At 70.2% G+C, this 112,581-nt stretch carries 108 protein-coding genes and 1 pseudogene (1 of these 109 cut by a window edge); 23 read left to right on the forward strand and 86 right to left on the reverse strand.

Going from position 1 to position 112,581, the window contains the following annotated elements:
* Positions 1–1,161, reverse strand: the 5' portion of a protein-coding gene (locus tag EDD90_RS22285) for an ATP-binding protein (RefSeq protein WP_185149185.1). Its footprint begins 168 nt before the window's first position; only the first 1,161 of its 1,329 coding nucleotides appear in the window; its start codon is at positions 1,159–1,161; its stop codon lies off the left edge, out of view.
* A 343-nt stretch (positions 1,162–1,504) separates the two neighbouring features.
* Between EDD90_RS22285 and EDD90_RS22290 the strand changes: the two genes are divergently transcribed.
* Together EDD90_RS22290 and EDD90_RS22295 are read left to right on the forward strand one after the other, a co-directional pair.
* Complete coding sequence (locus EDD90_RS22290) at positions 1,505–2,926, forward strand: PspC domain-containing protein (protein WP_123974725.1); 1,422 nt, start codon at positions 1,505–1,507, stop codon at positions 2,924–2,926.
* Positions 2,913–3,122 (forward strand): hypothetical protein, encoded by a 210-nt coding sequence (locus EDD90_RS22295; RefSeq protein ID WP_123974726.1) that lies wholly within the window; start codon positions 2,913–2,915, stop codon positions 3,120–3,122. The genes EDD90_RS22290 and EDD90_RS22295 overlap by 14 nt, the downstream gene beginning before the upstream one ends.
* Here EDD90_RS22295 and EDD90_RS22300 read toward each other — a convergent pair.
* Positions 3,119–3,658: a DoxX family protein gene (locus EDD90_RS22300; RefSeq protein WP_123974727.1), complete on the reverse strand. Its 540-nt coding sequence runs from the start codon at positions 3,656–3,658 to the stop codon at positions 3,119–3,121. The two genes, EDD90_RS22295 and EDD90_RS22300, sit on opposite strands and share 4 nt — an antisense overlap.
* Positions 3,659–3,910: 252 nt before the next feature.
* Entirely contained in the window at positions 3,911–5,188 is a 1,278-nt protein-coding gene (locus EDD90_RS22305) for a hypothetical protein (protein ID WP_123974728.1), read from the reverse strand.
* A gap of 191 nt (positions 5,189–5,379) precedes the next feature.
* Between EDD90_RS22305 and EDD90_RS22310 the strand changes: the two genes are divergently transcribed.
* Positions 5,380–6,267: a DUF4429 domain-containing protein gene (locus EDD90_RS22310; RefSeq protein ID WP_123974729.1), complete on the forward strand. Its 888-nt coding sequence runs from the start codon at positions 5,380–5,382 to the stop codon at positions 6,265–6,267.
* Here the strand turns inward: EDD90_RS22310 and EDD90_RS22315 are convergent.
* Positions 6,264–7,058, reverse strand: a complete 795-nt coding sequence (locus tag EDD90_RS22315) for a class II aldolase/adducin family protein (RefSeq protein ID WP_123974730.1) — start codon at positions 7,056–7,058, stop codon at positions 6,264–6,266. The two genes, EDD90_RS22310 and EDD90_RS22315, sit on opposite strands and share 4 nt — an antisense overlap.
* A gap of 139 nt (positions 7,059–7,197) precedes the next feature.
* Between EDD90_RS22315 and EDD90_RS22320 the strand changes: the two genes are divergently transcribed.
* The gene (locus EDD90_RS22320; protein ID WP_123974731.1) at positions 7,198–7,704 is read left to right on the forward strand and encodes a pyridoxamine 5'-phosphate oxidase family protein; all 507 of its coding nucleotides are present in this window, start codon (positions 7,198–7,200) and stop codon (positions 7,702–7,704) included.
* A gap of 27 nt (positions 7,705–7,731) precedes the next feature.
* On the opposite strand, the gene guaA is transcribed toward EDD90_RS22320, so the two are convergent.
* Positions 7,732–9,312, reverse strand: a complete 1,581-nt coding sequence (gene guaA / locus EDD90_RS22325) for a glutamine-hydrolyzing GMP synthase (protein ID WP_123974732.1) — start codon at positions 9,310–9,312, stop codon at positions 7,732–7,734.
* A gap of 284 nt (positions 9,313–9,596) precedes the next feature.
* On the opposite strand from guaA, the gene EDD90_RS22330 reads away from it, so the two are divergent.
* Positions 9,597–9,878, forward strand: a complete 282-nt coding sequence (locus EDD90_RS22330; protein ID WP_123974733.1) for a chorismate mutase — start codon at positions 9,597–9,599, stop codon at positions 9,876–9,878.
* Between the two features lie 608 nt (positions 9,879–10,486).
* On the opposite strand, the gene EDD90_RS22335 is transcribed toward EDD90_RS22330, so the two are convergent.
* Positions 10,487–11,644 (reverse strand): hypothetical protein, encoded by a 1,158-nt coding sequence (locus tag EDD90_RS22335; RefSeq protein ID WP_123974734.1) that lies wholly within the window; start codon positions 11,642–11,644, stop codon positions 10,487–10,489.
* A 228-nt stretch (positions 11,645–11,872) separates the two neighbouring features.
* Between EDD90_RS22335 and EDD90_RS22340 the strand changes: the two genes are divergently transcribed.
* On the forward strand, positions 11,873–12,892 hold the full coding sequence (locus EDD90_RS22340) for an LAETG motif-containing sortase-dependent surface protein (RefSeq protein WP_123974735.1): 1,020 nt from the start codon (positions 11,873–11,875) through the stop codon (positions 12,890–12,892).
* Between the two features lie 147 nt (positions 12,893–13,039).
* Here EDD90_RS22340 and EDD90_RS22345 read toward each other — a convergent pair whose 3' ends face one another.
* The 6 genes and pseudogenes from EDD90_RS22345 to EDD90_RS57480 form a co-directional block, all read right to left on the reverse strand.
* Complete coding sequence (locus EDD90_RS22345) at positions 13,040–14,824, reverse strand: GMC family oxidoreductase N-terminal domain-containing protein (protein ID WP_123974736.1); 1,785 nt, start codon at positions 14,822–14,824, stop codon at positions 13,040–13,042.
* 73 nt (positions 14,825–14,897) lie between these two features.
* Entirely contained in the window at positions 14,898–16,526 is a 1,629-nt protein-coding gene (locus EDD90_RS22350) for a succinic semialdehyde dehydrogenase (protein WP_123974737.1), read from the reverse strand.
* A gap of 135 nt (positions 16,527–16,661) precedes the next feature.
* The gene (locus tag EDD90_RS22355; RefSeq protein WP_123974738.1) at positions 16,662–17,543 is read right to left on the reverse strand and encodes a serine/threonine-protein kinase; all 882 of its coding nucleotides are present in this window, start codon (positions 17,541–17,543) and stop codon (positions 16,662–16,664) included.
* Between the two features lie 138 nt (positions 17,544–17,681).
* Complete coding sequence (locus EDD90_RS22360) at positions 17,682–18,158, reverse strand: hypothetical protein (protein ID WP_123974739.1); 477 nt, start codon at positions 18,156–18,158, stop codon at positions 17,682–17,684.
* Positions 18,159–18,282: 124 nt separating this feature from the next.
* Positions 18,283–18,474 (reverse strand): hypothetical protein, encoded by a 192-nt coding sequence (locus EDD90_RS22365; protein WP_123974740.1) that lies wholly within the window; start codon positions 18,472–18,474, stop codon positions 18,283–18,285.
* A gap of 59 nt (positions 18,475–18,533) precedes the next feature.
* Positions 18,534–22,405, reverse strand: a pseudogene (locus EDD90_RS57480) (RHS repeat domain-containing protein); the annotation flags it as partial.
* Between the two features lie 423 nt (positions 22,406–22,828).
* Here EDD90_RS57480 and EDD90_RS22375 point away from each other — a divergent pair.
* Entirely contained in the window at positions 22,829–24,724 is a 1,896-nt protein-coding gene (locus tag EDD90_RS22375; protein WP_123974741.1) for a glycosyltransferase family A protein, read from the forward strand.
* 28 nt (positions 24,725–24,752) lie between these two features.
* Here EDD90_RS22375 and EDD90_RS22380 read toward each other — a convergent pair whose 3' ends face one another.
* From EDD90_RS22380 to EDD90_RS22395, 4 genes are all read right to left on the reverse strand, one after another.
* Positions 24,753–26,372: a serine/threonine-protein kinase gene (locus tag EDD90_RS22380; RefSeq protein ID WP_123974742.1), complete on the reverse strand. Its 1,620-nt coding sequence runs from the start codon at positions 26,370–26,372 to the stop codon at positions 24,753–24,755.
* A gap of 186 nt (positions 26,373–26,558) precedes the next feature.
* Positions 26,559–28,211: a serine/threonine-protein kinase gene (locus EDD90_RS22385; protein ID WP_123974743.1), complete on the reverse strand. Its 1,653-nt coding sequence runs from the start codon at positions 28,209–28,211 to the stop codon at positions 26,559–26,561.
* A 266-nt stretch (positions 28,212–28,477) separates the two neighbouring features.
* Positions 28,478–31,072: a protein kinase gene (locus EDD90_RS22390; RefSeq protein WP_123974744.1), complete on the reverse strand. Its 2,595-nt coding sequence runs from the start codon at positions 31,070–31,072 to the stop codon at positions 28,478–28,480.
* Between the two features lie 296 nt (positions 31,073–31,368).
* Positions 31,369–33,459 carry a serine/threonine-protein kinase gene (locus EDD90_RS22395; RefSeq protein ID WP_123974745.1) on the reverse strand — a complete coding sequence of 697 codons (2,091 nt, stop codon included), beginning with the start codon at positions 33,457–33,459 and terminating at the stop codon, positions 31,369–31,371.
* A 169-nt stretch (positions 33,460–33,628) separates the two neighbouring features.
* Between EDD90_RS22395 and EDD90_RS22400 the strand changes: the two genes are divergently transcribed.
* Positions 33,629–34,672 carry a serine hydrolase gene (locus EDD90_RS22400; protein WP_123974746.1) on the forward strand — a complete coding sequence of 348 codons (1,044 nt, stop codon included), beginning with the start codon at positions 33,629–33,631 and terminating at the stop codon, positions 34,670–34,672.
* 99 nt (positions 34,673–34,771) lie between these two features.
* Here EDD90_RS22400 and EDD90_RS22405 read toward each other — a convergent pair whose 3' ends face one another.
* Complete coding sequence (locus tag EDD90_RS22405; RefSeq protein WP_123974747.1) at positions 34,772–36,478, reverse strand: glycerol-3-phosphate dehydrogenase/oxidase; 1,707 nt, start codon at positions 36,476–36,478, stop codon at positions 34,772–34,774.
* 289 nt (positions 36,479–36,767) lie between these two features.
* On the opposite strand from EDD90_RS22405, the gene EDD90_RS22410 reads away from it, so the two are divergent.
* Complete coding sequence (locus EDD90_RS22410) at positions 36,768–37,976, forward strand: nucleotide sugar dehydrogenase (protein ID WP_123974748.1); 1,209 nt, start codon at positions 36,768–36,770, stop codon at positions 37,974–37,976.
* A gap of 109 nt (positions 37,977–38,085) precedes the next feature.
* Here the strand turns inward: EDD90_RS22410 and EDD90_RS22415 are convergent, their stop codons facing one another.
* The 4 genes from EDD90_RS22415 to EDD90_RS22430 form a co-directional block, all read right to left on the reverse strand.
* Positions 38,086–39,210 (reverse strand): GuaB3 family IMP dehydrogenase-related protein, encoded by a 1,125-nt coding sequence (locus EDD90_RS22415; RefSeq protein WP_123974749.1) that lies wholly within the window; start codon positions 39,208–39,210, stop codon positions 38,086–38,088.
* 105 nt (positions 39,211–39,315) lie between these two features.
* Positions 39,316–40,818 (reverse strand): IMP dehydrogenase, encoded by a 1,503-nt coding sequence (gene guaB / locus EDD90_RS22420; protein ID WP_123974750.1) that lies wholly within the window; start codon positions 40,816–40,818, stop codon positions 39,316–39,318.
* Positions 40,819–41,005: 187 nt separating this feature from the next.
* Positions 41,006–41,593, reverse strand: coding sequence for a sigma-70 family RNA polymerase sigma factor (locus EDD90_RS22425; protein WP_123974751.1), 588 nt, complete (start codon positions 41,591–41,593; stop codon positions 41,006–41,008).
* A 277-nt stretch (positions 41,594–41,870) separates the two neighbouring features.
* Positions 41,871–42,482: a response regulator transcription factor gene (locus tag EDD90_RS22430; protein ID WP_003948568.1), complete on the reverse strand. Its 612-nt coding sequence runs from the start codon at positions 42,480–42,482 to the stop codon at positions 41,871–41,873.
* Between the two features lie 381 nt (positions 42,483–42,863).
* Between EDD90_RS22430 and EDD90_RS22435 the strand changes: the two genes are divergently transcribed.
* Positions 42,864–43,193, forward strand: coding sequence for a WhiB family transcriptional regulator (locus EDD90_RS22435; protein WP_123974752.1), 330 nt, complete (start codon positions 42,864–42,866; stop codon positions 43,191–43,193).
* Positions 43,194–43,304: 111 nt separating this feature from the next.
* Here EDD90_RS22435 and EDD90_RS22440 read toward each other — a convergent pair whose 3' ends face one another.
* Positions 43,305–44,204, reverse strand: coding sequence for a LysR family transcriptional regulator (locus EDD90_RS22440; protein ID WP_123974753.1), 900 nt, complete (start codon positions 44,202–44,204; stop codon positions 43,305–43,307).
* A gap of 79 nt (positions 44,205–44,283) precedes the next feature.
* Between EDD90_RS22440 and EDD90_RS22445 the strand changes: the two genes are divergently transcribed.
* The 3 genes from EDD90_RS22445 to EDD90_RS22455 all read left to right on the forward strand — a co-directional run bounded on the left by EDD90_RS22445 (position 44,284) and on the right by EDD90_RS22455 (position 46,616).
* Entirely contained in the window at positions 44,284–44,952 is a 669-nt protein-coding gene (locus EDD90_RS22445; RefSeq protein ID WP_123974754.1) for an MOSC domain-containing protein, read from the forward strand.
* A gap of 97 nt (positions 44,953–45,049) precedes the next feature.
* Positions 45,050–45,823, forward strand: a complete 774-nt coding sequence (locus EDD90_RS22450; RefSeq protein WP_123974755.1) for an SDR family oxidoreductase — start codon at positions 45,050–45,052, stop codon at positions 45,821–45,823.
* 85 nt (positions 45,824–45,908) lie between these two features.
* On the forward strand, positions 45,909–46,616 hold the full coding sequence (locus tag EDD90_RS22455; protein ID WP_123974756.1) for an ester cyclase: 708 nt from the start codon (positions 45,909–45,911) through the stop codon (positions 46,614–46,616).
* Between the two features lie 148 nt (positions 46,617–46,764).
* Here the strand turns inward: EDD90_RS22455 and groL are convergent, their stop codons facing one another.
* The 5 genes from groL to EDD90_RS22480 form a co-directional block, all read right to left on the reverse strand.
* The gene (gene groL / locus EDD90_RS22460) at positions 46,765–48,390 is read right to left on the reverse strand and encodes a chaperonin GroEL (RefSeq protein ID WP_123974757.1); all 1,626 of its coding nucleotides are present in this window, start codon (positions 48,388–48,390) and stop codon (positions 46,765–46,767) included.
* Positions 48,391–48,508: 118 nt separating this feature from the next.
* Positions 48,509–48,817 (reverse strand): co-chaperone GroES, encoded by a 309-nt coding sequence (gene groES / locus EDD90_RS22465; RefSeq protein WP_066995800.1) that lies wholly within the window; start codon positions 48,815–48,817, stop codon positions 48,509–48,511.
* A gap of 213 nt (positions 48,818–49,030) precedes the next feature.
* Positions 49,031–49,801 (reverse strand): pirin-like bicupin family protein, encoded by a 771-nt coding sequence (locus EDD90_RS22470; RefSeq protein ID WP_123974758.1) that lies wholly within the window; start codon positions 49,799–49,801, stop codon positions 49,031–49,033.
* A 146-nt stretch (positions 49,802–49,947) separates the two neighbouring features.
* Entirely contained in the window at positions 49,948–50,742 is a 795-nt protein-coding gene (locus EDD90_RS22475) for a polysaccharide deacetylase family protein (protein ID WP_123981493.1), read from the reverse strand.
* Positions 50,743–50,747: 5 nt separating this feature from the next.
* Entirely contained in the window at positions 50,748–51,641 is an 894-nt protein-coding gene (locus EDD90_RS22480; RefSeq protein ID WP_123974759.1) for a polysaccharide deacetylase family protein, read from the reverse strand.
* Positions 51,642–51,731: 90 nt separating this feature from the next.
* On the opposite strand from EDD90_RS22480, the gene EDD90_RS22485 reads away from it, so the two are divergent.
* Positions 51,732–52,928, forward strand: a complete 1,197-nt coding sequence (locus EDD90_RS22485; RefSeq protein ID WP_260327996.1) for a class I SAM-dependent methyltransferase — start codon at positions 51,732–51,734, stop codon at positions 52,926–52,928.
* Between the two features lie 6 nt (positions 52,929–52,934).
* Here EDD90_RS22485 and EDD90_RS22490 read toward each other — a convergent pair whose 3' ends face one another.
* The 5 genes from EDD90_RS22490 to EDD90_RS22510 all read right to left on the reverse strand — a co-directional run bounded on the left by EDD90_RS22490 (position 52,935) and on the right by EDD90_RS22510 (position 58,388).
* Positions 52,935–54,197, reverse strand: a complete 1,263-nt coding sequence (locus EDD90_RS22490) for an RNA polymerase sigma factor (RefSeq protein WP_260327997.1) — start codon at positions 54,195–54,197, stop codon at positions 52,935–52,937.
* Between the two features lie 43 nt (positions 54,198–54,240).
* Positions 54,241–54,597 carry a YciI family protein gene (locus tag EDD90_RS22495; RefSeq protein ID WP_123974762.1) on the reverse strand — a complete coding sequence of 119 codons (357 nt, stop codon included), beginning with the start codon at positions 54,595–54,597 and terminating at the stop codon, positions 54,241–54,243.
* Positions 54,598–54,740: 143 nt separating this feature from the next.
* Entirely contained in the window at positions 54,741–55,796 is a 1,056-nt protein-coding gene (locus EDD90_RS22500; protein ID WP_123974763.1) for an LCP family protein, read from the reverse strand.
* 94 nt (positions 55,797–55,890) lie between these two features.
* A complete protein-coding gene (locus EDD90_RS22505; RefSeq protein WP_185149186.1) occupies positions 55,891–57,252 on the reverse strand; it encodes an endo-1,4-beta-xylanase in 1,362 nt (453 codons plus the stop codon).
* 104 nt (positions 57,253–57,356) lie between these two features.
* The gene (locus tag EDD90_RS22510) at positions 57,357–58,388 is read right to left on the reverse strand and encodes a LacI family DNA-binding transcriptional regulator (RefSeq protein WP_123974764.1); all 1,032 of its coding nucleotides are present in this window, start codon (positions 58,386–58,388) and stop codon (positions 57,357–57,359) included.
* A 186-nt stretch (positions 58,389–58,574) separates the two neighbouring features.
* Here EDD90_RS22510 and EDD90_RS22515 point away from each other — a divergent pair, with 186 nt between their 5' ends.
* Positions 58,575–60,872 (forward strand): glycoside hydrolase family 3 N-terminal domain-containing protein, encoded by a 2,298-nt coding sequence (locus EDD90_RS22515; RefSeq protein ID WP_123974765.1) that lies wholly within the window; start codon positions 58,575–58,577, stop codon positions 60,870–60,872.
* Positions 60,873–60,957: 85 nt separating this feature from the next.
* Here EDD90_RS22515 and EDD90_RS22520 read toward each other — a convergent pair whose 3' ends face one another.
* The 6 genes from EDD90_RS22520 to tsaB form a co-directional block, all read right to left on the reverse strand.
* The gene (locus EDD90_RS22520; protein ID WP_123974766.1) at positions 60,958–61,446 is read right to left on the reverse strand and encodes an alkyl sulfatase C-terminal domain-containing protein; all 489 of its coding nucleotides are present in this window, start codon (positions 61,444–61,446) and stop codon (positions 60,958–60,960) included.
* A 176-nt stretch (positions 61,447–61,622) separates the two neighbouring features.
* Entirely contained in the window at positions 61,623–62,993 is a 1,371-nt protein-coding gene (locus tag EDD90_RS22530; RefSeq protein WP_123974767.1) for a hypothetical protein, read from the reverse strand.
* Positions 62,994–63,455: 462 nt separating this feature from the next.
* On the reverse strand, positions 63,456–63,719 hold the full coding sequence (locus tag EDD90_RS22535; protein ID WP_123974768.1) for a hypothetical protein: 264 nt from the start codon (positions 63,717–63,719) through the stop codon (positions 63,456–63,458).
* The gene (gene tsaD / locus EDD90_RS22540; RefSeq protein ID WP_123974769.1) at positions 63,716–64,810 is read right to left on the reverse strand and encodes a tRNA (adenosine(37)-N6)-threonylcarbamoyltransferase complex transferase subunit TsaD; all 1,095 of its coding nucleotides are present in this window, start codon (positions 64,808–64,810) and stop codon (positions 63,716–63,718) included. The genes EDD90_RS22535 and tsaD overlap by 4 nt, the downstream gene beginning before the upstream one ends.
* Complete coding sequence (gene rimI, locus EDD90_RS22545) at positions 64,803–65,324, reverse strand: ribosomal protein S18-alanine N-acetyltransferase (RefSeq protein ID WP_123981497.1); 522 nt, start codon at positions 65,322–65,324, stop codon at positions 64,803–64,805. The genes tsaD and rimI overlap by 8 nt, the downstream gene beginning before the upstream one ends.
* 17 nt (positions 65,325–65,341) lie before the next feature.
* Positions 65,342–65,998 (reverse strand): tRNA (adenosine(37)-N6)-threonylcarbamoyltransferase complex dimerization subunit type 1 TsaB, encoded by a 657-nt coding sequence (gene tsaB, locus EDD90_RS22550; protein ID WP_123974770.1) that lies wholly within the window; start codon positions 65,996–65,998, stop codon positions 65,342–65,344.
* A gap of 160 nt (positions 65,999–66,158) precedes the next feature.
* On the opposite strand from tsaB, the gene EDD90_RS22555 reads away from it, so the two are divergent.
* Complete coding sequence (locus tag EDD90_RS22555) at positions 66,159–66,731, forward strand: hypothetical protein (protein WP_123974771.1); 573 nt, start codon at positions 66,159–66,161, stop codon at positions 66,729–66,731.
* 445 nt (positions 66,732–67,176) lie between these two features.
* Here the strand turns inward: EDD90_RS22555 and tsaE are convergent, their stop codons facing one another.
* The 7 genes from tsaE to glmS all read right to left on the reverse strand — a co-directional run bounded on the left by tsaE (position 67,177) and on the right by glmS (position 75,367).
* Positions 67,177–67,689, reverse strand: a complete 513-nt coding sequence (tsaE, locus tag EDD90_RS22560) for a tRNA (adenosine(37)-N6)-threonylcarbamoyltransferase complex ATPase subunit type 1 TsaE (RefSeq protein WP_123974772.1) — start codon at positions 67,687–67,689, stop codon at positions 67,177–67,179.
* Positions 67,655–68,911: an alpha/beta fold hydrolase gene (locus tag EDD90_RS22565; protein WP_123974773.1), complete on the reverse strand. Its 1,257-nt coding sequence runs from the start codon at positions 68,909–68,911 to the stop codon at positions 67,655–67,657. Before EDD90_RS22565 ends, tsaE begins: the two co-directional genes overlap by 35 nt.
* A gap of 160 nt (positions 68,912–69,071) precedes the next feature.
* Positions 69,072–70,268 (reverse strand): alanine racemase, encoded by a 1,197-nt coding sequence (alr, locus tag EDD90_RS22570; protein WP_123974774.1) that lies wholly within the window; start codon positions 70,266–70,268, stop codon positions 69,072–69,074.
* A gap of 81 nt (positions 70,269–70,349) precedes the next feature.
* Positions 70,350–71,270, reverse strand: coding sequence for a L,D-transpeptidase (locus EDD90_RS22575; protein WP_123974775.1), 921 nt, complete (start codon positions 71,268–71,270; stop codon positions 70,350–70,352).
* 345 nt (positions 71,271–71,615) lie between these two features.
* Positions 71,616–73,076 carry an NAD(P)H-hydrate dehydratase gene (locus EDD90_RS22580; protein ID WP_123974776.1) on the reverse strand — a complete coding sequence of 487 codons (1,461 nt, stop codon included), beginning with the start codon at positions 73,074–73,076 and terminating at the stop codon, positions 71,616–71,618.
* 55 nt (positions 73,077–73,131) lie between these two features.
* The gene (locus EDD90_RS22585) at positions 73,132–73,503 is read right to left on the reverse strand and encodes a holo-ACP synthase (protein WP_123974777.1); all 372 of its coding nucleotides are present in this window, start codon (positions 73,501–73,503) and stop codon (positions 73,132–73,134) included.
* A gap of 16 nt (positions 73,504–73,519) precedes the next feature.
* Positions 73,520–75,367, reverse strand: coding sequence for a glutamine--fructose-6-phosphate transaminase (isomerizing) (gene glmS, locus EDD90_RS22590; protein ID WP_123974778.1), 1,848 nt, complete (start codon positions 75,365–75,367; stop codon positions 73,520–73,522).
* Between the two features lie 320 nt (positions 75,368–75,687).
* On the opposite strand from glmS, the gene EDD90_RS22595 reads away from it, so the two are divergent.
* Complete coding sequence (locus EDD90_RS22595) at positions 75,688–76,089, forward strand: hypothetical protein (protein WP_123974779.1); 402 nt, start codon at positions 75,688–75,690, stop codon at positions 76,087–76,089.
* A 142-nt stretch (positions 76,090–76,231) separates the two neighbouring features.
* Positions 76,232–77,221, forward strand: coding sequence for a type I pantothenate kinase (coaA, locus tag EDD90_RS22600; RefSeq protein WP_123974780.1), 990 nt, complete (start codon positions 76,232–76,234; stop codon positions 77,219–77,221).
* A gap of 154 nt (positions 77,222–77,375) precedes the next feature.
* Here the strand turns inward: coaA and glmM are convergent, their stop codons facing one another.
* The 3 genes from glmM to rplM form a co-directional block, all read right to left on the reverse strand.
* Entirely contained in the window at positions 77,376–78,734 is a 1,359-nt protein-coding gene (gene glmM, locus EDD90_RS22605; protein WP_123974781.1) for a phosphoglucosamine mutase, read from the reverse strand.
* Between the two features lie 210 nt (positions 78,735–78,944).
* Positions 78,945–79,457, reverse strand: a complete 513-nt coding sequence (rpsI, locus tag EDD90_RS22610; protein WP_123974782.1) for a 30S ribosomal protein S9 — start codon at positions 79,455–79,457, stop codon at positions 78,945–78,947.
* Between the two features lie 42 nt (positions 79,458–79,499).
* Positions 79,500–79,943 (reverse strand): 50S ribosomal protein L13, encoded by a 444-nt coding sequence (gene rplM, locus EDD90_RS22615; protein WP_123974783.1) that lies wholly within the window; start codon positions 79,941–79,943, stop codon positions 79,500–79,502.
* A gap of 347 nt (positions 79,944–80,290) precedes the next feature.
* On the opposite strand from rplM, the gene EDD90_RS22620 reads away from it, so the two are divergent.
* Positions 80,291–81,169 (forward strand): hypothetical protein, encoded by an 879-nt coding sequence (locus EDD90_RS22620; RefSeq protein ID WP_123974784.1) that lies wholly within the window; start codon positions 80,291–80,293, stop codon positions 81,167–81,169.
* 25 nt (positions 81,170–81,194) lie between these two features.
* Here the strand turns inward: EDD90_RS22620 and truA are convergent, their stop codons facing one another.
* The 31 genes from truA to rpsJ all read right to left on the reverse strand — a co-directional run bounded on the left by truA (position 81,195) and on the right by rpsJ (position 98,919).
* Complete coding sequence (gene truA, locus EDD90_RS22625) at positions 81,195–82,052, reverse strand: tRNA pseudouridine(38-40) synthase TruA (RefSeq protein ID WP_123974785.1); 858 nt, start codon at positions 82,050–82,052, stop codon at positions 81,195–81,197.
* Positions 82,053–82,178: 126 nt separating this feature from the next.
* Positions 82,179–82,673 carry a 50S ribosomal protein L17 gene (rplQ, locus tag EDD90_RS22630; RefSeq protein WP_123974786.1) on the reverse strand — a complete coding sequence of 165 codons (495 nt, stop codon included), beginning with the start codon at positions 82,671–82,673 and terminating at the stop codon, positions 82,179–82,181.
* A 181-nt stretch (positions 82,674–82,854) separates the two neighbouring features.
* Entirely contained in the window at positions 82,855–83,877 is a 1,023-nt protein-coding gene (locus EDD90_RS22635; RefSeq protein ID WP_123974787.1) for a DNA-directed RNA polymerase subunit alpha, read from the reverse strand.
* Positions 83,878–84,020: 143 nt separating this feature from the next.
* Positions 84,021–84,425, reverse strand: a complete 405-nt coding sequence (gene rpsK, locus EDD90_RS22640; RefSeq protein ID WP_003956432.1) for a 30S ribosomal protein S11 — start codon at positions 84,423–84,425, stop codon at positions 84,021–84,023.
* Between the two features lie 70 nt (positions 84,426–84,495).
* On the reverse strand, positions 84,496–84,876 hold the full coding sequence (rpsM, locus tag EDD90_RS22645) for a 30S ribosomal protein S13 (protein ID WP_031167100.1): 381 nt from the start codon (positions 84,874–84,876) through the stop codon (positions 84,496–84,498).
* A gap of 194 nt (positions 84,877–85,070) precedes the next feature.
* Positions 85,071–85,184: a 50S ribosomal protein L36 gene (gene rpmJ, locus EDD90_RS22650; protein ID WP_003998809.1), complete on the reverse strand. Its 114-nt coding sequence runs from the start codon at positions 85,182–85,184 to the stop codon at positions 85,071–85,073.
* Between the two features lie 61 nt (positions 85,185–85,245).
* Entirely contained in the window at positions 85,246–85,467 is a 222-nt protein-coding gene (gene infA / locus EDD90_RS22655) for a translation initiation factor IF-1 (protein ID WP_003948620.1), read from the reverse strand.
* Between the two features lie 277 nt (positions 85,468–85,744).
* Positions 85,745–86,581 (reverse strand): type I methionyl aminopeptidase, encoded by an 837-nt coding sequence (gene map / locus EDD90_RS22660; protein ID WP_123974788.1) that lies wholly within the window; start codon positions 86,579–86,581, stop codon positions 85,745–85,747.
* A 97-nt stretch (positions 86,582–86,678) separates the two neighbouring features.
* Positions 86,679–87,344, reverse strand: coding sequence for an adenylate kinase (locus EDD90_RS22665; RefSeq protein ID WP_123974789.1), 666 nt, complete (start codon positions 87,342–87,344; stop codon positions 86,679–86,681).
* A complete protein-coding gene (gene secY, locus EDD90_RS22670) occupies positions 87,344–88,675 on the reverse strand; it encodes a preprotein translocase subunit SecY (RefSeq protein ID WP_123974790.1) in 1,332 nt (443 codons plus the stop codon). Before secY ends, EDD90_RS22665 begins: the two co-directional genes overlap by 1 nt.
* Before the next feature lie 476 nt (positions 88,676–89,151).
* A complete protein-coding gene (gene rplO / locus EDD90_RS22675) occupies positions 89,152–89,607 on the reverse strand; it encodes a 50S ribosomal protein L15 (RefSeq protein WP_123974791.1) in 456 nt (151 codons plus the stop codon).
* Between the two features lie 2 nt (positions 89,608–89,609).
* Positions 89,610–89,792, reverse strand: coding sequence for a 50S ribosomal protein L30 (gene rpmD, locus EDD90_RS22680; protein ID WP_006376032.1), 183 nt, complete (start codon positions 89,790–89,792; stop codon positions 89,610–89,612).
* A complete protein-coding gene (gene rpsE / locus EDD90_RS22685; protein ID WP_015658456.1) occupies positions 89,792–90,397 on the reverse strand; it encodes a 30S ribosomal protein S5 in 606 nt (201 codons plus the stop codon). The genes rpmD and rpsE overlap by 1 nt, the downstream gene beginning before the upstream one ends.
* Before the next feature lie 36 nt (positions 90,398–90,433).
* Positions 90,434–90,817 carry a 50S ribosomal protein L18 gene (rplR, locus tag EDD90_RS22690; RefSeq protein WP_123974792.1) on the reverse strand — a complete coding sequence of 128 codons (384 nt, stop codon included), beginning with the start codon at positions 90,815–90,817 and terminating at the stop codon, positions 90,434–90,436.
* Positions 90,818–90,820: 3 nt separating this feature from the next.
* Positions 90,821–91,360 (reverse strand): 50S ribosomal protein L6, encoded by a 540-nt coding sequence (gene rplF, locus EDD90_RS22695; RefSeq protein WP_123974793.1) that lies wholly within the window; start codon positions 91,358–91,360, stop codon positions 90,821–90,823.
* A gap of 24 nt (positions 91,361–91,384) precedes the next feature.
* On the reverse strand, positions 91,385–91,783 hold the full coding sequence (gene rpsH, locus EDD90_RS22700) for a 30S ribosomal protein S8 (RefSeq protein WP_089099428.1): 399 nt from the start codon (positions 91,781–91,783) through the stop codon (positions 91,385–91,387).
* Positions 91,784–91,997: 214 nt separating this feature from the next.
* Positions 91,998–92,183 (reverse strand): type Z 30S ribosomal protein S14, encoded by a 186-nt coding sequence (locus EDD90_RS22710; protein ID WP_003948630.1) that lies wholly within the window; start codon positions 92,181–92,183, stop codon positions 91,998–92,000.
* A 5-nt stretch (positions 92,184–92,188) separates the two neighbouring features.
* Entirely contained in the window at positions 92,189–92,746 is a 558-nt protein-coding gene (gene rplE, locus EDD90_RS22715; protein ID WP_123974794.1) for a 50S ribosomal protein L5, read from the reverse strand.
* Entirely contained in the window at positions 92,746–93,069 is a 324-nt protein-coding gene (rplX, locus tag EDD90_RS22720) for a 50S ribosomal protein L24 (RefSeq protein ID WP_030967306.1), read from the reverse strand. Before rplX ends, rplE begins: the two co-directional genes overlap by 1 nt.
* 2 nt (positions 93,070–93,071) lie before the next feature.
* Positions 93,072–93,440 carry a 50S ribosomal protein L14 gene (gene rplN, locus EDD90_RS22725; RefSeq protein ID WP_003992364.1) on the reverse strand — a complete coding sequence of 123 codons (369 nt, stop codon included), beginning with the start codon at positions 93,438–93,440 and terminating at the stop codon, positions 93,072–93,074.
* A 103-nt stretch (positions 93,441–93,543) separates the two neighbouring features.
* Complete coding sequence (gene rpsQ / locus EDD90_RS22730; RefSeq protein WP_123974795.1) at positions 93,544–93,831, reverse strand: 30S ribosomal protein S17; 288 nt, start codon at positions 93,829–93,831, stop codon at positions 93,544–93,546.
* The gene (rpmC, locus tag EDD90_RS22735; protein WP_030174543.1) at positions 93,831–94,055 is read right to left on the reverse strand and encodes a 50S ribosomal protein L29; all 225 of its coding nucleotides are present in this window, start codon (positions 94,053–94,055) and stop codon (positions 93,831–93,833) included. Before rpmC ends, rpsQ begins: the two co-directional genes overlap by 1 nt.
* Positions 94,055–94,474 (reverse strand): 50S ribosomal protein L16, encoded by a 420-nt coding sequence (gene rplP, locus EDD90_RS22740; RefSeq protein ID WP_123974796.1) that lies wholly within the window; start codon positions 94,472–94,474, stop codon positions 94,055–94,057. Before rplP ends, rpmC begins: the two co-directional genes overlap by 1 nt.
* A 5-nt stretch (positions 94,475–94,479) precedes the next feature.
* A complete protein-coding gene (gene rpsC, locus EDD90_RS22745; RefSeq protein ID WP_123974797.1) occupies positions 94,480–95,304 on the reverse strand; it encodes a 30S ribosomal protein S3 in 825 nt (274 codons plus the stop codon).
* Positions 95,304–95,651: a 50S ribosomal protein L22 gene (rplV, locus tag EDD90_RS22750; protein WP_003974262.1), complete on the reverse strand. Its 348-nt coding sequence runs from the start codon at positions 95,649–95,651 to the stop codon at positions 95,304–95,306. The genes rpsC and rplV overlap by 1 nt, the downstream gene beginning before the upstream one ends.
* Before the next feature lie 44 nt (positions 95,652–95,695).
* Positions 95,696–95,977 carry a 30S ribosomal protein S19 gene (rpsS, locus tag EDD90_RS22755; protein ID WP_003948639.1) on the reverse strand — a complete coding sequence of 94 codons (282 nt, stop codon included), beginning with the start codon at positions 95,975–95,977 and terminating at the stop codon, positions 95,696–95,698.
* 12 nt (positions 95,978–95,989) lie between these two features.
* Positions 95,990–96,826 (reverse strand): 50S ribosomal protein L2, encoded by an 837-nt coding sequence (rplB, locus tag EDD90_RS22760; protein WP_041665436.1) that lies wholly within the window; start codon positions 96,824–96,826, stop codon positions 95,990–95,992.
* A 38-nt stretch (positions 96,827–96,864) separates the two neighbouring features.
* Positions 96,865–97,284 (reverse strand): 50S ribosomal protein L23, encoded by a 420-nt coding sequence (rplW, locus tag EDD90_RS22765; RefSeq protein WP_123974798.1) that lies wholly within the window; start codon positions 97,282–97,284, stop codon positions 96,865–96,867.
* A complete protein-coding gene (gene rplD / locus EDD90_RS22770; protein WP_123974799.1) occupies positions 97,284–97,940 on the reverse strand; it encodes a 50S ribosomal protein L4 in 657 nt (218 codons plus the stop codon). Before rplD ends, rplW begins: the two co-directional genes overlap by 1 nt.
* Before the next feature lie 8 nt (positions 97,941–97,948).
* Complete coding sequence (rplC, locus tag EDD90_RS22775) at positions 97,949–98,593, reverse strand: 50S ribosomal protein L3 (protein WP_062706771.1); 645 nt, start codon at positions 98,591–98,593, stop codon at positions 97,949–97,951.
* A 17-nt stretch (positions 98,594–98,610) separates the two neighbouring features.
* On the reverse strand, positions 98,611–98,919 hold the full coding sequence (rpsJ, locus tag EDD90_RS22780) for a 30S ribosomal protein S10 (protein ID WP_003948644.1): 309 nt from the start codon (positions 98,917–98,919) through the stop codon (positions 98,611–98,613).
* Between the two features lie 561 nt (positions 98,920–99,480).
* On the opposite strand from rpsJ, the gene EDD90_RS22785 reads away from it, so the two are divergent.
* Together EDD90_RS22785 and EDD90_RS22790 are read left to right on the forward strand one after the other, a co-directional pair.
* Complete coding sequence (locus tag EDD90_RS22785) at positions 99,481–101,133, forward strand: RNA ligase family protein (RefSeq protein ID WP_123974800.1); 1,653 nt, start codon at positions 99,481–99,483, stop codon at positions 101,131–101,133.
* 3 nt (positions 101,134–101,136) lie between these two features.
* On the forward strand, positions 101,137–103,956 hold the full coding sequence (locus tag EDD90_RS22790; RefSeq protein ID WP_123974801.1) for a poly(A) polymerase: 2,820 nt from the start codon (positions 101,137–101,139) through the stop codon (positions 103,954–103,956).
* Positions 103,957–103,978: 22 nt separating this feature from the next.
* On the opposite strand, the gene EDD90_RS22795 is transcribed toward EDD90_RS22790, so the two are convergent.
* The 6 genes from EDD90_RS22795 to EDD90_RS22820 all read right to left on the reverse strand — a co-directional run bounded on the left by EDD90_RS22795 (position 103,979) and on the right by EDD90_RS22820 (position 111,194).
* A complete protein-coding gene (locus EDD90_RS22795) occupies positions 103,979–104,593 on the reverse strand; it encodes a hypothetical protein (protein WP_123974802.1) in 615 nt (204 codons plus the stop codon).
* A gap of 10 nt (positions 104,594–104,603) precedes the next feature.
* Positions 104,604–109,136 (reverse strand): DUF6531 domain-containing protein, encoded by a 4,533-nt coding sequence (locus EDD90_RS22800; protein WP_123974803.1) that lies wholly within the window; start codon positions 109,134–109,136, stop codon positions 104,604–104,606.
* 115 nt (positions 109,137–109,251) lie between these two features.
* Positions 109,252–109,584, reverse strand: coding sequence for a hypothetical protein (locus tag EDD90_RS22805; protein ID WP_260328000.1), 333 nt, complete (start codon positions 109,582–109,584; stop codon positions 109,252–109,254).
* Entirely contained in the window at positions 109,581–110,054 is a 474-nt protein-coding gene (locus EDD90_RS22810; protein ID WP_123974804.1) for a hypothetical protein, read from the reverse strand. The genes EDD90_RS22805 and EDD90_RS22810 overlap by 4 nt, the downstream gene beginning before the upstream one ends.
* A gap of 15 nt (positions 110,055–110,069) precedes the next feature.
* Positions 110,070–110,528: a hypothetical protein gene (locus EDD90_RS22815; RefSeq protein WP_123974805.1), complete on the reverse strand. Its 459-nt coding sequence runs from the start codon at positions 110,526–110,528 to the stop codon at positions 110,070–110,072.
* An 18-nt stretch (positions 110,529–110,546) separates the two neighbouring features.
* Complete coding sequence (locus EDD90_RS22820; RefSeq protein WP_123981501.1) at positions 110,547–111,194, reverse strand: hypothetical protein; 648 nt, start codon at positions 111,192–111,194, stop codon at positions 110,547–110,549.
* A gap of 79 nt (positions 111,195–111,273) precedes the next feature.
* Between EDD90_RS22820 and EDD90_RS22825 the strand changes: the two genes are divergently transcribed.
* Both EDD90_RS22825 and EDD90_RS22830 read left to right on the forward strand, forming a co-directional pair.
* Complete coding sequence (locus EDD90_RS22825; protein WP_123974806.1) at positions 111,274–111,636, forward strand: hypothetical protein; 363 nt, start codon at positions 111,274–111,276, stop codon at positions 111,634–111,636.
* Between the two features lie 38 nt (positions 111,637–111,674).
* Positions 111,675–112,088, forward strand: a complete 414-nt coding sequence (locus EDD90_RS22830) for an isochorismatase family protein (RefSeq protein ID WP_185149187.1) — start codon at positions 111,675–111,677, stop codon at positions 112,086–112,088.
* On the opposite strand, the gene EDD90_RS22835 is transcribed toward EDD90_RS22830, so the two are convergent.
* Entirely contained in the window at positions 112,044–112,550 is a 507-nt protein-coding gene (locus EDD90_RS22835; protein ID WP_123981503.1) for a hypothetical protein, read from the reverse strand. The two genes, EDD90_RS22830 and EDD90_RS22835, sit on opposite strands and share 45 nt — an antisense overlap.
* Between the last annotated feature and the right edge of the window lie 31 nt (positions 112,551–112,581).

Genomic DNA, 112,581 nt, shown 5'->3' on the forward strand with positions numbered 1-112,581 from the left:
GTCGCGCACGGACACGAAGACCGTCCTGCCCTCGACTTCGGCGTAGACCTGGACCGCGCCGCCCTCGCCACCGTACTTGGCGGCGTTGACCATCGCCTCGCGCGCGGCCTGCATCTGCGCGCCCGTCCCCTCGTCGAGCGGGCAGTCGCCGACCACCACGACCTCGATGGGGACACCGTGCTTGTCCTCCACCTCGGCGGCGTTGCGCCGGACCGCCTCGGCGAGGGTGGTGGGCTCGTCGGCCTCGTCCTTGCCGGTGCCCTCGGGTTTGTAGAGCCAGGTGCGCAGGTCGCGCTCCTGGGCGCGGGCCAGGCGCCGCACCTCGTTCGCGTTCTCCGCGTTGCGCTGGATCAGGGTCAGGGTGTGCAGCACGGAGTCGTGGACATGGGCGGCGACCTCGGCGCGCTCCTGGGCCCGGATGCGCATCAGCCGCTCCTCGGAGAGGTCCTGGGTCATACGGACCAGGTACGGCCCGGCGAGCAGCGTGATGCCGACGACCACGGCGAGCGCGGCCTGCAGCACCGCGCCGATATGCGCGGCGGAGCCCTGCATGACGAAGACGCCCGAGACGCCCGCGGTGACGAGCAGCACGCCGAAGCCGGCGCGCAGCAGGGTGAGCGTACGGCGTCGGCTGCCCACCTCGACCCAGCGGGCCCGGCGGGCGTTGTCCGCCTGGCGCCAGACGAGGGCGACACCGGCGGCGACCAGGACCGCGGGAAGAAGGTAGGCCTTGGCGCCGCTGGTCAGGTTGACGCTGCCCACGAACACCATGGACACGACGACCATGAGGAGCAGCGCGACGATCTGCCCCCGGTCCGGTTTCCGGGCGACGAGTCTGCGGCGGCCGTCCGCCGAGGTCTCGGTGGCGACCAGGGAGGGCGGCTTCTGGCCGCCGACCCCGCCGACGCCGAGGGGCACGAAGAACCAGAACGCGGCGTACAGCAGCGCTCCGAGCCCGTTGGCCATGAACAGGCCGACGAAGACGAGCCGCACCCAGACCACGGGCAGGCCGAGATGCCCGGCGAGGCCCCGCGCCACTCCGCCGAGCCAGCGGCCGTCGCTGCTGCGGTAGAGCTTGCGCGGCGGCCGCGGGTCGTCGAGGGGCACTGCTGCGGCTTCCGGCATGCCATCGATGTTCACACGCCCGAAGTCCCCGGGCATCAGGGTCGGCCCCCGAGACTCCCCTGATCTTCGGATTTCCCCGCGGCACCCGTCCCTTCGCCCCACGACACATCCGTCCCCCTTCACCCTCGGCACGCCCGACCCTTCACCCGCGGCGCGTCCGCCCCTTTCACCCCCGGCACGCCCGCCCCGCTTCACCCGCAGCGCATCCGCCCCCCTTCACCGCGGCACGCCCCGTCCCCTCCACCCGCCGTGGGGTCGTCGGTTCTCGTCGTCGAGGTCCGGTTCGAACGCTTCCCGCTCCGGGGTCGGGGCCGATTTCAGGGTTCGGCCAGGGTCATCCCGACTGCCGCTGTGGCGGCGCGGCCGTCACCATTGACTCATGACTGATCACGAGCACGCCGCGACGGGTCCGGGACCCGGCACCGGCCCGCGGCCCGCCCCGGGCACCGGGCCGTCGGATGCCGCGCCCGCCGCGGCGGAGGCGACAGCGGGGGCCGAAGCCACCGGCGCCGCCGCCGGCGCGGTCGACGAGGCGCCCCCGCGGTTCCGGCGCGATCGTCGGCACAAGATGATCGCGGGCGTGTGCGCGGGACTCGGCCGCCACACCGACCTGGACCCCGTGATCTTCCGAATCACCCTGTCCGTACTGGCCGCGACCGGCGGCATCGGTCTCCTCTTCTACGGCTTCGCCTGGCTCTTCGTGCCGTACGAGGACAGAGAGGAGAACGAGGTCCGCAAGCTGCTGACCGGCCGGGTCGACGGGCAGGCCCTGGCGGCCGTGCTGTTCGCGCTGGTCGGCTGCGGGGTGCTGCTGACGATGATCAGGAACGGCCAGGTGCTGGCGTTCGCCGTCGTCCTCTCCCTCCTGCTGGCCGGTGCGGGGTACTGGTCGCGGCATCGCGGCGCCCCCGACCCCGATCCGCTGGCAGCCCAGGCCGTCGCCGATGCCCCGCCCGAGGCCCAGGCACCACCGATCCCGGTCTCTTTCCCCTCGTGGTGGCGCGACCCGATCGTCAAGGACGGCACGCATGTCGGGGGCACCGGCTATCTGTGGGGCCCCTCCGGCACCCGCGGCCCGGATGCTCCCGGCCTCGACTTCCGGCTGAGCACCCCGTGGGTCCACGGCCAGGACATGCGCGCCCGGCGCAGCGCGCCCCCGAAGCCGCGCGGACCGCGCTGGATCGGCGGCTGGATCTTCCTGCTGGCTCTGCTGGCGGGCGGCCTGGGCACGGGTCTGACATGGGACACACACCCGCTGGGCACCAGCCTGCAGACGGGTCTGGCCTGCGCGCTGGTCGTGTTCGGCCTGGGTGTGGCGGTCAGCTCGTTCCTGGGACGCACCGGGGCCGGCTCGCTGTTCCTGGCGCTGGTCACGGCGGCGCTGCTCGCGGGGGCGTCGGCGATGCCGTCCGACATCACCACCCACTGGACGCGCACGTCCTGGACACCGGCCACGGCGGCGGAGGTGTCGCCGGCGTACGACCTCGGGACGGGCGTGGCCACGCTGGACCTGACGCACATACGTGTCGCCGCCGGGCAGACGGTGTCGACGGCGGCCGAGGTGGGCGCGGGCCGGCTGGAGATCGTGGTGCCGGCGGACGTGACCGTGCGGATGAGCATCGACGTGGGGGTGGGCGACATCCAGTTGCCCGGTGACGACAGGAAGGACGTGGACGTGGAGCCGGGCAGGCACAAGGACGTGACACTGTCGCCGACGAGCGGCACGAAGAACGCGGGCACGCTCGACCTGGATCTCCAGGTCGGCGCGGGACAGGTGGAGGTGACCCGTGCTGCGGCATGAGTTCCAGCCCGGACGGCTGGTCGTCGGCGTCTTCCTGACGGCGACGGGCATCGCCTATGCCGGTGACGCGGCCGCCTGGTGGCACATCGAGTCGTTCGCGGCCGCCCCCGTGATGGTGGCCGGCCTTTTCCTGGCAGGCGTGACCGCGGCCCTGGCCCGGGCGATACGCAGGCGCGGCCGCGCCCCCAAAAGCTAGAGACCCAGTGAAGCTCGCGCGGACCGGTGTCGGCGTCGGGCGCGGAGCATCGCGTCCAGGGAGAGGTAGGGGGCTCCGGCGAGGACCAGGGGCAGCCAGGCCATCAGGTAGGCGAGGTCGTTGCCGTAGTAGTACGGGGAATTGGCCCAGCTCACCGTCAGCCAGAGGCTGAGCGAGATCAGCGCGCCGCCGAGCGCGGCCAGGCGGGCCAGCAGGCCGAAGAGGGTACCCAGGCCGACGGCGAGCTCTCCGATGGCGATCGCGGTGCCGAAGCCGACAGGGTTCTTCAGGGCCAGGTCGACCAGAGCCGGGATGGCCGAGGAATCACGGACCGCGCGCATGGTGTCGCCGATGGATCCGGAGCCGCCCGATTTCAGGAAGGCGCTGTCGGTGAGTTTGTCCAGGCCGGCGTAGATGAAGGTGACGCCGAGGAAGATCCGCAAGGGAAGGAGGGCGTATCGGGTGGCGGTGTCCCGCAGACCGCGGTCGCCGTCGAGATAAGGGGATTGCGTGTCCGTACGAATGCTGTGAGTCATCGCCAGTAGCCGCCTCTCGCCGCTGTACCCAGGCCCCTCAACAGACCATACGTACGACAACCGGCCACTGCTCAATCCTCTCCCGGACGTTTTTCCGAATTTCGGCCGGTCCTCGCCACCCGGGACGGCTGAGAAAGGAGGGTGGGGAGGGTCGGATGTGAGCCCGGTCCGGTCGACGGTGGTCCGGAAGACCCTCCGAAGAGTTGCGGGCGGAAGCGGACGACCCGTCACTTCACTCGCCCAGCGGTCCGCTCACTCCGTCACCTCGATCGCGCACCGGTTGGTGGCCACTCCCGCGGCCGTCACCAGCTGGATCTCCACCCAGCCGGGCTCCACGTCGGCCGGTACGGGGACGGTGAGGACGCTGTCCGTGGGGTTGCTGAAACCGCCGGTGACGGGGACCAGGGGGACGTGGACGTTGACCGCGCCGACGCGGACGACCATGCGGGAGAGGCGGTCGGCGGTCTGGGCGCCGGGCGGGACGAAGCCGGTGCCGCGGATCTCGATGTCGTCGCCGGTGCGGATCGGGGCGTCCAGATCACCGGCCTCGCGAGCGCGGACGACGGAGAGGATCACCGGGCGGCCGCCGTCGGCGTACTTGCCGGCGAGGTAGGTCGCGGTGGAGATCAGCACCACCGTCGCGAGCCCCCAGGGCAGGTCGGGGAGCTGGTCGGGGCGGCGGGCGAGGCGGACGGCGGCGAAGACCAGGGCGACGGCGCTGATCACGACGTACTGGATGTCGGCGAAGGTGCCCCGGCCGGAGTCGTCGGTGAGCAGGTCGGACGCGCGGGGGCGGTGGGCGCGCACCTTCTGCAGGCGCTGGCCGAGGATGCGCAGCCCGACCACCCGGCGCACCAGGACGGCGATGCCGCAGACCACAGCGAGGACGGTCACCACACCGGCGCCGCGGGCGAGGTCGAGGCCGGAGATCAGGGAGTCACGTTCGGCGGGAGAGGAGGCGGCGGCCAGGCGGCCGGCGAGGACGAGAACGGCGTAGGCGACGAAGAGGACCCAGGAGGCGGCGACGGTGCGGGAGGTGGACATGCGGTTGTCCTCGCCGATGACCGGCGCGAGCACCCCGCCGCGCGAGCGGTGGAACCAGGAGGCGGCGGTGAGCGCGAGGGCCATGAGCAGCGCGGCGAGCAGTCCGGCGGTGCGGGCACTGGTCCAGCCCGCACCGATCGCGGTGAGGGACTGGGCGAGAAGCATGATCACGACGGTTGCCCAGACGGTGTACGCGGTGCGCAGCCAGAGGCGGGCGAGCCAGGCCTCGCCCTCGACGCGGCCGCGCTCGGCGACGACCTCGGCGGACTGGGTCAGTTCCTCGGAGATCCACTGGCGGGAGGCGGAGGGCGAGTGGGCCACCGCCGCGGGCAGCCCCTGCCCGGCCGCGAATTCGTCACGTTTGAGGAGGAATTCGGCGACCGCCCGCCGGTGCCCTTCGCGTGCCCCGTGCGGGCAGTCCCCGCATGCGCACCCGCCCCCGTGGGCACCCGAACCGGCGCCCTGCCTCGCCTCCTGCACCGCCACGCCCGACGCCCGCCTTCCCCACGCCCCGAGGCACGGCCGCGGGCCGGTTCTCTCCGGGCCCGACGACGCCGCGCAACTCCCCTGTGTCGAGAGCGAATTGTGCCCTACGCCACGTCGTTCGCGTTCGGCAGGTTGGTCAGGACGGGTGAAGGCTGCGGCCACCGTGTTGACCCGGCTGCGAGAATTTCTCCATGGCCGAGATCATCCAGCGGGACGGGACCTGGGCCTTCGACGGCAGCACGGTCCGGATCACGCCGGGACGCCATCGCTCCGTACCGCTGTTCCGGCAGACGTACGGGGAGATCACGGTGCCGCTGGAGGCGGTGTCGGGGGTGGTGTACGAGCCGGAGCGCAAGCGGGGGCGGCTCAGGATGCGGCTGCGCGAGGGCGCGGACCCCTTGCTGCAGGCGACGGGCGGGCGGCTGCCGGAGGGGGCGGATCCGTATCGGCTGACGGTGGACACGAACCGGTCCGGGGTGGCCGAGTACGTCGCGGCGGAGATCCGGCAGTCGCTGCTGCTGGAGCAGATCCCGAAGGAGCCGACGAAGGGGTACCTGCTGCCGGGACCGCCGGTGCCGGTGTCGGTGCGGTCCTCGGACGGCACGGTGTCCTTCGACGGTACGCAGGTGCGCATCGACTGGGCCGACACCTCGGACCGGGTCAAGCGGGCGACCGGGCCGCGGGTCATCGGCGTCGGCGATCTGGTGCAGGTGGAGTGGCTGCCCAACTCCGGCTACGAGGACGGTTTCCTGCGGTTCGTGACCCGGGAGGCGGTGTTCTCGAAGGTGCCGGCCGAGCGCGATCCGTACGCCCTCGACCTGTGGGGCAGCGTCCGCCGCGACCTGCTGACGGCGTTGGTCGCGACGGCGGTCACGGCGCGGCTGCCGCATCCGTCGGCCCGGCCGGGCGCGGAGTACGCCGGCCGGGACCGGGCCACGGCGACCGTGCCCCGTCAGCCGGCCGACCATCACGACGTGCTGCTGCGCAGGCTGCGGGAGCTGGGCGAGCTGCACCGGGGCGGGGTGCTCACGGACGAGGAGTTCGCGATGACGAAGGCGGCCGTGCTGCGGAGCTTCTAGCTCAGCAGATCCGGTTCGCTGCGGCTGATGTCCTGCCACAGGGGCTGGTAGTTGATCCAGGCCACCAGGTCGCCGCCGAGTTGTTCACGGGTGGCGACGGCCATCTTGTGGTCGATGAGCAGCGGCCGGCCGGCCGCCTTCGCGGTCAGCTGGACCTGTGCGGACCGTTCCATCGACAGGAACCACCAGGCCGCCGCGTCCACCGAGTCGCCGACGGTGAGCAGCCCGTGGTTGCGCAGCACCAGCGCCTTGCGGGAGCCGAGAGCGGTCGCGATACGGCGGCCCTCCTCGGCATCGACGGCGACGCCGCTGTAGGTGTCGTAGAGGGCGTGGTCCTCGTAGAAGGCGCAGCTCTCCTGGCTGATCGGGTCGAGGAGGTCGCCGAGGGCGGACAGGGCGCGGCCGTGCACGGAGTGGCAGTGGGCGACGGCGACGACGTCCGGGCGGGCCGCGTGGACCTGGGCGTGGACGGTGAAGGCTGCCTGGTTGACGTGGTAGCGGCCCTCGATCACCTGGCCGTCCTGGTTGGCCAGGACGAGGTCGCTGACGGTGACGTGCTTGAACGGCATGCCGAACGGGTTGACCCAGAAACAGTTCGAGTACTCGGGGTCGCGCGCGGTGATGTGTCCGGACACCCCGTCCTCGAGTCCGGCCCGGCCGAAGATCCGCAGCGCGCCCGCGAGCCGCTCCTTGCGATGCCGACGCTCGTCGTCGAGCGAGTCGTACATCGGCGGCATCGCGAACTGGAGCTGGTCGGTGGGCAGCGGCAGGGGCGGAGTCGGCCCGTGCATAGGTCCTCCTGCACTGGGTGTGTGTTACGGGCGGAAGTTACCGCCGGTCAGTGCAGGAAAACAGAGCTGTTCTATAAAGATGACGCCCGCGAGCAAATCACGACAGAAGATGTCGGGTATCAACACCAGACTGGCTCGTATGACTCGCACAACCCGTACGACCGGAACAGCCCGTGCCAACTGGGCGGCCTTCGCCGCCGCCGCGCCCGGCTTCGCGAGGACCGTCGAGGCACGCTTCGCCACCCAGCCCCACCACATCCTGGCCACGCTCCGCAGAGACGGCTCCCCCCGCACCTCGGGCCTGGAGGTCCAGTTCCTGAACGGCGAGCTCCGGTTCGGCATGATGCCGGACTCGATGAAGGCGCTGGACCTGCTGCGGGACCCCCGGTTCGCGCTCCAGGTCAATCCCGGGGACGGCACCGGCATGGGCGGCGGGGACGTGAGGATCTCGGGACGGGCGTACGAGGTCGTGGACGCGGCGGTGAAGGGGTCGTACGCGGAAGAGGTGAAACCGCCCGAGGGGCCGTTCCACCTCTTCCGTACCGAGCTGACGGAGGTCGTACGGACCTACGTCGAGGACGACACATACCTGGTCGTCGAGGCCTGGCGGCCAGGTGAGCCGGTGCGCACGGTCAGGCGCACCTGAGCCCCGGAGACCGCGGCGGCCAGGGGCCTACTCCCACTCGATGGTGCCCGGCGGCTTCGAGGTGACGTCGAGGACGACGCGGTTGACGTCACGGACCTCGTTGGTGATCCGGGTGGAGATCTTCGCGAGGACGTCGTACGGCAGCCGGGACCAGTCGGCCGTCATGGCGTCCTCGGAGGAGACCGGGCGCAGCACGATCGGGTGGCCGTAGGTACGGCCGTCGCCCTGGACGCCGACGCTGCGGACGTCCGCGAGCAGGACCACCGGGCACTGCCAGATGGAGCGGTCGAGGCCGGCCGCGGTGAGCTCCTCGCGGGCGATCGCGTCGGCGTCGCGGAGGAGGTCGAGACGCTCCTTCGTCACCTCGCCGACGATCCGGATACCGAGCCCCGGACCGGGGAACGGCTGGCGCTGGACGATCTCCTCCGGCAGGCCGAGCTCCTGGCCGACCATCCGGACCTCGTCCTTGAACAGCTTGCGGAGCGGCTCGATCAGCTTGAATTCGAGGTCTTCCGGCAGGCCGCCGACGTTGTGGTGCGACTTGATGTTCGCGGTGCCGGTGCCGCCGCCGGACTCGACGACGTCCGGGTAGAGGGTGCCCTGGACCAGGAACTCCACGGCCGGGCCCGCGTCGGCGATGATCTCGGCCTGGGCCTGCTCGAAGACCCGGATGAACTCGCGGCCGATGATCTTCCGCTTCTGCTCCGGGTCGGAGACGCCGGCCAGCGCGTCGAGGAAGCGGGCCTCGGCGTCGACCACGACCAGCCTGACGCCGGTCGCGGCCACGAAGTCCTTCTCGACCTGCTCGGTCTCGCCCTTGCGCATCAGACCGTGGTCGACGTACACGCAGGTCAGCTGGTCGCCGATGGCGCGTGCGACGAGGGCCGCGGCCACCGCGGAGTCGACGCCGCCGGACAGACCGCAGATCGCGCGCTTGTCGCCGACCTGCTCGCGGATCGCCGCGACCTGCTCCTCGATGACGTTGCCGGTCGTCCAGGACGGGGTGAGGCCCGCGCCCCGGTAGAGGAAGTGCTCCAGGACCTGCTGGCCGTGCGTGGAGTGCATGACCTCGGGGTGGTACTGGACTCCGTAGAGCTTCTTCTCGTCGTTCTCGAAGGCGGCGACCGGGACGACGTCCGTGGACGCGGTGACGGCGAAGCCCTCGGGGGCGGCGGAGCAGGCGTCGCCGTGCGACATCCACACGTGCTGCTCGGCGGGGGTGCCCTCGAAGAGGGTGGACGCCGACTTGGAGACGTGCAGGTCGGTACGGCCGTACTCGCGGGCGCCGGTGTTGTCGACGGTGCCGCCGAGGACCTGCGCCATCAGCTGGAAGCCGTAGCACATGCCGAAGACGGGGACGCCGGCCTCGAAGAGCTCGCGGTCCAGGCGGGGGGCACCCTCCTCGTACACGGACGAGGGGCCGCCGGAGAGGATGATCGCCGCCGGGTTCTTGGCGAGCATCTCGGCGACCGGCATGGTGCTGGGCACGATCTCGCTGTAGACCCGGGCCTCGCGGACGCGGCGGGCGATGAGCTGGGCGTACTGCGCGCCGAAGTCGACGACCAGGACGGTGTCGGGGGTGGCGGCAGCGGGAGTCGCTGATGACACGGGGTGCCTTCCGGCGGTTTGGGCGGGGGTCTCTGATTACCGATTCTAACGGGGTGGACGCGGGGCACCTCCGTGACGGGGTGTGGCATACTCGGCACCATGCTCACGCACGCCGCCTTCCTCTTTACCTATGGCAACCGGCCCACCGGCTGCCATGGTCGTGCTGCTTGAGCAACTGACAAGCGACTTCCCCAGGCGCCCCGGGCCGACAAGGTCCGGGGCGCCTGGTGTTTCTCCGGATCGTGCCGGTCCGGGGCCTGCCTCCCTTCCGACGAGGAGACCCCATGAACGCGATCGACGTGACCGGTGCCCGTACCCCCGAGGCCGCCGATGTGATCACCGGTGCGCGGGAGCGCATCGACGCGCTCGACGACCGGATCATCGGTCTGATCCAGGAGCGGGTCGCCGTCTCCGCCGTCGTCCAGGAGGCCCGGATCGCCTCCGGCGGCCGACGCGTGAACCTGTCCCGCGAGATGGAGATCCTCGGCCACTACAGCGAGGCCCTCGGCAAGCCCGGCACCGCCCTCGCGATGACCCTCCTGGAGCTGTCCCGGGGTCGTATCTGAGTCGGACGGATCTGAGTTCGGCTCGGCTCTCACCCGTACGGCGCGTGACCGGCACGCGAACCGCTTCGTTGGTGGGGTGTCCGTGTCAGCCAGGGGCGGGCCCGAAGAACCACGCGTGGCTCACTGGGGCGATGAGACGTACGGAACGTGCCGTACGTCGTGGGACCTCGCCCCAGTCAAGTGACCGGACGGCAGGGGACAGCAGCCCGGTCGCCCAAGAGACGGCCGGCTCCGGGGACGCCCGGGGCCGACCGGCGGAAAATTGCAAAAATGCACAAGGGCTGGGTCAAACGGTTGCGGAGGCCGCGTACATCCAGCACGATGCATAGAAGGCCCCCAGGGCCTTCACAGCTCCCAAGTCCCAGTTCAGGCAACGGTATTGCCGTATGCCGACCGTCCGCCAAAGGTCGAGACCTGCCGTACGCCCCGAGTGCGCCGGGGCGCCGACCCAGGGCACGGACGGTGGTACGCGGCACAGAAACCAGCGGCGCAACCCCCCGGCGCCGCTTCCAGGCACCGGCGCTGCCCTGACGTCGGTGCTGACGAAAGAAGGGCCCCGCGGCTCCGTCCCGCGGGGCCCTTCGCCTGTCCGCGCACACGACGCGGAGTTACGTGCGGCTCACCGTGCCGCATCCCTGCGGCCCCTTGCCGAGCTGGCGGCTGCGGTCGTACGGGTCGATCGAGGGACCGGTCGGGGCGGCGCTGCCCGTCGGCGCCTGGGACGGGAACTGCGGGTGCAGATAGCCGTCGTCGATGTCGCAGGCCGAATTGCCGGCGTCCTCGTCGTAGCGCAGCAGGGTCAGACGGCCGGGGGTGACCTGGTAGCGCGTGGGGTCGGGGAGTTCGACGTCGATGACGCGGCGCACGATGGTGCGGGTCACCTCGGTGGAGCCGTCGGCGCGCACGACCGGGTAGACGAAGGTGTAGTCGGCATGCACGGCGACCCCCTCGAACTTGCCCTTCGCGAAGGTGATCCGGCCCCGGGTCTTGATGACCTTCCCGGCGAGCTTCACGTCCTTCGGGTCGAAGCGGCTGAAGAGGAACAGCGGGTCGCGGGTCTTACTGGGGCTGCGCAGCGAGGAGTCGAGATCGTCGAGCACGTGGGGCTGCTTGGGGTCGAGCACCGAGAGGGCGGCCTCCGGGCGGCCGCCGGCCACGACGTCGGGGTTCAGGTTGGCGTCGACGAGCAGCTTCTTCGTCTGCTGGAGGGCCAGTTCGACGCGGTCCTTCGGGATCGCGCCGAGCGCGGTGGCCTTCGGCAGCGCGATGCCGGCCGCTCCGTCGGCCCAGCGCAGCGCCGGGGAGCCCGCGAACGGGTGGGCGAGGGTGGGGGTGTCGGCGGCGACCGCCGAGGGCGGGGCGGTCGGGGCGGCGGTCTCGTCGGGCAGCGGCGAGGTGGCGCTGCCCGTGCCGGCGGACGAACCGGAGGAAGAACCGAAGGGATCGCCGGGGATCAGCGACGGCCGCATCGCCACGACGGCGACGGCGATCGCCAGCGGGACGCCGATGACCGCCCATGCCTTGCGCCGGCGGGCCGCCCGCCCGTTCATCTCCTGCCAGGCGGGCCCGGTCCGCCACCCCTCGGGCTCTCCCTTCTGGTTCCTCAGCCGCTGGGTGACCTCACGGGCCCGCGCGGAGGGCTCCTTGGGGGCGGACTTGCGGATGTCCCGCTCGCTGTCGCTGAGGAACTGCTGCCACACCTCGTCGGATATGGAGGACGACGACGGTTCGTCCCCCGACGACTGCTCGGACCGTCTGTCAGACATGACACTCTCTCGTTCGGCCGTTCGACGGGGCGAGAATAGCCTTGGAATCAGCTGTGGCCGCACCCGAATTCCGCAATCGGCCCGCTTCCGAGACCCCCCGCCGATCGAGTGACCCAGCTCACATAAGAATTCTGTGAATACGGAGGCAACCATTCACAGGATTCGCCGGTCACATCAGCGGAACCAGCGGTTACATCCGCCTGCCGCGCCTGATCCACGGGGGTCCTCATGAAGCTTCGTCGCGCCATGGCCGCGGCGGCCGTCACGGCCGCCATCGCACCGGTCGCCCTGCTGTCCGCACCGGCCGCGTTCGCGGAGGACCCGGCGTCGCCGTCGGCCTCCGAGACCGCGCCGAGCGAGATACCCAGCGACACGGCGTCGCCCTCCCCGTCGGACTCCGCTTCCGACTCCGCCTCGCCCAGCGACAGCACGTCGGCGTCCGCGTCGTCCTCCGCGTCGCCCAGCGACAGCGCGAGCGCCAGCGCGTCCGCTTCGGCCGAGCCGTCCGAGTCGGCGGAGCCCAGTGAGGACCCGTCCGACCCGGACGTCCCCTACTGCGAGGACCTCGACGAGGACTTCGGCAACGCCAAGGTGTCCGCCGACATCAAGGGCCTGCCCGGCAAGATCGTCGCGGGCGACGGTTTCCACGGCTTCAAGCTGGTCGTGACGAACGAGTCGAAGGCCGACGTCGACGGCGTCGCCTTCTACGCCGAGATCGAGAACTACCAGCTCGACGAGTCGAAGTACCTCAGCCCGTATGTCGACCTGGAGTTCAAGAACCCCGACACCGGGTCCTGGGACCGGATCGGCAGCGACGACTGGGCCGGCGACTACTTCTTCTACGTGCCGAAGCTGAAGTCGGGCGCGAGCAAGTCGGTCGACCTGCGCGTCTCCATCGACGCCAAGGCGCCCGCCGGTGACGCCTACTCCTTCGGTTCCGGCGCCTACCTCGACAAGGTCGACGGCCAGGACTGCATCGCCGAGGGCTGGGCCCAGTACGACTTCGCGGTCCTCAAGGCCGGCTCGTCCAACCCGGACCCGGGCACCGCCACGCCGAGCGACGACGGCGGCAAGGACTCCGTGAAGAAGCCGCAGGGCAACGTCTCCGACCTGCCGACCGGCAACCTCGCGGAGACCGGCTCCAGCTCGGCGCTCCCGGTCATCGGCCTCGTCGGCGGGGTCGCCGTGGTGGCCGGTGCGGCCGCGGTGTTCGTCGTCCGCCGCCGGAAGACCGGCGCGGACTCATAGGCAAGGTCGCGTCGGCCGTCGCAGGACGGCGGTCGCGCACCGATGAAGAGGGACCTGGGCTCGGAGGGGGGCTCAGGTCCCTTTTCGCTGCACGGCTGCTTCTTCGGCTTTCGCCGTGCGGCTACTTCTTCGGTTTTCGCCGTGCGGCTACTTCTTCGGCGGTACGGCCGGGATGCCCAGGAACGGCAGCCGCAGCGCGCCGAAGGCGTCCGACGGGACCGCCGGGCTGTGCGGCTCGACCGGCGCGAGCCTCTGGTACGCCTCGCCCTGCTGCGGACGCGGGTCCGGCTCGCCCTTGTTGGGCCAGTACGACATCGCGCGCTCGGCCTGTGCCGTGATGGTGAGCGACGGGTTCACACCGAGGTTCGCCGAGACGGCGGCGCCGTCGACGACCGAGATCCCCGGGTGGCCGTACAGCCGGTGGTACGGGTCGATGACCCCGCTCTCCCGGGAGTCGCCGATCGGGCAGCCGCCGAGGAAGTGGGCGGTGAGCGGGGTGCCCATCAGCTCCCCGACGTTGCTGCCGGCGAAGCCGTTGATCTCGGCGGCGAGCACGGTGGCCGCCTCCGAGGCCGCCTTGATCTGCTTGGGGTTGGGGGCGCCGTGGCCCTGCCGGGCGGTGAGCAGCCCCTTGCCGACGCCGTCCGGTTTCAGGTACGTCGTCAGGGAGTTGTCCAGCGACTGCATCACCAGGCCGATGATGGTCCGCTCCGACCAGCGCCGGTTGGAGAGCGAGCGCAGGACGAGGAGCGGGTGCCGGGCCGCGTTCGCCACCCAGCCGAGGACACGGGAGGAGCCCTCCGCGTACGGCACCTGGAGGATCGACAGCCCGCCCATCGCGTTGGAGCCCTTGCCGTAGCGGACCGGCTCGATGTGCGTGTTCTCGTCCGGGTGGATCGAGGACGTGATCGCGACACCCTTGGTGAAGTCGGCCTTCGGGGTGCCGTGCGCCCTGCGGTAGCGGCGGTCGTCGGTCTGGGCGCCGACCAGGGCCTCCGAGTTGGTACGGGTGAGGTCGCCCAGCCGGTCCGAGAGGTACGGAAGCTGGCCGCCCGCCTTCATACGGTGCAGGAGGGTCTGGGTGCCGTACGTGCCGGCCGCGATGACGACCCGGCGCGCCTTGAAGGTCCGGCCCTTCGCCTTCTTCCTGTCGTCGGTGGGAAGGGTCGCGACCGCGTAGCCGCCCTGGGAGTCGTCGGTGACGGACACGACCGTCGTCATGGGGTGCACCTCCGCGCCCGCCTGCTCGGCGAGGTGGAGGTAGTTCTCGTTGAGGGTGTTCTTCGCGCCGTGCCGGCAGCCGGTCATGCACTCGCCGCACTCGGTGCAGGCGTTGCGGGCGGGGCCGGCACCGCCGAAGTAGGGGTCGGCGACCTGGTCGCCGGGCACCGCCTTCGACCCGCCGTCCGCTTCGGCGTCCTTGCCGTCGCCGAAGAAGACGCCGACCGGGGCGAGATGGAAGGTGTCGCCGACGCCGAGCTTCTCCGCCGCCGCCTTCAGATGGACGTCGGAGGGGGTCATCGTCGGGTTGAGCCGTACGCCGAGCATGCGCTGCGCCTGGTCGTAGTACGGCTTCAGCTCCTCCTGCCAGTCCGTGATGTCACGCCACTGGGGGTCGTCGAAGAACGGCTTCGGCGGGACGTAGAGGGTGTTCGCGTAGTTCAGCGAGCCACCGCCCACGCCCGCGCCGGCCAGGACCATGACATTGCCGAGGAGATGGATGCGCTGGATGCCGTAGCAGCCGAGCTGCGGGGCCCAGAGGTAGTTCTTGATGTCCCAGGAGTTCTTGGGGAGAGATGCGCGGGTGAAGCGGCGGCCGGCTTCCAGGACACCGACGCGGTAGCCCTTCTCCGTGAGACGAAGGGCCGTCACAGAGCCGCCGAATCCTGAGCCGACGACTATGACGTCGTAATCGTAGGTGTCCTGGGGCACGGGTGCTCCTCGTTGAGTTTCGCGTGCGGGCCGTCTCTGGTCGATCGCGCAGTCCCCCGCGCCCCTGAGCAAGTCAGCGCAGCCTCAGTGCCTTCATCACCTTCAGGCTCGTGCTCATGAACTGGGCGTACTTCTCGTCGTCCATGCCCAGTGAGGGGGCCATCGGCAGCAGCCGCTGCTGGGCGACCGTCTGCGCCTCCGTGTACTTGAGGATCCCCTCCGAGCCGTGCCGGCGGCCCAGGCCCGAGTCCTTCATGCCGCCCATCGGGGACTGGACGCTGCCGTAGGCGGGGGCGTAGCCCTCGTTGACGTTGACCGTGCCGGTGCGCAGGCGGGCGGCGACGGCGCGGCCGCGGCTGCCGTTCTTCGTCCAGACGGACGAGTTGAGGCCGTACGGCGTGCCGTTGGCGTGCTCGATGGCCTCCTCCTCCGTCTTGAAGCGGTAGATGGAGACGACCGGGCCGAAGGTCTCCTCCGTGCAGACGGCCATCGCGTCCTCGACGCCGTCGAGGATGGTGGGCTCGTAGAAGTAGGGGCCGATGTCGGGGCGGGCGGTGCCGCCGGCGACGACGGTCGCGCCCTTCTCGACGGCCTCCGTCACATGCCGGGTCACAGTCTCCAGCTGCCGTTCGCCGACCAGGGATCCCATGTCGGCGCCGTAGGCGAGGGACTTGCCGAGCCGCATGGCCTTGGTGCGGGCGGCGAAGCGCTCGACGAAGGCGTCGGCGACGGACTCGTGGACGTACAGCCGTTCGATGGAGATGCAGAGCTGTCCGGCCGAGGAGAAGCAGGCGCGGACCGCGCCGGCGGCCGCCTTCTCTATGTCGGCGTCGTCCAGGACCAGCATGGCGTTCTTGCCGCCGAGTTCGAGGGAGACGCCGACCAGGCGGGCGGCCGCGCCCTGCGCGACCTCGCGGCCGGTGCGGGTGGAGCCGGTGAAGGAGACGTAGTCGGCGTGCCGGACGACCTCGGGCCCGACGACCGGACCGTCCCCGATGACGACCTGGAAGACATCGGCGGGGAGCCCCGCCTCGATCAGCAGGTCACGCGCCCACAGGGCGGTCAGGCAGGTCTCCGTGTCCGGCTTCATGACGACCGCGTTGCCCGCGACGAAGGCGGGGAGCGCGTCGCCGACGGAGAGTTCGAGGGGGTAGTTCCAGGGGGCGATCTGGCCGACGACCCCGCGCGGATGGCGCAGTTCGGTGACCTTGGTGAGGGTCGGCATGGCGCCCGCGTGCCGCTTGGGGCGGAGGTAGGCGGGGGCCTTGCGGCCGTAGTGGCGGGAGGCCACGGCGACGGCCTGCACCTCTTCGTGGGCGTGCAGACGGGCCTTGCCGGTCTCCAGCTGGATGAGGTCGAGGACCTCGGCCTGGCGGGCCAGGATCAGGTCGTGGAAGCGGAGCAGTACGGCGGCGCGCTGCCGTACCGGCACCTTCGCCCACACGGCCTGGGCGGCGCGGGCCGCGTCATAGGCCTTGGCCACGTCCTCCGGGGTGGACTCGGGCAGGTCCGCCAGCTTCTCGCCGGTGAAGGGCGTGTGGTTGGCCGTACGGCCGGAGCCGACGACGCCCTTGGTGAGCTGGGCGACCAGCTCGGGCGTGACCACGTCGGCGGCCGTTCGTGCCCCGGCGGGGGCGGGGGCGAGGGGGTTGGTGCCGGTCGTGTCCGTACCGGTCTTCTCCGGGGCCTGCGAGTCCGTCATGAGCCGCAGGGTATTCGGGAGCGGGGCCTTTGGGTACCCGTGGGTAACCCGGTTTCACGGGTTGCGCACACACCGCCAGTGATCACTGGCAGAGAATGTCCTGATCAGGGCGTTGGACGGGACGATCAGCGCCGGTCAGCCGCGTTCCGGTTTTTTGGCGAGCAGGAGGCCGAGGGCGGTGAGAGGGGTGAGGCGGCGGGTTTCCGGAGCCGTCGGGGGCGGCGGCACCGGGGTGCGGACCGGGGCCGGCGCCGGGGGTTCGGTCACCCAGGCCGGAAGCCCCACTCCGGCGGCCTCGGCCAGCGCCCCGGCGGCGTCGGCGGCGGTCGGCCGTGTCTCGGGATCGGGGGCGAGGAGTTGTGCGAGCAGCGGCCCGAGGGCGCCCTCCGTACTGCCGGTGGCCACGCGGAGCAGGGCACCGAGGGACCACAGATCGGAGGCGGGCCCGGCACAGCGCCCCTCGGCGCACTCGGGAGCGACGAAGTCGCCGTCGCTCCGCCCCTGCAGACCCCCGCCGATACCGACGTCGGTGACGACGACGCGTTCGCCGTCCGCCTCGATGAGGACGTTAGACGGCTTGAGGTCACGGTGCACGATCCCGACGCGGTGGGCGGCGTGCAGGGCCCCGAGGACGGCGAGCCCGACCCGGGCGGCCTCGGGAGCCGGCAACGGCCCACGGGCGGCGAGGGCGGAGTGCAGCGACTCCCCCTCCACCCACTCCATCACGATCCAGGGCAGTTCGTCGTCCAGGAGTACGTCGTGGATGGCGACGGCGGCCGGGTGGTCGACGCGGGCCGCGGCTCGGGCCTCGTGCAGCAACCGGTGTGCGGCGCGCTGCCGTTCCTCGTCGTCCGCGGCACCGGACAGCCGGGGCTCCTTGACGGCGACGTCCCGTCCGTCCTGTTCGTCGCGGGCGCGCCACACGGTGCCGGCCGGCCCGGAGCCGATGCGCTGGGCGAGCCGGTAACGCCCGCCGATCAGACGTCCCTCGACCGGCTGTTCGCCGTCTTCGCTCATGCCACATGAGTACCGTGCGCACCATGCCCTTGTCGAAGCGGCGCGGTCAGAGGCACACGGGTCGGGGCCCCTCCCTGCGGAAGGGGCCCCGATCGTCGCACGAACACGCCTCCCAGGCGCGGTAGGACAGTCAGGGAGCTACGGCATATGTCCTTCCTGTGCGACCTCTTCGACCTCTTCAAGCGCCTCACGGCAGAGTGCCTGCCGCTCACCGTCGAGGTGGTCCGCCGAGCGCCTGAGGTAGTCGACGACCTCGGCGGAAGAGCCGGCCAGTTGCGGCACGAGGAAACAGAACTCCTTGAACCAGTTGAGACTTTCGTCCTCCGCGTGGCGGATCAGCGTCGGCACACCGTCCAGGATTCGCCGACGCACATACTGAGCGACATCCGTGTCCGCCCCGTCCAGCACCACGGAGAGCCCGGCTGCGCGACCGTTCAGGACTGCCTCCAGAAGACTCACCGCCTCAGCGGGGAGACGTTCACGCCTCTCCAGACGCTCGACCAGTACATCGACGCAGGCTGCCGCCGCGGAGTACAACTGTCCCTGGTTCGCGACCTCGCAGTACAGAACCCCGTAGGCGCGCTGTCGCTCACCGCTGTCCTCGTCCAGCAGCAACTCCAGGCATCCGGGAATCCGCTCTCCCGGGAGGGTCTGGCAGGTGAGCGCTCCCACGTCCGTGCCCGGGGCGAACTGCCCGCGCGAAGTGCGGCTCTCACAGCGAGGACACACCGGTGCGGGTTCACGCTTCAGCGGCCGCTGGGGACGGATTCGCACCCTGCTTCACCAGTTCGGCCCGACAGACATCCTCCGCGCAGAACTCACCGGCACCGGTCTTCTTGAGACCGACCGCCACCTTTCCGGTCCGTCTGTCCACCGCTGCCGATCCCATCGCGTATTGCCGGATCTTCGAACGGCTCATCGTGGCAGGCATGTCGTCCAGTTTGGATTGAGCGCATTGTCGGCTTTTGCGGCCGCCTCCTCATGGGACAGGGCCATCTTGGAGTTCTTCCGCCAGTCCTTGAAGGACTTCAGCAGGTCCTTGCCCAGGCCGTAGATGCGCTTTCCGAGGGCTGCTGCCTTGTCCCGGCGGAAGAGGTATTTCTTGGCCAGCGGGCCGCCGCCGAGGAACGAACCGACCACGTTCAGGGCCGTGTTGCCGCAGGCGCCCAGGTTGCCCGTGGTGAAGCAGTCCAGGGCGTCGGTGATGCCCAGCTCGTCCATCGCGATCTTGCCGAGTTCCTTGGCGATCGCGATCGCGCGCTGCTTGGCGGAGTCCTCCTTCGCTCTGGCGTCGTCCGCCTTCGCCTGGGCCGGCGTGTACGTGGTCGTGGCAGCGCTGTTCGAGCCGCTGCCGTCCCGGGTGTCGACCGCGCCGCGGTGGGTGGACGGGCCGGGGCCGCACTCGTTCCAGCCGCCGACGCAGTCGGCGAGGCGGAGACCCGAGGCGTCGTTGTGCGAGATCGGGCTGTTGTTGGCGTAGGCGTAGCCGTTGATCTGCTGCGGGTCCGTGTAGTCCACCACCGGGTCCGCCGAGATGAAGCGGCCGGCGTCGGAGTCGTACTCGCGGGCGCCGAGCGTCGTCAGCCCCGTGGACTCCTGGACGGTGCCGCCGACGAAGCCCTTGTCGTTCACCCAGCCCGTGGAGGAGGACGTGGAGTCGTCGCGGGTGTTGCCGAAGGCGTCCATGCGGCGGCGGGTCGTGGCACCCGTCTTCGCGTCGACCGACAGCTGCGCCGTGCCCTGGTTGTCCGAGGCGAGGAAGTGGACGCCGTCCGCCTCGCGCATGGCGACCGTGGTGCCGGCGAAGGTGTAGTAGCGGGTCGCCGTGACCTTGGCCGTGGACTTGTCGTAGTGGAGTTCGGTGCCGGGGAGGTAGAACGTCTTCTCCGTCGGCGTGTCCCGGAGGATGCGGGAGCCCGAGGCGTCGTACTTGTACGTCGTCACCGCGCTGTCGGCGTTCGTGACCGTCGTCAGCTCGCCCTGCTTGTCCCAGGTCAGCGACTGGGTGTCGCCGTCGACGACGCGGGTCTTGGTGTTGCCCGACGCGTCGTAGGTGTAGGAGTTCTGCGAGGTGACGGCGGGGGTGGTGCTGGTCGCCTCCGTCTTCTCGGTCACCGACGAGACGGTGCGGGCGCCGGAGGCGGAGCCGTTCGGGCCGGAGCCCGTCTCGCCGTACTTGTACGTCCGGGACGAGGTCGCGGCGCCGTTCAGGCCGTGACGCACCTCGCTCGTGCGGTTGCCGATCGTGTCGTAGCCGCAGTCCGTCCAGTAGGGGGAGACTCCCCCGACCGTCGACGCCGACGCTCCCGACGCGCAGGACGCGTCCGTCGAACCCGTGCCCTTCGCGTCGTTCGACGCGACCGACGACGTCCATGCGGACGAGACGCGGCCCAGGCCGTCGTACGAGAAGCACTGGATGTCGCTCGTGCCGCCGCCCGGGGTGTCGGCGATGGAGAGGATGTCACCGGCGTCATCGTCGTCGTAGTTCGCGTCGTAGGCGATGCTCGACGCGCCCTCGACCCGCACCGACGAGTTGGTCAGCCGGTCCGTGCCCGCCTCGTAGTTGTTGTCGATCCACGTCTTCTTCGCCGTCGACTCACCCGTGTACAGCTCCAGCTGCTTCAGGTTCGACGTCGGGGAGTACGACGCGTCCGTGACGTAACTCAGGCCGCCCAGGGAGGTTTTGAGACCGGTCGGGCGCTGCAGGCCGTCGTAGACGTCGATGCTGGAACCGCCCGGCAGCCCGGCGACCAGCGACCAGCGAGGCGTCCAGCGGACCCTGGTACATGCGCACCTCGTCCACGGCTCCGGAGAAGTACTCACCGGCCGTCGTCCCGGTCAGCGCACGGCCGATCTGGAGGCTGATCGTGCTGAAATCCCAGGTGTTGTCCCAGGAGGCGTCGACGACGGCGACTCCGTTGACGTACAGGAGCACGTCGCCGAAGACCGCGTTGTAGACGAGGGCGAGGTGGTCGCCGTCACCCGCGGAGCTCGGGGCGTCGCCCTTGTCCAGTTCGGTGACGGTGACCGGCGAGGACGAGTCCGCGTCGGTCACCACCAGCTGCCAGCGAGCGTCGGCCGCCGAGTACTTGACCTTGATCGCGGTGTTGTTCGCGCTGATGAGCGACAGCACCGTCTCGTCCGTCGTCGGGCTCGCCGACGCCAGTCGGGCGCGGGCGGTCAGGGTGAAGCTGTCCTGGGCGGTGAGGGGTCCGACGGCGGCCCGGGTGGCGTATCCGCTGACTCCGTCGAGCGCCAGGTGCCCGTCGCCCCACAGCGGCGCGGCTGGCGGGGTGCAGTCCGGGTCGGCCTCGGGGTCGCAGGACTCGTCCGGTACATAGATGGACGCGCCGCCGCCTAGGGTCAGGCCGGTGCCGCCACCGGTCTGCGGGGAGACGCCGTTGATGGCCTCGTCGAGCTGCCAGTAGGCCAGTTGGTGCGGCTGGATGCCGCCGAGTTCCTGGCCCTCGGTGGGCGGGATGACCCGGTCGTGCAGCTTGACGTCCGCGACGCTGCCCTTGAGGTTGGCGGTGTAGCCGTCCAGGTCGAGCTTGCGGCCGATCTGCACGGCACCGGTGGCGCTCCACACGGTGTGCCGGGCCTGCACGTCGTCGGCGACGAGGACGCCGTTGACGTACAGCATCATCTTGCCGAGCTCGGCGTCGTAGACACCGATCAGGGTGCGTCCAGCTGCCTGCGACGGCCGCCGCGCCGGAGACCTTCCAGGTGCCCAGCGACTCCATGTCGCTGACCGGGATGCGGAAGGTCCAGGAGGCGGTGTCGACGTCGTAGCCGAGTTCGAAGCCGGGCTGGGCGGTGCCGTCCTCGCTGACGACGGTCATGTCCTGGGTGGGCAGCGTCGGCAGCATCACCCTGGCGCTCACCGAGAAGGTCCTCCCGGTGTCGACGGAGGCCGTGCCCGAGTCGAGGTAGGCGTTCTCGGTGCCGTCGAAGGCGGCGGCGGTATCAATGGAGCCGAGCGGGCCCGCGGCGCCGAAGGTCACTCCGGAACCGGCGGTCGCGTCGGGCGTGCCATTGGCGCCGGCCGCCTTCGTCGCGCCCTTGGCCTCACCGGTCCAGGCATCGGCCGGGGCGCGGCCGTCGCTGACGAGGAAGATGTGCACGGTCGGCGCCTTCTGCGGGTTGCCGGCGCCGTCGACCGCGGTCACGTGCAGGGTGTACGTGCCTTCGCTCGGCGGCATCCAGCGGACGGTCGCCGGTCCGCCGGTGGACTCGGCGTTCACCGTCTTCTTGGCGCTGTCGGCCTGCGGGCCGGTGAAGTAGTACGTGTACTTGGTGACGTCGGTCGACGGCGAGTCCATGGTGAAGTCGCCGTAGTCGCCGACTCCCGTGTGCCAGGCCTCGTCGTCCGGGTACTGGGCCGAGGTGATCGCGGCCGACTTGGGCTTGCTGGTGTCGTAGATGAACTCGCAGCGGGTCTGGTCGCCGTCGGTGGACCAGGGGCCGTACGACTGCTGGTCGTAGCCGCGGACCGCCCAGGCGACGGTGGTGTTGGCGGGGATGCTGAAGCCGGCCTCGCCGTCGCCCGACACGTCGCTGCCGATGGTGTAGATGAAGGTGGCCACGCCGGTCTGGTCGCTCCAGCTGGAGTCCACCGTGGTCTTCTTCGCGGTCGTCGCGTAGTGCGTGACCGTGTTGCCGCCGGAGTCGGTCCACCAGACCTTGAACTGGGCTTGGAGCGTCTCGGAGTTGGAACCGGTGTCACCGTGGTCGTAGTCCCGGATCACGGCGGAGACGCGCAGGGCCTCGGTCACGTAGTGCCCGGTGGCGGCGCCGTACTCGCAGGTGCCGCCCGGCTTCATCTGCAGGTCGTCCTGGACGGGCTCCAGCGGGGGCCGGTAAGACCGGCCTATGAATGACGTAAGAACAGACTAAACACGAGCGAAATAAAGGTCGTCAAGACCAATTCAGAAACTGGATGCGCACAGCAACCACACAGAGCGTGACCTTCTTTGCCTTATGTATCGCAACGGACAAGAAGAGACTCCGGGGTGCCAAATCGACACAAAGCGTGCGCCACCCATACCTCGAACCAAGGCGGTCGACCGGCACTTCACTGGATATTCACATGACGGACCCAGGAGGGTCGTGATATGTTCACGAGGGGATGCAATCCCATATCCGCAAATGATCCCCGCCTCACTCGTCAGGGCACCGGAATATCCGAACCCCTTTGTTTCGGCTATCGAATTTCCGCACCACATCGACGCATTCACTCTGCAAACGGTTCGCCGAGACCTGGCAATGCGAGTAAAGTCCCGGGAATGCCGAGAATCAAGGTCAGCGTCATCGTTCCCGTCTACAACACCGGCAGATACGTCGACGAGTGCGCACCGTCATTGCTGGGGCAGAGCCTGCCGGCCGACGAGTACGAGGTGATCTACGTCGACGACGGATCCACGGACGACACGCTGTCCCGGCTAGAGAAGATCGCTGCCACGCACTCGAACGTCCAGGTGCACACCCGGCCCAACTCGGGCTGGCCCGGCGCTCCCCGCAACCTCGGCATGCGGCACGCGAACGGCGAGTACGTGCAGTTCGTCGACCACGACGACAAGCTCGGCAGTGAGGCCCTGGAACGGCTCTACGAGCACGCGAAGCAGAACGACTCCGATGTGGTGCTCGGCAAGATGTCCAGCACGATGGTGCGGCCACGGCGGGTGTTCCGGCATACGGTGGACGCCTGCACCATCGAGAACGACGAGCTGATGCAGAGCATGTCGCCACACAAGATGTTCCGGCGAGCTTTCGTCGAAGAACACGGTCTGCGGTTTCCGGAGGGTCCGTGGATCATGGAGGACCTACTCTTCGTCAGCGCCGCTTACCTCAAAGCGGAACGGATCTCGATCCTCGCCGACTACCCCTGCTACTACTGGCTGAAGCGGGACGACGGCGGTAACAACACCCAGCACCGCTTCAACCCGCGGCACGGATTCTGGCCCAACGTGCGCACCATCGTCCGCCAGATCAAGGAGGGCACCACGCCTTCCGACGACCTTGATGCCCTCCAGAACCGCCTGCTGCACCGCTATTACCACGTGGAGGTCCTCTCCCGCGCCCGCGAGCCTGAGATTCTGCGCGAGGACCCCGGCGAGCAGCGACCCCGCTTCGACGCTGCCCGGAAGGTGGCCCTGGAGGAGTTCCCGCCCGCCGTAAGGGAGGGGCTGCCCGCGGTGTCCGGTCTGCGGGCCGAACTCCTCGAACGCGGCGACTTCGACGGCGCGGTCGCGTTCGCGGAGCACATCCGCGAGGTACAGGCCTGTGGCGAACTCGGCGAACCGCGTTGGGAGAACGGCTGTCTGGTCGTCGACGTCAGGCTGAACCTGGTGCGAGGGGACGGCGAGCCCCTGGTGCTCGTCCAGCGGGACGGGAAGCACTGGCTCGACCCGGAGTTGCTGGGCGGAGTGCCGGGGACCGAGGACGGCTGGGAGGTCCGTGACCCGTTCCGGCTCGCCTACGCCGAACTGGTCGTCAAGGACCGGGACCGGGAGGACTGGTGGTACCCGGAAGGTGACCTGGAGGTACGGCTGGAACCACTCGGGGAGGGACGGTCCCGGCTCGGCGCGTCCGGGCGGCTGAGACTGGATCCGGAGCGGCTGGCGGGCGGCCGCCCGCTGGAGCGCGGGCCGCACGAGGTGTGGGCGTTTGTCCACCTGCTGGGCATCGACCGTATGGTCCGCATGACGGGCGCCGGCCCCGCGAACACCCCCGCCGCGGGCCCGGCGCTGACCGGCGGGCGGCTCGCCCTCCCGTACTGGACGGCGGGCAGGGCTCAGCTCACCCTCGATGTGGGCCCCCGTCTGCGCAGCCTCGGTCCCGACACCGCCGACGCCGCCGCCGCGAACTCCGCCCGTGGCAGGCGGACACTCCCGTTGCCGTATGTGGCGGCGACCGGGTCCACTGCCCCGGCGCCCGTCAAGGTCACCGTGTCCGCACTGACGGTGAACGCCGAGCTGGTCCCGGAGGGCGGAGTGGCGCACCTGCGCCTCCCGGCCCGCCTTGAGCTGCCGTCGGGACGGCACCCGGTCACCCTCCCGAAGGCGCCGGCGCCGGTGGCCTACGCGGTCGTTCGCAAGGGTGCCGTGGTAGGGCTGGAGGGCCCCGGCCATCGCCCCGGCCCCGCCCGCCGTCTACTGGACGCGGTGAAACGCGCCCAGTAGGGCCGCAAGCTGCATCTGTCCCTGGCTCTCAGCCCGCTGTGAACGTGTCCACCGCGACGTCGAAGTACTCCCGGGCCTCGCGCACCTTCCCCACCGGCGCCGACACCCACACGTCGTACATCCGTCCGCCCTCCTCCCAGCAGAGGTCGTAGGTGTGCCGGGGTCCCTCGGACGCGCTGAAGCCGTTCCAGGTGAACTCCCAGTAGGCGGCGGGGTGTCCGGCGTGGGTGGTGTCGGTGACCCGGCCGTCGTGGTAGCCGGGGTTGGTGCTCGGCCCCTCGGCCGCCGCCCGGCGCATCACCGTCCCCGGTCCGCCGACCTGCGACTCGGCGACCTTGATGCCGAGCCGGAAGGTCTGCCCCGGCGACATGTAGAAGACGCGCTCGCCCTGCGGGTCGCGGGTGAAGTCCTCCGGTACGGCGAGGGAGAAGCCGGCCGGGTCCTGCGCGAGGCGGTAACCGGAGGGCACGGTGTGGGAGTTGGTCGCCGGGGGTGAGGGCGAGGAGGTCCGGGCGGTGGACTGCGCGGAGGACGGCGGCGGGGTCGAGGCCGTGGCCGTCGTATGCGATGCCGAGACGGCCGTCGTACCGCCGGGGCCCGGCGTTCCGCCGCCCCCGCCCCCGTTGAACAGCAGCGCCGCCGCCGACACCCCCGCACCCGCCATCGCGGCGACCAGCAGCGCGGCGACCAGCATGCCGCGGGGCGAGTAACGGGGCGGCGCGGGCGGCTCCGGAGCGGGGGGCCGCGGCACGTCCCGCTGGGTGGGGGTGTACGACGCGACGCCCACGCTCCCCATCGAAGTGGCGACCGCCACGGCCCCCGTCTCCAGGAACGCGCGCAGCATCCGCTCGGCCTCCGCCGCGCCCAGCCGCCGTTCGGGATCCCGCTCCAGCAGCCCCCGTACGACGGGCAGCAGCGGCTCCGCCTGGGCCGGTGGCCGGATCTCGTCGGAGACCACGGCGTGCAGGATCCCGCCGAGCGAGTCGCGTCGGAACGGCGACTCGCCGCTGAGCGCCGCGCACAGCAGAGCGCCCAGCGACCACAGATCGGACGCCGGACCGGAACGGGAGCCGGACATCCGCTCCGGCGCGGTGTACTCGGGTGAGCCGACGAAGGAGCCGGTCTCGGTGAGCGTGGTGGCGCCGGCGACCTGGGCGATACCGAAGTCGGTGAGCACGACCCGCCCGGTGCCGGCCTCGACGAGCACGTTCGCCGGCTTGATGTCCCGGTGCAGCACGCCCGCCTCGTGCGCCGTCCGCAGCGCGCTCAGCAGATCGATCCCGATGCGCGCGGCCTCGCCGACGTCCACGGGCCCGCTCCGCGAGATCCGGTCGGCGAGCGAACCGCCGTCGATCAACTCCATGACGATGTAGGGCCGTTCACCGTCCTCCACGACGTCATGGACGACGATGATGTGCGGGTGGTGAAGCTGCGCGACCGCCTGTGCCTCACGCAGGGTGCGGTCGCGGCGCAGCCGGGCCTCGTCGTCCGAACGGGAGTCGTCGAGGGCGAGCTCCTTGACGGCGACCTGCCGCCCCAGCAACTGGTCGGTCGCCCGCCATACGACACCCATCCCGCCCCGCCCGAGCCGCGTTTCCAGGCGATAACGCCCCGCGACCAGCCGTACGGCGTCCCCGTCTGTCCCCATGGCCCCATGATGCCGCACCGGACCGACCCCTTCCGGCGCGGTGACCGGCCAAGTGCGCACGACAGTCCGTTCTCGCACGGACCACGCCTGGGCCTCCGCGGTGAGCGGCCGGCTGGGCCTCCGCGGAGAACGGCCGAGTGCGCCGCCGTCCCGGGAAGGACGGCGGCGCGCTGTTCCACTCTCGGGTCAGCCCTCCTGGAAACCCCGCAGGATCACCTCGAACTGCTTGCTGGTGGTGTCCCAGTCGTCGGCCGGTGAGGCCTCGTAGACGGCGTACTCGGTGCCGGCGCTGTTCATGTACCCGACGTCGATCGCATGGTAGGGCCCCGGGAAGTAGTGGGGCGCGTCCTGGGCCCGCGCGTTCCAGGTGTACTCCCAGCGGACGCCCGGCTGGTCGCGGAAGAGCTCCTCCTTGAGAGTCAGCTCGTTGTAGTCGATCAGCCGTTTCGAGACCTGCTGCTGCAGGTTCTTCATGTGCGCGTACGAGGTGCTGAAGTCCGGCGCGGTGTCGACGGCGACCCGCACGAGGTGCTTGCCCTTGTCGGGCGTGAAGTCGACCTGCTGGAGGCCGTCCTGGTCGATGGAGACGGACCGCTTCCACCCCTTGGGCAGGGAGATGCTGAAGCCCACCGGGTCCTTGCGCCGCTCCCAGCCGACGGGAACCGTCCCCTGACCGATCCCGCCGCTCGGCGAAGCACTGGCGCCGGCACTGGTACCGGCAGCCGGAGCCGACGAGGCAGAGCCGGAGCCGCCGGAGCTGCCCGTGCCGAACTGCTGCAGCCCGACCGCGACTCCCCCGCCGACGACCGCCGCGAGGGCGACGACCAGGGCGAACGTACGCAGGCGGTACCGCTTCGCCGGTGCGGGCGCGGGCACGGACCCGATCGTCACCGGCGGATACGGCGTGCCGGCGGCCGACTGCAGACGGGTACCGGTGCCGGTACCCGAGCCGATGCCGGACCCCATCCCCGTGATGTCGTACCCCGACCGTCCCGTCGGCACATACGCCTGCGCCCCGCTCGGCCGCCGTCCCTCCGCCGCCTCGGCGAGCATCTGCTCGAGTTCCTCGGGCCCGGGCCGCTCGGCCGGTTCCTTGCGCAGCAGCCCGGTGATGACCGGTTCCAGCGGGCCCGCGTTGAGCGGCACGCCGGCCTCGTCCTCCACGACCGCCTGCATGGTGGTCAGCGGTGAGGTGCGGCGGAACGGCGAGCGCCCCTCCACCGCCGTGTACAGCGTGGCGCCCAGCGCCCACAGGTCGGAGGAGGGACCCGGATCGTGCCCGCGCACGCGCTCCGGCGCGAGATAGTCGACGGATCCCACGACCTCCCCGGTGCGGGTGATGGTCGTGTCGCCCTCGATCTGCGCGATGCCGAAGTCGGTGAGCAGGACCCGGCCGTCACGGCCGAGCAGCACGTTGCCCGGCTTGACGTCCCGGTGCAGCACACCGGCGCTGTGCGCGGCACGCAGCGCGCGCAGCACCCACAGCCCGATCCGCGCGGCCTCCCGCGGCTCGATGCGCCCCTGCTCCTTGACCGCGTCCGCCAGCGAGTGGCCCTCGACCAGTTCCATGACGATCCACGGCCGGCCGTCGTGTTCGAGCACGTCGTGGACGGTGACGACCGCGGAGTGGTTGATACGCGCCGCGGCCCGGGCCTCGGCCCGGGTGCGGGCCAGCAGGACGGCCTGTTCGCTCTCGGAGACGTAGAGCGCGGCCGTCAACTCCTTGATGGCGACCGCCCGGTGCAGCACCTCGTCGTGGGCGCGCCACACCCGCCCCATGCCGCCGCTGCCGATACTGTCGGCGATCCGGTAGCGGCCCGCGATGAGCAGGCCCTGCATCTGATTCACGTTGCCCCGCAATGCTCTTGTCAGGGTCAGACTAAGGACCGGCCTGCGGTCATGGAACCAGCGGGGTCCCATGGAGACAGCACTGTGACGGTTCTCGCTTCTCATACGGGATGTGAACGAAATCCCCTCATGGGAACGGGAACCAACCACCCCGGCAACGCGTTGACCACGCCTCGGCCCGGGTGCGTGTACGACCGCCGCTCAGCCTGTGTACGTGTACGACCGCCGCTCAGCCCGTGTACCTGTACGACCGCCGCTCAGCCCGTGTACTTGTAGGTCGCCGACGCCTGCTCGTACAGCCTGGTGACCTCGTCCCGCTCGGACTCCGGGCCGCGCACCTGCACGATGTGGTACCGCCCGTCGATCAGGAAGACCATGTTGCGCACGAACAGGTCGCCCTCCTGGCTGTCCGTCCACGTGAACTGCCCCTCGGCCGACACCTGCTGGCCCACCGTGATGGTCCGCAGCCCGCCTGCCGTGGCCCAGCTGGAGTCGCGGTACGGCTGCAGCTCCGGCTCCTTGTCCCGCTGATACGTCATCGGGTCGTTCCCGTACGCCGCCGCGCTGTCCCGCCCGGCCACCACGATCAGCTCGAACTTCCCGTGCGAGTAGATCACCTGGCCGCTGCCGTTCCTCGGGGTGCGGCTCCAGCCCTTGGCGACGGCGACCTGGAAGCCGTCCGGGTCGCTGCGCAGGGTGAACCCGTCGCCGACGGAGGCGCCGCCGGTCGAACCGGAGGTGGTCTGCGTCTCCGTGGACGGAGTCGAGGTCGGCGTCGGGGTGGACCTGGGGCTCGGGCTCGGCGCGGTACTGACCTCGCCGGCCGCGCCCGTCCGGTCACCGGTCCCCGCGCCGCTGTCGTCCGCGCTGCCCTTCTTCGGCAGGAACAGCATGGCGTACGCGACCGCCGCGGCCAGCAGGAGCAGGACCAGCAGAAGCAGCGTACGGCCCAGTCTGCGCGGGGACCTGGCCTCCTGCCGGGCCCGCTTGTGCCGGCCGTGGGTCGCCGGGAGCCCGGCCTTGCGCCTGCGGACCAGCTCCCCGCGGCGCCGGACGATCGGCAGCCGCTTGGGGTCGGCGGGCGGAGCGGCGACGACATACGTACCGGCGTCGGGCTCGGGCGCGGACCGCACCAGCGAACGCAGCCAGCCGCGCAGTTCCTCGAAGTCCAGCCGCTCGGTGGGGTCCTGACGCAGCAACGACTCCACGACCGGCCTGAGCGACCCGCACTCCTCCGCGAAGGCGGGCGGCTCCGAGCACACCAACTGGACCAGTTCGGCCGTCGACTCCTCCGGATACGGCGCGTGTCCCTGCACCGCCCGGAACAGCAGCGCGCCGAGCGCCCACAGATCGGTGGCCGGTCCGATGGGCGCCGCCAACTGCCAGTTCTCGTGCACCGGCCCGGCCTGCTCCGGCGCCCACCGCTCGGTCACCGGTCCGACCACGGTCATCCGCACCTGCCGCGCCCGCTCGGCGGCCAGCGCGGTGGCGGGCCCGCGCCGCCCGGGGACGGGAGCGGCCGGCTCGGCCCAGCGGACCGCGCCCTGCGCGGGCAGCACCGCCTGCTGCTGGTTCGGACGAAGGGCGGGCACCTCGGCGCCGGGCGCCGGGAGCGCGGTGCGCTCCTGATCGGCCGCCACCGCCGGGCTCGCACCCGGCTGGGGGCGCGGCACGGCTCCGTGCCAGGGCGAGGGCGCGCCCCGCACACCGTACGGATCCGCGATCTGCCCCGGCGGCCCGCCCGGCCCCTGCGCCTGCGCCTGCCCGTTGGCGTACGGCGGTTGCGTCCCGCCGTTGGCCTGTCCCGGAAGGTACGGCGGTTGCGGCGCGCCGGTGTCGGCGTCGGCCGGCGGCCGGGCGCCGGGCAGCGCGGCCCGCCCGTTCTGCTGGGCCTCCTGGACCCGGGCCGCGGCCCTGGCCCCCGCCCGGTACGCGGCGATCGCCCCGGCCCGGGCGGCCCGGATGTCCGCACCGGTCTCCAGCGCCCGCCGCTCCACCGCGCCCGTACCGCTCTCGCCCGAACCCTCGTCCGGACCGGCCGACGGCAGGCCACCGGCAGCCCGCGCCTGAATGGCGGCGCGCCTCGCGGCCTCGGGATCCGCCTCCGGGACACCGGGCACACCGCCTTGCCCGCCGGTACCACCCTGTCCGCCGACTCCCGCGACTCCGGAGGAACCTTCCGCCTGGCCGACCGGACGGGGACCGCCGGCCTCGCCTCCGCTGTCTCCCTCCGGAACCGGCACCGGGTCGTACCCGCACAGCGCCTCTTCCGCCGCCCCGACCGCGAGGCCGGTCAGCATCACCCGGCCGTCGTCGCAGACGAGGACCGTGCGGGCGGTGATGTTGCGGTGCACCCAGCCGTGCGCGTGCAGCACCCGCAGTGCCATCAGCACGTCGGAGGCGACCTCGGCCGCCCGGTACGGGGTCAGGGGCTGCTCGGCGAGCACCGCCGCCAGCGACCGTGCGGCGACCGCCTCGCTGACGATCCACAGCGAACCGCCCTCGGCGAACACGTCGAAGACCTGGTCGAGCCGTGGGTGGTCGGGGATCCGGGCGGCGGCCTGTGCGGCCTCGACGGCACGGCGCACCGCGGGATCGCTCGGCCGGCGTGTCGCGGTGCGGGCCGCCGGCGGTCGGCGCGTACCACGGTCACGGGCTGTGAACCCGTCGGGCAGCCCCTCCGCGTCGAGCACCTCCGCCTCGACCACCTCGGGCAACGGCACCTGCCGGACGAACACTTCCTGCCCGCTGTAGGTGTCGAAGGCCCGGGTCTCGGTGTGTTCGTACTCGTCGGAGGGGGGCAGCGGCAGGCGGTAGCGGTCGGCGAGCACCCGACCCGCATAGTCGTCCACGTTGCCTCCCCCGGCCGCCCGGTTGGTCAAATCCGTTCGTTTCGCGGCCCGTTCCGTATCCATACCTGGATGTGTACGGTCCGCAACCACTCACGATACGTGCCGGAGGCAATTCGCATTGTGGGGATGCGAATTTGTCACCGGGTCTCTCGCGAGGAGACCCAGGCGCTCACCCACGGAGGCATCGCATCGGGGACAGCGACGAAGAGCGTCGCTGCATGCGGCATGCCGGGCGTGGAGCAAAGCTGCGGCGTCCCTCGCGGAGCCAGGTGAAAACGAACGCCGGAGGGGAGGAATCAATTCGGGTCGAAGGACGCCGTCAGTGTCTTCCAGGTGTCCTTGCGCAGCTCACTGCTCCAGCCGGCGGCCTTCGCGGTGTACATCAGCGCGTACCCCTGGTCCGAGCTGACGACGAACCCCCGGTCGATCGTGTGGTACTTGGTACCGCCGTCGACGTAAGTGAACTCCCAGTCGGCCGTGTTCCAGCTCCGATAGCTCACCTGGGCTATGCGGATCTTCTGGTACTGGGAGCGCACCATGTAACGCTCCTGGTTCTCCCAGTCGGCCACCGGGTCGTCCTTGGGTGTGCTCGTCCATGCGACCAGCAGCTTCTGACCGTCCGGCCCGGTGAACCGGTCTCCGGCGGAGCTGCTGGTCTGGAACTTCCACCCCTTGGGCAGCCCGATCGAGTACCCCTGGCTCCCCTTGTACGTCTTCACCGCCGACCCGCTGTCACTGCCACTGGAGTTCGACGCCGAGGTGCTGTCGTCGCTCGACGCGTCCGAGTCCGCGTCGCTGCCGGAGGTCGAGGCAGCAGAGGTGTCCCCGTCCGTCTTGGTGCCGCCGCTCGTGTCGTCCTTGGTGGAGGAACCGCCGCCGGACCCCGAACCGGAACCGGCGCTCGCGCTCGCACCCGAGGTCGCCACCGCCTTGGAACCGCCGCTCTTGCCGCTCCCCTTGCTGTCGCTGTCGCCGCCGCCCCATGTGAGGGCGAGCACCGTACCGAGCACCGCCAGCACCACCACCACGGCGATGATCACCAGGGTCCGCTTCGGCACCACGTCGGTCAGCGGTGCCCGGGGCACGGGCCGGGGCGCCAGGTCCAGATCCGGCGGCGGCATCTGCGGCCACCCCGAACTCGCCTTCCCGGCAGTGGGCTTGCCCCCGGCCGGCGAACCGGTCGACCCGGCCCCGCCACCGACGGCCGAACCCCCGGCACCGACGGAACCCGAACGCGCGGTCCCGGCCGAACCCGCTCCCGAGCCGGAACCGGATCCGGTGCCGCCGCCCACGCCGGTACCGGCCGTGCCGGCCGCGTCGGCACCCGCGTCGCCGGTCTTCGTCCTGGCCGCGGCCGAGGCGCTCGCCGACGCGGCGGCCTTCCGCACGGACCGCAGCTTCCCGCGCAGCTTCTCCCCGGCCTCCTCGCCCCGCTTGGCCCCGGCGCTCTTCTCCTCGACCGGCGCGTCGGGCTGCGGAGGCAGCGGTACGACCCGGGTGGCGTCCGCCGGCACCTCCTCCGGCGCGTTGATCACCGAGTTGAGCATCGCCCGCGCGCCCGCGTCGTCGAGCCGCTGGGCCGGGTCCTTGGTGAGCAGCCCGTAGATGACGTCCTTGAGCGGCCCGGCGTTCTTGGGCTCCTCCAGCGGCTCGGTCATCACCGCGGTCAGCGTGGCGATCGCCGACCCCTTGTCATAGGGCGGGGCGCCCTCGACGGACGCGTACAACAGGCCGCCGAGCGACCACAGGTCGGCCGCCGGGCCGGGCTTGTGACCGCGGGCCCGCTCCGGGGAGATGTAGGAGGGGGCACCGACGAGCATGCCGGTGGAGGTGATGGACGGGTCGCCCTCCACCTGGGCGATACCGAAGTCGGTGAGCACGACCCGGCCGTCGGCCTCGGAGATCAGCACGTTGGACGGTTTCACGTCCCGGTGCAGGATGCCCTCGCGGTGTGCCGACCGCAGCACGTCCAGGATCGCCAGCCCGACCTCGGCCGCGCGCCTGGGCTTCAGCAGGCCGTCCTCCCGGATGACCTCGGCCAGCGACTTGCCCTCGACCAGCTCCATCACGATCCAGGGCCGGTCGTCCTCCTCGACCACGTCGAAGACCGTCACCGCGCTGTTGTTGCGGATCCGGGCGATCGCCTTGGCCTCGCGCAGGGTGCGCGTGATCAGGCGCCGCTTCTCCTCCTCGTCGATGTTCGACGGGAACCGCAGCTCCTTGACGGCCACCGTCCGGCCGAGGGTCTCGTCCTCGGCCCGCCACACCGTGCCCATGCCGCCGCGGCCGAGCACTCCTCCCAGCCGGTACCGCCCGGCGAGAAGACGCTCGCTGTTGTCCTGACGAGTCCCCTGACGAGAAGTACCCGCCCGCTCCGCCTCCGACATGCGTCCCCTCATGCAACCCGCCCTGACAGAGCCTCCATTGTCCCTCACCCGACAAGTGCCCAACGCCCAGGGGGCCCCTGACCGCACATCGGGGCCGGCCGATCGGAACCCCCGGTGACGAGGGCGTCACTCGGGCCGGGATGATGGGCCGCGACAAGGGAGGACCCGGATGCCGTCGCTTCGGACACTGGTGGCCATACCGGTCTCTCTTGCCCTGCTGCTCACCCCCGTGATCGCCGGTTCCGCGTCCTCGACGGAGGCCACGAACCCGTTCCTGTCACAGTTCGTCACCAAAGGCGGAGCACCCGCCGCCGCCCTCCTGGTCCACGACGGCGACGACGTCCGCTACGCGGTCGCCGGCCGGGGCATATCCCGCGCCGACCACTTCCGCGCCGGCAGCATCACCAAGACCTTCATCGCCACCGTCGTACTGCAACTGGCCGCGGAACACCGGCTGTCCCTGTCCGACCGGGTGGACCGGTATCTGCCCGGGCTGATGCGCGGGCGCGGCACCGACGGGCGGCGGATCACCCTGCGCGCGCTGCTCAGTCACACCAGTGGGCTCGCCGACTTCACCACGGTCACCCGGGGGCTCGTCCCTCTCACCCCGCTTCAAGCCGTACGCGTCTCGCTCACCCTCCCTTCGACCCGGCCGGGCCGCTACTCGTACGCCAGCACCAACTACGTCGTGCTCGGCATGGTCATCCGGCAGGTCACCGGTCACTCCTACGCCGTCGAGGCCCGGCGTCGCATCATCACCCCCCTCCGTCTCACGGGCACCTCCTTCCCGGGCACCCGCACCTCACTGCCCTCCCCGCACGGCCGCGCCTACGCGGCGGACGGCTCCGACGTCACCGAGCTCGACCCGCGCGTGGCCGGCGCGGCGGGTGAGCTGGTGACCACGCTCGACGACCTGGACCGCTTCTACGCGGCACTGCTGGACGGCGAGCTGCTGCCCCCGCGCCGGCTGCGCGAGATGCTCGACACCCGTGCCGCACATGGCGTGTACGGCCTGGGGATCTTTCCTGTGAAGCTGCCGTGCGGGACCACGGTGTGGGGGCACAACGGCCGGATCGAGGGCAGCTATGTGCGGAGCGCTGCGTCGATCGGCGGCCGTCGTGTCCTCACGTTCCGTGTGAACACGACGGCGGTGGCGGACCCGGACCTCGAACCCGCACTGCTCGCGGCCGAGTTCTGCCCTCGCAGTTGGTAGAACGGCCGGGGTCCGGGGGAAGATCCCGGCCCCGGGTCGCTCGTTCGGGTGAGGTTCGATGCCTCCGGGTGGAACCGAGCGGGCCGCCGCGGACGAGACCTACAGCGGGACGATGTCCGGCGCTCCCAGCCTCGCCGCGTCCGCCGTCTGGTCGTCCGGCTGGAGCTGGGACTCGCGTTCCGCCTCCACCCGCTTCTCGTAGTGCTCGACCTCGCGTTCGATCTGGTCCTTGTCCCAGCCGAGGACCGGTGCCATCAGCTCGGCGGCCTCGCGGGCGCTGCGGGTGCCGCGGTCGAAGGTCTCGATGGAGATGCGGGTGCGGCGGGTGAGGACGTCGTCGAGGTGGCGGGCGCCCTCGTGGGAGGCCGCGTAGACCACCTCGGCGCGCAGATAGTCCTCGGCGGCCGACAGCGGCTCGCCCAGGCCGGGGTCGGCGGCGACGAGGTCGAGGATCTCGTCCGCCAGCGAGCCGTACCGGTTCAGCAGGTGTTCGACGCGCACCACATGGAGGCCGGTGCGGGCGGCGATCCGGGCCCGCGCGTTCCACATCGCCCGGTAGCCCTCCGCGCCGAGCAGCGGGATGTCCTCGGTGACGCACTCCGCGACCCGCATGTCGAGCCCGTGCACCGCCTCGTCGACGGCGTCCTTGGCCATCACCCGGTACGTCGTGTACTTGCCGCCGGCGACCACCACGAGCCCCGGCACCGGATGCGCGACCGTGTGCTCGCGGGACAGTTTGCTGGTGGCGTCGGACTCGCCGGCCAGCAGCGGCCGCAGCCCGGCGTACACGCCCTGGACGTCGTCGCGGGACAGCGGTACCGCGAGCACCGAGTTGACGTGGTTGAGCAGGTAGTCGATGTCGGCGCTGGAGGCGGCCGGGTGGGCCTTGTCGAGGTCCCAGTCGGTGTCGGTGGTGCCGATGATCCAGTGCCGGCCCCAGGGGATGACGAACAGGACCGACTTCTCGGTGCGCAGGATCAGGCCGGTCGTGGAGTGGATGCGGTCCTTCGGGACGACCAGATGGATGCCCTTGGACGCGCGGACGTGGAACTGGCCGCGCTCGCCGACCATCGCCTGGGTGTCATCGGTCCACACCCCGGTCGCGTTGACGACCTGCTGGGCGCGGATCTCGTACTCCCCGCCGCCCTCCACGTCCTGCACCCGGGCCCCGACGACCCGTTCGCCCTCGCGCAGGAACCCGGTGACGCGCGCGCGGTTGGCGGCTTTCGCACCGTAGGACACCGCCGTGCGCACGAGGGTGGCGACATAGCGGGCGTCGTCCATCTGGGCGTCGTAGTACTGGATCGCGCCGACCAGGGCGTCCTTGCGCAGCGCGGGCGCGACACGCAGGGCGTGATGGCGGGTCAGGTGACGGTGGGCGGGCAGGCCCCGGCCGTGGCTGCGGGCCATCGACATCGCGTCGTAGAGCGCGACGCCCGAGCCGGCGTACAGGCGCTCCCAGCCCTGGTGTTGGAGCGGGTAGAGGAACGGCACCGGCTTGACCAGGTGCGGGGCGAGCCGTTCCAGGAGCAGGCCGCGCTCCTTGAGTGCCTCGCGGACGAGGGCGAAGTCGAGCATCTCCAGATAGCGCAGGCCGCCGTGGATCAGTTTGCTGGACCTGCTGGAGGTGCCGGAGGCCCAGTCGCGGGCCTCGACGATGCCGGTGTTCAGGCCCCGGGTGGCCGCGTCCAGCGCGGTGCCCGCACCGACCACTCCGCCGCCCACCACCAGCACGTCCAGCTCGCGCTCGGCCATGGCCGCCAGGGACTCCGCACGCTGCTTTGGCCCCAGTGTCGCTGTCCTCACCGCTGCCTCCCGCTCTGCCGCCATCGGTCATCGCTCGTCGTCGGTCATCGGTCGCGCCGGCCGCACCGGGCAGCCGGGGCCCACCCCAAATTCTGACCGGCTTGCCCGACTTCAGCCACCACTCGCCCCCAGCCTGTGGACAACGGTCCCCGAACCCCCGGAAGACACATGAACACAATCCCGCATAACGTTCATATTTACTCCTAGTCTGACATTGCGCTTCGCTCATCCTGTCCACCGGGCTTGCGCACCTGTCCCGCTTCGGTTACTGGGAAGGACTGCCCACGCCATGCCCGCAGACCTCGCCGTCATCGGACTCGGTCCCTACGGCCTGCCCCTCGCGCAGGCCGCCGTGACCGCCGGCATCTCCACGATCGGGTACGCCACCGGTCCGGAGGCGGGTTCGCTCAGCCCCGCCGAGCTGCGCCGGATGCTCTCGGGGGGCTTCCGGGCGGCCAAGGACCCGGCCGAGCTGGGGCGGGTGCGGACGGCCGTGATCTGCGCGCCGACCTCGCGCGGCGCCGACGGCGGCCTCGACCTGAGCCAGGTGGAGGCCGCCGCCCGCACCCTGGCCGAGCGGCTGCGTCCGTACACGACGGTGATCCTGGAGTCGCCGGTCCACCCGGGCACGACGGAGGACTTCCTGCGCCCCCTGCTGGAGAAGGGCTCCGGACTGCGGGCGGGCCGCGACTTCCACCTCGCCTACTCCCCCAGCCGGGTGGACCCCGGCAACCGCGACTTCACCCCGGCCAACACCCCCAAGGTCATCGGCGGTCTCACGCCCGCGTGCACCGAGTCGGCCGCCGCGTTCTACGGCCGGCTCACCGACAAGGTGGTACGCGCGCGTGGCCCGCGCGAGGCCGAGACCGTGCAGCTCCTGGAGACCAACTTCCGGCATGTCAACATCGCCCTCGTCAACGAGATGGCGGTGCTCTGCCACGAACTGGGCGTCGACCTGTGGGACGTCATCCGCTGCGCGGAGACCAAGCCGTTCGGCTTCCAGGCCTTCCGCCCCGGGCCCGGTGTGGGCGGCCACGGCGTCTCCCAGGACCTGTCCGGCCTCGCCGGCCGCGGCCTGCGGATGGTGGAACTGGCCCAGCAGGTCAACACCCGGATGCCGGGTTACGTCGTCCAGCGCGCCGCCGCCCTCCTCAACGAGCACGGCAAGTCGGCCCGCGGCGCGCGCGTGCTGCTGCTCGGCGTCACCTACAAGCCCGACCTCGCCGACCAGCAGAGCACCCCCGCGCGGGAGATCGCGATCCGGCTGATGGAGCTGGGCGCCTCGGTCAGCTACCACGACCCGCACATCTCGTCCTGGAGCGTCCTGGACCGCCCGGTTCCGCGCGCGGACTCCCTGTACGAGGCGGCCGCCGACGCCGACCTGACGATCCTGGTCCAGCAGCACCGGACGTACGACCTCCAGGGACTGTCGGTGAAGGCGCAGCTGCTGCTGGACACGCGCGGGGCGACGCCGACGGGGGCGGCACACCGGCTCTGAGCGCCGCCCGCGCGCTCCTCCTCGCAACCCTCCTCCCCGCACCCTCCTCCTCGCACGCGGAAGGCCGGTCACCCACCCGGGGTGACCGGCCTTCCGGCTGCCGTGAGGCCTATCGCTTGTGCTGCGAGTCCGCCACCGTCACCTCGACGCGCTGGAACTCCTTCAGCTCGCTGTAGCCGGTGGTGGCCATCGCGCGGCGCAGGGCGCCGAAGAGGTTCATCGAGCCGTCGGGGGTGTGGGACGGGCCGGTGAGGATCTCCTCGATGGTGCCGACAGTGCCGAGGTCGACCTTCTTGCCGCGCGGCAGCTCCTCGTTGACGGCCTCCATGCCCCAGTGGTGGCCCTTGCCCGGCGCGTCGGTCGCGCGGGCCAGCGGGGAGCCCATCATCACCGAGTCGGCGCCGCAAGCGATCGCCTTGGGGAGGTCGCCGGACCAGCCGACACCGCCGTCGGCGATGACGTGCACGTAGCGGCCGCCGGACTCGTCCATGTAGTCGCGGCGGGCGGCGGCCACGTCGGCGACCGCGGTGGCCATCGGGACCTGGATGCCGAGCACGTTGCGCGTGGTGTGCGCGGCGCCGCCGCCGAAGCCGACGAGGACGCCCGCCGCGCCCGTGCGCATCAGGTGCAGGGCCGCCGTGTAGGTGGCGCAGCCGCCGACGATCACCGGGACGTCGAGCTCGTAGATGAACTGCTTCAGGTTCAGCGGCTCGTGCGAGGACGAGACGTGCTCCGCGGAGACCGTCGTACCGCGGATGACGAAGATGTCCACGCCCGCGTCCACGACCGCCTTGGAGAACTGCGCGGTGCGCTGCGGGGAGAGCGCGGCCGCCGTGACCACGCCGGAGTCGCGCACCTCCTTGATGCGCGCGCCGATCAGCTCCTCCTTGATGGGGGCGGAGTAGATCTCCTGGAGGCGGCGGGTGGCGGTGTCGGCGTCCAGCCCGATGATCTCGTCGAGCAGCGGCTGCGGGTCCTCGTGCCGCGTCCAGAGGCCTTCGAGGTTGAGGACGCCGAGGCCGCCGAGCTCGCCGATACGGATCGCGGTGGCCGGGGAGACGACCGAGTCCATGGGGGCGGCCAGGAACGGCAGCTCGAAGCGGTAGGCGTCGATCTGCCAGGCGATCGAGACCTCCTTCGGGTCCCGCGTACGGCGGCTGGGGACGACGGCGATGTCGTCGAAGGCGTACGCCCGGCGGCCGCGCTTGCCGCGCCCGATCTCGATCTCAGTCACGTCTGTGGCCTTTCCCTCTGCGTTTCAGCGTCTTCCAGTATCGCCGACGGGCAAGGCAAGGGCGGCCCCGGTGTGTCCGGGACCGCCCTCGGGAAAGGCTGGTGACTACTTGCGGCTGTAGTTCGGCGCCTCGACCGTCATCTGGATGTCGTGCGGGTGGCTCTCCTTGAGGCCCGCGGCGGTGATCCGCACGAAGCGGCCCTTGGACTCCATCTCGTCGACGGTGGCCGCGCCCACATAGCCCATGGTCTGGCGCAGACCGCCGACGAGCTGGTGCAGCACGTTGGCGAGCGGGCCGCGGTAGGGCACCTGGCCCTCGACGCCCTCGGGGACGAGCTTGTCGTCGGAGGAGACCTCGGCCTGGAAGTAGCGGTCCTTGGAGTAGGACTTGCCCTGGCCGCGCGACTGCATGGCGCCGAGCGAGCCCATGCCGCGGTACGACTTGAACTGCTTGCCGTTGATGAAGAGCAGCTCGCCGGGCGACTCCTCGCAGCCGGCGAGGAGGCTGCCGAGCATCACGGTGTCGGCGCCGGCCGCGAGGGCCTTGCCGATGTCGCCGGAGTACTGCAGGCCGCCGTCGCCGATGAGCGGGACACCGGCCGGGCGGGCGGCGAGGGAGGCCTCGTAGATGGCGGTGACCTGGGGGACGCCGATGCCGGCGACCACGCGGGTGGTGCAGATGGAGCCGGGGCCCACGCCGACCTTGATGCCGTCGACACCGGCGTCGATCAGTGCCTGCGCGCCGTCGCGGGTGGCGACGTTGCCGCCGATCACGTCGACGTTCACGCTCGACTTGATCTTCGCCATCCAGCTGAGGGCGTTGCTGTTGTGACCGTGCGAGGTGTCGACGACCAGGAAGTCCACGCCGGCCTCGGCGAGCGCCTGGGCCCGCTCCAGGGCCTCGGGGCTGGCACCCACGGCGGCACCGACGAGCAGGCGGCCCTCGGAGTCCTTGGCGGCGTTCGGGTACTTCTCGGCCTTGACGAAGTCCTTGACGGTGATCAGGCCCTTGAGGACGCCTTCGCCGTCGACCAGCGGCAGCTTCTCGATCTTGTGCTTGCGCAGCAGCTGAATGGCCTCGCTGCCGGAGATGCCGACGTTGCCGGTGACCAGCGGCATCGGGGTCATGACCTCGCGCACCTGGCGGCTGCGGTCGGACTCGAAGGCCATGTCACGGTTGGTGACGATGCCCAGCAGCTTGCCGTCCGGGTCGGTGACCGGCACACCGCTGATGCGGAACTTGGCGCACAGCGCGTCGGCCTCGGCGAGGGTCGCCTCCGGGTGCACCGTGATCGGGTCGGTGACCATGCCGGACTCGGACCGCTTGACCAGGTCGACCTGGTTGACCTGGTCCTCGACGGACAGGTTGCGGTGCAGCACGCCGACGCCGCCGAGGCGGGCCATCGCGATCGCCATGCGGGACTCGGTCACCTTGTCCATCGCCGCGGAGAGCAGCGGGATGTTGACCCGGACGTTGCGGGAGATACGGGACGAGGTGTCGACCGCGTTGGGGAGCACTTCGGATGCGCCCGGCAGCAGCAGCACGTCGTCGTAGGTCAGCCCGAGTGTCGCGAATTTTCCGGGCACTCCGTCGACGTTGGCAGTCATGACACCTTCCCCAAATGGCCTTGAACGGTGCGGATGTCCATGCTAACGGGAAGCACGGGTCCCAAATTCCACGGTACGACTCAGCTCCGGGCTTCGTATGTTCGTACGGAAACGGGAGTACGCCTGTTCATCGGGGGCGGTTGAACCCGTTCGGCCAGGGTGGTTGAACCGCGTCGGCCACTGCCGGCTACTGCTCGGCCAGCGCCCGCAGCCGGCTCAGCGCCCGGTGCTGGGCCACCCGCACCGCGCCCGGTGACATTCCCAACATCTGGCCGGTCTCCTCGGCGGTGAGACCCACCGCGATACGGAGCAGCAGCAGCTCGCGCTGGTTCTCGGGGAGGTTGGCCAGGAGTTTCTTGGCCCATTCGGCGTCGCTGCTGAGCAGCGCCCGCTCCTCGGGACCGAGGGAGTCGTCGGGGCGTTCCGGCATCTCGTCCGAGGGGACGGCCGTGGAGCCCGGGTGGCGCATCGCGGCCCTTTGCAGGTCGGCGACCTTGTGGGAGGCGATCGCGAAGACGAAGGCCTCGAAGGGGCGGCCGGTGTCGCGATAGCGGGGCAGGGCCAGGAGGACCGCCACGCAGACCTCCTGGGCGAGGTCCTCGACGAAGTGCCGGGCGTCGCCCGGCAGACGGGACAGGCGCGTACGGCAATAGCGCAGCGCGAGTGGGTGGACATGGGCGAGCAGGTCGTGCGTGGCCTGCTCGTCCCCGTCTACGGCGCGGTGGACGAGAGCACCGATCGTCCCTATGGCAGTGACCGCCTCGTCCTCGCGCATCGGTCCATGGTGCCCTGCCGCCGTCGGCTGCGTGGCACCGCGTCCGTCGTTGTGCACCGAAGCGTTATGAGCAGGTGCGCCGGCACTCATCCCCTGCGCCCTCCCCTTCCGCTCGAACGACTCGTCCCCGAGAGACTCCACACCTCAAGGATGCGGCATCCGCGCCGAAACGAGCAGCGGCCCTGCGGCGATCCGCCTTGCGAACCCCGCCCACCATGGGGTAGGCGGGGGCTTCCGGTCGGTCCGCATCCCCGCTGCGGCGCAGCTCACCGCCGTACTAACGGACCAGTCCCCAGCGGAAACCGAGGGCCACCGCGTGGGCGCGGTCGGAGGCGCCGAGCTTCTTGAAGAGGCGCCGGGCGTGGGTCTTCACGGTGTCCTCGGAGAGGAACAGCTCGCGGCCGATCTCGGCGTTGGAGCGGCCGTGGCTCATGCCCTCCAGGACCTGGATCTCACGCGCGGTGAGGGTGGGCGCGGCGCCCATCTCGGCCGAGCGCAGGCGCCGGGGTGCGAGGCGCCAGGTCGGGTCGGCGAGGGCCTGGGTCACGGTGGCCCGCAGTTCGGCGCGCGAGGCGTCCTTGTGCAGGTAGCCGCGGGCGCCGGCGGCGACGGCCAGGGCCACGCCGTCCAGGTCCTCGGCGACCGTGAGCATGATGATGCGCGCGCCGGGGTCGGCGGACAGCAGCCGGCGCACGGTCTCGACGCCGCCCAGTCCGGGCATGCGCACGTCCATCAGAATCAGGTCGGAGCGGTCGGCGCCCCAGCGGCGGAGGACTTCCTCGCCGTTGGCCGCCGTCGTCACGCGCTCGACGCCGGGCACGGTCGCGACCGCGCGGCGCAGCGCCTCTCGGGCAAGCGGGGAGTCGTCGCAGACGAGGACGGATGTCATGACCGCCCTCCGCAGCTGATGCGCGTCACCTTGAGCCTCCAGGCTGGTACGGAATCGTCACCTGTGCGGTCGAACGTCTCGGACGCCTGCCCGAGCGCTTGTTGCTTCAACCGCCACCGCACTCTCAACGACGGTCACTCGAAAGAGTTACGGGGCTGCATGCCGTCTTCGGCACTCTACGTGAGGGGGCGGACACGGTGGAGACATGGACGTCAGACCCTCAACTTTTCATCACATCCAATGCCCCATTTAGCCCTTTTTCTTCCCGTTTCACGGTGTCTGGGGCTAGATTGCCAATGAGTCATATTTTCATCTCTCTAGACCGGAGATGTACGGTCGTTGGCACCGTATCCGCCCAGAACGGCTACAAGGGGTCACGTAATGGCAGATTTCTCCCGCCTTCCCGGACCGAACGCGGACCTGTGGGACTGGCAGCTCCTGGCCGCCTGCCGCGGGGTCGACAGCTCGCTCTTCTTCCATCCCGAGGGCGAGCGCGGGGCGGCTCGGAGTGCCCGTGAGAACTCGGCCAAGGAGGTCTGCATGAGGTGCCCGGTCCGCGCGGAGTGCGCGGCGCACGCGCTGGCGGTACGCGAGCCGTACGGCGTATGGGGCGGCCTGACCGAGGACGAGCGCGAAGAGCTCATGGGGCGGGCACGCAACAGGCTGGTGTCGGCATCGACGACCAGCGGCGGCTCCGCCTCGGACACCTGAAAGAACGTTTCTTCAATCTATTGACAACCTGTTGACGATCCGACCGGCGATCGGGCACGCGTGCGCGCCCGGGACCTTCGCCGGGCACACGCGCGTGCCCGCCGCCTTTCGTCACGGCCGCCGGGCCGCCCGGCCCAGTTGCTCCAGCGTCGCCGCCACGGCCGGCACCTGCGCCAGGTCGGGCAGTGTGAGCGCGACGATCTCCCGCCGTACCGCGGGTTCCAGCGCCACTGTGCGCGCACCCCTCGGGCGTACCGACTCGATGGCCAGCTGGGGCAGGACCGCGACGCCCAGACCCGCGCCGACCAGGCCGACCACGGCCGGGTAGTCGTCGGTGGCGAAGTCGATGCGGGGCGTGAAGCCCGCGCTCTCGCACACCTCGACGAGCTGTCCCCGGCAGCGCGGGCAGCCCGCGATCCAGGGCTCGCCGGCGAGTTCCCCGATGGCGACGGACTCCGCGCGGGCGAGCCGGTGCCGTTCGGGCACCAGGCCGACGAGACGGTCGGTGAGCAGCGGTCGTACGACCAGGTCCGCCCACTCCTCCGCGCCGGGCGCGCCCTCGTAGCGGAAGGCCAGCGCGATGTCACAGTCGCCCTCGCGCAGCAGTTCGACCGACTTCGGGGGCTCTGCCTCCTCCAGGGAGACGCGGGTGCCGGGGTGGGCGGCGCGCAGGGCGGCGAGGGCCGTCGGGACCAGGGTGGAGCTGCCGCTCGGGAAGGAGACCAGCCGGACGCGGCCGGCACGCAGGCCGGCGATGGCGGCGACCTCCTCCTCGGCCGCGGTGAGTCCGGCGAGGATGCCGGAGGCGTGCCGGACCAGGGCCTCGCCGGCCTGGGTCAGACGCATCTCGCGGCCGTTGCGGACCAGCAGCGGGGTGCCGACGGAGGCCTCCAGGGCCTTCATCTGCTGGCTGACGGCGGGCTGGGTGCAGCCCAGTTCGCGCCCCGCCGCCGAGAAGGAACCGGTGGTGGCGACGGCGCGCAGGACGCGGAGATGACGTGCCTCGATCACCCCCTGAGCATAAGGCGGGCTTGGACAGGGCACCCGATATTGCGTCGACGCTTTGAGGGAGGTCCCGTACCGTCGCACCATGGAGCTTCTCTCGGTGAACCTGGGACGCGCACGTGCGGTGGCGTACACGGACCAGAAGGACGGCGTGACCGGCATCGACAAACGTCCGGTGGACGGGCCGGTGCGGGTGGCGGCGCCCGGGCCGAAGGGGACCACGGGCAGCGGTCTCGCCGGGGACACGGTGTGCGACCTGCGTCATCACGGCGGTGACGACCAGGCCGTGTACGCGTACGCGCGCGAGGACCTCGACGGCTGGGGCGAGGAGCTCGGCCGGACGCTGCCGAACGGCTGTTTCGGTGAGAACCTCACGACAAACGGGCTGAACGTGTCGGATGCGCTGATCGGCGAGCGCTGGCGGATCGGTTCCGAGGTCGTACTCGAGGTCACCTCCGGGCGCATCCCGTGCCGTACTTTTCAGGGCCATCTGGGCGAGCGGGGATGGGTGAAGAGGTTCACGCGGAAGGGTGCGTCCGGTGCCTACCTCCGGGTGATCGAACCGGGTGAGATCAGAGCCGGCGACCCGATCGAGATCGTGCACCGTCCGGAGCACGGGGTGACGGCGGCGTTGGAGTTCCGCGCGGTCACCACGGAGCGGGAGTTGCTGCCGCGGCTCCTTGCGGCGGGCGAGGCGCTGCACCCTGAGGCGCTGGCGCAGGCCCGGAAGTACGTGGCGGCACAGGGCGGCTGAACAGCCGTCACACATACGCCGTTCACCGGCGCTTCATCCTTCGGGAGAGCCGGTGCGCACTGCGGACGCCGTCAGTCCGGGTAACTACCCTTGGGCCATGACAACGGCTCTGATTACGGGATCGACCGCGGGGATCGGTGCCGCGTTCGCGCGGCGGCTGGCGGCTGACGGGCACAACCTGGTCCTGGTGGCGCGGGACACCAAACGGCTGCGCGAACAGGCGACCGAGCTGCACGACCGGCACGGCATCGAGGCGGAGGTGCTCACCGCCGACCTCGCCGAGGACGCCGGTATCGAGGCGGTGGCCGCCCGCCTGGAGGACCGCAGGAACCCGGTCGACCTGCTGGTCAACAACGCGGGCTTCGGCAACAAGGGCCGTTTCCTCGATGTGCCGATGGCCGACGAGCTGCGCATGCTCAAGGTGCACTGCGAGGCGGTGCTGCGGCTGACGGCGGCGGCGGCCGAGGGGATGCGGGAGCGCGGGCGAGGCGGTGTCGTCAACGTGGCGTCGGTGGCGGCCTTCGTGCCGCGCGGTACGTACGGTGCCTCCAAGTCATGGGTCGTGCAGTTCACCCAGGGTGCGGCGCGCGACCTCGCGGGCAGCGGGGTACGGCTGATGGCGCTGGCGCCCGGTTTCGTCCGTACGGAGTTCCACGAGCGGGCCGGGATGGGCACGGACAACATCCCCGGCTGGATGTGGCTGGACGCGGACAAGCTGGTCGCGGCGGCGCTGGCCGATCTCGCGCGCGGGAAGACGCTGTCGGTCCCGGATCCGCGGTACAAGGTGCTGACGGGCCTGGCGAGGGTGGCACCGCGCGGCCTGGTGGGCGGGATCAGCTCGAAGACGGGGCGCAAGTACGGGCCGCAGTAGGGGCCGCGGTCGCACAGGAACCGTAGCCGGGCCGGTGGGAAGATGGGCGTGAGGGACCGGACCCAGGGGGGCCGGAGGCGGTGTCATGACGTTCGTGCAGCTCATCGAGTGCAGAACCAGCCGGCTGGACGAGATGAACCAGCTGGTCGGCAGGTGGGTCGAGCAGACCAAGGGGAAGCGGACGGCGACGCACGCGGTGGTCGGCAAGGACCGCTCCGACGCGTCGCACGTCGTCGAGATCGTGGAGTTCCCGTCATACGAGGACGCCATGCGCAACTCGAACCTCCCGGAGACCGACAAGGTCTTCCACGAGTTGCTGGCGCTGTGCGACGAGATGCCGACGTTCACGGATCTGGACGTGGTGCGCGACGAACGGTTGTACGCCGACACCGCGCGGCGGTTCTTCGAGACGATCGCCGCGGCCGGCCCGCTGGCTCCGCTGGACGGTCTGCTCGCCGAGGACTACCACGACCACGATCCGGGCAACGAGCAGCCGACCATCGGCATGGACGCGGTCCGGCGCGAGATCGGGATGTGGCGGGGCGCCTTCGACTTCACGTTCCATGTCGAGGACCAGTTCGCCCAGGACGACCGGGTGTGCACCAGGTGGATCTGGAAGGGGCGGCAGAAGGCGGAGTTCCTGGGCCTGCCGAACACGCGACAGCTGGTCAAGATGACCGGGACGACGATCCACCGCTTCGACGACAGCGGGAAGATCGCCGAGGGCTGGTGGGAGTACGACCGGCTCGGGCTGATGGGGCAGCTCGGAGCACTGGACGAGCTGGAGAACTGAGACGGCAGGGCCCGCAGAGCGGTACGACAATGAGTAGAGCCCGCGAGGGGCGAAGCCCCCGTTCCCGGCGGATGACCGGGAACGGGGGCTTCCTCAAGCGCTGTCACGCACTGGGCGCGGTGTCACGCGCTGGGCGCGGTGACGACGCTCAGTGGGCGTGGCCGTGGGAGTGACCCGCGGCGGCCGGCTCTTCCTCTTCCTTCTTCTCGACGACCAGGGTCTCGGTCGTCAGGAGCAGGGAGGCGATGGAGGCGGCGTTCTCCAGGGCGGAGCGGGTGACCTTGACCGGGTCGATGACGCCGGCCTTGACCAGGTCGCCGTACTCGCCGGTGGCGGCGTTGAAGCCCTGGCCCTTGTCGAGCTCGGCGACCTTGGAGGTGATGACGTAGCCCTCCAGGCCGGCGTTCTCGGCGATCCAGCGCAGCGGCTCGACGACGGCGCGGCGGACGACGGCCACACCGGTCGCCTCGTCGCCGGTCTTGCCGAGGCCGTCCTCCAGGACCTTCGCGGCGTGGACCAGCGCGGAGCCACCACCGGAGACGATGCCCTCCTCGACCGCGGCGCGGGTCGCGGAGATGGCGTCCTCCAGACGGTGCTTCTTCTCCTTCAGCTCCACCTCGGTGGCGGCGCCGACCTTGATCACGCACACGCCGCCGGCCAGCTTCGCGAGGCGCTCCTGGAGCTTCTCGCGGTCCCAGTCGGAGTCGGTGTTCTCGATCTCGGCCTTGATCTGGGCGACGCGGCCGACGACGGCCTCGGAGTCACCGGCACCGTCGACGACGGTGGTGTCGTCCTTGGTGACGGTGACGCGGCGGGCGGAGCCCAGCACGTCGGTGCCGACCTGGTCGAGCTTGAGGCCGACCTCCTCGGAGATGACCGTGGCGCCGGTGAGGATCGCCAGGTCCTGCAGCATCGCCTTGCGGCGGTCACCGAAGCCGGGGGCCTTGACCGCGACCGCGTTGAAGGTGCCGCGGATCTTGTTCACCACGAGGGTGGACAGGGCCTCGCCGTCCACGTCCTCGGCGATGATCAGCAGCGGCTTCGAGGCGTTGGACTGGATGATCTTCTCCAGCAGCGGCAGCAGGTCCGCGATGGAGGAGATCTTGCCCTGGTTGATGAGGATGTAGGGGTCCTCCAGGACCGCCTCCATGCGCTCCTGGTCCGTCACGAAGTACGGCGACAGGTAGCCCTTGTCGAAGGCCATGCCCTCGGTGAAGTCCAGCTCCAGACCGAAGGTGTTGGACTCCTCGACGGTGATGACACCGTCCTTGCCGACCTTGTCCATCGCCTCGGCGATGAGCTCGCCGACCTGCTGGTCCTGGGCGGACAGCGCGGCGACGGCGGCGATGTCGGACTTCTCCTCGATCGGGCGGGCCGTCGCGAGCAGGTCGTCGGAGATGGCGGCGACGGCGGCGTCGATGCCCTTCTTCAGGGCGGCCGGGGAGGCGCCCGCGGCGACGTTCTTCAGGCCCTCGCGGACCAGCGCCTGGGCCAGCACGGTGGCGGTGGTCGTACCGTCACCCGCGATGTCGTTGGTCTTGGTCGCCACCTCCTTCACCAGCTGGGCGCCGAGGTTCTCGTACGGGTCCTCGATCTCGACCTCACGGGCGATCGTGACACCGTCGTTGGTGATGGTGGGCGCGCCGAACTTCTTGTCGATGACGACGTTGCGGCCCTTGGGGCCGATCGTCACCTTCACCGTGTCGGCAAGCTTGTTGACGCCGCGCTCAAGGGCGCGACGGGCGTCCTCGTCGAACTTCAGGATCTTCGCCATGGGAGCGGTTCAGCCCTCTCGGAAAACGTGAGTGAAACGAACCGCGCCCCCGACGCCCGGCTTCATGAGATCGCGGGGGCCAGGGGCGCAGTTCAAAGCAGAATGTGCTTCGGGTGAACTACTTCTCGATGATCGCGAGCACGTCGCGAGCCGAGAGGACGAGGTACTCGTCGCCGTTGTACTTCACCTCGGTGCCGCCGTACTTGCTGTAGAGCACGACATCGCCGACCTTGACATCGAGCGGCAGGCGCTCGCCGTTCTCGAAACGGCCCGGGCCCACGGCGAGGACGGCGCCCTCCTGGGGCTTCTCCTTCGCGGTGTCCGGGATGACCAGGCCGGAGGCCGTGGTCTGCTCGGCGTCGAGCGGCTGGACCACGATGCGGTCCTCAAGCGGCTTGATGGCAACCTTGGAGCTGGTGGTCGTCACGATCCGACCTCCCCCTTCGGAGATCTCACGGGGTTAACTGTCTGAGGTGGCGACCAGGTGGATCCGTCGTCGCGGGTGCCGGACCTGCCCGTCGCGTTGTTGGCACTCTCATCTGCCGAGTGCCAGAGCCGAGACTATGACCGCGATTAGCACTCGGTCAAGCGGAGTGCCAATTGCGAGCGGCGCGGCGCGGGAACGGGTGGCATCCGAAGGTCACAGGGTGACGGTGGCGTGCATCTCCCACACGAGGATCTCGGCGGGTGCGTAGGCGTGGACCCGGTGTCCGCCGGTGGCGGTGAAGCGGGCCGCGTCACCCTCGTGGAGCACCCCCGCGCCCTCCAGGTCCACCGAGCCGCGGGCGACGAACAGGTGCAGATACGGCGCCTCGGGAAGGATGACATGCTGTCCGGGCCCCAGCCGGGCCGCGTACAGCGCGGCGTGCCGGTTGTGGATCCGGATGGCGCTCGCTCCCCTGTGCCGGTCCATGCCGGACGCCACCGTGACCAGGCCGCCGGACAGCAGCTCGGCGTCGATCTCCAGCTGTTCGTAGCCCGGGGTGACGCCGGCCTCGTCCGGGACGACCCACATCTGGACGAAGTGCACGGGGGCGGCGGGGGGCCGGTCCATGGACCGGTAGGTGTCGTTCTTCTCGGAGTGCAGGATGCCGGTGCCGGCGCTCATCCGCTGGGCCAGGCCCGGGTAGATCACGCCGGAATGGCCGCTGGAGTCCTGGTGGACGAGTGAGCCCTGCAGCACCCAGGTGACGATCTCCATGTCCCGGTGCGGATGCGTCTCGAAGCCGGCGCCCGGCTGCACCAGGTCCTCGTTGTTGACCAGCAGCAGTCCGTGGTGCGTGTTGGCCGGGTCAGGCCGGCTCGTGCCGAGGGAGAACGAGTGCTTCGAGTCGAGCCAGGACAACCGGCTCGACTGCCTGCCGTCCGCGCGCCGCACCTCCACGCCGGGTGCGAGCAGTGTGCTGCCCATACCGTGCCTCCTTCCGGATTCCGGTATCGACGCTAACCCTGCTGACATGAATGTTCAAGTAATTACCTGGGACAGATACCACGCACTGGAGCCGATGAGATCACACGTCGCCTCCGCCATGACTTGAGAACTCAAGCCATGGCGCTCTAGAGATAGTCCTCCAGCCGCCCCACCGTCAGCCCGCTCCCCTGGATGCGCCGCAGGAGGCGCGTCGTGCGTTCCCGCAGTGTCGGGCCCGTGGCCTCGTCCGGGCCCACCAGGACGATGTCGCCGGGGAGGAGCCGCTTCTCCCCGCTGCGGAACACGACGGTGTCGGCGGTCATCGCCGCCCGCCACAGGACCACCGCCGCCACTCCGCAGTCGGCCGCCGCACGCAGGGTGGTGGTGTCGTAGGTGCCGTAGGGCGGGCGGAAGAAGCGGGGACGGATACCGAAGCGGGACTTCAGCTTCTCCTGCTGGCCGCAGATCTCGGCGCGCTGGCCGGCGTACGGCAGGCCGGGCATGGCCGGGTGGTCGAGGGTGTGGTTCTGGACGCTCGCGCCGACCGACTGGAGCCGGGCGAAGTGGCCGTAGCCGGGGCCGACCACGCTGTCGGTGAGGAACATGCTCACCGGCAGGCGCAGTTCGCGGACCATGTCCACGAAGCGGGGGTCCTTCTCGGCGCCGTCGTCGTAGGTCAGGAAGACCACCCGGTCGGAGGTGGGGACGTGGTCGACGACCGGGGGCAGGGCGGAGTGGGCGGAGAGCGGGTGGGCCGGCGGGTGCGGGGCCGCGGGCAGGGGCGCGGTCAGGCCCCAGTGCCGGTAGGGCTGTTCGCCCGTCGGGCTCTGCGGTCGCACCCCCTCCGCGGCCTTCTTGCCCAGCCGTTCGATGGGGTCCACGGACTGGGCGCAGCCCGCGAGCAGGAGGGCGGCGGCGGTCAGGAGCGCCGCCGCCCTCAGGCGGCTCACAGGTAGTCCTCCAGGCGCGCCACCGCGTACCCCTCGCGTGTGACCTTGTTCAGGAAGCGCCGCATGTCGTCGACCATCGTGCCGTTCCACTCGTTCAGGCCCCGGAAGTGGGTGAGCACGATGTCACCGGGGTGCAGGCTGCGGTCGTCCTCGCGGTACTCCCAGTGGTCGACGTACACCTCCTCGTCCCAGATCGGCGCGTACTTGATGCCGCAGGTCTTGGCGGCGCGCAGGGTGTCGCCGTTGTAGTTGCCGTAGGGCGGGCGGAAGACGGTCGGGGCCTTGCCGAACTCCCTCTTCATGATCGTCTGCATGTCGCAGATCTCGTGCTTCTGCTCCTCGTAGGTCAGGCCCGGCAGGTAGGGGTGGGTCAGGGTGTGGTTGTTCAGGGTGTGACCCTCGGCCTGCATCTTGCGGAAGTAGCCGTAGTCGTCCTTGACCAGGTAGTTGCTGAGGAATGCGGTGTACGGGATCCGCAGGTCGCTCATCATCTGCAGGAACCGCGGGTCCTTCTCCGCGCCGTCGTCGATGGTGAGGAAGACGACCTTCTGTTTGGTCGGGACGGTGGTGAAGACCGGGGGCAGGTCGTCCTCCACCTGCCCGTCCACCTCGAAACCGTTGCGCGCGGTGATCCTCGGCTTGTACTTCGGCGGGGCCGGGGGCCGGAGCGGGACCGCGTCCAGGTCCCACTTCCTGGCGGCGGCGACCAGGGCGGCGTGGGAGTCGGGAGCGGCGGCATGGTGCGGCTGCTGACCGGCGGCGGGGCGCACGGCGGAGTCGCCGTCCGGTCCCGCGCAGCCGGACAGCAGGGCGGCGACGGAGGCGATGGACAGGAGTCCCACCGCGCCCGCCCTCAACCCATTTTTGTCATTTTGTACGACTGCTCGCATGAAGCCGGATCCTTCCAGGCCCCCGCCCGGAACCCGGGCAGACACCGCCGCCGGAGGCGGACCATCCACCGACTGGCCGACAATGAACCGGTGAACGAACCGGTGAACCTGGCGAACGACCACCTCGCCCCCCTCCTCACCCCCGAGGGCCGCGCCCTCCTCGACGAGGTGCGCGGCACCGCACCCGCCGACGAACTCGCCGTGGCCACCCGGCTGCGCCGTGAGCACCCCGCCGAACTGGTGTCGGCGGCACTCGCCCAGGCCCGGCTGCGGCAGCGGGCGGCGGCGAAGTTCGGGGACGCGGACGCGGACCGTATGTTCTTCACACCGAACGGGGTCGAGCAGTCGACGCGCGCGACCGTCGCCGCGTACCGGGCCGAGCGCTTCCGGGCGCTGGGCGTGCGGTCCGTCGCCGACCTGTGCTGCGGGATCGGGGGCGACGCGATCGCGCTCGCGCGGGCGGGGATCCGGGTGCTCGCCGTGGACCGGGATCCGGTGACCGCGGCCACCGCCCGGGCGAACGCCGAGGCGCTCGGGCTCGCCGGCCTGATCGAGGTCCGCGAGGCGGACGTCGCGGAGGTGGACACGGCCGGCTACGACGCCGTGTTCGTCGACCCGGCCCGGCGCGGCGGCCGCGGCCGCATCTTCGACCCGGAGGCCTACTCACCGCCCCTGTCCTGGGCGATCGGGGCCGCGTCGACGGCCCCTGTCGCCGCGCTGAAGATCGCCCCCGGCATCCCGCACGAGGCGATCCCGGCGGCCGCCGAGGCGGAGTGGATCTCGGACGCGGGCGATGTGAAGGAGGCGGTGCTGTGGTTCGGGACGGCACCGGGGGCGGTGCGCGCCACCCTCCTCCCCGGCCGGCGCACGCTGCTCGGCAGGGGGCTGCCCGACCCGGCGGTCCGGCCCGTGGGCCACTACCTCTACGAGCCGGACGGCGCCGTCATCCGCGCCCACCTGGTCGCCGAGGTGGCCGAGGACCTCTCCGGCGGCCTGATCGACCCGACGATCGCGTACATCACGGCGGACGGACTCCACGCCACCGACTACGCGTCGGCCTACGAGATCACGGATCAGCTGCCCTTCAACGTGAAGAAGCTGAAGGCCCTGCTGCGGGAGCGCGAGGTCGGGATCCTGACCGTGAAGAAGCGGGGCTCGGCCGTGGAGCCGGAGGAACTGCGCAGGAAGGCCCTTCCGAAGCCGCAGGGCCGGAACGCGGCGACCGTGTTCCTGACCCGGGTCGCGGGGGCGCCGACGATGCTGCTGGGCCACCCGGCCCGGCCCTAGAGATCCCTACACCTCCCCCGCCCGCCGTAGCAGCAGTTCCCGCTCCCGCTCGTTGCGCGCCAGTCCCGCCGCCCGTTCGAACTCCGCGCGGGCCTCCGTCACGCGGCCCAGGCGGGCGAGCAGGTCGCCCCGCACGCTGGGCAGCAGGTGGTAGTCGCGGAGGGTGGGTTCGTCTGTCAGCCGGTCCACGATCTCCAGACCGGCCGCCGGCCCCCGCGCCATCGACACGGCGACGGCCCGGTTCAGCTCGACGACAGGGGACGGGGACCGGGCGGCCAGCAGCCCGTACAGGGTGGCGATGGCCGTCCAGTCGGTCTCCTCGTAGGTGTAGGCATGCGCGTGGCAGGCCGCGATGGCCGCCTGGAGGGCGTACGGCCCCGGGACGCCGGTGGCCGTGGCGTCGGCGCGGGCCAGGGCCCTGATGCCGCGGGCGATGAGCATGCGGTTCCAGCGGCGGCGGTTCTGGTCCCTGAGGAGGACGGGCTCGCCGTCGGCACCGGTACGGGCGGCCGTGCGGGAGGACTGGAATTCGAGGAGCGAGGTGAGCGCGTGCACCTCCGGTTCCTTCGGCATCAGGGAGGACAGCACGCGGGCCAGCCGCAGGGCGTCCTCGCAGAGCGAGGGGCGCAGCCAGTCGTCGCCCGCCGTGGCCGCGTAACCCTCGTTGTAGATCAGGTAGATGACGTCCAGGACCGAGCCGAGACGGGCGTCGCGGTCGGGGCCGTAGGGCACCTCGAAGGCGATGTTCTTCGTCGCGAGGGTGCGCTTGGCGCGGACGATGCGCTGGGCGATCGTCGGCTCGGGGACGAGGAAGGCGCGGGCGATCTCGGCCGTGCTCAGACCGCCGAGCAGGCGCAGGGTGAGGGCCGTGCGGGCCTCCGGGGACAGCACCGGATGGCAGGCGGTGAAGACCAGTCGGAGCAGGTCGTCGTCGATGTCGTCCGGGTCGGCCGGCTCCTGCGGCGGGGCGGTGGTCTCCGTGCTGCGGCCGATCTCCGCGAGCTTGCGGGCGTAGTTCTCCCGGCGCCGGACCAGGTCGACGGCGCGGTGGCGGGCGGTGGCCATGAGCCAGGCGCCCGGGTTGTCGGGCACACCGTCGCGGGGCCACTGCTCCAGGGCGGCGACGAGGGCGTCCTGCGCGAGCTCCTCCGCGATGCCGACGTCCCGGACGATCCGGGCGACGCCGGCGATCACGCGGGGCGATTCGAGCCGGAAGACGGTCTCGATGGCGTGGCGGGGGTCGGCCTCGGCGGGGGGCTGTGTGCTCACAGCCCCCCATGCAACACCCACCGTCGGACCTGCGCCAGGAAGGTCAGCCCTCGGCGATCTCCCGCACCTCGCAGGTGACCGTCCAGAACTCCTCGTGCACCTTCAGGAACCGCTTGGTCCACTCCAGGGCCTCGGCCTTGTCCTTGCACTGCATGATCGCGTAACCGCCGACGACCTCCTTGGACTCGGTGAACGGGCCGTCGGTGACGGAGATCTTCCCGCCCTCCCAGTGCACCCGGGTGCCGTCGGCGGTCGGCGTCAGCCCGGCGGTGTCCAGCATCACGCCGGCCTTGGTGATCTCCTCGATCAGCTCCCCCATCCGCTGCATCAGCGCCTCGCTGGGGCCCTCGGCGGGGACGGAGCTCTCGTCGATGCGCACGAGCGACAGGTAACGGGGCATGGTGACTCCTCGGGTTCCACTGCGCGGGGGCTCTCCCCGCATCTCACCCTTGCGTCGAACGGCCCCCCGCCGGATCGACACGCCCGCCGGAATTCCCCGAAGTTTTTTCCGCCCCGCCTACCGCAACGAGTTTTCCGCTCCGCCTACTGCAACGACTTCCACAGCTCGCTCGCCGCCGGCTCCTTCGCGATCACCCGGTTGGGGTCGGAGGGGGCGGTCACCACGGGCATCATCACCGTCTTGACGTTGTGCGAGGTCAGGCCCTTCAGGCTCTGGCCGAGGCGCATCAGTTCACTGAGGGAGTCCAGGCCGGTGTCGGTGGTGAGGCTGGCGGTGACCGCGTCGGCGACCTCGTACAGCTTGGCCGGGTCGGTGAGGAGGCTGATGGAGGCCATCTGGTCGAGGAGGGCCTTCACCAGTTTCTGCTGGAGGCCTATCCGGCCGAGGTCGCTGCCGTCACCGATGCCGTGCCGGGTGCGGGCCAGGGCCAGGGCCGTGGTGCCGTCGAGGTGGTGGGTGCCCTTCTTCAGGTGCAGGTGGCTGTCGTCGTCATCGATGTCCTGGTCGGTCGTCACGGTCACCCCGCCGAGCGCGTCGACCAGCTTGGCGAAGCCCGAGAAGTCGATCTCCAGGTAGTGGTCCATACGGACGCCGGTGATCGACTCGACCGTCTTCACCGCGCACACCGCCCCGCCCACCGAATAGGCGCTGTTGAACATCGAGTTGTAGGCGACGGCCGTCGAACCGCCGGAGGACAGCGGGCAGGAGGGCCGGGTGACCAGGGTGTCCCGCGGGATGCTGACGACGGTGGCCGACGTCCGGCCCGCGTCGATGTGCACCACCATCGCCGTGTCGGAGCGGGCGCCCGAGCTGCTGCCGCCGCCGAGTTTCTTGTTCTCCTTGCCGCTGCGCGAGTCCGAGCCCAGCACCAGGATGTTCACGGAACCCGTGGGCAGCGGGGACGCGGAGGCGGACGCGGACGCCGTCGGTGTCGTCACCGCCTTCGCCGGACGGTCGTCCCCGAGCGCGCTGTTGATGTCGACGCTCTTGATGTTGTCGTTGAGGTGCACATAGGCCCACCCCGCGGCCGCGATGGAGAGCGTCATGACCCCCGCCAGGGTGAGGCCGACGATCTTCAGCGCTCTCGACCGCCGGCCCACCCGTCTGCCCGCTTCGCGTTGCTCCTCGAGTCCCGTCACGGGCAGGAACGTAAGTCCGAATTATTAGGGGAGTGTTAGTGGAAGCGCGGTGAAGAGGTTTTCTTCGGAAAATCTCACGCTTCTCAGTCCCGCTTTACCCAAGAGTCACACTGGGCACGGGATTGCTCCCGCTCCAGGACGCGTTGAACCCGAAGGTCACCGAACTCCCGTCCGCGACCGTCCCGTTGTAGGAGGCGTTCGCGCAGGACACGTCCGCGCCCGACTGGGTGCAGGTGGCGTTCCAGGCCTGGGTGATCTGCTGTCCGGCGCCGTACGTCCAACTCACCTTCCAGGACGAGAGGGCGGCACCCGAGCAGGAGATCGTCACCTGGCCCGTGAAGCCGGTGGTCCACTGGTTCGACACGCTGTAGGCGGCGGTGCAGGCACCGGTCGGCGGTGTGGTGGTCGTCCCGCCGAGTGCTTCCGAGATGCCGTAGTACGCCGGTTTCGGCGCGTAGTTCGCGTCGTACGGTGTCGCCGCCCCGTACCCCGGGAACGTGCTGTCCACCCAGGAGTCGGAGTCGGAGAAGCCCCACACGGTGACGTTGACGCAGCGGCTCACGGCGACGCACGCGGCCACCACCGACTTGAAGTCGGCTTTCTGCTGGGCGAGTTTCGTGCTGTCGGCGGGCAGCGCCATCCGCACGTCCAGCTCGGTGATCGCCACGTCGACGCCCAGGTCGGCGAAGCGCTGGATGTTCTGCTGGAGCGTGGACGGGACCTGGCCGAGGATGAGGTGGGCCTGCAGACCGACCCCGTCGATCGGGACGCCCGCCGCCTTCAGGGACTTGACCAGGTTGTACAGGGCGTCGGACTTCGCGTTCACGCCCTCCACGTTGTAGTCGTTGATGTACAGCTTGGCGGCCGGGTCGGCCGCGTGCGCCCAGGTCAGGGCGTTGGCGATGTAGCCGGAACCGAGGCCGTTGTACCAGAGGGTGGACCGGTAGGTGCCGTCCTCGTTGAACGGCTCGTTGACCACGTCCCAGGCGGCGATCTCGCCCTTGTAGCGGCCGACCTCGGTGCTGATGTGGTTCTGCAGCAGACTGCTGAGCTGGGCGGACGTCCAGGTGCCGTTCGTCAGCCAGCTGGGGTTCTGGCTGTGCCAGACCAGGGTGTGGCCACGCACCTGCTGGTTGTGGGCCTGGGCGAAGGCGACGATCTGGTCGGCCTCGGTCCAGTTGAAGGTGCCCTGGGTGGGCTCGACGGTCCCCCACTTCATGGCGTTGCCCGGGGTCAGCGAGCTGAACTGGCTGCCGGCGAGGTCACCGTACGTCCCGGTGAGCTTGGAGCCGGTGACCGCGGTGCCGATGACCTTGCCCTGCGCCGCGGCGAGGTCGCGCAGCGGGGTGTCGGCGGCGTGCGCGGGGAGGGTGCCGGCGGTGAACAGGCCCGCGGCGGCGACCAGGCCGGCCAGCCCGGCCCGTAACAGACCGCTGAAGGTTCTGGAGGTTCTCATGCGGGTAGCCTCCGAAAGTTTCGGTCGTGCAACCGATTGACTTCGGAGGAGTGTGGGGGCGGTCGCACCACCCGTCAATACGTCAACTTTTGGCCAAGCCCGCCTCACCCGGTCGCGGGCGCCGCCGTACTCGACCGCACCACCAGACTCGTCGCCAGCTCCACCCGGGTAGCCGTCGTGGCCTCCTCCGCCCGCCCCATCTCAAGGACCAGCCGCGCCGCCGCCTCTGCCATCTCGGTCAGCGGCTGCCGTACGGTCGTCAGCGGCGGCCCCACCCAGCGGGCCACCGGCAGATCGTCGAACCCGACGATGCTCACGTCCTCCGGGATCCGCAGCCCCAGCTCGCGCGCGGCCTCGTACAGCCCGAGGGCCTGGAGGTCGTTGCCGGTGAAGATCGCGGTGGGCCGGTCGGGCATGCGCAGCAGCTCCAGGCCGAGCCGGTGGCCGGCGTCGTGGTGGAAGTCGCCGGCCTTGATGAGCTCCTGGTCGACGGGCAGTCCGGCGGTCTCCAGCGCGGCCCGGTATCCGTCCACCCGGGCCCGGCTGCACATCATCCGGGAGGGCCCGCTGATCGCCCCGATGCGCCGGTGCCCCAGCTCGACGAGGTGCCGGGTGGCGGCGAGCCCGCCCTGCCAGTTGGTCGCGCCGATCGACGGCACGTCCGGCCCCGGGTCCCCCGCCGGGTCCATCACCACGAACGGGATCGACCGGCTCTGCAGCAGCGCCCGCTGCGACTCGTCGAGCCCCGACAGCACCAGCACCACTCCGTGCGGCCGCCGGGCCGCGACCTGGTCCGCCCAGGTCCGCCCGGGAGTCAGCCGCCCGGCGGACTCGCTGAGCACCACGCTCAGACCGGCGTCCCGGGCCACGTTCTCCACCCCCCGGATGACCTCCATCGCCCAGGCGCTCTCCAGCTCGTGGAAGACCAGGTCGATCAACGGCGAACGGGAGGCCTCGGCGCGGCGGCGCCGGTAGCCGTAGGCGCGCAGCAGCTCCTCGACGCGGGTGCGGGTCGCCGGGGCGACGTCGGCTCGACCGTTGAGGACCTTCGAAACAGTCGGAGCGGACACCCCGGCCTCACGGGCGATTTCGGCGAGCGTCGCCGTCTGCGTTTCTGTGGGCTTGGGAGGCGTCATGCCCGCGATCGTATCCCTGCGCTCCCCCTTGACGAAGACCTTCGCACGCCATAGGTTTCCGGAACATTCGGTGTGTGGTACGAAACATTCGTGGCAGCGTTCGTAGCAGAGAACCCCGCAGAGAACCTCGCAGTGAGCACGCAGTGAGCACGCAGTGAGCACGCAGAGAGCAGAGACGGGAGTTTCATGACCACCGCTCCTTGGCGCGACCCCGCACTGCCCGCCACCACCCGAGTCGACGACCTGCTCTCCCGGATGACCCTGGAGGAGAAGACCGCCCAGCTCTACGGCGTCTGGGTGGGCGCCGCGACGGACGGGGACGGAGTCGCACCGCTGCAACGCGAGATGACCGCGGACTACGACTGGAACGAGCTGATCACGCTCGGCCTCGGCCAGCTGACCCGTTCCTTCGGCACCACCCCGGTGGCCCCGGCGCTGGGCGCGCGAGCACTGGCCCGCGCCCAGCGCCGGATCACCGCGGCCGGCCGCTTCTGCATCCCGGCGATCGCCCACGAGGAGTGCCTGGCCGGTTTCACCGCCTGGCAGGCCACGGCCTACCCGGTCCCGCTCGCCTGGGGCGCGGCCTTCGACCCGCCGCTGGTCGAGGAGCTGGGCCGGAGGATAGGTGAGGACCTGCGCTCGGTCGGCGTCCACCAGGGCCTGGCCCCCGTCCTGGACGTGGTCCGCGACCCGCGCTGGGGGCGGGTCGAGGAGACGATCGGCGAGGACCCGTACCTGGTGGGCACGATCGGCACGGCCTACGTCCGGGGTCTGGAATCCGCCGGGATCATCGCCACGCTCAAGCACTTCGCGGGCTACGCCTCCTCCGTCGGAGCGCGCAACCTGGCCCCGGTCCGGGCGGGCGTACGGGAGTTCGCGGACGTCACCCTGCCCCCGTTCGAGATGGCTCTGCGCGAGGGCGGGGCCCGCTCGGTGATGGCGGCGTACAACGAGACCGACGGCGTGCCGGCGTCGGCGGACCCGCAGCTGCTGACCGAACTCCTCCGCGACGAATGGGGCTTCGAGGGCACGGTGGTCGCCGACTACTTCGGCATCGGCTTCCTGCAGTCCCTCCACCGGGTGGCCGGTACGGAGGCCGAGGCGGCCCATCTCGCCCTGGCGGCGGGCATCGACGTCGAACTGCCCACGCTGAAGTGCTACGGCCGTCCGCTCGTGGCGGCGGTCCGCGAGGGCACGGTCCCTGAGGCGCTGATCGACCGGGCGGCCCGCCGGGTCCTGCTCCAGAAGTGCGAGCTGGGCCTGCTGGACGAGGACTGGGAGCCCGCGCAGGACGGCCCGGTCGACCTCGACTCGGCGGCGAACCGCGCCCTGGCCCGCCGCCTCGCGGAGGAGTCGGTGGTCCTGCTGGACAACCCCGACGGCGTACTCCCCCTCGCCCCCGACACCCGCATGGCGGTGGTGGGCCCCCGGGCCGCCGACGCGCTCGCCATGCTCGGCTGCTACTCCTTCCCGTCCCATGTCCTCACCCACCACCCCGAGGTGGACCTGGGCATCTCCATCCCCACGGTCCTGGACTCCCTCCGCACCGAACTCCCGGACGCGAAGGTGACGTTCGCCGAGGGCTGCGACGTCTCCGACCCCGACACGTCCGGCTTCGAGGAGGCGGTGGCCCGTGCCTCGGAGGCGGACGTGTGCGTGGCGGTGCTCGGCGACCGCGCGGGCCTGTTCGGGAGGGGCACGTCGGGCGAGGGCTGCGACGTGACGGACCTGGGGCTGCCGGGCGTCCAGGGCGACCTGCTGGACGCCCTCCTCGCGACCGGCGTCCCGGTCGTCCTCGTCCTCCTCACCGGGCGCCCGTACGCACTGGGCCGCTGGCACGGCCGGCTCGGCGCGGTGGTGCAGGCGTTCTTCCCCGGGGAGGAGGGCGGCCCGGCGGTGGCGGGAGTGCTGTCGGGCCGCGTCAACCCGTCGGGCCGCCTGCCGGTGAGCGTGCCGAGCGTGCCGGGGGGCCAGCCGTGGACCTACCTCCAGCCCCCACTGGGCCTCGCGGGCGAGGTCAGCAACCTGGACCCGACCCCGCTGTACCCCTTCGGGCACGGCCGCTCGTACACGACGTTCACGTGGGAGACGGTCTCCGGGAGCACGGCCGGGATCGGCACGGACGGTTCGTACGACGTGACGGTGACGGTCCGCAACACGGGCGAGCGGGCGGGCGCGGAGGTCGTCCAGCTGTACCTGCACGACCCGGTGGCGTCGGTGACCCGACCGGACGTCCGGCTGATCGGCTACCGGCGCGTGGACCTGCCCCCGGGTGAATCGAGGAGGGTGACCTTCCACTTCCACGCGGACCTGTCGGCGTTCACGGACCGGGAGGGGGCGCGGGTGGTCGAACCGGGCGCGCTGGAACTGCGGGTGGCGGCGTCGAGCGCGGACGTCCGGGACACGGTGACGCTCCAACTGACGGGACCGGTACGACGTTTGGGTCCGGACCGGGTACTGCGCTGCGAGACGGAGATGACCTGACCGTCTCGGAGTCCCCAGGGGTCAGGGCCTGCGAACGTAAAGCCACCGTTCGTTCGCTCAGGGTGACGGGGCGCGGCTCCGCTGTCTACGGCTTCCGGGAATGCGGCAGCGGTGGCGGGAACAACCCCCTCGGCCTGCGCAGCGCCTCCTCGTCACCGTCGGCCGATGCCTCGCCCGTCTCGATCGCCTCGGTGAACGTGAGGCCCTGGCCGGTCAGGCGGAGGAACGCCTCCTCGCCGATCGTGACGGTCGCGTCGGGGTACTGGGCCGGACCGTGCACCGCCTCGACCGTCCCGTCGTCGATCCGGGCGTGGAACACCTCGTCGTCGACACGGAACTCGTACACCGCACGGAGCCCGGTCGCGGCCGCGGGATCGAAGCAGGAGCGTAGGCCGAGCACGGCCCAGCCCGGATGGAACACCTCGGTGCCGCGACGCTCACCCATCGCCCATTTGAGGCCCCAGCGGGCCAACTCCAGGATGGCGGGGCCGAGTTCTTCGCCGGCCGGGGTGAGGGCATAGGCGGGAGTCCGAGCCGGCGGCGGGAGTGTGATCTTGCGGGCGGAGGCCCTCACGCGAACAGGCGACCGAACTGGCCAGGGCGGCCCACCAGGCCTGCCCGTACTCCGACGCCGCTCGCGGCAGCATCGATGTGGCCCTGACGGTCAACGGCACGCGGATCTGAGAACACCACCCGGTCGCCGGACCGGGCGCCGGACGCAAGACGCCCGGCGCCGCTCCGCCGAGGTTGTCAGCCGTGGCCGTGCGGACTGCCGTGGGCGTGGCAGTCGGAGAGCCGGAAGGAAGCGAGCCTGGTGTTCCAGTTTCCGGTGCCGTCGGCCGGCTGGTACTGGTTGGTGTACCAGAACGTGCAGTCGTCCACCGGGTCGATCGCCATGGAGGTGTAGTCGCCCCAGCGGTTGCTCCCGGTCTGGGAGCCCGCGCCGGTCCACACGGTGGTTTCGCGGAACGTCATCCGGTTCGGCGGGTCGTTCACCAGGCGTCCGGTGATGCGGATCGAGGGACGGGTCCGGGAGGACGACTGCGAGTATCCGAGGGCGATGTCGCCGTTCCTGTTCATGGCCGCGGAGCCCATCCACCGGTAGGTGGAGTCCGGGGCGTAGGTGTTCTGCTGGCGGACGACCGGCCAGCCCTTGCGCAGCCCCAGTTCGTACCAGCGCACGCCGACGCCGCCGCGGGCGTCGACCGCGTGGTTGACGACCAGGGACTCGTGGTCGCCGAAGTTGCGGTAGGCGAACCGGTACATCGGGGAGTAGGAGAGCGAGTCCAGTTTCTGGGCGGTGCCGGCCTGGGGGACGCACTGGGTGGGATCGGTGCTCGCGCAGGCCGGGGTGTAGGGGGCCACCCGCAGCCGGAACGGTCCCGCGAGGGTGGTGCGGTCGTGGTCCTTCCAGTCCACGTGGAACCGCCAGTACTGGAGGCTGTCGTGGGTGGGGCCGAGGTTGATCAGCAGGTTGGGCTCGCCCCGCGGGGGCGGGGTCGTGCCGTCGAGGTCCGAGCCGATCGGGATGGTCGCCGCCGGGACGTCGAAGCACTGCTGGTCGGCGTCGGCTCCGCGCAGCATCCTCTTCCGGTCCCAGGCGCACGACTCGAAGAGCGAACCGGCCGCGGTGGCGTTCACGTAGTAGGCGTCCGGCCACACCGCGAACTTCGGGTGGTCGGGGAGGTTCCGGTACCCGAAGGCGTAGCGGTAGTACTGGCCGGTGGCGTCCTCGGTACGGGACACGGCCACGCACAGCCGGTTCGTGTTGGTCGCCACGTCGCTGGCGAACTGGTTGATGACCCAGCGGCGGGCCAGGGAGTCCCAGCGGACCTCGGGGTCCCCGAGGGCCTCGGTCGAGGCGTTCTCGCACGGTCCGCCGAAGCCTTTGAACAGGGTCTGGGTCGTGAGCGGTCCCAGCTGCGTGGCACCGGACTTGGAGTACACCGCGAGTTCGAAGTTGGTGATCTCCACGACCTGGCGGGAGCCCACCGAGGCGTTGGGGTCGGGCGGGGTGCCGCCGCCTTCCCGGATGCCGTCGAAATTGACGCCCAGCCGGATCCGGTCCCGGCCGCCGCCGGCCTTGGCGAGGGGCGGGTGCGTCGCCTTTCCGCGGGGCACGGCCCGAGGGGTGGACCGAAACATCCTGGATCTCTGCCACAGCTCCCGCAGCGGTGGCGAGGTGTCATGGTGCACCGCGGGGCCGGAGTCGGGGGACCGGGTGGCCCCCGCCCCCGTATGGAAGGCCGGTCTGGGCACGGTACCGGCGGCGGGCGTGGCGGACCACGCCGGGGAGGCCGTCAGGGCCGCTCCCACCGAGGCGACGGCAACGATGGAACGCAAGGCGCGGGGTACGTGCATCTACCCTCCGGACGGGTCGGTGAGCCGACCCGTTCGGCCAAGTCGCGAAGCCACGCTACAAGGGCGGGCGGCTCACTGATGGTGTGGAAATCCAGTTATCCACCTCGCCCGTCCGGCGCTCGGCCGACCGACCTCGTGTCGGGTGCGGCTCAGCCTTTTGGCGCTGGCCGCGTGACGGCCGTCCGAGAACCCGCCGCTGCCCTCCAGGGCCCCCAGGGGCCTCTAGGGGGTGTCGCCCACCGACTCGAACCGCCACCGGTGCACCGGCCGGGTGACCAAGTCACCGGGTGGAGCGGGGAGTTCGGGGATGTCCGGGTCGTCGTACGACGCTTCCCACCAGGTGATCACCAGCACCCGGTCCTGCGGCGCACGGAAGGTCTCCCGGCGTACCGGCTCCACGGTGAGAGCCTGGCGCCGCGCCCAGGCCAGCAGCTCCTCGCCCCGGCCCTCCGTCGCCCGCGCCTCCCACATCAGCGCGACGGTCACGAGTAGAGGTTCTCCTTGCTGACCTCGTGCACGTGGTCGTGGTGGTGGCTGCCGGGGACGTGCGGGTCCGTCACCGGCAGGGAGCTGTCCGCCGAGAGGTCCCAGCCGGACGGGGTCCGGTTGCGCGCGACCATCTCCGCGCCGAGCGCGGCCACCATCGCGCCGTTGTCCGTGCACAACTTCATGCGAGGCACCCGGAGCCGGATACCGGCCGCCTCGCAACGTTCCTGGGCCAGCGCGCGCAGCCGGGAGTTGGCGGCCACACCGCCGCCGATCATCAGGTGGTCGACGCCCTCGTCGCGGCAGGCGCGGACGGCCTTGCGGGTCAGGACGTCGACGACCGCTTCCTGGAAGGAGGCGGACACATCGCGGACCGGGACCTCCTCGCCCGCTGCCCGCTTGGCCTCGATCCAGCGGGCCACGGCGGTCTTCAGGCCGGAGAAGGAGAAGTCGTACGCCGGGTCGCGGGGGCCCGTCAGACCGCGCGGGAAGGCGATCGCCCGCGGGTCGCCCTCCTTCGCGTAGCGATCGATGACCGGGCCGCCGGGGAAGCCCAGGTTCAGCACGCGGGCGATCTTGTCGAAGGCCTCGCCGGCCGCGTCGTCGATGGTCGCGCCGAGCGGTCGTACGTCGGAGGTGATGTCCGAGGACAGCAGGAGGGAGGAGTGGCCGCCGGAGACGAGCAGGGCCATCGTCGGCTCGGGGAGCGGGCCGTGTTCCAGCTGGTCGACGCAGATGTGGGAGGCGAGGTGGTTCACGCCGTACAGGGGCTTGCCCATCGCGTACGCGTACGCCTTCGCCGCCGTGACGCCGACCAGCAGCGCGCCGGCCAGGCCGGGGCCGGCCGTGACCGCGATGCCGTCCAGGTCCTTGGCGCTCACGCCCGCGTCCTTCAGCGCCCGCTCGATGGTCGGGACCATCGCTTCGAGGTGGGCACGGGAGGCGACCTCGGGGACGACTCCGCCGAAGCGGGCGTGCTCGTCGACGGACGAGGCGACGGCGTCGGCCAGCAGGGTGGTGCCCCGGACGATGCCTACGCCGGTCTCGTCGCAGGAAGTCTCGATCCCCAGAACCAGGGGTTCGTCAGCCATTGATCTCGGTTCCTTGTTCGGAGGTGGATCCGCCGGTGGAGCCACTGTCGGGTTTCGCGGTCAGGCGCATCACCAGGGCGTCCACGTTCCCCGGCTGGTAGTAGCCGCGTCTGAACCCGATGGGCTCGAAGCCGAACCGCTCGTAGAGCTTCTGGGCGCGGATGTTGTCGACCCGGCACTCGAGCATGACCTCGGCGCATTCGAAGGCGGTCGCGGCCCGCAGCAGTTCGGTGAGGAGCTCGCCGCCGAGCCCGGTGCCCCACTGGTCACGGCGTACGGCGATGGTCTGGATGTCGCCCACCGCTTCGGAGCCGCTGTCGGACGCGGCGCCCTGGGCGGCCAGCCCCGCGTACCCCACGACCTGGTCGTCCTCGAGGGCGACGACGTAGCGCCGGCTCGCCCCGGGTCCTCTCGCGTGCGCCAGCTCGGACCAGAACATGCCCCGCGACCAGGCGTCCTCGGGGAACAGGTCCTTCTCCAGCTCCAGGACCCGGTCGATGTCCCACCAGCGCATCTCGCGCAGTTGTGCGGTCACTTGGGCGTGACCACCTTGTAGTTCTTGGGCACCTGGGCGTCCGGGCGGCGCAGGTACAGCGGCCGGGGCGCGGGCAGTTCCCCGCCCGCGGCCAGCCTCTCGGCGGCGAGGGACGCCAGGGCCGCGGCGGAGACGTGCTCGGGTTCGTGCACGACGGGGAAGGTGTCGGGGTAGAGGAGCGCCCCGGCCCCGACCGCGGGCAGCCCCGCGACCTTCTCGGCGATGTCCGCCGGCCTGTCCACGGCCGGTTCCGTGAGCCGGGTGCGCGAGTCGGCGTACGTCGCCCAGTAGACCTCTTTGCGACGGGCGTCGGTGGCCACGACGAACGGGCCCTTCTCGATGTCGGCCGCGTAGGCCAGCGCGTCGAGCGTGCACAGGCCGTGCACGGGCACGCCCAGCGCGAGTCCGAAGGTGTCGGCGGTCATCAGACCGACCCGCAGGCCGGTGTAGGGGCCGGGACCGATGCCTACGGCGATCCCGGTGACGGCGTCCAGCTTGACCCCGGCCTCGGCGAGGACGCGGTCGACGGCCGGCAGCAGCAGCTCGCCGTGCCGGCGTGCGTCCACCTGGCTCGACGAGGCGATGACGGCCGCACCGTCGTGCAGGGCGACGGTGACGGCGGGGGTGGCGGTATCCAGAGCGAGCAAGAGCACGCGAACAGCCTACGGCTCCGGCGCCGCGAGCACGGCCGCCAGGGACGGACGGTCACCGACTGCTACGGTCTGTACGTAGTACGACATATACGGCTGGACACACAGCTACACACACGACCAGACGCACGGTTGGACATACGGCGAGTCAGAGGTGGCGCACGTGGCAGGGACCAGCTCGGGAATCGTGGCCGGCCTCACCGCGGCGGCCGTCGGGGCGGTCGGCCTCCTCGCCTACCAGGCCTCGGCCACCGTCCCGCCCGGCCTCGGCGGCAGGCCGGCGGCGAGTGGTATGCCCGGAGCACCGGGAGCATCGGCGTCCAAGGCCCCCCGCGACCACCGCCACCCCACCGCCCTGCCGGGCGCCTCCGGAACAGGTGAACGAGTGGTGTACTCGGTGGACGACGACCGGGTGTGGCTCGTCAACGAGCACAACCGCGTGGAGCGCACCTTCAAGGTGAAGCCCGGCACCCTCGACCCGGCCCTCGGCGCCTACTGGGTGACGTCCCGCGCCAAGGCCGTGACGGGCACGGACGGCCTCCCCGTCGAACACGTCGTCCGCTTCACCACGACGAAGGACGGCATGGCGATCGGCTTCAGCGCGCCCACCGCGAACGCGGCCACGGAACCCCCCGACCCGACGGTGCCGACGGGCGGCATCCGCGAGACCCGCCGCGACGGCGACGCGACCTGGAAGTTCGCGACGATCGGCGTGAAGGTGATCGTGGTCCGCTGAGCGCCCCGCGAGTCGAGCGCCCCGTAGGGGCGCTGGGGGTACCCCCAGCCGAAGGCTGGGGGAGGAACTGCGCGACCAGCCCCCACCCACCCGCAGCTCACCACGGACCGGTCGGCCCCTGCCTACGCAGCCTTACGGCCCTGCTCAACCGGCCTCACCGGCAACTCCGGCGCTCTCGGCGGTCGGGACACCGCGTCAGCGGCCGCACAGGCCGCCAGAAGCTCACGCATGGAAACCCCGGCCGCCACAACCGGCGGCCGCTCCGGGCACGGACCCGCGGACATGGGCGCCTCCTGAGGTACGGGGGCGGACGTAGTTAGGTACACCTAACTACGGACTGGATACCATGTGACCACGCCCGATACGTCCGGCGCAATATCTTGCCGACGCCTTGTCGGAATGTTCACGAGGTCCTCAGCCCGCACCCGACGCTCCCTCAGGCACCTCAGGCGGAGAGCACCCCCAGCTCCACCCCGGCCCACCGCTCCCCCAGCCCCGCCAGGGTCACATGCCGTACCTCGTCGGTCGTGTCCCCGACCGCCCGGTGGATCCGGACCATGAGCCGGTCCTCGGTCAGCTCCTCGACCTTGCCCTCGCCCCACTCCACGACGATCACGGACTCGGGCAGCGAGACGTCGAGGTCCAGGTCCTCCATCTCGTCGAGCCCGCCGCCCAGGCGGTACGCGTCGACGTGGACGAGCGGCGGCCCGTCCCCCAGGGCCGGATGGACCCGGGCGATCACGAAGGTCGGGGAGGTGACGGCGCCGCGCACGCTGAGCCCCTCGCCCAGCCCGCGGGTCAGCGTCGTCTTGCCGGCGCCGAGCTCGCCGCTGAGCATCACGAGGTCACCGGCGCGCAGCAGTTTGGCCAGTCTGCGGCCCAGCTCCCCCATCTGCCCGGGGGAACTGACGATCAACTCGGTCTCAGCCTGGCTGTGCCGTGCTGCTGGTGCTTCCATAGCCACTTACCGTAGCCCCTGCCGGCACCGCGCCCGCGCGGGTGAGCAGGTCGGCGAGGCGGTCGGTGACCACTTCCGGGTGCTCCAGCATGACCAGGTGCCCGGCGTCCGAGACCAGCACCAGTTCGGCGTCGGGCAGCAGGTCGGCGATGACCTCGCTGTGCTCGCTGGGTGTGACGAGGTCCTGGACCCCGGCCAGCACCAGCACCGGGAGGTTCTGGAAGTGGGCGAGGGCCGCGGTCTTGTCGTGGTCGACGAAGGCCGGGTAGAACTCGGCGACCACGTCGATGGGCGTGGACTCGATCATCCGCTCGGCGAACCGCTCGACGGCCGGGTCGATGTCCCTGCTCGCGAACGAGTAGCGCTTGATGACCCCGGCGAAGAGGTCGGCGGTGATCTGCCGCCCCTTCTCCACCAGCGCGGCCTGCGTCCCCAGCGCTTTCAGCACCCCGGGCAGCACCCGGCGCACCGCGTTGACGCCGGCGACGGGCAGCCCGAAGTTGACCTCGCCGAGCCGCCCGGACGACGTACCGACGAAGGCGGTCGCCACGACCCGCTCCCGCACGAGTTCGGGGAACTGCGCGGCCAGCGCCATCACGGTCATGCCGCCCATCGAGTGACCGACAAGGACGATCGGCCCCTCGGGCACGGCCGCGTCGAGCACGGCCTTCAGGTCCCGGCCCAGCTGGTCGATGGTGACCGGCACACCGTCCTCGTGCTGGGCGACGCCCCGTCCGGAGCGGCCGTGGCTGCGCTGGTCCCAGTGGACGGTGCGGACGACCCCGCGCAGGGCCGCGCGCTGGAAGTGCCAGGAGTCCTGGTTGAGGCAGTAACCGTGGCTGAAGACGACGGTGACGGGCGCGGGGGCCTTGCGGCCGAAGAGGCGGCGGCGGCGCGGGGAGACGGCCGGGCCGGTGTCGGGTTCGGCGTCGTCGACCTCGTAGTACAGCTCGGTGCCGTCGTCGGCGATCGCCTTGCCGGGCGTGCCGCGCAGGGTGCCGTACGGTCCCGCCGAGTCCAGGGCCAGCCGGGCCTTGCGGCGCATCCCGCGGCCGACGGTCATCCGCTCCAGGGCGACCCCGGCGGCCGCGCCGGCGGCGAGCACCCCTATGGCGGCGCCGGCGACACCGGTCACCTTGCGCCAGCTGCCCCCGGCCGCCTGCGTGGCGGAGACGACGGCCGCCGCGGCGTCCGCTACGGCCTCCGCACTGCTCTCGCTCACGTACCGCTCCTCTTCGCCGTACTGCAGTTCGCTGCTTCGATGACACGGGTGTCACTGACGAGGCGGCGGTTGTTACCGCCGTTACGGCTGATGCCGTTGTTGTGACTGTTGCCGCTGTTACAGGTGTAACCCGGTTGCGCCGCTGCCGAACCCCGGAGACTCAGTCGCCGTCCCCTGGTTCTTGCCCATTCGGTTCCTCGTTCACATAGACGCGGGGAACCCGGGTTCCGATGCGCGTGACGATTTCGTATGCAATCGTGCCTGCGGCCTGGGCCCAGTCCTCGGCGGTGGGCTCGCCCCCGTCGCCCGGGCCGAACAGCACGGCCCGGGAGCCGACTTCGGGCTCGTCGCCGCCGAGGTCGACGACGAACTGGTCCATGGCGACGCGCCCGGCGACCGTCCGCCATTTGCCGCCGACCAGCACCGGTCCGGTGCCGGAGGCGTGCCGCGGGATGCCGTCCGCGTAGCCCACGGGGACGAGCCCGAGGGTGGTCTCACCGGGCGTGACGTAGTGGTGCCCGTAGCTGACGCCGTGCCCGCCCGGTACGTGCTTCACCAGGGCGAGGGAGGCGGACAGCGTCATCACCGGGCGCAGGCCGAAGTCGGCCGCGCTGCCCAGCTCGGGGCTGGGCGAGACGCCGTAGAGCGCGATGCCCGTGCGGACGAGGTCGAAGTGGGACTCGGGGAGGGTGAGGGTGGCCGGCGAGTTGGCGATGTGCCGTACCTCGGGGCGCACGCCCTGGTCCTCGGCGTACGCGAGCAGCTCGCGGAAGAGGGTGAGCTGGGCGGCGATGGAGGGGTGCCCGGGTTCGTCGGCGCAGGCGAAGTGGGACCACAGCCCGGTGATCCGGACCAGTCCCTCGGCCTCGGCGCGCAGCGCCGCACTCACCAGCTCGGGCCAGTCGGCGGGCTGGCAGCCGTTGCGCCCGAGGCCGGTGTCGGCCTTGAGCTGGACACGAGCGGGGCGGCCGGCTTCCCGGGCCGCCGCGGCCACCTCGCGCAGGGCCCACATGCCACTCACCGACACATCGAGGTCCGCCTCGACGGCCTCCCGCCAGGGCCCGCCCGGGGTCCACAGCCAGCACATGATCCGTACGTCCGCCGGCAGCCCGGGGTCCGCGCGCAGTTCCAGGGCCTCCTCGGGGGTGGCCGTACCGAGCCAGCTCGCGCCCGCCTGCACGGCCGCGCGGGCACACCGGACCGCCCCGTGGCCGTACGCGTCGGACTTCACCACGGCCATCAGTGCCGCGCCCGGCGCGAGGGCACGCAGGGTCCGCACATTGGCCCGCAGGGCGGCCAGATCGATCTCGGCGCGGGCGCGCAGGGGCGCGGTCGGTGCAGGTGCTGTCTCACTCATCGCGCCCCCAGTGTCTCAGAGGCCTCTGACAGCCCTCCGGCGCAGGCCCCCGGTACCGGGCCGGCAGTGGGCCCGGACACGTCAGGTACCCGTACGGTGGCCCCACACGTAGACCTTGTCGCCCTTCTTCAGCACGTCCCACAGCTTCTTCGCGTCGCCGAGCTTGAGGTTCACACAGCCCCAGGAGCCGACGGTGGTGTAGATGGAGCCGTACACGGCGTGGAAGGCCTGTCCGCCGTCGAAGAACTGGGCGTACGGCATGGGTGAGTTGTACAGCGTGGACCAGTGGTTCTTGTGCCGCCAGTAGACGGAGTGCCACCCGGCCCGGGTCGCGTACCCCTTGCGCCCGCTCCGCATGGGCACCGGCCCGAAGACGACCTCGTCGCCCTTCTGCACCCAGGTGACCTGCCGGTTGAGATCCACGCAGGCGACCTTGTACGACTTCACGGGGCAGTTCTTCTTGGCGTTCGGGTTCTTCCTCGCCGAGAGAAGCATCATCTGGTACCAGGTCACAGGGCCGGCGAACCCGATCGCCGGCTTGATCTTGTGCTGCGTCTGGAACTTCTGGATGGCCTTGCAGTCGGACGCGGACTGCCTCCCGTCCACCTTCAGCTTCAGCCACTGCTCGATCTGCTTCTGATACGGCCCGGTCTGCTTGGAGCAGCTCACCTTGGAGGCGGCGTCGCTGAGCGGCACGTACTCGATGAGGTCGTACGTCCCCGTCGCCGCCTCCTTGGGCTCGACGGCGTCCTCCTCGGCGCTGGGCGTGTACACCTTCGGCGGCAGCGCCTGGTCGGGGGTGTCGATCTGCCAGGGCTGCGCGGGCCCCGGCGCGACTCCGGGCACCAGGTCCGACTCGGGGATGGCGGCGGGCGGTTCGGGAACGGTGTCGGCGGCGACGCTTCCGGCGCCGAGGGAGAGAACGCTCACGACGGCGACGAGCCCGACCGCGACACCGCGAGCCGCACCACCCCGATCACGCACGATTCGTCCACTAATCATGCGATCAGACAACCCCGCACACCCGACAATTCCACGAAGCCGCGCGGCGAGGTCACCCGAGGGATGCACGGGCCTCCGGCGAGACGGGCGACAACTCGCCCAGCTTCGCAGCCGACCCGATCAGAGCGCCCCGCAGGGGCACTGGGGGCACCCCCGGCCGAAGGCTGGGGGAGGAACTGCGCGCCCAGCCCCCACCCACCCGCAGCCGAACCACGACCGCCGCCCGCAGGGCGACCTCTCGGCCTACCGACGAAGCGCCCCGTCAGGGGCGCGGGGAACTGCGCGCCCAGCCCCCACCCACCCGCAGCCGAACCACAACCGCCGCCCGCAGGGCGACCTCTCGGCCTACCGAGTCGGGTGGGTGGGTGGGAAAACCCCCCGCCAGGCCGACCTCAGCCCCGCAGCGACCTCGTGGGCAACGGTCGGCGCCCCCTCCGCCGCGAACCGCCCCGCGAGCCCGTGCAGATACGCGGCCACACTCCCCGCGTCCCGCCCGTCCAGCCCCGACGCCAGCAGCGACCCCGCCAGCCCCGAGAGGACGTCCCCGCTCCCGGCGGTGGCGAGCCACGGCGTCCCCGTCGCGTTCACCCGTACGGCCGTCTCTCCCCCCGGCTCCGCCACCAGCGTCGTCGACCCCTTCAGCAGCACCGTCGCCCGATAGGCCGCCGCCAGCTCCCGCACCGCCGTGAGCCGCCCGGCCTCGACCTCCTCACGCCGTACCCCCAACAGCGCCGCGGCCTCCCCGGCGTGAGGCGTCATCAGCGTGGGCGCCGTACGCCCGCGCACCACGTCCCGGTCGGCCAGCCGCAGCCCGTCCGCATCGACCAGCACCGGCACCTCCTCCGCCAGCACCTCGGCGACGGCGTCGGCATCGTCGCCGGCCCCCGGTCCGACCACCCACGCCTGGACCCGTCCGGCCTTCCGCGGCCCCCCGTCCGACACCAGCGTCTCGGGAAAACGGGCCAGCACCTCGTCCCCGGCGGGCCCGACGTAGCGCACGGCGCCCGCCCCGCCCCGCAACGCCCCCGCGACCGCGAGCACGGCCGCCCCCGGATAACGCGCCGACCCGGCCGCGATCCCGACCACCCCCCGCCGGTACTTGTCGCTCTCCGCCGACGGCGCCGGCAGCAGCCGGGCCACGTCCACGTCCTGCAACGCCTCCAGCCCGGCCTCCTCGGGCAGCTCGAGGCCGATGTCGACCAGCCGTACCGAACCGGCGTACTCCCGCGCGGGGTCGATCAGCAGCCCCGGCTTGTGCGTTCCGAAGGTGACGGTGAGGTCGGCCCGTACGGCCGCACCCCGCACCTCGCCGCTGTCCGCCTCGATCCCGCTCGGCAGGTCCACGGCGACGACGGCGGCCCGCGACCGTTCCACGAGCTCGACCAGCGCGGCCGCCTCGGGCCGCAGCCCGCCCTTGCCGCCGATCCCCACGATCCCGTCGACGACGAGATCGGCCCGCAGAATCAGCTCCTCGGCGGCGAGCGGAGAATCGGCCGCCACGACGCTCCCGCCCGCCCGGCGCAGCGCCGCCAGCCCGCCCCCGTGCGTACGCTCCGGCGCGAGCAGCACGGCCGCGACCCCCGCCCCTCGCCTCGCCAGCCGCGCCCCGGCGTACAGCGCGTCCCCGCCGTTGTCCCCGCTGCCGATGAGCAGCACCACCCGGCTGCCGTACACCCGTCCGAGCAAGTCGGCGCAGGCGGCGGCCAGCCCGGCGGCGGCCCGCTGCATCAGCGCCCCCTCCGGCAGCCGTGCCATCAGCTCCCGCTCGGCCGCCCGTACCGTCTCCACGCTGTAAGCAGTCCGCATGCCCCGAGTCTCCCCCGGAACCCACGGGACGCGCATCCGCCGACGGCCCCGGGGGTCACCCCTCCGCGATCACCACCGCCGACGCCACGCCCGCGTCGTGACTGAGCGACACATGCCAGGACCGCACCCCGAGTTCCGCGGCGCACGCGGCCACGCTGCCCTTCACCCGCAGACGTGGCCGCCCGTTGTCCTCGACGAGCACCTCCGCGTCCGTCCAGAGCAGCCCGGGCGGCGCACCCAGCGCCTTGGCCAGCGCCTCCTTCGCCGCGAACCGCGCCGCGAGCGAGGCGACACCGCGCCGCTCCCCGCTCGGCAACCACAGCTCCCGCTCCACGAAGAGCCGCCCGGCCAGCCCGGGAGTACGCTCCAGCGACTCCCGGAACCGGTCGATCTCGGCGACATCGATTCCGACCCCGATGATGCTCATGGTCAGCACCCTAAGGTCACTCCACGGTGACCGACTTCGCCAGGTTGCGCGGCTGGTCCACCTCGTTGCCCCGGGCGGTGGCCAGTTCGCAGGCGAAGACCTGGAGCGGGACCGTCGCGACGAGGGGCTGCAGGAGGGTCGGGGTGGCCGGGATGCGGATCAGGTGGTCGGCGTAGGGGACGACCGCCTCGTCGCCCTCCTCCGCGATCACGATGGTGCGGGCGCCACGGGCCCGGATCTCCTGGATATTGGAGACGATCTTGTCGTGCAGGACCGAGCGGCCCCGCGGGGACGGCACCACGACCACCACCGGCAGGTCCTCCTCGATCAGCGCGATCGGACCGTGCTTCAGCTCGCCCGCCGCGAAGCCCTCGGCGTGCATGTACGCCAGTTCCTTGAGCTTCAGGGCGCCTTCGAGGGCCACCGGGTAGCCGACGTGCCGGCCGAGGAACAGCACCGTCTTCTTGTCGGCCAGGGAGCGGGCCAGCGCCCGTACCGGTTCCATGGTCTCCAGGACCCGGTCGACCTCGCCGGAGATCTGGGACAGGTCCCGGATCACGGCGCTGATCTCGTCACCCCACTTGGTGCCCCGGACCTGGCCGAGGTAGAGGGCCACCAGATAGCAGGCGACCAGCTGGGTGAGGAACGCCTTGGTGGAGGCGACCGCCACCTCCGGGCCGGCGTGGGTGTACAGCACCGCGTCCGACTCGCGCGGGATCGTCGAGCCGTTGGTGTTGCAGATGGCCAGCACCTTGGAACCCTGCTCACGGGCGTGCCGCAACGCCATCAGGGTGTCCATGGTCTCGCCGGACTGGGAGATGGCGATGACGAGCGAGCGCGAGTCCAGGATCGGGTCGCGGTAGCGGAACTCGCTCGCCAGCTCCACCTCGCACGGGATGCGCGTCCAGTGCTCGATGGCGTACTTGGCGATCAGGCCGGCGTGGAAGGCCGTACCGCACGCAACGATGACCACCTTGTCGACCTCGCGCAGCTCGGCGGTGCCGATCCGGACCTCGTCGAGCTTCAGTGAGCCGTTCGCGTCGATGCGGCCCAGGAGCGTATCGGCGACCGCCTTGGGCTGCTCGGCGATCTCCTTGAGCATGAAGTAGTCATAACCCCCCTTTTCCGCGGCCGACGCGTCCCAGTCGACGTGGTACGAACGGACGTCCGCCGGGGCGCCGTCGAAGCCCGTGACCGTCACGCCGTCCCGGCGCAGCTCCACCACCTGGTCCTGGCCCAGCTCGATCGCCGACCGCGTGTGGGCGATGAACGCGGCGACGTCCGAGGCGAGAAAGGCCTCGCCCTCTCCAACGCCCACCACGAGCGGGGAGTTCCGGCGCGCGCCCACGACCACGTCCGGTTCGTCGGCGTGCGCCGCGACCAGCGTGAACGCGCCGTCGAGACGGCGGCACACCAGCCGCATGGCCTCGGCGAGATCGGCGGTGGCGGAGAACTCCTCGGCGAGCAGATGCGCGACGACCTCGGTGTCCGTCTCGGACGCCAGGTCGTGCCCGCGCTCCGCCAACTCGGCGCGCAGCGCCGCGAAGTTCTCGATGATCCCGTTGTGGACGACGGCGACCCGGCCCGCGTTGTCGAGGTGCGGATGCGCGTTGGCGTCCGTCGGCCCGCCATGGGTGGCCCAGCGGGTGTGCCCGATACCGGTGGATCCGGTCGGCAGCGGTCGTTCCAGCAGTTCCTTCTCCAGGTTGACCAGCTTCCCGGCCTTCTTCGCCGAGGCCAGCCCGCCGTCCGCGAGCACGGCGACACCGGCCGAGTCGTAACCCCGGTACTCCAGCCGCTTGAGCCCGGCCACCACCACATCGAGCGCCGACTGCGCCCCCACGTATCCCACGATTCCGCACATGGGCGGCAGCCTAAGTGCCGGACCGCGCCCCAAGACGGCTCAGCGTGCCCGAAATCGGAAATTATACCGAGGTGAGAACCGGGCCGTCCTCACACCACCGTCGGCGGCTTTCCGCCATACGCCCGCTGCATGCGCGACTTCACGCCATTCCGTGTGCCGTACCCGGAGTGAAAGCGGGTTCCCGACCACGGCGTCGGCTACATAGCATTACGCGCGCTTGCCCTGCACATGACCATGCGGGCGGGTGTGCGCACCGGCCGCCGACCGGGAGCCGACGCCGCCACGCCCATCACGTTCCACGACGGAAAGGAAAGGAAGCGATGACAAAGCTCGTGTCATTTCCCTCCAGCGAATCGGGGGAGGACCTCAACTGGTTCGCCACTTCCGCCCTTTTCGACGATGTGGCCGCTTTCGTTCTCCGGTATGTGGCGGACGATCAGGCGAAGCGAGATGTCACCGCGGGTATCGCGTCAGGTCATGTGTTCATCGGGGAACTCCCCGAGCCCGATCAGACGAATGTCCTGACCGCGTTGCGTGACGCGTTCGTCCAGTACGTCGATTCCGAGCTCTATCCACCGCAGGTGACCGCTCGGATGGACTACCCGGAGATCTTCGTCGTGCGCGCCAAGTCCCTCGCGCAGATCGCGAGCAGAAGCATCGCCCTGCGCAGGTCTTCCGGAGCCGGGCCGGCCGGCAAGGGCCGAGGGCCCCGGGCGGAGTGAGGAGACGGGGTGAGCCTCCGGGCTGCCGGAGTCCTCGATCACGCAGGTCATCGACGCGGAGCCGGCGCCGCCGCGGGGCGGTCAGAGGCCCACGTGACGGACCCCACCCGCCATCCCGTTCAAACTCCGTTAACAATGGAATGTGATCTCTCCGGTCTCCTCGATCTCCCGGAGCGCCCACCGGCACAGGCCGGAGGCGACTCCCTACGTCGACCTCACCCGCTCCGAGTGGAGTGCGCTGCGCGACAAGACGCCGCTGCCGCTCACCGCCGAGGAGGTCGAGAAGCTGCGTGGCCTCGGCGACGTCATCGACCTCGACGAGGTGCGGGACATCTATCTCCCGCTCTCCCGGCTGCTCAATCTGTACGTCGGTGCCACGGACGGCCTCAGAGGCGCCCTGAACACCTTCCTCGGCGAACAGGGCTCGCAGTCCGGCACCCCGTTCGTGATAGGCGTCGCCGGCTCGGTGGCCTGCGGCAAGTCCACGGTCTCCCGGCTCCTGCAGGCCCTGCTCTCCCGCTGGCCCGAGCATCCGCGTGTCGAGCTGGTCACCACCGACGGTTTCCTGCTCCCCACCAAGGAGCTCGAAGCCCGCGGGCTGATGTCCCGCAAGGGGTTCCCCGAGTCGTACGACCGCCGGGCCCTGACCCGTTTCGTCGCCGACATCAAGGCCGGCAAGGACGAGGTCACCGCCCCCGTCTACTCGCATCTCATCTACGACATCGTCCCGGACCGCAAGCTCACGGTCCGCCGCCCGGACATCCTGATCGTCGAGGGCCTCAACGTCCTGCAGCCCGCCCTGCCCGGCAGCGACGGCCGCACCCGGGTCGGCCTCGCGGACTACTTCGACTTCAGCGTGTACGTCGACGCGAGCGCCGAGGACATCGAGAACTGGTACCTCAACCGCTTCAGGAAGCTGCGGCAGACCGCCTTCCAGGACCCCGACTCGTACTTCAGGAAGTACACCCAGGTGTCGGAGGAGGAGGCCGTGGACTACGCCCGCGGCCTCTGGCGCACCATCAACAAGCCCAACCTGGTGGAGAACATCGCCCCGACCCGGGGCCGCGCCACCCTGGTCGTCAGAAAGGGCCCGGACCACAAGGTCCAGCGCCTGAGGCTGCGCAAGCTGTAACGCCCCTCAGCTGGAGCGCCCCGTCAGCTGAAGCGCCCCGTCAGGGGCGCTGGGGGTACCCCCGGCCGAAGGCTGGGGGAGGAACTGCGCGACCAGCCACGGCCGACCCGCAGCCCGCACTCCGCAGAACCCCCATCCCGAACCCGGAACGGCGTTACCCCAAAGCAGACTTGACGGCGTCAGCCAGCCGCCCCGCCACCGACCGAGCCTGCTCGATGTCGGCCGCCTCCACCATCACCCGCACCAACGGCTCGGTCCCCGAAGGGCGGAGCAGCACACGCCCCGTCTCCCCCAGTTCCCGCTCCGCCTCGGCCACCGCCGCCGCCAGGTCCGCCGAGGTCTTCACCCGCGTCCTGTCGACGTCCGGCACGTTGATCAGCACCTGCGGCAGCCGCTCCATCACACCGGCCAGCTCCCGCAGGGACTTCCCGGTCTGCGCGACCCGCGCCGCCAGCAGCAGCCCGGTCAGCGTGCCGTCCCCGGTCGTCGCGTGGTCGAGGATGATGACGTGGCCGGACTGCTCGCCGCCGAGCGCGTAGCCGTGCTCCTTCATCTCCTCCAGGACGTACCGGTCGCCGACCGCGGTCTGGACGAGGTGCAGCCCCTCCCGCTCCAGCGCCAGCTTGAAGCCGAGGTTGGACATGACGGTGGCCACGACGGTGTCGGCGCGCAGCGCGCCCCGCTCGCGCATGGCCAGGGCGAGGACGGCCATGATCTGGTCGCCGTCGACCTCCTCGCCGGCGTGGTCCACGGCCAGGCAGCGGTCCGCGTCCCCGTCGTGCGCGATGCCGAAGTCGGCCCCGTGCTCGACGACCGCGGCCTTCAGCGGGCCGAGGTGGGTCGACCCGCAGCCGGCGTTGATGTTGAGGCCGTCCGGCTCCGCGCCGATGGTGACGACCTCGGCACCGGCCTGGCGGAACGCCTCCGGCGAGACCCCCGCGGCCGCGCCGTGCGCTTCGTCCAGGACGATCTTCAGGCCTTCGAGCCGGTTGGGGAGGACGGCGAGCAGATGGGCGATGTACTGCTCGGCCCCCTCGTCGTACGACCGCACCCGGCCGACGCCCGCGCCGGTGGGGCGCTCCCAGGGCTCGCCGTGCCGGTGGGACTCGTACACGGCCTCGATCTTCTCCTCCAGCTCGTCGTCGAGCTTGTGCCCGCCGCGGGCGAGGAACTTGATGCCGTTGTCGGGCATGGCGTTGTGGCTGGCGGAGAGCATGACGCCGAGGTCGGCGCCGAGCGCGCCGGTGAGGTGGGCGACGGCGGGCGTCGGGAGGACGCCGACGGTCAGTACGTCCACGCCCGCGCTCGCGAGGCCCGCGACCACGGCCGCTTCCAGGAACTCCCCGGACGCGCGCGGATCCCGTCCGACGACCGCCGTAGGCCGGTGGCCCTCGAACGTGCCCGCCTCGGCCAGCACGTGCGCCGCCGCGACGGACAGGCCGAGCGCCATCTCGGCGGTCAGGTCCGCGTTGGCGACACCGCGCACGCCGTCCGTGCCGAAGAGTCGTCCCACTTGTCCTCCTGAGGAAGCGTCCTTGCTGCCAGGACATGATGGCAGGCGCTTTGTGATGCGATCACACCAGCCTTTGAGCGTCTTGTGTCGTTATACGCCCTTGGCCGGGATAAACGAACGCCCCGACGGCACATGTGGCGTGCCGCCGGGGCGTTCGGAGTACGTTCCGGGCCAGTGGGACCCGTATGCGTACGAGCAGGCAGCTGGCGATTAACGCTTGCTGTACTGCGGGGCCTTACGGGCCTTCTTCAGACCGGCCTTCTTGCGCTCGACCGCACGGTCGTCGCGGCGGAGGAAGCCGGCCTTCTTGAGCGGGCCGCGGTTGTTGTCGACGTCGGCCTCGTTCAGCGCGCGGGCGACACCGAGACGGAGCGCACCGGCCTGGCCGGAGACACCGCCACCGGCGATGCGGGCGATGACGTCGTAGCGACCTTCGAGCTCGAGCACCTTGAAGGGCTCGTTGACTTCCTGCTGGTGCACCTTGTTCGGGAAGTAGTCCTCGAGGGTGCGACCGTTGATCTTCCACTTGCCGGTGCCCGGGACGATCCGGACGCGGGCGATGGCGTTCTTGCGACGGCCCAGGCCGGCGGCCGGCTGCGGGTCGCCGAAGCGGGACGCGAGGGACTCGGAGGTGTACTCGCCCTCGACGGGGACGTCCGACTCCGTGGTGTAGCTGTCGATGTCAAGCTCTTCGAGCGGCTGCTCGGCAGTGGTCTCGGCCACGATGCTCCTCAGATTCTCTTCAGTCTTAGGGGGTGGCCGGAACTACTGCGCGACCTGGGTGATCTCGAACGGAACCGGCTGCTGAGCAGCGTGGGGGTGGTTCTCGCCTCGGTAGACCTTCAGCTTGGAGAGCATCTGACGGCCCAGGGTGTTCTTGGGGAGCATGCCCTTGACGGCCTTCTCGATGGCTTTCTCGGGGTTCTTGTCGAGCAGCTCGTCGTAACGGACGGAGCGCAGACCACCCGGGTAACCGGAGTGGCGGTACGCCATCTTCTGGGTCCGCTTGTTGCCGGACAGGTGCACCTTGTCGGCGTTGATGATGATGACGAAGTCACCGGTGTCGACGTGAGGGGCGTAGATCGGCTTGTGCTTGCCGCGGAGAAGGGACGCGGCGGTGGTGGCAAGTCGGCCCAGGACGATGTCCTGAGCGTCAATGACGTGCCACTGGCGAGTCACATCGCCGGGCTTGGGGCTGTACGTACGCACTTCGCAGCCTTCTTCTTCAGTGGATGGGTGCTGACACATGGCATCACTGAAGCGATCGTGCAGCTGGGGACGACAATGCCGGGGACGCTGCCCGTATGCCGCCCACTGGTAACTGCTCCAGGGAACCTAGGTAGAGGCCACTCCCGTGAGAATGAGCGAGCCAATACACAACGAAGAGCTAGCGTACCGGGACGCCCCCGGACTGGTCAAAACGAGCCCTAGGCGACCCTCCCGGGACCTCGAAGGCGCACGGCGGTACCGGGATGCTCCCCTGTGCCCCAAAGGTCCACTGTCACCGTTCGTACTGTCGCACCGGCACCTCCCTTCGCCCGTCTAAGATGCGCCCCATGAGCTATGGGCAGGGGGGACCTCAGTCCCAGTGGGATCCCTGGAAACCGCAGTCGCAGCAGCCTTGGCGCGACAGCTCCGGGCCGACCCCGGACTGGGCCGCGCTCGCGGATGCCTCGGAAACGCGGAACAAGCGGCGCAGAGTGCTGTTCATCGGCGGCGGCGCGGTCGCCACGCTGGCGATCGGCACGGCCGTCGCCATGGCCGTGGTGTCCGCGAACGGCGACAACAACGCCTCCGGCACGCCTTCGAACCTGCCCGCGAGCGCCTCGCTGCCCAGCGACTCGGCCGACTCGGCGCCGTCCTTCGCGCCGACCAGCGCGCCGCCGCCGCTGGATCCGAAGGAGTTCATATCCAGCGTGCAGAAGGACACGGCTCCGCTGAGCGCCGAGACCCTCTTCCCGGGCACCCAGCTGACCATGGGCGCGACGGTCTACAAGAAAGGTGCGACGGCCGACACCAAGAACTGCGCGTCGGTCGCCAAGGGCACCCTCGCCGGCGTCCTCACCAAGAACAACTGCACGCGCATGCTGCGTGTCACCTACGCCAAGGACGGCGTGGCGGTGACGGTCGGCGTGGCCGTCTTCAACACCGAGGCCCAGGCCACGAAGGCCAAGACCGAGGCCGACAAGAAGGGCTTCGTCACCTCGCTCGCGGGCGCGGGCGTCAAGTCCTTCTGCGACTCCGGCGTCTGCCGTACGACGGTCAATTCCTACGGCCGCTACGCCTACTTCACCACCGCCGGCTTCCAGAACGGCAAGGACGTCACCACCAAGGACACCAAGGTCTTCCAGACCGGCGACGACCTGGCCGAGTTCACCTTCCGCCAGATCCGCAGGCGCGGCGAGGCCCAGGCGTCGGCGGCCGCGAACCAGTGATGCGCCCGCGCCCCCGACGGGGCGCTCAGCAGCAGCCGGCGGACGGGAGTGACCGTTTGTTGCGCGCTTCCTTGTTGCGCGCCGCGAGCAGCTCGTCCGCCGGGTAGCCGACCTCTTCCAGGGTCAGCCCGTGCGGCCGTACGACGTGCACGGCCGAGTCCCTGACGCCCGCGGCCAGCACCTTCCCCGGCCACTCGGGCCCCCGGTGCCCGTCCCCCACGAACAACAGCGCGCCGATCAGGGACCGCACCATGTTGTGGCAGAAGGCGTCGGCCCGCACGACGGCCGTGACGACACCGTCCGCCCCCCGCTCCAGGCTCAGCTCCTGGAGGGTGCGGATGGTCGTGGCCCCCTCCCGCCGCTTGCAGTAGGCGGCGAAGTCGTGCTCGCCCACCAGCCGCGCCGCCGCCTCGTTCATGGCCGCCACGTCCAGGGGCCAGTCGTGCCACAGGACGTGGTTGCGGAGCAGCGGGTCGACACCGCCGGGGTTGTCGGTCACGCGGTACGCGTAGCGGCGCCAGACGGCCGAGAAACGGGCGTTGAAGCCTGCCGGAGCCTCCGCGAGGGACCACACCCGGACGTCCTTCGAAAGCCGCCCGGCGAGCCGCTTCAGCAGCTTCTCGCGGTGCTCCGCCCACAGCTCGGCGGGCAGGTCCACGTGCGCGACCTGCCCGCGGGCGTGCACACCCGCGTCGGTGCGTCCGGCCACGGTCAGCTCGTAGGTCGTGTCCCTGGTGCGGGTCACCGTACGAAGCGCGTCCTCGATCTCCCCCTGCACGGTCCGCTTCCCGCCGGCCTGCTTGGCCCAGCCGTGGAAATCGGTCCCGTCGTACGACAGGTCGAGACGGACACGGACGTAACCGGGCTGAACTTCGTCACTCACAGGAGAATCCTCTCAGGGCAAGAAAGCGGGCCCGCCCCTCGAAAGGAACGGGCCCACTGACGCGCCCCCTGAGGGGCGCGGGGAACTGCGCGACCGGCCACGACGGACCGGCAGCCAGAGGACGGCTTACGCCTCCTCGGCCTCCGGCTCGGCGTCCTCGACGACCTCGTCGGCCTTGGTCTCCTCGACCTTGGCCTCCTCGGCCTCCTTGACCGCACGCTTCGTCGCGGCCTCGGCCTCACCGGTCGCCTGCTGCGCCACCGTCAGCGCCTCGACCAGCTCGATGACGGCCATGGGCGCGTTGTCGCCACGGCGGTTACCGATCTTGGTGATACGGGTGTAGCCACCCGGCCGGTTCTCGTAGCGCGGGCCGATCTCGGTGAAGAGCGTGTGGACGATGCTCTTGTCCGTGATGACCTGGAGCACCTGACGGCGGTTGTGAAGGTCGCCCTTCTTCGCCTTGGTGACCAGACGCTCGGCGTACGGGCGCAGGCGGCGGGCCTTCGCCTCGGTGGTGGTGATGCGGCCGTGCTCGAAGAGGCTCTTCGCCAGGTTCGCGAGGAGCAGCTTCTCGTGCGCGGCGCTGCCGCCCAGACGGGCACCCTTGGTGGGCTTCGGCATTGTTCTTCTCCTGTGTGTCTGCCCCGGCCGTATCAGGTACCGGGGTCAGTATCCGAGCAGACGGTTGTCTGTCGGAGATCCGGAGGCAGCCCCGTAGGGGCGCCTCCGGAAGGGGCGCGGGGAGCTGCGCGACAAGCCACAGCGCACCCGCACCCGAGTACGGACCGGAAGGCCCGAGCTCTTAGTACTGCTCGGTCTCGACGAACCCGGCATCCACGTCGTCGTCGGCGCCAAAGGCATCCGCCGCAGCCGTGGGGTCGAATCCGGGCGGGCTGTCCTTGAGGGCCAGGCCCATGCCGGCCAGCTTCGCCTTGACCTCGTCGATGGACTTCGCACCGAAGTTGCGGATGTCCAGGAGGTCCGCCTCGGAACGCGCCACGAGCTCACCCACGGAGTGGATGCCCTCACGCTTGAGGCAGTTGTACGACCGAACGGTGAGCTCCAGCTCCTCGATCGGCAGTGCCAGGTCGGCGGCAAGAGCGGCGTCCGTCGGGGACGGGCCCATGTCGATGCCCTCGGCGTCGATGTTCAGCTCGCGCGCGAGACCGAACAGCTCGACCAGGGTCTTGCCGGCCGAGGCCATGGCGTCACGCGGACGCATCGCCTGCTTCGTCTCGACGTCGACGATCAGCTTGTCGAAGTCGGTGCGCTGCTCGACACGGGTCGCCTCGACCTTGTACGTGACCTTCAGCACCGGGCTGTAGATGGAGTCGACCGGGATACGGCCGATCTCCTGGCCCACCTGCTTGTTCTGCACGGCCGAGACATAACCGCGGCCACGCTCGACCGTCAGCTCCATCTCCAGCTTGCCCTTGCCGTTGAGCGTGGCGAGGACCAGGTCGGGGTTGTGCACCTCGACACCGGCCGGCGGCGCGATGTCGGCGGCGGTGACCAGACCCGGACCCTGCTTGCGCAGGTACATCACAACCGGCTCGTCGTGCTCCGAGGAGACGACCAGCTGCTTGATGTTGAGGATCAGGTCGGTGACGTCCTCCTTGACGCCCGGCACGGTGGTGAACTCGTGCAGCACGCCGTCGATCCGGATCGACGTGACAGCCGCGCCGGGGATCGAGGACAGGAGGGTACGGCGAAGGGAGTTGCCGAGGGTGTAGCCGAAGCCCGGCTCCAGCGGCTCGATCACGAACCGGGAGCGGAACTCATCGACGACCTCTTCCGCCAACGAGGGACGCTGAGCGATCAGCATGTGTGGATCAGATCCTTCTTTCGTGGACGCCCGCTATTTGACGCCCGACGGAACCGCACCCGTAGGAGTGCGGGTATTGCAAGGGTACGGGCGGCAGGCCCCTTACGGAGCCGACCGCCCGGACCCTCAAAGCCAGCCGTGCGTCAGACGCGGCGACGCTTCGGCGGACGGCAGCCGTTGTGCGGGGTCGGGGTGACGTCCTGGATGGAGCCGACCTCGAGGCCCGTGGCCTGCAGGGAGCGGATCGCGGTCTCGCGACCGGAACCCGGGCCCTTCACGAACACGTCGACCTTGCGCATGCCGTGCTCCTGGGCGCGGCGGGCAGCCGACTCGGCGGCCATCTGCGCGGCGAACGGCGTGGACTTCCGGGAGCCCTTGAAGCCGACGTGGCCGGCGGAGGCCCAGGAGATCACGTTGCCGGACGGGTCCGTGATCGAGACGATCGTGTTGTTGAACGTGCTCTTGATGTGCGCGTGGCCGTGAGCGACGTTCTTCTTTTCCTTGCGGCGCACCTTCTTGGCAGCGCCCTGACGACCCTTGGGGGGCATCTACAAACTCCTACGGGGAGGTGGTCGGTCCTACAGCGAAGACCGCTGATGAAGCGTTGTCCGCTGAGGACTACTTCTTGCCCGGCTTCTTCTTGCCGGCGATGGCGCGACGCGGGCCCTTGCGGGTGCGGGCGTTGGTGCTGGTGCGCTGACCGCGGACGGGCAGGCCGCGACGGTGACGGAGACCCTGGTAGCAGCCGATCTCGACCTTGCGGCGGATGTCGGCCTGGATCTCGCGACGGAGGTCACCCTCGGTCTTGATGTTGTTGTCGACGTACTCGCGGATCGCGACCAGCTGCTCTTCGGTCAGGTCACGAACACGGGTGTTCGGGTCGATGCCCGTCTCCGCCAGCGTCTGCTGCGAAAGGGTCCGGCCAATGCCGAACACGTAGGTGAGGGCGACCTCCACGCGCTTTTCGCGCGGGATGTCAACACCGGAAACGCGTGCCATTCAATGGCTCCTGGTGATCTTCGGAGGTCTTCCGCAGGGACCGGTTCCCAGCCGCCGTACCAGGTACGAACTGGGTCCCCGGCCTCCGAACCGGGGGTGTCAGGCACCTTCGGCGCCTGGGTCCTGCGTATGAACAAATTCAGCTCGCGTCGCGCGAATCTCTGCGATGTCGATGCAGAGGGATTGGTCGTGCGTCAGCCCTGGCGCTGCTTGTGGCGCGGGTTCTCGCAAATGACCATGACCCGACCGTGACGGCGGATCACCCTGCACTTGTCGCAGATCTTCTTGACGCTCGGCTTGACCTTCATGGGATTGAGGTTCTCCGGGTCAGTTGCCGGCCGTCCCGCTCACACGGGACGTAGGCAAGATCTACTTGTAGCGGTAGACGATCCGGCCACGCGTCAGGTCGTACGGAGACAGCTCCACCACGACCCGGTCGTCAGGGAGGATGCGGATGTAGTGCATACGCATCTTGCCGCTGATGTGTGCCAGGACCTGGTGGCCGTTCTGGAGCTCGACCTTGAACATGGCGTTCGGAAGAGACTCGACGACAGTGCCCTCGATCTCGATGGCACCTTGCTTCTTGGCCACGCTTCGCCCTTCGAATCGACTACCTTGATCGACTCCCGCACTGTCCCTTGCGGGCGCATGCGGACATGCGGGTACACGAGAGCCGACGAGTCAGTCTACGTCAGCGCACCCGGAAAGACGAATCGAGAAATCCTGCCCAAGAGCACAGATCATTAAGCGCCCATTATGGGGAGCGCCCTGTCTGCAGCGCCCCGTCAGGGGCACGGGGCTGTATACATTTGCGGCTCCGCCGCGCGGGCGCGCTCAACCCCCACCGGGCCGCAGCCTCGCGAAATGCTCAGCCCAGCGGATCCGGCGCGGCCGTGATCCCGAGCTCGGCCAGCTTGGCCCTACCGCCGTCAGGAGCCGTCAGCACCAACGGACCCTCGGCGGTCAGCGCAACACTGTGCTCCCAGTGCGACGACCACGTACCGTCCGTGGTGATCACGGTCCAGTCGTCCGACAGGACCTCCGTGCGCGGCGTCCCCAGCGACACCATCGGCTCGATGGCCAGGCAGAAACCGGGAACCAGCTTCGGCCCCTTCCCGCGCCGCCGGTCGACGTAGTTCAGCAGGTGCGGGTCCATGTGCATCTCGGTGCCGATGCCGTGACCGCCGTAGTCCTCGATGATCCCGTACTTGCCGCCGCCCGGCTTCGGCTGCCGGCGGATGTACGTCTCGATCGCCCGGGAGACGTCGACGAGCCGGCTGCCCTGCTTCATCGCCGCGATACCGGCCCACATCGACTCCTCGGTGACCCGGGAGAGCTCGATCAGCTCCGGAGCGTGACCGGAGCCCACGAACGCCGTGTAGGCCGCGTCGCCGTGCCAGCCGTCGACGATCGCACCGCAGTCGATGGAGATGATGTCGCCGTCCTTGAGAACGACGTCCTCGGAGGGGATGCCGTGGACGACCACGTCGTTGACGGAGGTGCAGATGGTGGCGGGGAAGCCGCCGTAGCCGAGGAAGTTCGACTTGGCGCCGTGCTCGGCGAGGACCTTGCGGGCCACCTCGTCCAGGTCCTTGGTGCTGGCGCCGGGCACCGCGGCCTCGCGCGTCGCCGCGTGGATGGCCGCGACGACCAGGCCCGCCGCACGCATCTTGGCGATCTGCTCGGGCGTCTTGATCTGCACCATGGGTGGCCTGCGCTCTCCGTCACTCACGTCAACGTCAACTACACAACAGTACGGCCGCGGCACCCGAGGGGGTACCGCGGCCGGAACCGCTGGAAAACTACTTCTCGTCGTCCCCGTCGCGCCCCAGCGCGTCCAGTGCGCGCTTGGTGACCTCGTCCACCGGACCCAGAGCGGAGATCGTCGCGACCAGGCCCTGCGTCTTGTAGTAGTCGATGATGGGCTCGGTCTGCGTGTGGTAGACCTCCAGCCGCGTACGGACGGTGTCCTCGGAATCGTCGTCGCGCTGGTAGAGCTCGCCGCCACAGATGTCGCAGACGCCCTCCACCTTCGGCGGGCTGTAGGTCACGTGGAAGACGTGCTCCGCCTTGTTGCGGCACAGGCGCCGTCCGGCGATCCGCTTGACGACCTCCTCCTCGGGGACTTCGAGGTCGAGTACCGCGTCCAGCTTGATCTTCTCGGTCTTCAGCAGCTCGTCGAGCGCCTCGGCCTGTGCGACGTTGCGCGGGAAACCGTCCAGCAGGAAGCCGTTCACGGCGTCCTCCTGCTCCATGCGGTCCTTGGCCATGGCGATGGTGACCTCGTCGGGGACGAGGTTGCCGGCGTCCATGTAGGACTTCGCGAGTTTCCCGAGCTCCGTCTGCTGGCTGATGTTGGCGCGGAACAGGTCGCCCGTGGAGATGTGCGGGATCTTCAGCTCCTTGGCAAGGCGAACGGCTTGCGTTCCCTTACCGGCGCCAGGCGGCCCGACGAGGACGATTCGCATCAGCGGAGGAACCCTTCGTAATTGCGCTGCTGGAGCTGGCTCTCGATCTGCTTCACTGTTTCGAGGCCCACACCCACGATGATCAGGATGCTGGTGCCACCGAACGGGAAGTTCTGGCTTGCCCCAAAGCCAACCAACGCCATCGTCGGTACGAGAGCGATCAGCCCCAGATACAGCGAACCCGGCCAGGTGATCCGGTTGAGCACGTACGAGAGGTACTCAGCGGTCGGTCGGCCAGCCCGGATGCCCGGGATGAAGCCACCATACTTCTTCATGTTGTCGGCGACTTCTTCGGGGTTGAAGGAGATGGCCACGTAGAAGAAGGCGAAGAACACGATGAGCAAGAAGTACAGGGTGATGTAAATCGGGCTGGGCGCCGATCCAGACGATGCCCCGTTGACCAGATTCCTCTGGATCCAGGACTTCCAGGCGGAGTTGCCGCCCGCGAACTGCGCAACCAGCGCCGGGATGTAGAGCAGCGACGAGGCGAAGATGACGGGAATCACACCCGCCTGGTTCACTTTGAGCGGGATGTACGTGGACGTACCACCGTAGGAACGGCGCCCGATCATGCGCTTGGCATACTGCACGGGGATGCGGCGCTGGGACTGCTCGACGAAGACCACCAGGCCGACCATGACCAGTCCGACGAGGATCACCGTGCCGAACTCGATCCAACCGCCGGCGAGGCTGCCCTGCTTCTTGACGGCCCACAGCGCGGACGGGAAGGTCGCGGCGATCGAGATGAACATCAGGATCGACATGCCGTTGCCGATGCCACGGTCTGTGATCAGCTCTCCGAGCCACATCACGACGGCCGTACCGGCAGTCATACAGACAACCATCGTGACAGTCGTGAAGATCGCCTGGTCCGGGACGATTCCCGAGGCCACCGAGCAGCCGCTGAACAGCGCGCCGCTGCGGGCCGTGGCGACCAGACCGGTGCCCTGCAGGATGGCGAGAGCCACGGTCAGGTATCGGGTGTACTGCGTGATCTTCGTCGTGCCGGCCTGACCCTCTTTCTTGAGGGCCTCCAGGCGCGGAATCACCACGGTGAGCAGCTGAAGGATGATGCTCGCGGTGATATACGGCATGATACCGAGCGCGAAGACCGTGATACGCAGCAGCGCTCCGCCGCTGAACATGTTGACGAGACCGAACAGGCCCTGATTGCCGGAGGCCTCGTTCACACACGTTTCGACGGCTTTGTAGTTGACGCCGGGGATCGGGATGTGGGTGCCGGCCCGGTAGACCACGATGATGCCCAGCGTGAAGAGCAGCTTCTTGCGCAGGTCGGGCGTCCTGAACGCCCGGGCGAACGCGGTGAGCACGGTGCCTCCTGCGACCCCCGCGTGTACGCGCGCGAGGTGACGATTAAGTGGGGTTGATGGCCTGTGGAACGAGGTTACGGCATGCCAAGACGACGCTGGGCACCAGCGGTACAGCCTACCTACATCGCCACCCTTCCGGGACACCAACTGCATTCGAACGCGCGTATGTGAAAACGGTAGCTTCTACCATATACATGCCATAAATTTCTGATCGACCGGCTGATCATTCAGCCGTACAGCATCGGGGGACCTGTGGCTGACCACCGCAATTACCCCCTGGCCAATCGAAAACCGGCAGCCGTGGCCACACGGCTTCCCCGCGCCTCACGAAGGACACGTCGGCATCGAAGATGCTCGCCGTCCATCTCCCCGCCGGCGCGCCAAAGCGTCCTGAAACGGGAAACGGCCGGGGACGCCCCTCGTGAGAGGGACATCCCCGGCCGTCTTCGCTGACGTCAGTCAGCCGCCGACCGGTCTCAGACGAGCTCGGTGACGGTGCCGCCGGCGGCGGTGATCTTCTCCTTGGCGGAGCCGGAGACGGCGTCGACCGTCACCTGCAGCGCCACGGAGACCTCACCCTGGCCGAGGACCTTGACGAGGCTGTTCTTGCGAACGGCACCCTTGGCGACGAGACCCTCGACGGTGACCTCGCCACCCTCCGGGTACAGCGCGGCCAGCTTGTCGAGGTTCACGACCTGGAACTCGGTCTTGAACGGGTTCTTGAAGCCCTTCAGCTTCGGAAGGCGCATGTGGAGGGGCATCTGCCCACCCTCGAAGCGCTCCGGAACCTGGTAACGGGCCTTCGTACCCTTGGTACCACGACCGGCCGTCTTACCCTTCGACGCCTCACCACGACCGACACGGGTCTTGGCGGTCTTGGCGCCCGGGGCGGGACGGAGGTTGTGGATCTTGAGCGGGTTGCTCTCCGCCATGATCAGTCGACCTCCTCAACCGTCACGAGGTGGCGGACGGTGTGCACCATGCCGCGGAACTCGGGGCGGTCCTCCTTGACGACCACGGTGTTGATCCCCTTGAGACCAAGGGACCGCAGGGTGTCACGGTGGTTCTGCTTGCTACCGATGTACGACTTCGTCTGCGTGACCTTGAGGCGAGCCATTACGCACCCGCTCCCGCACGCGCACGAAGCAGAGCCGCGGGGGCGACGTCCTCAAGAGGCAGACCGCGGCGGGCCGCGACCTCCTCCGGACGCTGCAGGCCCTTCAGGGCCTCCACGGTCGCGTGCACGATGTTGATCGCGTTGTCGGAGCCGAGCGACTTCGACAGGATGTCGTGGATACCGGCGCACTCGAGCACGGCACGCACCGGACCACCGGCGATAACGCCGGTACCCGGGGACGCGGGCTTGAGCAGCACGACGCCGGCAGCCTTCTCACCCTGGATCGGGTGCGGGATGGTGCCCTGGATACGCGGGACCTTGAAGAAGTGCTTCTTGGCCTCCTCAACGCCCTTGGCGATGGCGGCCGGCACCTCCTTGGCCTTGCCGTAACCGACACCCACGGTGCCGTCACCGTCGCCCACCACGACCAGCGCGGTGAAGCTGAAGCGACGACCACCCTTCACAACCTTGGCGACGCGGTTGATCGCGACAACGCGCTCAACGTACGCGGTCTTCTCGGCGGCAGCAGCGCCGCCGTCACGGCCCTTCCGGTCCCGCCGCTCGCCGCCACCGGCACCGCCACCGCGGCGCTGGGGTCCAGCCATTGGATTACCTCTCTCTTTCCGCTAGCTACAAGCGGCTCAGAACTTGAGCCCGGCCTCGCGGGCGGCGTCCGCCAGGGCGGCGATGCGCCCGGCGTACTGGTTACCACCACGGTCGAACACCACGGCCTCGACACCGGCGGCCTTGGCACGCTCGGCGACCAGGGCGCCGACCTGCTTGGCCTGCGTGGACTTGTCGCCCTCGCCACCACGGACCGACGCGTCCAGGGTGGACGCGGAAGCCAGGGTGTGGCCCTTCAGGTCGTCGATCACCTGCGCCACGATGTGGCGGTTGGAGCGGGTCACGACCAGACGGGGACGCTCCGCCGTACCGGAAAGGTTCTTGCGGATCCGGATGTGACGGCGCTTGATCGCGGCGCGCTTGTAGGCGTCGCCCTTGAGGATCTTCTGCCCGTATGCCATGGCTTACTTACCCGCCTTTCCGACCTTGCGGCGGATGACTTCGCCCTCGTACTTGACGCCCTTGGCCTTGTACGGGTCGGGCTTGCGCAGCTTGCGGATGTTGGCCGCGACCTCGCCGACCTTCTGCTTGTCGATGCCCTCGACCGAGAAACGGGTCGGAGCCTCGACCTTGAAGGTGATGCCCTCGGGGGCCTCGACCAGGATCGGGTGGCTGTAACCGAGCGCGAACTCGAGGTTCGCACCCTTGGCGGTCACGCGGTAACCGACACCGCTGATTTCGAGCTTCTTCACGTAACCCTGGGTCACGCCGGTGATCATGTTCGCCACCAGCGTGCGGGACAGGCCGTGCAGGGCCTTGCTCTGACGCTCGTCGTTGGGGCGGGTCACCGCGAGAGTGCCGTCCTCGCCCTTGGCGATGTCGATCGGAGCCACGATGGTGTGGGTCAGCTCGCCCTTGGGGCCCTTGACCTGCACCGTGCGGCCGTCGATGGTGACGTCCACGCCGGCGGGAACCGCGATGGGGAGCTTGCCGATACGCGACATAGCTGTTTCCTCCGTTCCCTTCTGCTACCAGACGTAGGCGAGGACTTCCCCACCCACGCCCTTCTTGCCGGCCTGCTTGTCGGTGAGGAGCCCGTGCGACGTGGAGATGATCGCCACGCCGAGGCCGCCCAGCACCTTCGGCAGGGAGGTGGACTTCGCGTACACCCGGAGACCGGGCTTGGAGATCCGCTTGATGCCCGCGATGGAGCGCTCACGGTTGGGACCGAACTTCAGGTCCAGGACGAGGTTCTTGCCGACCTCGGCGTCCTCGACCTTCCAGCCCGTGATGAAGCCCTCCTGCTGGAGGATCTCCGCGATGTGAGACTTGATCTTGGACGCCGGCATCGTCACGGAGTCGTGGTATGCCGAGTTCGCGTTCCGCAGACGCGTAAGCATGTCTGCGATCGGATCAGTCATGGTCATGAATTGGCCTTCGGCCTCTCTCGCCGGGGTTTCCTGGTGCGCCATCCCTCTCCCCGATCCGAGACGGGACGGGTGCGGCGCGGTGGACCTACGGCGTAGTAAGTCGTACGGGCGACCGTCAGGCGCCCAACCCTCCAAGCCTAAGCCATGAAGAGGAGGGCACCTGACACGCCCATTGCTTACCGAGAGCCTCTGAAATCCCTAAAAGCGGGGATTACCAGGAGCTCTTGGTCACGCCCGGCAGCTCGCCACGGTGAGCCATCTCACGAAGGCACACGCGGCAGAGGCCGAACTTGCGGTACACGGAGTGCGGACGGCCGCAGCGCTGGCAGCGCGTGTAGCCACGCACACCGAACTTGGGCTTGCGAGCAGCCTTGGCAATCAGAGCCTTCTTCGCCATCTCGCTCACGCCTCCTTGAACGGGAAGCCGAGGTGACGAAGGAGCGCGCGGCCCTCAGCGTCGTTGGTCGCCGTGGTGACCACGGTGATGTCCATGCCCCGGGTACGGTCGATCTTGTCCTGGTCGATCTCGTGGAACATGACCTGCTCCGTGAGACCGAAGGTGTAGTTGCCACGGCCGTCGAACTGCTTGGGGGACAGACCACGGAAGTCGCGGATGCGCGGCAGCGCGAGCGACAGGGTGCGGTCCAGGAACTCCCACATGCGGTCGCCACGGAGCGTGACGTGGGCACCGATCGGCTGGCCCTCACGCAGCTTGAACTGCGCGATGGACTTGCGGGCCTTGGTGACCTGCGGCTTCTGGCCGGTGATCGTGGTGAGGTCGCGGATGGCGCCCTCGATCAGCTTCGAGTCACGGGCGGCGTCGCCGACACCCATGTTGACCACGATCTTGACGAGGCCGGGGATCTGCATGACGTTCTCGTACTTGAACTCGTCACGCATCTTGCCCGCGATCTCCTCGCGGTACTTCAGCTTCAGACGCGGAGCAGTGGTGGTAGCCATCAGATGTCCTCACCCGTCCGCTTGGCAACGCGGATCTTGTTGCCTTCGTCGTCGAAGCGGTAACCGACACGCGTGACGACCTTGTTGCCGTCCTTCTCAACGACCAGCTGGACGTTGGAGACGTGGACGGGCGCCTCGGTCGTGACGATGCCGCCGGCCTGCGAACCGCGAGCGGTCGGGCCGGCCTTGGTGTGCTTCTTGACCCGGTTGACACCCTCGACCAGGACGCGGTCCTCGCGGGGGTAGGCCGCGATGACCTTGCCCTGCTTGCCCTTGTCCTTGCCGGTGATGACCTGGACCAGGTCGCCCTTCTTGATCTTCATGCTTACAGCACCTCCGGAGCCAGCGAGATGATCTTCATGAACTTCTTCTCGCGCAGCTCACGCCCGACCGGGCCGAAGATGCGGGTGCCGCGAGGGTCGCCGTCGTTCTTCAGAATGACGGCGGCGTTCTCGTCGAAGCGGATGTACGAGCCGTCCGGACGGCGGCGCTCCTTGACGGTGCGAACGATGACCGCCTTGATGACGTCACCCTTCTTCACGTTGCCGCCGGGGATCGCGTCCTTGACGGTGGCGACGATGACGTCACCGATGCCCGCGTAGCGGCGACCGGAGCCACCGAGCACACGGATGCAAAGGATCTCCTTCGCACCAGTGTTGTCGGCGACGCGCAGTCGCGACTCCTGCTGGATCACGTCTATCTCCTGTTTGTCTGCCGGTTCCCGGCAGGGGCCTCAGTGACGAGAGCCCCTGCCGAGCCTGGCGGAACTGTCCTGCGAGGGATGCCCCGCAGGAGACTTACTTGGCCTTCTCGAGGATCTCGACGACGCGCCAGCGCTTGGTCGCCGACAGCGGACGGGTCTCCATCAGGAGAACCCGGTCGCCGACGCCGGCAGCGTTCTGCTCGTCGTGCGCCTTGAGCTTGTTCGTACGGCGGATGACCTTGCCGTACAGCGCGTGCTTGACGCGGTCCTCGACGGCGACGACGACGGTCTTGTCCATCTTGTCGCTGACGACGAGACCCTCACGGGTCTTGCGGAAGCTGTCGCGCGCCGCAGTGTTCTCAGTCACGTTGCTCTCGCTCATCAGGCGCTCTCCACCGTTTCGATGCCCAGCTCACGCTCGCGCATCAGGGTGTAGATCCGCGCGATGTCCTTGCGGACCGCCTTCAGACGGCCATGGTTCTCAAGCTGTCCGGTCGCCGCCTGGAAGCGGAGGTTGAACAGCTCTTCCTTGGCCTCGCGGAGCTTGCCCAGAAGCTCCTCGTTGCCCAGCTCGCGCAGCTCGGACGCCTTGGTACCGGCCGACATCACGCTTCACCTGCCTCGCGCTTGACGATCCGGCACTTCATCGGCAGCTTGTGGGCTGCGCGAGTCAGGGCCTCACGGGCGATCTTCTCGTTGGGGTACGACAGCTCGAACATCACGCGTCCGGGCTTGACGTTGGCGATCCACCACTCCGGGGAACCCTTACCGGAACCCATGCGGGTCTCGGCGGGCTTCTTGGTGAGGGGACGGTCCGGGTAGATGTTGATCCAGACCTTGCCACCACGCTTGATGTGACGCGTCATGGCGATACGAGCGGCCTCGATCTGACGGTTCGTCACGTACGCCGGGGTGAGCGCCTGGATGCCGTACTCGCCGAACGCAACCGAGGTGCCACCCTTGGCAGCGCCGCTGCGTCCGGGGTGGTGCTGCTTGCGGTGCTTGACCCTACGGGGGATCAGCATTTCGGTCAGGCCTCCGTTCCGGTGCTCTCAGCCGGAGCGGCGGCGGGGGCCTCGGCCTTGGGGGCCTCGGCGCCGGCAGCCTGCTGCGGCTTGCGACCACGCCGCTCGCCACCGCGGCCACCACGGGCCGGACGGTCGGCGGCGCCACCGCGGGCCGGGCGGTTACCCGCACGGGCGGCAGCGTTCTCGGCGCGGACCTCGGCGATGTTCTTGACGTCGCCCTTGTAGATCCAGACCTTCACACCGATACGGCCGAAGGTCGTCTTGGCCTCGAAGAAGCCGTAGTCCACGTTCGCGCGGAGCGTGTGCAGGGGCACACGGCCCTCGCGGTAGAACTCCGAGCGGGACATCTCGGCGCCGCCGAGGCGGCCACCGCACTGGATCTTGATGCCCTTGGCGCCGGCCTTCATCGCCGACTGCATGCTCTTACGCATGGCGCGGCGGAAGGAGACGCGGGAGGAGAGCTGCTCGGCAACGGCCTGGGCAACCAGCTGAGCGTCGGTCTCGGGGTTCTTGACCTCGAGGATGTTCAGCTGGACCTGCTTGCCCGTGAGCTTCTCGAGGTCGCCGCGGATGCGGTCGGCCTCGGCGCCACGGCGGCCGATGACGATGCCCGGACGCGCGGTGTGGATGTCCACCCGCACACGGTCACGGGTGCGCTCGATCTCAACCTTCGAGATACCGGCGCGCTCCATGCCGGACGTCATCATCCGACGGATGGCGACGTCTTCCTTGACGTAGTCCTTGTACAGCTTGTCGGCGTACCACCGGGACTTGAAGTCCGTGGTGACACCGAGCCGGAACCCATGCGGGTTAACCTTCTGGCCCATTACCGGGTTCCTTCCTTGCTGCTGACGACCACGGTGATGTGGCTGGTCCGCTTGCGGATCCGGTAGGCGCGGCCCTGGGCACGCGGACGGAACCGCTTCAGGGTCGGGCCCTCGTCGACGTACGCCTCGGAGATGAAGAGGCTGTCGGCGTCGGTGTGGTCGTAGTTGTGCGCGGCGTTGGCGATGGCGCTGTCGAGCACCTTGCCGACCGGCACGGAGGCTGCCTGCGGAGCGAATCGCAGAACAGCCTGAGCCTCCGTGGCATCCATGCCACGGATAAGGTCCACCACGCGGCGGGCCTTCATGGGCGTAACGCGGATGTACCGCGCCTGGGCCCTGGCTTCCATGGTTGTCCCTCTCAGTTACTTACGTGTCTGAATGCGATCCGCTACTAGCGGCGCTTCGACTTCCGGTCGTCCTTGACGTGGCCGCGGAAGGTGCGGGTCGGCGAGAACTCGCCGAGCTTGTGGCCGACCATCGACTCGGTGACGAACACCGGGATGTGGGTCTTGCCGTTGTGCACCGCGATCGTGTGGCCGAGCATGGCCGGGACGATCATCGAGCGACGGGACCAGGTCTTGATGACGTTCTTGGTGCCGGCTTCGTTCTGGACATCCACCTTCTTGATCAGGTGGTCGTCGACGAAGGGCCCCTTCTTCAAGCTACGCGGCATCTCAACCCGTCCTTAGCGCTTCTTGTTCGTCTTGCGGCGGCGGACGATGTACTTGTTCGACGCCTTCTTGGGCGAACGAGTACGGCCTTCCTTCTTGCCCCACGGGGACACAGGGTGACGACCACCGGAGGTCCGGCCCTCACCACCACCGTGCGGGTGGTCGACCGGGTTCATCACGACACCACGGACGGTCGGGCGAACGCCCAGCCACCGCTTGCGGCCGGCCTTGCCCCAGTTGATGTTCGACTGCTCGGCGTTGCCGACCTCACCGACGGTGGCGCGGCAGCGCGCGTCCACCATGCGGATCTCGCCGGACGGCATACGGAGGGTCGCCATGGCGCCCTCACGGGCGAGCAGCTGCACCGAGGCACCCGCGGAGCGGGCGAACTTGGCGCCGCCACCGGGACGGAGCTCGATCGCGTGGATCGTGGTACCGACCGGGATGTTGCGGAGGGCCAGGTTGTTGCCCGGCTTGATGTCGGCCCCGGGACCGTTCTCCACGGTGTCGCCCTGCTGCAGGTTGCGCGGGGCGAGGATGTAGCGCTTCTCGCCGTCCGCGTAGTGCAGCAGCGCGATGCGCGCGGTGCGGTTGGGGTCGTACTCGATGTGCGCGACCTTCGCCGGCACGCCGTCCTTGTCGTGACGACGGAAGTCGATCACTCGGTAGGCGCGCTTGTGTCCGCCACCCTGGTGGCGAACGGTCACACGACCGGCGTTGTTACGGCCGCCCTTGCTGTGCAGGGGGCGGACCAGCGACTTCTCCGGCGTGGACCGCGTGACCTCGACGAAGTCGGCGACGCTGGCGCCACGACGGCCCGGCGTAGTCGGCTTGTACTTGCGGATTCCCATTTCTCAGTCCTCGTCCGATATCGGACGATCCGACCCGCTTACGCGGTCGGACCGCCGAAGATGTCGATACGGTCGCCCTCGGCGAGGGTCACGATCGCGCGCTTGGAGCCCGCGCGCTGACCGAAACCGGTCTTGGTGCGCTTGCGCTTGCCCTGGCGGTTGAGGGTGTTGACCCCGGTGACCTTGACCGAGAAGACCGCCTGGACGGCCTGCTTGATCTGGGTCTTGTTGGCGTTCGGGTCGACGATGAACGTGTACTTGTTCTCGTCGAGGAGCGCGTAGCTCTTCTCCGAGACGACCGGCTTGAGCAGCACGTCACGGGGGTCCGTGTACGACTTGCTCAGCGGGGTCTCGACGGTGTTCTTGCCCTCGGCCTCGTGACGGCGCGCCTTGGCGACGCGCGCGGCCTTGGCGGCCTTGGCGGCCTTCGAGGCAATGCTCGGGTGACGGGTAGCCATCAGACCTCGGTCCCTTCGGTGTCGTTGGCCTTCGGGCCGGCGACGAAGGACTCGAGAGCGGCCTGGGTGAAGACCACGTCGTCCGAGACGATCACGTCGTACGTGTTCAGCTGGCCCGGCTCCAGGATGTGGACCTGGGGCAGGTTGCGGGCGGACAGCCACGCGGCCTCGTCGGCGCGGTCGACGACCAGGAGCAGGTTCTTGCGCTCCGAGATCTTGCCGAACAGCGTGCGAGCGGCCTTGGTGCTGGGGGTCTCGCCCTCGATCACGCCGGTGACGACGTGGATGCGGTTATGGCGCGCCCGGTCGGTGAGGGCGTGACGCAGAGCGGCAGCCTTCATCTTCTTGGGGGTGCGCTGCGAGTAGTCACGCGGCTGCGGGCCGTGGACGACGCCACCGCCGGCGAACTGCGGCGCGCGGGTCGAGCCCTGACGGGCGCGGCCGGTGCCCTTCTGGCGGTAAGGCTTCTTGCCACCACCACGGACCTCGCCACGGGTCTTCGTCTTGTGCGTGCCCTGGCGGGCGGCCGCGTTCTGCGCGACGACGACCTGGTGGATCAGCGGGATGCTGACCTTCTCCACGCCGAAGATCTCCGCGGGGAGCTCGACGCTACCGGTCTTCTCGCCGGCAGGCGAAAGGATGTCAACAGTGCTCATCGGTTACCTCAGGCCCCCTTGGCCGCGGTGCGGACCAGGACGAGGCCGCCGTTCGGACCGGGAACCGCGCCCTTGATGAGCAGCAGACCCTTCTCCGCGTCAACGGCGTGGACGGTCAGGTTCTGGGTGGTGACACGCTCGTTGCCCATGCGACCCGCCATGCGGAGGCCCTTGAACACGCGGCCCGGGGTGGCGCAGCCACCGATGGAACCGGGCGAGCGGTGCTTGCGCTGGGTGCCGTGACCGGCGCCGAGGCCCTTGAAGTTGTGACGCTTCATGACACCGGCGAAGCCCTTGCCCTTGCTCTTGCCGGTGACGTCGACCTTCACGCCGGCCTCGAAGACCTCGGCGGTGACTTCCTGACCGAGGGTGTACTCGGAGGCGTCAGCCGTACGGATCTCGACGAGGTGGCGACGGGGGGTGACGTCGGCCTTCGCGAAGTGGCCCTTGAGGGGCTTGTTCACCTTGCGCGGGTCGATCTCGCCGAAGGCGATCTGGACCGACTCGTAGCCGTCGACGTCGTTGGTACGGACCTGGGTGACGACGTTGGGGCCGGCCTTGACGACGGTGACCGGAACAACACGGTTGTTCTCGTCCCACACCTGCGTCATGCCGAGCTTCTCGCCCAGGATGCCCTTGATCTGCTTAGCCATTCTCAGCTCACCGACCCTCAGAGCTTGATCTCGATGTCGACACCGGCCGGGAGGTCGAGTCGCATCAGAGAGTCAACGGTCTTGGGGGTGGGGTCGAGAATGTCGATCAGGCGCTTGTGCGTGCGCATCTCGAAGTGCTCGCGCGAGTCCTTGTACTTGTGCGGCGACTTGATGACGCAGTACACGTTCTTCTCAGTGGGCAGCGGCACCGGGCCCGCGACCGACGCACCAGTGCGGGTCACCGTCTCGACGATCTTCTTCGCCGAGGAGTCGATGACCTCGTGGTCGTAGGCCTTGAGCCGGATGCGGATCTTCTGTCCCGCCATGGCTACTCAGTAGTCCTGTCTCTGTTTAACGCTCTGGAACCCGGCGGTTCCGCCTTCTTCTCCGACCCACGCGGTCGGGCGTGTCGCGCTCCCGCTGACACAGATGCCCCTTGTTCGAACATCCCTGCGGGGAATGCACACGGCCCTTCCGGAACCGCAAGCCAGGGGCGACTGCATCAATCAGCTGACGCGGGCCCACCGGGCGCCTGGCCGGTGCTGCACCACACTTCCCGAAAGATTCCCGTACGTCCGCCCCAGTGCTGCCGTAGTGGCAGTTAGGACGACGAGTACTGTGGGACTCGCTTCCGGTCCTCCCGGCGGGAGGCGCGCAGCATCAACACTCGACCGAGCAACCCCGCTAGTCTGCCATACGGGGCGGGGAGCTGGCCAATCGGGCCGGGGAGCATACCCCCGGGGTGACGCAGGTCAAACCCGGGCCCTCCCCGGCGGCGTTCCCGAGGCCCCCGGCCCCTCCCGGCCGAACCGTAATCCGGTCGCCCGCCACCACCCCACACCCCTACGCTGACCAGGCACGTCGGCTGTCACGGGGGACTTTCAACCATGCGTACGCACTATCCACGGACCCGGCATCTGCCCTGGTCGCCCGGTGCGACCCCCGATGACCTCCGGGTCACCGACCTGTCCGGCCTGCGCGGCCGCGAGGTCGTCGTGACCGAGAAGCTCGACGGCGAGAACACCACTCTGTACGCCGACGGCCTGCACGCCCGTTCGCTGGACTCGGCCCACCACCCCTCCCGCACCTGGGTCAAGGCACTCCAGGCCCGGATCAGCCATGCCGTCCCGGAGGGGTGGCGGGTGTGCGGGGAGAACATGTTCGCCCGGCACTCGATCGCGTACGACGACCTGGAGAGCTATTTCTACGGCTTCTCCGTGTGGGACGGGGAGGGCCGCTGCCTGGACTGGGACCGGACGGTGGTCTTCCTGCGCGGGCTCGGCGTTCCCGTTCCCCGGGTGCTGTGGCGAGGCGTGTTCGACGAGCGGGCGGTGCGCGCTCTGCGGCTGGATCCCGGGCGGCAGGAGGGATACGTCGTCCGGGTCGCGGACGGGTTCGCCGCGCAGGAGTTCGGGGAGCGCGTGGCCAAGTGGGTACGGCCGGGACACGTCCAGACGGACACGCACTGGATGCACACGGCAGTCGTCGAGAACAAGCTCGGGGCCGGGGCGACCCTGTGGGCGGTGCGATCGGGAGCGGCCGTCGACACGCGGGCCCTGGAGGAGGCCGTGGGACTGCCCGGCGAGGGGGACGCCCGGGCCGTCGGCCGCTTCGATCCGGCGGGGCGGTCCGGGGACGACCTGCTGACCGGCGTCCTGGCCGCGCTGCTGCACGGAGTGCGGCGAGGACGGCTGGCGGCGCGGCTCGCCACGGTGGCGGGCCTGCCGCTCGCACGCCGGGTCGCCGACCTCGTGGGACTGCACCCGGCGCTGCACCGGCCGTATCCGGACGAGGACCGGTGGGCCGGTCTGGTACGCCTGTCGTACGCCGCCGACCTGGGCCTGCTGCATGCGGTCGCCCGTGCCACCGCGGACACGCGGGAGGCGCGCGAGCAGGTGGAGTGGTCGGCGCTGCACGCCGAGGACGTGCGCAGCCTAGGGCTGCGGGAGGCGTTCGCCGGGCTGCCGGCCGACGTGGCCGCCCGGTGCCGGGCCGAGGCCCGGGAGGCGTACGCGCTGGGGCGGATCGGCAGTGCCGACGAGGCCGTCGCCGCGACCTGGCGCCGGCGGTCCGGCGCGTTCCCGAAGCTGATCCAGACGGTCGGCCCGGCCGGCAGCGGCAAGAGCACCTTCGCCCGCGGGCTCCCGGGCGTGGACGCATACGTCTCCCTGGACGACCTGCGCGAGGCGCGAGGCGCACGCGCCGACCAGCGGGCCAACGGCGAGGTCCTCCGTGCGGGACTCGACCGGCTGGACCGGGCCCTGGCCGGCGGCGGGACCGTGGTGTGGGACGCCACGTCCCTCAACAAACAGCAGCGCTCGCTGGTACACGGGATCGCCCACCGCCGTGACGCCCTGATCACGCACGCGGTGGTCCTGGTCGACGAGGACGAGCTGGTACGGCGCAACACCCGCCGCGAGCACCCGGTGCCGCCCGACGTGCTCACCGGCCAGCTGCGGCGCTTCGTCCCGCCGTATCCGGGCGACGCTCATCGCACCTGGTACATCGGGGCGGGCGGGACCGTCGAGGAAGAGGTCTGACGCGTGCGTACGAGCGAGGAGATCTATCACCGGGTGCGCTGGGACGCGCGTTTCGACCCGGCCCGCTTCGTCCTAGGCGTCCTCCAGCGCGGCGCCGCACCGAAGCGTGTCCCGCTGCCCGCGTTCGTGCCCGGGGGCGAGATCCCCTGGCACCGGGTGCTGTTCATCGAGGCCGACGGCGAGCTGGTGTGGGACCGGGCCACGGGGGTGGACCGGATCGACGCGACGGAGGCGGGGCGGGTCCGGGAGGCCCGGCTGCTCCGGGCGCCGTTCTTCACGGCCCGTACGCCGTACGCATGGGACGGCGAGGACTGGCGGCCCCCGCCCTCGCGACGCGGGGACACGTCCGGCGGTGTGCGGGTATCCGGGGGTGCGCGGGTATCCGGGGGTGTGCGGGTGCTGACCTGGAACACGCTCTGGGACCGGTACGACGCCGACCGCATCGACAGTGCCCGGCGCAGGCCTCTGCTGTCGCGGGCACTGCGCGACGCGGACGTGGACGTGATCGCGTTGCAGGAGGTCGAGGCGGAACTCCTCGCCCTGCTGCTGGGCGAGGAGTGGGTGCGGGCGGGCTGGACCCTGGGCACGGACCCGCGAGGGCGGGACGTCGACGCGTGCGGTCTGCTGCTCCTGAGCCGCCTGCCCGTCATCGAGGCCGCGCACCACGAGCTGGGCCCGCACAAGGCGGTGACCGCCCTGGTCGTGGAGGCGGGCGGACGGCCCGTGGTCGTCGCGGCGACCCATCTGAGCAGCGACCACTCGGAGAACGGCGCCGACCGGCGCACGGCGGAACTCACCCGCATCGCCGAGGGCCTGGCGGGCGTGGACGCCGAGCTGCTCCTGCTGGGCGACTTCAACGACGGCGGCGGCACACCGCAGCTGACGCTGGGCCTGCGGGACGCGTGGAGCGAGGTGCACGGCGCTGACGACACGACCCCGACCTTCGACCCGGGCGGCAATCCGCTCGCCGCGATCTCGTCGCTGACGGGCCGGGCCTCGCGACTGGACCGGGTGCTGCTGCGCGGGGAGGGGCTGCGGGTACGGAGCGCCGAACTGCGCGGTGACGTGCCGTCGGCGGAGGGCACGTACATCTCCGATCACTACGGCGTCCTGACCGAACTCGCGGTGGGCGCTGCGGAGGCGGACGCCCTGGAGTCCCTTACCGAAGGACCGACGCCCCGTACGGCGCTGGCGTGGCTCCCGCCCGACGAGCTGTGGGCCCCGCTGCAGGAGATCCGCCGGGAACACGACCCGCAGATCCGCCGCTGGCCCCCGCATGTGAACCTGCTCTTCGGATTCGTACCGGAACACGCCTTCGAGCGGGCGGCGGCGGTGCTCGCGACGGCCGCCACCGCTCCCTTCGACGCCCGGCTGGAGGGGGTGCAGTGGTTCGGCCACCGGGACGACGCGACCGTCTGGCTCGACCCCGCGGCCGCGGGCGAGGAGCCCTGGGCCGACCTGCACCGCACACTCCTGCGCCACTTCCCCCGCTGCGGCGGCCGCCGCCCGGGCTTCACCCCGCACCTCAGCCTGGGCCGCACCACCGACCCGAACACCCTGGCCGACGCCTGCGCGGCCCGGCTCGCCCCGATGCCGGTCAGGGTCGGCGAGCTGGCACTGCTCTCGCGGCGCGGGGACGAGCCGATGCGGGTGCGGGCCACGGTGACGCTGGGAACGGGCGAGGTGAGGTGGGCGGAGGAGGCCGCGCAGGGCGGGGTGTACGACTTGGCGCGGGTGGCCGAGGAGACCATCCGCCGCATCGAGGACGCGCTCCCCGACGCCGTCGTACACGTCGTCGGCTCCCGGCGCATGGGCTGCGCGCTGCCCGGGGCGGACCTGGACCTGGTGGCGGCACTGCCCGGCACGGTCGGACTCCCCGCCGTACAGGCGCGGTTGGCTGCCGCTCTCCCCGAGGCGACGGATGTGCGCGAGGTGGTCGGGGCCCGGGTACCCGGTCTGCGGTTGCGGATCGACGGGCTGGACGTGGACCTGGTCGTGGTCACCACGGGTTCGACGGACCCGGCGGAGGCGGTCCCGCGCCGGACCGAGCTGGGCGAGGCGGCCGCGGTCGCGCTCAGCGCGGTGAGCGACGCCGACGCGGTGCTGGCCTCGGTGGGCGGCCACAGGCCTGCCTTCGCCCGGCTGACCACGCAGGTCAAGGCATGGGCGAAGGCCCGGGGCCTGGACTCGGCACCGTTCGGAGGCCTGCCGGGCCTGGCCTGGTCCGTCCTGGCGGCCCGCACCACGGCCGAGGCCGGCGACCTCGCACCGGGCGATCTCCTACGGCACTTCTTCGCGACGTGGGCGGCCTGGGACTGGCGGGAACCGGTGGGCCGGCCAGGCGATCGCCCGCAGCCCCTCCTCCCCTTCCCCCTCACCATCACGACACCCTCCGCCCCCGTACGCCCCTGCACCGACCAGGTGACAGCGGGCATGCGCGACCTTGTCGTCCAAGAGCTGTTCCGCGCCTGGGAGTTGCTGGAAGCAACCACGGACCCCTACCCCCGGGCCGAACTCCTCGCCCCTCCCCCGCTCCACCGCCGCCACGCGGCCTGGGCGGTCCTGGCGGTGGGCGCGGACGCGGACGAGGGCCGGGTGCGGGGCAGGATGCGAGCCCTCGTCACCGACCTCTCGGCGTCGGCCCCCGACTGCCACGCCTGGCCCCGCCCCTTCACCAGGAACCCGGTCCGCTACGCCATCGGCCTGGGCGCCGCCCCACCGACCGCCGGCCAGCTCGCGGCTCTCGCGGAACGCCGACTGCGCGGTCTGACCGGAGTCACGCTGACCCGGACCGAAGGGGGCGGGGTACCGACCCTGCGCTGACGCTCGGCGTCGGCCAGCGCGCTCAGAATCCCCAGGGGTCGGGGTGCGGAGCAGCCGACGGTTCCGGTGACCACAGTAGGCGGGCCTCCAGATCGCCGCCGAGGACCGCGTCGAGCAGATCACGCATCCAGCCGGTCCAGCACACCGCGACGGGAAACTGCGGGACCCGGAACGCCGGCAACTCGGCAGGCACCGCCTCCGGAATGAAGACCATCTTCCTCATCTCCCCGGTGGCCTTCTTTGGCTGGGCCGACCTGCGGGTGTCCACGCAGTCCACGAGAGGCTCCACCACGTACAGGGCGTACTCGTCCGGCTCGGGGCCCGGTGTGCGGACGGGGACCAGCCGCCCGGCCTGCTCCAGCCGCTCCTGCCCGACCCGGTCGACAAGGCCTCGGCTCAGGATCGGGGCACCTGGATAGTCGGAGGCGAAGTCGGCCTTGCGCGCCTTGGGGTCACCGGTCCACTCGGCCTCGAACGAGTCCGGCAGAACGACCTTCGATCCCTGGAATTGCCAGCGCTTGAGATCGATCAGCGAATCGCCCAGGCGCAGCGTCCTCAGGTTCCCCGTACCGGCCAGGAGGCGGTACACGGCGGAGGGGGCCGAGGGGGCCGGTGCGGAGATCGGGTCAGGGGTCATGGAGTCATCCTTATGCCGTCCAGTAGGCGGTACTCGGCACGGCGTGCGTAACACCGGCGAGCTCGCCCTCGATCTGCTTTCCGACGCTCCGCAGTTCCCGGCGCAGAACGGTACGGATGGCCCGGTCCCCGTATCCGCGTGCGACACGGTCGGCCACCACGTTGTGGAGATGGGCGTCGAGACGGCCCAGGAACCGGTCGGTGTGGGTGAAGTTGTGCGGCCGGGGGTGGCCGAGGGCGATGCCGTTGGCCGCGTCGTTGACGTCGACCTTGTACTTCGACAGGAGGGCCCGCATCCGAGGGCCGCCCGAGCGGTTGAAGCCCGAGGGGACGATGTGGGCCGCCGCCTGGCCCGGGTTGACGAGCCGCCCTTCCTTGACCATGTTCTCCCGCAGGAGTTGGGAGCACGATTTCAGTCCCAGGTAGTCCGCCCAGGTCAACGGGTTGACCACGTACCCGTGCGGCCGTGGGCCGGCCTCCGTGCCCAGCGGGTCCGGGCTGATGTACGCCCCGGCGGCCGGGTCGTAGTGCCTGAAGTAGTTGTAGTGAAGGCCTGTCTCGGGGTCCTCGTACTGGCCGGGGAACCGCAAGGGGGTGCCGGTCCCCGCTGCGGCTTCGGTACGCGTGAGCCCCCAGAGTGTGGCCTGTGCCTGCCAGACGGTTTCCCCGTCGTGGTCCACCAGCTCGGTCGGGGTGCCGACCACATCCGTGACGATGGCATAGAAACGCCGGTCGACCTCGTCCTGCGAAAGCGGGTCCGGCCTGCGGCGTTCTGACTGGGTCAGGGGCGTCATGTCGTCGCGCTCCCAGGTGAGCGTCGTCTCGTCGTCCGGCGTCCGGGTGGTCTGTTCCACCAGGTGCGGGCCGTCCCACACGAAGCGGGTCTCCTCGACGGGGGTCTCCCCGTCCGGTCCCAGCCGGAGTTTCGCGACCCGTCTGCCGAGCGCGTCGTAGTGGTAGCGCCAGCGGGTGCCGTCCGGTGTGGTGCAGGAGACGAGTCGGTCCTCGGCGTCCCAGCCGTAACGCCACACGTCGGGCTTTCGGGACAGCCGGGTCCTGCGCCGCAGGACGACTCTGCCCGCGGCGTCGTACTCGTAGCGGAGGGCACCTGCCTGGACGACACGCCCGCCGGTGTGAACCCGGTCGCCACGGGCCTCCGGTTCGGGCTGCGTGTCCGGCCAGTCGGCGCGTGTGATGCCGCCGACCGCGTCGTAAGCGTACGCCTCGGTCCAGGTCTCGGCCCGGACCGAGGTGACCCGGCCCATCGGATCCAGACCGAAGGACCTCCGGCCGAGGATCCGGTCCTGCACAGCGGTGAGGTTGCCGTCGGCCGCGTATGCGTAGGACCGGTGCAGCGCCGGCTCGGCGGATCCGGGGCGCGTCAGGCTCTGCTCAGCGAGACGGTCACCCGTGTCCCAGACGGAGGAGAGCACGCAGTCGCTGTCGAGCCGACGCGTGATCTCGCGGCCCGTGGCGTCGTATGCACAGGTCAGGACATGGCCCTCGGTGCTCAGGGCGATCCGGTTGCCTGCCGGGTCGTAGGAGTACGTCGTCACGACGCCGGCCGGTGTGGTGCGCTGCACGGGACGATGGAGAACGTCGTACGCCGTGGTGAGTTCACGTCCGTCCACGGCCTCGCCGACGATGTTGCCCGCGTGGTCGTAGCGCAGGGTGAGGCTGCTGACCGGTCCGGTGGCGCTGGTGAGCCGCCCGGCGCCGTCGTGCCGGTAGACGGTGGCCAGGCCGTCCACCGTCTTCTCGGTCTGGTTGCCCACCGAGTCGTAGCCGAACCGGACGGTCTGGCCCATGGCGTTGGTGCGACCGACGAGTTGTCCCGCCGCGTCGTACGCGTAGCCGACGGTACGGCCGTCGAAGTCGGACTCGCTCAGGAGGTTGCCGGCCGCGTCGAAGGTGTAGTCCCAGGTGCGGCCGTCGGGGTTGATGACCTGGGTGAGGCGCAGTTCGCTGTCGTAGCGGAAGGCATAGCGTGAACCGTCCGGCGTGATGCGCGCGGAGAGCATGTCGAACCCGCCGTACTCGAACCGGGTGGTCCGGCCCAGTGCGTCACTGTGGGCGGTGCGGTTGCCCTCCGCGTCGTGGCTCCAGGTCTCGCGGGCCCCGTCCGGGGTGGTCCGTGAGGTGAGACGGCCTTCGACGGTCCAGGTCTGGCGGGACGTCCTGCCCAGCGGGTCGACGATCTCCGTGTTGTGTCCGAGGGCGTCGTAGCGCAGCAGGGTCCGGGCACCCAACGGATCGGTCACGCGAACGGGTTGGCCTGCCGCGTTGTTCTCGAACCGGGTCACCGCTCCCAGGGCGTCCGTGATCGAGGCCACGGCCCCCGTCCGGTCGTGTGTGAAGCGGGTGGTCCCTCCGCCGGCTTCCGTCAGGGACAGGCAGTTGCCCCGTGCATCCCACTCCTGGTGGATCGCCGTGCCGTCGTAGTCCGTGATCTCGACGGGGCGACCCAGGTCGTCGTACCGGGCTGTGGACGCGCGTCCGTCGGGCAGCCGGACGGCGACGAGACGTCCGGCGTGGTCCCAGTCCATGGTCATGGTGCGTCCCAGAGCGTCCGTGCGGGACAGCATCTGGTCGCGATCGTTCCACTCGTGGCGGACGGTGTGGCCGAGCGGGTTGGTCTCGGCGATCATCTGATAGACGTCGTTGAACTGGTACCGCGTGACGTTTCCGAGCGAGTCGACGGCGATCGTCCGGTGCGACTCCTCGTCGTACTCGAAGGCGTAGTCGAGGATTCCGTCGATGCCACGTACGGACACACACCGCCCGGCGGAGTCGTACGCGTACCGGTACCACGCGCCGTTGCGGTCCTCCCAGCCCGTGACCCTGTGGTCGGCGTCGTAGGCGAGCTTCAGAGGAAGCCCGCCCGAGTCATGGGCCTCGACGAGGTCCCCGTTCCGGTCGTAACCGTAACGGGCGAGGCTCGGCCGGTCGGGGTGGTCGGCGAACGTCAGGTCGGTGATCCGTCCCTCCTCGCAGGTCACGTCGATGCGGTAGCCACCGTGATGGACGATCTCGGTAGGCAGCCCGTCCGCGTACCGCAGCGTGATCGTGTTGTCGTTGCGGTCACTGATCACGGACAGCGGCACCTCGTCGGCGGCTGTGCCGGGCTGCGACCGGAAGGTGAGGGTACGGCCGCTCTCACGCTGCTCCAGCGTGAACGCGCCGTCGGCCGCCTCGTCCACGCTCAGTGGCCAGTGCGGCCCCGCGACCGGAAGGACGGGGACGCCGAGATCGGGCATCGGATAGTGCAGAACCATGCCGTCGGCGCAGACGAGGCGTACGCCGGCGGAGTCGAGCAGCAGGCGTTGGTCGAGCGTGCTGGTCCAGGTGGAGCCGAAGAGCCTGCCGGTCGCCACACCCGTGCGATGGCTGCGCTCCAGGAGCAGCGGCAGGGCCCCGTCGAGGGAGACATCGGTCTCGTGCATGACCATCTGCCCCGTGGCCATGTCGATCGGGTCACCGCAGGTGAAGAGCTTCTTCATCGGCCGGCTGAGCCCACGGACGTTCCTGCCGAGCCCCTTCACTCCCAGCGCCATGCCCTTGAGCCCGGTCTTCCCGAAAGTCCGCAGCCCCTTGGCGAGTTTGCCGAGGCTGGTGATCCCCTTGCCGCCGGGTATGCAGTCCATGGCGGCGAACGCCACGTCCCATAGCGAGGCTTGGCCTTTGGAGTATTTGTAGAGGGTGTCCGCGAGGACGACGAGCGCGGCGACGAGAACGATCGCGCCGAGGATCGGCCCACCGATGATCATCGCGATGATCCCGACGACCGTCACGACGACCTTGCAGACGGTGACGATGGTGTCCCAGTTGTCCTCGAACCAGTGACCGACGTCCTGCCACCAGTGCCGGTTCGGGATCCCTGCGTCGGAGGCCTCGTCGATCTTCCGCTTCGCCTCGCCCGCCGCGTCGTCACGCATCCTGCGCGCGTCCTCGGCCATCTTCTTCGCCGCGTCCAGCGCGCTCTGGGCGGTCGTGACGTCTGACTGGGCCTTGGTGTGTGCCGACTTGGCGCTCTGCACATCCCGGGTGGCGGCCCGCACCTTGGCCGCGTCCGGCTTGTCCGCGTTCGACTTGCTGCCGGTGGGATCGTCCTTGTACTTGTCGGATTCTTTCGTCGCCCGGGTCACCCAGGAATCGGCCGAGGAAAGACGGGACTTGGCGGAGGAGAGATCGGACTGGGCGTCCTTCGCCTTGGCGAGCGCCTTGTCGGCGAGAGCCTGCGCCCGCTCAAGCTTCGGCCAGTAGTCCGCGAGCGCGTCGCCGCACATCTCGTACGACTTCTTCAGCTTCTTCAGGTTCTTTGGAACGTCCTTGAACTGCTCCTTGAACACCTCAGCCGACTTGCCCGCCCACTCCAGGAGCGTGTCCTCACCGGCCATGCCCTTGACCAGACGCAGAGCGTCGGAGACGTCGTCGGCAAAGGTGTGCAGCTGGGTGGCGAGGGTGCGGACGCGCTGCGGATCGCCGGGGGTCGGGTCCCTGTCGAGGTCGAGTGGATGCCAGTCCGCCGGTCGATAACCCGCCATGTCCCGCAACCCCCGTCGCGTACGCCCCGTCAACAACCCTGTGCACACGCGAACTTACAAGGAACTGTCGTTCGAGGTGAAGCCCGGCGCGCAGGCTGGGCCGTGGGCCGGGCTCTCAGGCGCCGGGACGGTCGCTGACGGTCCAGAAGCGTGAACCCTTCGGCGGCGCCGGACGCACGTTCCAGCCGGACAGGTCCTCTTCGGGGTCTCCGTCCGGTGTCCGCCACCCCTTGGGCTCGAAGTAGAGCCGGTAGGCCCAGAACTCGGGAAACTCATGGCACATGAGATCCGGATAGGGTTCTATCTTCGCGTCTTCGTAGACCGCGTTGACCCGCGCAGCCGCCACTTCGGGAGAAACACCGAACCTGGTCACCAGTACTTCGGCGATGTCCCGGAAGAACTCCAGCATCCCATCGTCGAGTTCCACGAGAAATTCCTCGGTTCTCACCCCGGTGCCCCTTCTGGCGTCGAGCGGTCTGGGTGCCGCGCCCGCGGTCGACGGCGGACGGTTTCCGGCTCCGGCTCCGGCTCCGGGGCGAAGGCTGGGCGGGCGCTGAGGAAGCCGCTGGGGAGCATGTCCAGCCGTGGCGCTCCGGAGAGGATCGCCACCAGGAAATCCACGATTCCACCTTCGAAGTGGGGCCACTTGGTGTTGCGCGCCCCGTTCGCCGTGACGGTCCATTGGTTCGGGGCGTCTTCGGGTTCGATGAACCAGTAGATCGTGTCTCCGTTGTCGGTCTTACCGGCCGCCAGCAGGTGATCGATGTCGTACGGGACTCGCTCCCGCAGGCTCTCCGACATCTGCTCCAGCAGCTCGGCGCCGCGTACGGCGGCGTCGACTCGTTCCCAGTCGACGGTGCCCCCGGTCGCATCCGGCGGCGGTACGAGTCGCAGCAGCTCTTCTCCTGCGGTCGTCACTGCATCTCCGTCCGTTCAGCGGCGGCTGCGTCCACGCAGGATCCGCCGGCCGTCCTCGACCGCGTCCGCGCACCGCAGCCACCAGTACTCCAGCTTGCCGCGCACCGTCACGTACACCCGCCGACGCTTGAGCCAGGGCGGCAGGTCCCGGTACGGCACGAACGTCAGCGTGTCGCCGATCGCGTCCTCGGCCCGGCCGTCCTGGCCCTCCGCGCGCAGTGCCTCGTACAACTCCGGGGTCAGTCGGCCGTTGAGGCGTGCCGCGGTGCCGGCGGCGGTGAAGGCATACCCTCGCTGATTCCGGTCCGGCAGCCTCATGGCCCGCAGGATCCGAGGCGATGCCTCCTCCAGAGGGCAGTTGAGAGCCAGCCCGATCACCGCCGTACCGAGATGATCCTCGCCACGATCGAACGCGGCGTCCCACTCAGCGGGGTCGTCGAGACCCAGCAGGCCCTCGCCGCTCTCCCAATTCAATGAAGGCCAGCCGCTCGCTCAGTCCGCGAAGCGGAACGTCGACGTGATCGCGTCGAAGATGTCGAAGAAGGAGTCGGCGAGGTCGAGGACCTGGCTGCTGCCGGCGACCAGGGCGACCTTGCCCTCCTGGCCGGGGACCGGGATGAACGTCTGCATCAGGACCGCGCGGATCGTGCGGTTGAGGCTGTCCTCGGGGATCGGGATGTCCTCGATGCCGTACGTGCGGGCGGCGGGGCCCACACCGGGGATGTCGACGGTGGTCACCTTGCGCCAGGAGTCGCCCTCCCGATGGGCCTCCTTGGGGGCGAGCTGGGCGGCGATGGCGGCCGGGTCGTTGGACAGGGGCGCGCCGTCGCGCGTACGGCCGCCGACCAGCGACACCGTGACCGAGCCCGTGATCGGGGTGTCGCCGCCGAAGCTCTCCGCCATGCAACCGCAGTACATCGCGCCCGACTTCCATGCATCCGCCGCCGACTTGCGCAGGAAGCCGACGTACGTGTCCCGGTACTGCGCCAGCTCCGGGTACTGGGCGATCCGCTCGTTCACCATCCGCCGGATCGAGTCGTCGCGCGACTCCGGCCGTACGTCGAACTCCCACCACGACTCCGGCACCTTGATCCGGAATCCGCCGCGCTCGATGGTGAGCGCCTCCATATAGCGGCCCATGGTGTACGCCACCCCTCCCCCGATGATCTGATATACGGTGCGGCCCAGACTACGAGACGCGCGGACGGGGGACAGTCACGTGGGCAACGGCAAGAGCGACCTCGCCATACCGCTGAGCGAGCTTGAGGATTACGGCCGCAAGCTGCGCTCCATCAAGGAACGCCTCAACCACACCAAGAAGATGTTCGAGTCCTACCAGGACGACATCGGCAGCGGCACGGTCTACGACGCCCTCGACGACTTCGAGTCCAACTGGCACGACGGCCGCGAGGACATCACCAAGCAGATCGATTCGCTCGCCGACATGTCCGACACCGTTGTCCGCGAGTTCAAGAAGCTGGACGACGACCTCGCGAAGAAGGCGAAGGACGCGGTACGGCCGGAGGGTGGCGGCCAGCAGCAGGCCGGCGGCGGGGGAAACAAGGCCGAACAGGCCGAGTAGTCGGCATCATGGCGGTGGCCGGTGGACAGGCTCACCGCATGCCGGACACCGCACTGCTCATCATCGACATGCAGCGTGCACTCGCCGAGTGGCTCGAAGTCCATCCGACGCTGACGCCTGAGCCGACGGACGTGGTCCTCGACAAGGACAGCGCGGACTCGTTCCTCGGCACGGCACTCAGCAAGGTCCTGGAGGAGCGGGCCGGACGCCGGTTCGTCGTCACCCGCTACGCCTCCGACTTCTGCGTCGACTCCACCAGTCGCAGCGCGCTCTCCCACGGCTACGACCTCGTCCTCGCCGCCGACGGCCACACCACGATGGAACGCCCGGACGGTGCCGCGCCGACGGCCGCGCAGATCGTCGCGCATCACAACGTGATCTTCTCGGTCATCCAGTACGCGGGGCGGTCAGTCACCGTGGCTCCGGCTGCGGAGATCCGCTTCGATACGTGACGCGTCCACGTTCCATGTCGTCGGCAGTTCGCTGCCGCAGAAGACACAGACGAAGTCGGCTTCACGGACGATGTTGTGCTCCGCGCAGCGCGGGCAGCGGCGGAACACCACCTCGTAGGTGAAGCCGGAGGGGTGTCCGAGCGGGATGCGGTCGAGTGCGCGTGCGACCGCAGGCCAGGAGGTGAGGTCGGGGCAGTAGCCGGTCGACTGGTTGCTGACCTCGCTGACCGTCCACCGATCCGCCTCGCGAACGAACGTGATCTCCCCGGCGCCCAGTACGGCTGCTCCGCCGGCGCAGGCCACGTGTTCGCTACGGCGTGGCGCGAGCCGCAGCCGGCCGTCGAGGTCGACGACGTAGGTGAACGGCTCGGCCAGCTCCGCGGGTGACTGTCGTCCCACCCAGGTCGAGAAGTCGGACGCGGAGGTGATCAGGGCGCCTGCGCCGGTGGACTGCGGTGACATGACCGCGAGTTCGGCCGGGCCGACGTAGCGG

The organism is Streptomyces sp. Ag109_O5-1 (assembly GCF_003814875.1).
Classification (GTDB): domain Bacteria; phylum Actinomycetota; class Actinomycetes; order Streptomycetales; family Streptomycetaceae; genus Streptomyces; species Streptomyces sasae.

What these genes read in the sequence shown, in the direction of transcription:
- EDD90_RS22330 (WP_123974733.1), top strand. Translation starts at nt 9,597, where the DNA reads ATGAACGCGATCGACGTGACCGGTGCCCGTACCCCCGAGGCCGCCGAT.
- alr (WP_123974774.1), bottom strand. Translation starts at nt 70,268, where the DNA reads ATGAGTGAGACAGCACCTGCACCGACCGCGCCCCTGCGCGCCCGCGCC.
- rimI (WP_123981497.1), bottom strand. Translation starts at nt 65,324, where the DNA reads ATGCGCTGGTGGGACATCGACCGGGTCCTGGAGCTGGAGAAGGACCTG.
- EDD90_RS22620 (WP_123974784.1), top strand. Translation starts at nt 80,291, where the DNA reads ATGAGCTATGGGCAGGGGGGACCTCAGTCCCAGTGGGATCCCTGGAAA.
- rplR (WP_123974792.1), bottom strand. Translation starts at nt 90,817, where the DNA reads ATGGCATACGGGCAGAAGATCCTCAAGGGCGACGCCTACAAGCGCGCC.
- rpsM (WP_031167100.1), bottom strand. Translation starts at nt 84,876, where the DNA reads ATGGCACGCGTTTCCGGTGTTGACATCCCGCGCGAAAAGCGCGTGGAG.
- EDD90_RS22455 (WP_123974756.1), top strand. Translation starts at nt 45,909, where the DNA reads ATGACGTTCGTGCAGCTCATCGAGTGCAGAACCAGCCGGCTGGACGAG.
- EDD90_RS22350 (WP_123974737.1), bottom strand. Translation starts at nt 16,526, where the DNA reads ATGACGGACTCGCAGGCCCCGGAGAAGACCGGTACGGACACGACCGGC.
- rpmJ (WP_003998809.1), bottom strand. Translation starts at nt 85,184, where the DNA reads ATGAAGGTCAAGCCGAGCGTCAAGAAGATCTGCGACAAGTGCAGGGTG.
- guaB (WP_123974750.1), bottom strand. Translation starts at nt 40,818, where the DNA reads ATGACTGCCAACGTCGACGGAGTGCCCGGAAAATTCGCGACACTCGGG.
- rplO (WP_123974791.1), bottom strand. Translation starts at nt 89,607, where the DNA reads ATGGCGGAGAGCAACCCGCTCAAGATCCACAACCTCCGTCCCGCCCCG.
- rplX (WP_030967306.1), bottom strand. Translation starts at nt 93,069, where the DNA reads ATGAAGATCAAGAAGGGCGACCTGGTCCAGGTCATCACCGGCAAGGAC.
- tsaE (WP_123974772.1), bottom strand. Translation starts at nt 67,689, where the DNA reads ATGGAAGCACCAGCAGCACGGCACAGCCAGGCTGAGACCGAGTTGATC.
- glmS (WP_123974778.1), bottom strand. Translation starts at nt 75,367, where the DNA reads ATGTGCGGAATCGTGGGATACGTGGGGGCGCAGTCGGCGCTCGATGTG.
- rpmC (WP_030174543.1), bottom strand. Translation starts at nt 94,055, where the DNA reads ATGTCGGCCGGTACCAAGGCGTCCGAGCTGCGCGAGCTGGGCAACGAG.
- rpsE (WP_015658456.1), bottom strand. Translation starts at nt 90,397, where the DNA reads ATGGCTGGACCCCAGCGCCGCGGTGGCGGTGCCGGTGGCGGCGAGCGG.
- rplV (WP_003974262.1), bottom strand. Translation starts at nt 95,651, where the DNA reads ATGGAAGCCAGGGCCCAGGCGCGGTACATCCGCGTTACGCCCATGAAG.
- tsaD (WP_123974769.1), bottom strand. Translation starts at nt 64,810, where the DNA reads ATGGCTGACGAACCCCTGGTTCTGGGGATCGAGACTTCCTGCGACGAG.
- EDD90_RS22595 (WP_123974779.1), top strand. Translation starts at nt 75,688, where the DNA reads ATGACAAAGCTCGTGTCATTTCCCTCCAGCGAATCGGGGGAGGACCTC.
- EDD90_RS22425 (WP_123974751.1), bottom strand. Translation starts at nt 41,593, where the DNA reads ATGCGCGAGGACGAGGCGGTCACTGCCATAGGGACGATCGGTGCTCTC.
- EDD90_RS22635 (WP_123974787.1), bottom strand. Translation starts at nt 83,877, where the DNA reads ATGCTGATCGCTCAGCGTCCCTCGTTGGCGGAAGAGGTCGTCGATGAG.
- rpsS (WP_003948639.1), bottom strand. Translation starts at nt 95,977, where the DNA reads ATGCCGCGTAGCTTGAAGAAGGGGCCCTTCGTCGACGACCACCTGATC.
- rplD (WP_123974799.1), bottom strand. Translation starts at nt 97,940, where the DNA reads ATGAGCACTGTTGACATCCTTTCGCCTGCCGGCGAGAAGACCGGTAGC.
- EDD90_RS22445 (WP_123974754.1), top strand. Translation starts at nt 44,284, where the DNA reads ATGGAGCTTCTCTCGGTGAACCTGGGACGCGCACGTGCGGTGGCGTAC.
- EDD90_RS22315 (WP_123974730.1), bottom strand. Translation starts at nt 7,058, where the DNA reads ATGCACGGGCCGACTCCGCCCCTGCCGCTGCCCACCGACCAGCTCCAG.
- map (WP_123974788.1), bottom strand. Translation starts at nt 86,581, where the DNA reads ATGGTGCAGATCAAGACGCCCGAGCAGATCGCCAAGATGCGTGCGGCG.
- EDD90_RS22450 (WP_123974755.1), top strand. Translation starts at nt 45,050, where the DNA reads ATGACAACGGCTCTGATTACGGGATCGACCGCGGGGATCGGTGCCGCG.
- rplC (WP_062706771.1), bottom strand. Translation starts at nt 98,593, where the DNA reads ATGGCTAAGCAGATCAAGGGCATCCTGGGCGAGAAGCTCGGCATGACG.
- EDD90_RS22375 (WP_123974741.1), top strand. Translation starts at nt 22,829, where the DNA reads ATGCCGAGAATCAAGGTCAGCGTCATCGTTCCCGTCTACAACACCGGC.
- EDD90_RS22710 (WP_003948630.1), bottom strand. Translation starts at nt 92,183, where the DNA reads ATGGCGAAGAAGGCTCTGATTGCCAAGGCTGCTCGCAAGCCCAAGTTC.
- EDD90_RS22835 (WP_123981503.1), bottom strand. Translation starts at nt 112,550, where the DNA reads ATGTCACCGCAGTCCACCGGCGCAGGCGCCCTGATCACCTCCGCGTCC.
- EDD90_RS22365 (WP_123974740.1), bottom strand. Translation starts at nt 18,474, where the DNA reads ATGCCTGCCACGATGAGCCGTTCGAAGATCCGGCAATACGCGATGGGA.
- EDD90_RS22355 (WP_123974738.1), bottom strand. Translation starts at nt 17,543, where the DNA reads ATGAGCGAAGACGGCGAACAGCCGGTCGAGGGACGTCTGATCGGCGGG.
- EDD90_RS22830 (WP_185149187.1), top strand. Translation starts at nt 111,675, where the DNA reads ATGCCGGACACCGCACTGCTCATCATCGACATGCAGCGTGCACTCGCC.
- EDD90_RS22495 (WP_123974762.1), bottom strand. Translation starts at nt 54,597, where the DNA reads ATGCCCCGTTACCTGTCGCTCGTGCGCATCGACGAGAGCTCCGTCCCC.
- EDD90_RS22795 (WP_123974802.1), bottom strand. Translation starts at nt 104,593, where the DNA reads ATGACCCCTGACCCGATCTCCGCACCGGCCCCCTCGGCCCCCTCCGCC.
- rplB (WP_041665436.1), bottom strand. Translation starts at nt 96,826, where the DNA reads ATGGGAATCCGCAAGTACAAGCCGACTACGCCGGGCCGTCGTGGCGCC.
- EDD90_RS22515 (WP_123974765.1), top strand. Translation starts at nt 58,575, where the DNA reads ATGACCACCGCTCCTTGGCGCGACCCCGCACTGCCCGCCACCACCCGA.
- EDD90_RS22580 (WP_123974776.1), bottom strand. Translation starts at nt 73,076, where the DNA reads ATGCGGACTGCTTACAGCGTGGAGACGGTACGGGCGGCCGAGCGGGAG.
- rpsC (WP_123974797.1), bottom strand. Translation starts at nt 95,304, where the DNA reads ATGGGCCAGAAGGTTAACCCGCATGGGTTCCGGCTCGGTGTCACCACG.
- EDD90_RS22785 (WP_123974800.1), top strand. Translation starts at nt 99,481, where the DNA reads ATGCGTACGCACTATCCACGGACCCGGCATCTGCCCTGGTCGCCCGGT.
- groL (WP_123974757.1), bottom strand. Translation starts at nt 48,390, where the DNA reads ATGGCGAAGATCCTGAAGTTCGACGAGGACGCCCGTCGCGCCCTTGAG.
- EDD90_RS22820 (WP_123981501.1), bottom strand. Translation starts at nt 111,194, where the DNA reads ATGGGCCGCTATATGGAGGCGCTCACCATCGAGCGCGGCGGATTCCGG.
- rpsJ (WP_003948644.1), bottom strand. Translation starts at nt 98,919, where the DNA reads ATGGCGGGACAGAAGATCCGCATCCGGCTCAAGGCCTACGACCACGAG.
- EDD90_RS22400 (WP_123974746.1), top strand. Translation starts at nt 33,629, where the DNA reads ATGCCGTCGCTTCGGACACTGGTGGCCATACCGGTCTCTCTTGCCCTG.
- EDD90_RS22510 (WP_123974764.1), bottom strand. Translation starts at nt 58,388, where the DNA reads ATGACGCCTCCCAAGCCCACAGAAACGCAGACGGCGACGCTCGCCGAA.
- EDD90_RS22800 (WP_123974803.1), bottom strand. Translation starts at nt 109,136, where the DNA reads ATGGCGGGTTATCGACCGGCGGACTGGCATCCACTCGACCTCGACAGG.
- EDD90_RS22505 (WP_185149186.1), bottom strand. Translation starts at nt 57,252, where the DNA reads ATGAGAACCTCCAGAACCTTCAGCGGTCTGTTACGGGCCGGGCTGGCC.
- EDD90_RS22310 (WP_123974729.1), top strand. Translation starts at nt 5,380, where the DNA reads ATGGCCGAGATCATCCAGCGGGACGGGACCTGGGCCTTCGACGGCAGC.
- EDD90_RS22435 (WP_123974752.1), top strand. Translation starts at nt 42,864, where the DNA reads ATGGCAGATTTCTCCCGCCTTCCCGGACCGAACGCGGACCTGTGGGAC.
- EDD90_RS22385 (WP_123974743.1), bottom strand. Translation starts at nt 28,211, where the DNA reads ATGCAGGGCCTGCTCATCGCGGGCCGCTACCGGATCGCCGACAGTATC.
- rplE (WP_123974794.1), bottom strand. Translation starts at nt 92,746, where the DNA reads ATGGCTACCACCACTGCTCCGCGTCTGAAGCTGAAGTACCGCGAGGAG.
- rpmD (WP_006376032.1), bottom strand. Translation starts at nt 89,792, where the DNA reads ATGGCTCGCCTCAAGGTCACGCAGACGAAGTCGTACATCGGTAGCAAG.
- rplW (WP_123974798.1), bottom strand. Translation starts at nt 97,284, where the DNA reads ATGGCTACCCGTCACCCGAGCATTGCCTCGAAGGCCGCCAAGGCCGCC.
- EDD90_RS22335 (WP_123974734.1), bottom strand. Translation starts at nt 11,644, where the DNA reads ATGTCTGACAGACGGTCCGAGCAGTCGTCGGGGGACGAACCGTCGTCG.
- EDD90_RS22395 (WP_123974745.1), bottom strand. Translation starts at nt 33,459, where the DNA reads ATGTCGGAGGCGGAGCGGGCGGGTACTTCTCGTCAGGGGACTCGTCAG.
- rpsQ (WP_123974795.1), bottom strand. Translation starts at nt 93,831, where the DNA reads ATGAGCGAGAGCAACGTGACTGAGAACACTGCGGCGCGCGACAGCTTC.
- EDD90_RS22300 (WP_123974727.1), bottom strand. Translation starts at nt 3,658, where the DNA reads ATGACTCACAGCATTCGTACGGACACGCAATCCCCTTATCTCGACGGC.
- EDD90_RS22430 (WP_003948568.1), bottom strand. Translation starts at nt 42,482, where the DNA reads ATGACATCCGTCCTCGTCTGCGACGACTCCCCGCTTGCCCGAGAGGCG.
- EDD90_RS22320 (WP_123974731.1), top strand. Translation starts at nt 7,198, where the DNA reads ATGACTCGCACAACCCGTACGACCGGAACAGCCCGTGCCAACTGGGCG.
- rpsH (WP_089099428.1), bottom strand. Translation starts at nt 91,783, where the DNA reads ATGACCATGACTGATCCGATCGCAGACATGCTTACGCGTCTGCGGAAC.
- EDD90_RS22470 (WP_123974758.1), bottom strand. Translation starts at nt 49,801, where the DNA reads ATGGGCAGCACACTGCTCGCACCCGGCGTGGAGGTGCGGCGCGCGGAC.
- rplP (WP_123974796.1), bottom strand. Translation starts at nt 94,474, where the DNA reads ATGCTGATCCCCCGTAGGGTCAAGCACCGCAAGCAGCACCACCCCGGA.
- EDD90_RS22575 (WP_123974775.1), bottom strand. Translation starts at nt 71,270, where the DNA reads ATGATTAGTGGACGAATCGTGCGTGATCGGGGTGGTGCGGCTCGCGGT.
- EDD90_RS22380 (WP_123974742.1), bottom strand. Translation starts at nt 26,372, where the DNA reads ATGGGGACAGACGGGGACGCCGTACGGCTGGTCGCGGGGCGTTATCGC.
- EDD90_RS22585 (WP_123974777.1), bottom strand. Translation starts at nt 73,503, where the DNA reads ATGAGCATCATCGGGGTCGGAATCGATGTCGCCGAGATCGACCGGTTC.
- rplQ (WP_123974786.1), bottom strand. Translation starts at nt 82,673, where the DNA reads ATGCCGAAGCCCACCAAGGGTGCCCGTCTGGGCGGCAGCGCCGCGCAC.
- EDD90_RS22410 (WP_123974748.1), top strand. Translation starts at nt 36,768, where the DNA reads ATGCCCGCAGACCTCGCCGTCATCGGACTCGGTCCCTACGGCCTGCCC.
- EDD90_RS22665 (WP_123974789.1), bottom strand. Translation starts at nt 87,344, where the DNA reads ATGCGAATCGTCCTCGTCGGGCCGCCTGGCGCCGGTAAGGGAACGCAA.
- EDD90_RS22340 (WP_123974735.1), top strand. Translation starts at nt 11,873, where the DNA reads ATGAAGCTTCGTCGCGCCATGGCCGCGGCGGCCGTCACGGCCGCCATC.
- EDD90_RS22290 (WP_123974725.1), top strand. Translation starts at nt 1,505, where the DNA reads ATGACTGATCACGAGCACGCCGCGACGGGTCCGGGACCCGGCACCGGC.
- rpsK (WP_003956432.1), bottom strand. Translation starts at nt 84,425, where the DNA reads ATGCCCCCCAAGGGTCGTCAGGGCGCTGCCAAGAAGGTGCGCCGCAAG.
- rplF (WP_123974793.1), bottom strand. Translation starts at nt 91,360, where the DNA reads ATGTCGCGTATCGGCAAGCTCCCCATCGCGGTTCCCGCCGGCGTGGAC.
- EDD90_RS22480 (WP_123974759.1), bottom strand. Translation starts at nt 51,641, where the DNA reads ATGCGAGCAGTCGTACAAAATGACAAAAATGGGTTGAGGGCGGGCGCG.